78 protein-coding genes are annotated in these 90,322 nt (G+C 69.6%); 41 read left to right on the top strand and 37 right to left on the bottom strand.

The genetic code is table 11. The features are described 5' to 3' along the window. The 3 genes from FHR72_RS23835 to msrB form a co-directional block, all read right to left on the bottom strand. Window positions 1–599, bottom strand: a 599-nt coding sequence (locus FHR72_RS23835; protein WP_183473157.1) for a DUF222 domain-containing protein, incomplete at its 3' end; no start/stop codon positions are given. Between the two features lie 56 nt (window positions 600–655). Further along, a complete protein-coding gene (gene msrA, locus FHR72_RS23830) occupies window positions 656–1,165 on the bottom strand; it encodes a peptide-methionine (S)-S-oxide reductase MsrA (RefSeq protein WP_183473154.1) in 510 nt (169 codons plus the stop codon). Continuing rightward, entirely contained in the window at window positions 1,162–1,629 is a 468-nt protein-coding gene (msrB, locus tag FHR72_RS23825) for a peptide-methionine (R)-S-oxide reductase MsrB (RefSeq protein WP_183473151.1), read from the bottom strand. Before msrB ends, msrA begins: the two co-directional genes overlap by 4 nt. Window positions 1,630–1,698: 69 nt before the next feature. Between msrB and FHR72_RS23820 the strand changes: the two genes are divergently transcribed. From FHR72_RS23820 to FHR72_RS23790, 7 genes are all read left to right on the top strand, one after another. Continuing rightward, on the top strand, window positions 1,699–2,115 hold the full coding sequence (locus tag FHR72_RS23820; protein ID WP_183473148.1) for a hypothetical protein: 417 nt from the start codon (window positions 1,699–1,701) through the stop codon (window positions 2,113–2,115). Window positions 2,116–2,156: 41 nt separating this feature from the next. Continuing rightward, window positions 2,157–2,663 carry a nuclear transport factor 2 family protein gene (locus FHR72_RS23815; RefSeq protein ID WP_183473144.1) on the top strand — a complete coding sequence of 169 codons (507 nt, stop codon included), beginning with the start codon at window positions 2,157–2,159 and terminating at the stop codon, window positions 2,661–2,663. After that, window positions 2,660–3,718: an NAD-dependent epimerase/dehydratase family protein gene (locus FHR72_RS23810; protein WP_183473141.1), complete on the top strand. Its 1,059-nt coding sequence runs from the start codon at window positions 2,660–2,662 to the stop codon at window positions 3,716–3,718. The genes FHR72_RS23815 and FHR72_RS23810 overlap by 4 nt, the downstream gene beginning before the upstream one ends. A 33-nt stretch (window positions 3,719–3,751) precedes the next feature. Then, window positions 3,752–5,134, top strand: a complete 1,383-nt coding sequence (locus FHR72_RS23805; RefSeq protein ID WP_183473136.1) for an NAD(P)/FAD-dependent oxidoreductase — start codon at window positions 3,752–3,754, stop codon at window positions 5,132–5,134. Between the two features lie 39 nt (window positions 5,135–5,173). Continuing rightward, window positions 5,174–5,548, top strand: a complete 375-nt coding sequence (locus FHR72_RS23800) for a DUF427 domain-containing protein (RefSeq protein WP_183473133.1) — start codon at window positions 5,174–5,176, stop codon at window positions 5,546–5,548. A gap of 9 nt (window positions 5,549–5,557) precedes the next feature. After that, window positions 5,558–6,502, top strand: coding sequence for a DNA-3-methyladenine glycosylase family protein (locus FHR72_RS23795; RefSeq protein WP_183473130.1), 945 nt, complete (start codon window positions 5,558–5,560; stop codon window positions 6,500–6,502). A gap of 79 nt (window positions 6,503–6,581) precedes the next feature. Further along, window positions 6,582–7,130 carry a Dps family protein gene (locus FHR72_RS23790; protein WP_183473127.1) on the top strand — a complete coding sequence of 183 codons (549 nt, stop codon included), beginning with the start codon at window positions 6,582–6,584 and terminating at the stop codon, window positions 7,128–7,130. 93 nt (window positions 7,131–7,223) lie between these two features. Here FHR72_RS23790 and FHR72_RS23785 read toward each other — a convergent pair whose 3' ends face one another. Beyond that, complete coding sequence (locus tag FHR72_RS23785) at window positions 7,224–8,027, bottom strand: PaaI family thioesterase (protein ID WP_183473124.1); 804 nt, start codon at window positions 8,025–8,027, stop codon at window positions 7,224–7,226. A 631-nt stretch (window positions 8,028–8,658) separates the two neighbouring features. Between FHR72_RS23785 and gltB the strand changes: the two genes are divergently transcribed. From gltB to FHR72_RS23770, 3 genes are all read left to right on the top strand, one after another. After that, the gene (gltB, locus tag FHR72_RS23780; RefSeq protein WP_183473120.1) at window positions 8,659–13,308 is read left to right on the top strand and encodes a glutamate synthase large subunit; all 4,650 of its coding nucleotides are present in this window, start codon (window positions 8,659–8,661) and stop codon (window positions 13,306–13,308) included. Further along, window positions 13,301–14,767: a glutamate synthase subunit beta gene (locus FHR72_RS23775; protein ID WP_183473117.1), complete on the top strand. Its 1,467-nt coding sequence runs from the start codon at window positions 13,301–13,303 to the stop codon at window positions 14,765–14,767. Before gltB ends, FHR72_RS23775 begins: the two co-directional genes overlap by 8 nt. Window positions 14,768–15,054: 287 nt before the next feature. Continuing rightward, window positions 15,055–15,195 carry a hypothetical protein gene (locus FHR72_RS23770; protein WP_183473114.1) on the top strand — a complete coding sequence of 47 codons (141 nt, stop codon included), beginning with the start codon at window positions 15,055–15,057 and terminating at the stop codon, window positions 15,193–15,195. 78 nt (window positions 15,196–15,273) lie between these two features. Here FHR72_RS23770 and FHR72_RS23765 read toward each other — a convergent pair whose 3' ends face one another. After that, on the bottom strand, window positions 15,274–16,134 hold the full coding sequence (locus FHR72_RS23765) for an LLM class F420-dependent oxidoreductase (RefSeq protein WP_183473111.1): 861 nt from the start codon (window positions 16,132–16,134) through the stop codon (window positions 15,274–15,276). A gap of 62 nt (window positions 16,135–16,196) precedes the next feature. Here FHR72_RS23765 and FHR72_RS23760 point away from each other — a divergent pair, with 62 nt between their 5' ends. After that, the gene (locus FHR72_RS23760) at window positions 16,197–16,766 is read left to right on the top strand and encodes a TIGR03086 family metal-binding protein (protein ID WP_183473108.1); all 570 of its coding nucleotides are present in this window, start codon (window positions 16,197–16,199) and stop codon (window positions 16,764–16,766) included. Between the two features lie 16 nt (window positions 16,767–16,782). Beyond that, entirely contained in the window at window positions 16,783–17,787 is a 1,005-nt protein-coding gene (locus tag FHR72_RS23755; RefSeq protein ID WP_183473105.1) for a PHP domain-containing protein, read from the top strand. 1 nt (window position 17,788) lies between these two features. Here the strand turns inward: FHR72_RS23755 and dinB are convergent, their stop codons facing one another. Continuing rightward, window positions 17,789–19,024 (bottom strand): DNA polymerase IV, encoded by a 1,236-nt coding sequence (gene dinB / locus FHR72_RS23750; protein WP_183473102.1) that lies wholly within the window; start codon window positions 19,022–19,024, stop codon window positions 17,789–17,791. A gap of 24 nt (window positions 19,025–19,048) precedes the next feature. Next, window positions 19,049–19,702 (bottom strand): TetR/AcrR family transcriptional regulator, encoded by a 654-nt coding sequence (locus tag FHR72_RS23745; protein ID WP_396888509.1) that lies wholly within the window; start codon window positions 19,700–19,702, stop codon window positions 19,049–19,051. 76 nt (window positions 19,703–19,778) lie between these two features. Between FHR72_RS23745 and FHR72_RS23740 the strand changes: the two genes are divergently transcribed. After that, window positions 19,779–21,254, top strand: a complete 1,476-nt coding sequence (locus FHR72_RS23740; RefSeq protein WP_183473092.1) for a flavin-containing monooxygenase — start codon at window positions 19,779–19,781, stop codon at window positions 21,252–21,254. Window positions 21,255–21,283: 29 nt separating this feature from the next. Here FHR72_RS23740 and rraA read toward each other — a convergent pair whose 3' ends face one another. Genes rraA through FHR72_RS23705 form a run of 7 tightly spaced genes read right to left on the bottom strand, consistent with a single transcriptional unit; the run spans window position 21,284 to window position 25,917 of the window. Then, window positions 21,284–21,766, bottom strand: coding sequence for a ribonuclease E activity regulator RraA (gene rraA / locus FHR72_RS23735; protein WP_183473089.1), 483 nt, complete (start codon window positions 21,764–21,766; stop codon window positions 21,284–21,286). 12 nt (window positions 21,767–21,778) lie between these two features. Further along, window positions 21,779–22,540: a MerR family transcriptional regulator gene (locus FHR72_RS23730; RefSeq protein WP_183473086.1), complete on the bottom strand. Its 762-nt coding sequence runs from the start codon at window positions 22,538–22,540 to the stop codon at window positions 21,779–21,781. 47 nt (window positions 22,541–22,587) lie between these two features. Further along, complete coding sequence (locus FHR72_RS23725; protein ID WP_183473083.1) at window positions 22,588–23,157, bottom strand: hypothetical protein; 570 nt, start codon at window positions 23,155–23,157, stop codon at window positions 22,588–22,590. Window positions 23,158–23,200: 43 nt separating this feature from the next. After that, a complete protein-coding gene (locus tag FHR72_RS23720) occupies window positions 23,201–24,124 on the bottom strand; it encodes a CopD family protein (RefSeq protein WP_183473081.1) in 924 nt (307 codons plus the stop codon). After that, complete coding sequence (locus tag FHR72_RS23715) at window positions 24,121–24,699, bottom strand: copper resistance CopC family protein (RefSeq protein ID WP_183473078.1); 579 nt, start codon at window positions 24,697–24,699, stop codon at window positions 24,121–24,123. The genes FHR72_RS23720 and FHR72_RS23715 overlap by 4 nt, the downstream gene beginning before the upstream one ends. 35 nt (window positions 24,700–24,734) lie before the next feature. Further along, window positions 24,735–25,253 carry a hypothetical protein gene (locus tag FHR72_RS23710; RefSeq protein WP_311736238.1) on the bottom strand — a complete coding sequence of 173 codons (519 nt, stop codon included), beginning with the start codon at window positions 25,251–25,253 and terminating at the stop codon, window positions 24,735–24,737. Between the two features lie 7 nt (window positions 25,254–25,260). Further along, complete coding sequence (locus FHR72_RS23705; protein ID WP_183473075.1) at window positions 25,261–25,917, bottom strand: DUF6474 family protein; 657 nt, start codon at window positions 25,915–25,917, stop codon at window positions 25,261–25,263. Between the two features lie 208 nt (window positions 25,918–26,125). On the opposite strand from FHR72_RS23705, the gene FHR72_RS23700 reads away from it, so the two are divergent. From FHR72_RS23700 to FHR72_RS23690, 3 genes are read left to right on the top strand one after another with little or no spacing between them, the layout of a single operon-like run. After that, complete coding sequence (locus tag FHR72_RS23700; RefSeq protein ID WP_183473072.1) at window positions 26,126–27,115, top strand: hypothetical protein; 990 nt, start codon at window positions 26,126–26,128, stop codon at window positions 27,113–27,115. Window positions 27,116–27,175: 60 nt separating this feature from the next. Beyond that, a complete protein-coding gene (locus tag FHR72_RS23695; protein ID WP_183473069.1) occupies window positions 27,176–27,667 on the top strand; it encodes an ImmA/IrrE family metallo-endopeptidase in 492 nt (163 codons plus the stop codon). After that, entirely contained in the window at window positions 27,664–28,830 is a 1,167-nt protein-coding gene (locus tag FHR72_RS23690; protein ID WP_183473066.1) for a hypothetical protein, read from the top strand. The genes FHR72_RS23695 and FHR72_RS23690 overlap by 4 nt, the downstream gene beginning before the upstream one ends. Window positions 28,831–28,868: 38 nt before the next feature. Here the strand turns inward: FHR72_RS23690 and FHR72_RS23685 are convergent, their stop codons facing one another. From FHR72_RS23685 to sodN, 3 genes are all read right to left on the bottom strand, one after another. Further along, on the bottom strand, window positions 28,869–29,267 hold the full coding sequence (locus tag FHR72_RS23685) for a helix-turn-helix domain-containing protein (protein ID WP_011782790.1): 399 nt from the start codon (window positions 29,265–29,267) through the stop codon (window positions 28,869–28,871). Window positions 29,268–29,725: 458 nt separating this feature from the next. After that, complete coding sequence (locus FHR72_RS23680; RefSeq protein WP_183473063.1) at window positions 29,726–30,259, bottom strand: peptidase; 534 nt, start codon at window positions 30,257–30,259, stop codon at window positions 29,726–29,728. 176 nt (window positions 30,260–30,435) lie between these two features. After that, a complete protein-coding gene (sodN, locus tag FHR72_RS23675) occupies window positions 30,436–30,858 on the bottom strand; it encodes a superoxide dismutase, Ni (RefSeq protein WP_043413591.1) in 423 nt (140 codons plus the stop codon). A gap of 22 nt (window positions 30,859–30,880) precedes the next feature. Between sodN and FHR72_RS23670 the strand changes: the two genes are divergently transcribed. After that, a complete protein-coding gene (locus FHR72_RS23670) occupies window positions 30,881–31,231 on the top strand; it encodes a S24/S26 family peptidase (RefSeq protein WP_221194316.1) in 351 nt (116 codons plus the stop codon). On the opposite strand, the gene FHR72_RS23665 is transcribed toward FHR72_RS23670, so the two are convergent. Then, window positions 31,215–31,373 carry a hypothetical protein gene (locus FHR72_RS23665; protein WP_183473060.1) on the bottom strand — a complete coding sequence of 53 codons (159 nt, stop codon included), beginning with the start codon at window positions 31,371–31,373 and terminating at the stop codon, window positions 31,215–31,217. The two genes, FHR72_RS23670 and FHR72_RS23665, sit on opposite strands and share 17 nt — an antisense overlap. 384 nt (window positions 31,374–31,757) lie before the next feature. On the opposite strand from FHR72_RS23665, the gene FHR72_RS23660 reads away from it, so the two are divergent. From FHR72_RS23660 to FHR72_RS23650, 3 genes are read left to right on the top strand one after another with little or no spacing between them, the layout of a single operon-like run. Further along, window positions 31,758–32,099, top strand: coding sequence for a rhodanese-like domain-containing protein (locus FHR72_RS23660; protein ID WP_183473057.1), 342 nt, complete (start codon window positions 31,758–31,760; stop codon window positions 32,097–32,099). 28 nt (window positions 32,100–32,127) lie between these two features. Continuing rightward, window positions 32,128–33,198, top strand: coding sequence for a DUF4328 domain-containing protein (locus FHR72_RS23655; RefSeq protein WP_183473054.1), 1,071 nt, complete (start codon window positions 32,128–32,130; stop codon window positions 33,196–33,198). Between the two features lie 4 nt (window positions 33,199–33,202). Then, window positions 33,203–34,024, top strand: coding sequence for a glycerophosphodiester phosphodiesterase (locus tag FHR72_RS23650; protein ID WP_183473051.1), 822 nt, complete (start codon window positions 33,203–33,205; stop codon window positions 34,022–34,024). Here FHR72_RS23650 and FHR72_RS23645 read toward each other — a convergent pair. The 4 genes from FHR72_RS23645 to FHR72_RS23630 all read right to left on the bottom strand — a co-directional run bounded on the left by FHR72_RS23645 (window position 34,021) and on the right by FHR72_RS23630 (window position 37,576). Continuing rightward, entirely contained in the window at window positions 34,021–34,575 is a 555-nt protein-coding gene (locus tag FHR72_RS23645; protein WP_183473049.1) for a ferritin, read from the bottom strand. The genes FHR72_RS23650 and FHR72_RS23645 overlap by 4 nt on opposite strands. A 115-nt stretch (window positions 34,576–34,690) precedes the next feature. After that, entirely contained in the window at window positions 34,691–35,962 is a 1,272-nt protein-coding gene (locus FHR72_RS23640; RefSeq protein ID WP_396888508.1) for an LCP family protein, read from the bottom strand. 16 nt (window positions 35,963–35,978) lie between these two features. Continuing rightward, window positions 35,979–36,746, bottom strand: coding sequence for a CPBP family intramembrane glutamic endopeptidase (locus FHR72_RS23635; protein ID WP_183473047.1), 768 nt, complete (start codon window positions 36,744–36,746; stop codon window positions 35,979–35,981). Window positions 36,747–36,775: 29 nt separating this feature from the next. Next, window positions 36,776–37,576, bottom strand: a complete 801-nt coding sequence (locus FHR72_RS23630; protein WP_183473045.1) for a DUF2470 domain-containing protein — start codon at window positions 37,574–37,576, stop codon at window positions 36,776–36,778. Window positions 37,577–37,689: 113 nt separating this feature from the next. On the opposite strand from FHR72_RS23630, the gene pheA reads away from it, so the two are divergent. Both pheA and FHR72_RS23620 read left to right on the top strand, forming a co-directional pair. Continuing rightward, on the top strand, window positions 37,690–38,622 hold the full coding sequence (pheA, locus tag FHR72_RS23625; protein ID WP_183473043.1) for a prephenate dehydratase: 933 nt from the start codon (window positions 37,690–37,692) through the stop codon (window positions 38,620–38,622). Beyond that, window positions 38,619–39,293: a histidine phosphatase family protein gene (locus tag FHR72_RS23620; protein ID WP_183473041.1), complete on the top strand. Its 675-nt coding sequence runs from the start codon at window positions 38,619–38,621 to the stop codon at window positions 39,291–39,293. The genes pheA and FHR72_RS23620 overlap by 4 nt, the downstream gene beginning before the upstream one ends. Here the strand turns inward: FHR72_RS23620 and FHR72_RS23615 are convergent. The 3 genes from FHR72_RS23615 to FHR72_RS23605 all read right to left on the bottom strand — a co-directional run bounded on the left by FHR72_RS23615 (window position 39,273) and on the right by FHR72_RS23605 (window position 41,338). Then, window positions 39,273–39,485, bottom strand: coding sequence for a hypothetical protein (locus FHR72_RS23615; RefSeq protein WP_183473039.1), 213 nt, complete (start codon window positions 39,483–39,485; stop codon window positions 39,273–39,275). The genes FHR72_RS23620 and FHR72_RS23615 overlap by 21 nt on opposite strands. Before the next feature lie 64 nt (window positions 39,486–39,549). Continuing rightward, the gene (locus FHR72_RS23610) at window positions 39,550–39,900 is read right to left on the bottom strand and encodes a metallopeptidase family protein (RefSeq protein ID WP_183473036.1); all 351 of its coding nucleotides are present in this window, start codon (window positions 39,898–39,900) and stop codon (window positions 39,550–39,552) included. A gap of 4 nt (window positions 39,901–39,904) precedes the next feature. Further along, window positions 39,905–41,338 carry a septum formation family protein gene (locus FHR72_RS23605; protein ID WP_260156197.1) on the bottom strand — a complete coding sequence of 478 codons (1,434 nt, stop codon included), beginning with the start codon at window positions 41,336–41,338 and terminating at the stop codon, window positions 39,905–39,907. 101 nt (window positions 41,339–41,439) lie between these two features. Between FHR72_RS23605 and serS the strand changes: the two genes are divergently transcribed. Then, complete coding sequence (gene serS, locus FHR72_RS23600) at window positions 41,440–42,699, top strand: serine--tRNA ligase (protein ID WP_183473030.1); 1,260 nt, start codon at window positions 41,440–41,442, stop codon at window positions 42,697–42,699. On the opposite strand, the gene FHR72_RS23595 is transcribed toward serS, so the two are convergent. Both FHR72_RS23595 and FHR72_RS23590 read right to left on the bottom strand, forming a co-directional pair. After that, window positions 42,700–43,038, bottom strand: a complete 339-nt coding sequence (locus FHR72_RS23595; RefSeq protein ID WP_183473027.1) for a hypothetical protein — start codon at window positions 43,036–43,038, stop codon at window positions 42,700–42,702. Window positions 43,039–43,042: 4 nt separating this feature from the next. Continuing rightward, window positions 43,043–44,608, bottom strand: coding sequence for a Rieske 2Fe-2S domain-containing protein (locus FHR72_RS23590; RefSeq protein ID WP_183473024.1), 1,566 nt, complete (start codon window positions 44,606–44,608; stop codon window positions 43,043–43,045). 161 nt (window positions 44,609–44,769) lie between these two features. Between FHR72_RS23590 and FHR72_RS23585 the strand changes: the two genes are divergently transcribed. The 4 genes from FHR72_RS23585 (at window position 44,770) to FHR72_RS23570 (ending at window position 49,921) form a co-directional block, all read left to right on the top strand. Beyond that, window positions 44,770–45,558, top strand: coding sequence for a lysophospholipid acyltransferase family protein (locus tag FHR72_RS23585; RefSeq protein WP_183473021.1), 789 nt, complete (start codon window positions 44,770–44,772; stop codon window positions 45,556–45,558). Between the two features lie 5 nt (window positions 45,559–45,563). Beyond that, window positions 45,564–46,310, top strand: coding sequence for a lysophospholipid acyltransferase family protein (locus FHR72_RS23580; protein WP_183473018.1), 747 nt, complete (start codon window positions 45,564–45,566; stop codon window positions 46,308–46,310). Then, window positions 46,307–47,119 carry an HAD family hydrolase gene (locus FHR72_RS23575; protein ID WP_183473015.1) on the top strand — a complete coding sequence of 271 codons (813 nt, stop codon included), beginning with the start codon at window positions 46,307–46,309 and terminating at the stop codon, window positions 47,117–47,119. The genes FHR72_RS23580 and FHR72_RS23575 overlap by 4 nt, the downstream gene beginning before the upstream one ends. A gap of 78 nt (window positions 47,120–47,197) precedes the next feature. After that, window positions 47,198–49,921, top strand: a complete 2,724-nt coding sequence (locus FHR72_RS23570; protein ID WP_183473012.1) for a helix-turn-helix transcriptional regulator — start codon at window positions 47,198–47,200, stop codon at window positions 49,919–49,921. On the opposite strand, the gene FHR72_RS23565 is transcribed toward FHR72_RS23570, so the two are convergent. Both FHR72_RS23565 and FHR72_RS23560 read right to left on the bottom strand, forming a co-directional pair. Further along, the gene (locus FHR72_RS23565; RefSeq protein WP_183473009.1) at window positions 49,918–51,528 is read right to left on the bottom strand and encodes an N-acetylmuramoyl-L-alanine amidase; all 1,611 of its coding nucleotides are present in this window, start codon (window positions 51,526–51,528) and stop codon (window positions 49,918–49,920) included. The two genes, FHR72_RS23570 and FHR72_RS23565, sit on opposite strands and share 4 nt — an antisense overlap. 148 nt (window positions 51,529–51,676) lie before the next feature. Beyond that, window positions 51,677–52,669: a hypothetical protein gene (locus tag FHR72_RS23560; protein ID WP_183473004.1), complete on the bottom strand. Its 993-nt coding sequence runs from the start codon at window positions 52,667–52,669 to the stop codon at window positions 51,677–51,679. A gap of 170 nt (window positions 52,670–52,839) precedes the next feature. On the opposite strand from FHR72_RS23560, the gene glf reads away from it, so the two are divergent. From glf to FHR72_RS23490, 14 genes are all read left to right on the top strand, one after another. Continuing rightward, a complete protein-coding gene (gene glf / locus FHR72_RS23555) occupies window positions 52,840–54,048 on the top strand; it encodes a UDP-galactopyranose mutase (protein ID WP_183473001.1) in 1,209 nt (402 codons plus the stop codon). Then, window positions 54,045–56,030, top strand: a complete 1,986-nt coding sequence (locus FHR72_RS23550; protein WP_183472998.1) for a glycosyltransferase — start codon at window positions 54,045–54,047, stop codon at window positions 56,028–56,030. Before glf ends, FHR72_RS23550 begins: the two co-directional genes overlap by 4 nt. Then, on the top strand, window positions 56,023–56,532 hold the full coding sequence (locus tag FHR72_RS23545; RefSeq protein ID WP_183472995.1) for a phosphatase PAP2 family protein: 510 nt from the start codon (window positions 56,023–56,025) through the stop codon (window positions 56,530–56,532). The genes FHR72_RS23550 and FHR72_RS23545 overlap by 8 nt, the downstream gene beginning before the upstream one ends. Continuing rightward, complete coding sequence (locus FHR72_RS23540; RefSeq protein ID WP_183472992.1) at window positions 56,529–57,458, top strand: decaprenyl-phosphate phosphoribosyltransferase; 930 nt, start codon at window positions 56,529–56,531, stop codon at window positions 57,456–57,458. The genes FHR72_RS23545 and FHR72_RS23540 overlap by 4 nt, the downstream gene beginning before the upstream one ends. Further along, the gene (gene aftB, locus FHR72_RS23535; RefSeq protein WP_311736237.1) at window positions 57,436–59,397 is read left to right on the top strand and encodes a terminal beta-(1->2)-arabinofuranosyltransferase; all 1,962 of its coding nucleotides are present in this window, start codon (window positions 57,436–57,438) and stop codon (window positions 59,395–59,397) included. The genes FHR72_RS23540 and aftB overlap by 23 nt, the downstream gene beginning before the upstream one ends. A 281-nt stretch (window positions 59,398–59,678) precedes the next feature. Continuing rightward, a complete protein-coding gene (locus tag FHR72_RS23530) occupies window positions 59,679–60,722 on the top strand; it encodes an esterase family protein (RefSeq protein WP_183472989.1) in 1,044 nt (347 codons plus the stop codon). 148 nt (window positions 60,723–60,870) lie between these two features. Beyond that, window positions 60,871–61,773 (top strand): alpha/beta hydrolase-fold protein, encoded by a 903-nt coding sequence (locus FHR72_RS23525; RefSeq protein WP_183472986.1) that lies wholly within the window; start codon window positions 60,871–60,873, stop codon window positions 61,771–61,773. Window positions 61,774–61,833: 60 nt separating this feature from the next. Further along, the gene (locus FHR72_RS23520; RefSeq protein ID WP_260156196.1) at window positions 61,834–62,292 is read left to right on the top strand and encodes a DUF732 domain-containing protein; all 459 of its coding nucleotides are present in this window, start codon (window positions 61,834–61,836) and stop codon (window positions 62,290–62,292) included. Window positions 62,293–62,309: 17 nt separating this feature from the next. Beyond that, window positions 62,310–63,323 carry a carboxylesterase Culp6 gene (gene culp6, locus FHR72_RS23515; RefSeq protein ID WP_183472983.1) on the top strand — a complete coding sequence of 338 codons (1,014 nt, stop codon included), beginning with the start codon at window positions 62,310–62,312 and terminating at the stop codon, window positions 63,321–63,323. A gap of 166 nt (window positions 63,324–63,489) precedes the next feature. Continuing rightward, window positions 63,490–65,379 (top strand): long-chain-fatty-acid--AMP ligase FadD32, encoded by a 1,890-nt coding sequence (gene fadD32 / locus FHR72_RS23510; protein ID WP_183472980.1) that lies wholly within the window; start codon window positions 63,490–63,492, stop codon window positions 65,377–65,379. 64 nt (window positions 65,380–65,443) lie between these two features. Further along, complete coding sequence (gene pks13, locus FHR72_RS23505) at window positions 65,444–70,909, top strand: polyketide synthase Pks13 (protein ID WP_183472976.1); 5,466 nt, start codon at window positions 65,444–65,446, stop codon at window positions 70,907–70,909. After that, complete coding sequence (locus FHR72_RS23500; protein ID WP_183472973.1) at window positions 70,906–72,480, top strand: acyl-CoA carboxylase subunit beta; 1,575 nt, start codon at window positions 70,906–70,908, stop codon at window positions 72,478–72,480. The genes pks13 and FHR72_RS23500 overlap by 4 nt, the downstream gene beginning before the upstream one ends. A 74-nt stretch (window positions 72,481–72,554) precedes the next feature. Beyond that, the gene (locus tag FHR72_RS23495) at window positions 72,555–73,457 is read left to right on the top strand and encodes a DUF4331 family protein (RefSeq protein ID WP_183472972.1); all 903 of its coding nucleotides are present in this window, start codon (window positions 72,555–72,557) and stop codon (window positions 73,455–73,457) included. Window position 73,458: 1 nt separating this feature from the next. After that, on the top strand, window positions 73,459–74,832 hold the full coding sequence (locus FHR72_RS23490; protein WP_183472970.1) for a serine/threonine-protein kinase: 1,374 nt from the start codon (window positions 73,459–73,461) through the stop codon (window positions 74,830–74,832). Between the two features lie 16 nt (window positions 74,833–74,848). Here the strand turns inward: FHR72_RS23490 and FHR72_RS23485 are convergent, their stop codons facing one another. The 8 genes from FHR72_RS23485 to FHR72_RS26680 all read right to left on the bottom strand — a co-directional run bounded on the left by FHR72_RS23485 (window position 74,849) and on the right by FHR72_RS26680 (window position 90,162). Continuing rightward, window positions 74,849–78,040, bottom strand: a complete 3,192-nt coding sequence (locus FHR72_RS23485; protein ID WP_183472968.1) for an arabinosyltransferase domain-containing protein — start codon at window positions 78,038–78,040, stop codon at window positions 74,849–74,851. Between the two features lie 20 nt (window positions 78,041–78,060). After that, window positions 78,061–81,312, bottom strand: a complete 3,252-nt coding sequence (locus FHR72_RS23480) for an arabinosyltransferase domain-containing protein (RefSeq protein WP_183472966.1) — start codon at window positions 81,310–81,312, stop codon at window positions 78,061–78,063. A 65-nt stretch (window positions 81,313–81,377) separates the two neighbouring features. After that, window positions 81,378–84,611 carry an arabinosyltransferase domain-containing protein gene (locus FHR72_RS23475; RefSeq protein WP_183472964.1) on the bottom strand — a complete coding sequence of 1,078 codons (3,234 nt, stop codon included), beginning with the start codon at window positions 84,609–84,611 and terminating at the stop codon, window positions 81,378–81,380. Window positions 84,612–84,615: 4 nt separating this feature from the next. After that, complete coding sequence (locus FHR72_RS23470) at window positions 84,616–86,481, bottom strand: galactan 5-O-arabinofuranosyltransferase (protein ID WP_183473164.1); 1,866 nt, start codon at window positions 86,479–86,481, stop codon at window positions 84,616–84,618. A gap of 35 nt (window positions 86,482–86,516) precedes the next feature. After that, window positions 86,517–87,299, bottom strand: coding sequence for a decaprenylphospho-beta-D-erythro-pentofuranosid-2-ulose 2-reductase (locus tag FHR72_RS23465; RefSeq protein ID WP_183472962.1), 783 nt, complete (start codon window positions 87,297–87,299; stop codon window positions 86,517–86,519). After that, window positions 87,300–88,700 carry a decaprenylphosphoryl-beta-D-ribose oxidase gene (locus tag FHR72_RS23460; protein ID WP_183472960.1) on the bottom strand — a complete coding sequence of 467 codons (1,401 nt, stop codon included), beginning with the start codon at window positions 88,698–88,700 and terminating at the stop codon, window positions 87,300–87,302. Between the two features lie 32 nt (window positions 88,701–88,732). Continuing rightward, window positions 88,733–89,128 carry a GtrA family protein gene (locus FHR72_RS23455; protein WP_183473161.1) on the bottom strand — a complete coding sequence of 132 codons (396 nt, stop codon included), beginning with the start codon at window positions 89,126–89,128 and terminating at the stop codon, window positions 88,733–88,735. 53 nt (window positions 89,129–89,181) lie between these two features. Then, window positions 89,182–90,162 (bottom strand): HNH endonuclease signature motif containing protein, encoded by a 981-nt coding sequence (locus FHR72_RS26680; RefSeq protein ID WP_396888506.1) that lies wholly within the window; start codon window positions 90,160–90,162, stop codon window positions 89,182–89,184. Window positions 90,163–90,322: the final 160 nt, after the last annotated feature.

Below are 90,322 nucleotides of genomic sequence, written 5' to 3'. Positions count from 1 at the left end.
GCCTGACCGGGGGTGGTGTGGTGGCGTTTCCAGTCAGCGACCAACGCATCCAGATGCGACTGCAACGCGGCGTCGAACACCGCCGCCTCGGCATGAGGCAGGGTGATCCGCCACGTCGTGGATTCCTCGTCACCGGTTTTCGACAAACCCCGGTCGCGCGCAGGTTTCGGAGCCGGGTCGGGGCGGGGTTCGAGCTTGACCGCGGTCCGCAACTGCGCCACCGTCGCCGACTGCGCGAGCTCGGCATAGTGGGCGTCCGAGCCCTCGCCGGCGCGCTCGGCGATCACCCCGACCTGATCCAACGACAACCGGCCCTCCCGCAACCCGGCCACACACCGCGGAAACTCCTGCGCCCGCGCCGCGACCGCCACGACCGTCTCGGCGTTACGCAACGAGGACCCGGTCTTCCACGCCATCAACGCCGCCACCGACCGCGCCCCGGTCATCCCACACAACTCATCACGTTCGATCTGCGCCGCGATCTCCACGATCCGGCCATCGATCGCATTACGCTGACCCGTCAACTCGGCCAGTTCGCCGAACAACGCCTCCAACCGCTCACCCGGGTGAGCAGCCAAAGACGTTGCCGCCGAACACATGACCCCATCATGACAGCGGGGTCCGACAAGTCAGCCCGGCAGACGAGCTCGCCGGATCAGACCTCGGCGCGCCGAGGCAGTTTCCAGCCCGGCCGCGGGAAGTGGCACGTGTACCCGTTGGGGTAGCGCTCCAGGTAGTCCTGGTGCTCGGGCTCGGCCTCCCAGAAGTCCGGCGCGGGGCTGACTTCGGTGACGACCTTGCCCGGCCACAGCCCCGAAGCGTCGACGTCGGCGATGGTGTCCAGCGCGACCTGGCGCTGATCCTCGTCGACGTAGAAGATCTCCGAGCGGTAGCTGGAACCGACGTCGTTGCCCTGCCGGTTCTTCGTCGTCGGATCGTGGATCTGGAAGAAGAACTCCAGCAGCGCCCGGTAATCGGTCTGCGCCGGGTCGTAGACGATCTCGATCGCCTCGGCGTGACCCGGGTGGTTGCGGTAGGTGGGGTTGTCGTTCTGGCCGCCGGTGTAGCCCACGCGCGTGGACACCACGCCGGGCTGCCGACGGATCAGATCCTGCATGCCCCAGAAACAGCCGCCGGCCAGGACGGCCCGCTGGTAATCGCTCACGCTTGCTCCTTCTGAGCCGATTCGGTGAATAACCCACGGTACTGCCCGTACCCCTGGGCCTCGAGGTCGTCGCGATGGACGAAGCGCAGAGCTGCGGAGTTGATGCAGTAGCGCAGGCCGCCCTGATCGCGCGGGCCGTCCTTGAAGACATGGCCCAGATGGCTGTCCCCGGCCGACGACCGCACCTCGGTGCGGATCATCAGATGCGAGAAGTCGCGCTTCTCCAGCACGTTGTCGCTGTCGATGGGTCGGGTGAAGCTCGGCCACCCCGACCCGCTCTCGAACTTGTCGACGGAGGCGAAGAGGGGTTCTCCCGACACGACGTCGACGTAGATGCCCGGTTCGTGGTTGTCCCAGTACTCACCGGTGAAGGGCCGCTCGGTGCCGTTCTCCTGAGTCACGTGGTACTGCTCGGGAGACAACGCGTTCACAGCGGCGGGATTCTTGAGATATTGCTGTGTCATGGCGTTCGTATAACCGTTGGGGCCGGGCATTTAATCCGTTCCGGGCCATGCCGTGGCTAGGCTTTCGGCATGCGTGCCTTCGCCCTCCTCGCCGCGTTCTGCGTCGTGCTCTCGGGTGCGGCCGGGCCGGCGTCCGCGCAGCCGCCGGAGGCCCCCGTCGCGGTGCCCGAGACGCCGCCCGGGACCCCCGCGCTGATGTTCGCCGACGACCCCGCGATCGTGAACGCCTACCCCACCCGCCCGCAGTTCTGGAGCCGCGTCGCCGACGAGCGCATGGTCCGGCTGCACTTCAGCACCGGGACGCCCGAGTGCTACGGGGTGTCGGCGACGGTGCAGGAGAGCGCCACCGACGTCGTGGTCGACCTGCGTACCGGGACGCTGCCCGGGGCGGTCGACCGCGCGTGCATCGCGATCGCGGTGTTCGGCGCCGTCGACGTGCCGCTGGCGCAGCCCCTCGGGAACCGCCGGGTGCTCAGTCTGACCTGACGCCTCGACAACGGCGGGTAGAACGTGTTCTATTCTGCGGTGTGACGGGCAACACTTTCACTCGCGACGAGCTCGCCGCGGCGTTCGCCGAATTCGAGCAGACGGTCGACCGCGCGGCGCAGACGCGGGACTGGGATCCGTGGGTTGACCAGTACAGCGACGACATCCTCTACATCGAGCACGCCGCGGGCACCATGCGCGGGCGCGACGAGGTCCGGCCGTGGATCTGGAAGACCATGGAGACCTTCCCGGGCAGCTACATGACGTCGTTCCCGTCGCGGTGGAGCGTCATCGACGAGCCGACCGGCCGCATCATCTGCGAGCTCGACAACCCGATGCGCGACCCCGGCGACGGCACGATCATCAGCGCCACCAACATCTCCATCGTCACCTACGCCGGCGACGGGAAGTGGAAGCGCCAGGAGGACATCTACAACCCGCTGCGGTTCGTGGCGGCGACGGTGAAGTGGTGCCGCAAGGCCGAGGAGCTCGGCACCCTGCCCGACGTCGCCGCCGAGTGGATGGCCACCTACGGGGGCAAGCGATGACGGACCATCCCCCCGCCGGTTCCCCCGCCCCGGTCCTCGTCATCGGCGCCAACGGATATCTGGGCAGCCATGTCACCCGCCGGCTCGTCGCCGCGGGCCGGGACGTCCGGGTGATGGTCCGCGACGGCGCCAAGACCATCGGCATCGACGACCTCGAGGTGACCCGCTTCGTCGGCGACATCTGGGACGACGGCGTGCTGCGCGAGGCGATGAACGGATGCGACGTCGTCTACTACTGCGTCGTCGACACCCGCGGGTGGCTGCGTGACCCGGCGCCGCTGTTCCGGACGAACGTCGAGGGCACCCGCAACGTCCTCGACGTCGCCGTCGAACCCGCCATCGCCGAGACCCTGCAGAAGTTCGTGTTCACCAGCAGCTATGTGACGGTGGGGCGCCGGCGCGGGCACGTCGCCACCGAGGACGACTGCCTCACCGCTGCCGAATTGGAAAAGCTCACCCCGTATGTCCGCTCCCGGGTGCAGGCGGAGAACCTCGTCCTGGAGTACGCCCGGAATCGCGGGCTGCCCGCGGTGGCGATGTGTGTGTCGACGACGTACGGCGCCGGCGATTGGGGACGCACCCCGCACGGAGCGATCATCGCGGGCGCGGCGTTCGGCAAGCTGCCGTTCGTGATGTCCGGGATCGAGCTGGAAGCCGTCGGCATCGACGATGCGGCGCAGGCGATGCTGCTCGCTGCGGAGAAGGGTCGCGTCGGGGAGCGGTACCTGATCTCGGAGAAGATGATCTCCAATGCCGAGGTCGTACGGATCGCCGCCGACGCTGCCGGCGTCCCCGCGCCGACCACGACGATCCCGCTGCCGCTCTCCTATGCGATGGCCGCGCTCGGCAGTCTGAAGGCGCGGGTGCAACGTACCGACGAGCGTCTGTCCCTGGACTCGCTGCGGCTGATGCGGGCCGAGGCCCCGGTGGACTGCAGCAAGGCCAGGCGCGAGCTGGGTTGGGAACCGCGGCCCGTCGAGGATTCGATCCGCGAGGCCGCGAGGTTCTGGGTCGGTCTGCGCGACGCCAAGCGCGCCGCGAAAACCGCCGGTTGACGGACGCGTCACGGCGGCTGCGACAATCTCGGGGTGCCTACTCGAACGCCGGTGAACGGTCACGTGTCCCACTGGTTCGACGGGCTGCCGATCAGCCGGGGACCGCTGCCCGGCAGCCGTGACGCCGACGTCTGCATCGTCGGCGCCGGCTACACCGGGCTGTGGACCGCCTACTACCTCAAGCGTGCGGATCCGTCGCTGCGCATCGTCGTCCTCGAAGCGCGCTTCGCCGGCTACGGGGCTTCGGGTCGCAACGGCGGCTGGCTGTCCGGTCTGGTCCCCGGCGACCGCGAGCGCATGGCCCGTCAGTACGGCCGCGACGGGGTGGTGGCCTGGCAGCGGGCCCTCAACGAGGCCGTCGACGAGGTGATCGACGTCGCCCGTGAGGAAGGTGTCGACGCGGGCATCGTCAAGGGCGGCACGATGGAGATCGCCCGTAACCGCGCGCAGGCCCGCCGGCTGGCCGCCGCGGTCGAGGCGGAGCGCCGCTGGCAGGTCGACGGCATCGAGGAACTCACCGGAGACGAAGCCGCGCAACGCATTACGCTCGACGGCGTGGTGTCGGCCTACCACAATCCCCATTGCGCGCGGATCCAGCCGGCGATGCTCGCGCGAGGCCTGGCCGACGTCGTCGAACGGCTCGGCGTGGTCATCTACGAACGTTCCCCGGTGACCGACATCGTCGCCGGCCGCGCGATCACCCCGTGGGGCACCGTGAGTGCGCCGGTCGTGCTGCGGGCCACCGAAGGGTTCACCGCGGCCCTGCCCGGCCTGAAACGCCGCTGGCTGCCGATGAACAGCTCCATGATCGCGACCGACCCTGTGCCCGAGGAGGTGTGGAGTTCGATCGGATGGGCCGGGCGGGAGACCCTCGGCGACACCGCGCACGGCTTCTTCTATGCACAGCGCACCGTCGACAACCGCATCGCGATCGGCGGGCGCAGCGTGCCGTACCGGTTCGGTTCCCGCACCGATCGCGACGGGCGGGTGCCCGAACGCACCATCAAACGCCTGACCGCGACACTGCACGCGATCCTGCCGCAGGTCTCCCACGTCCCGATCGCGCACGGTTGGTGCGGCGTGCTGGCGGTGCCGCGGGACTGGGAGGCCAGCGTGCACTTCGACGCGGCCACCGGCCTCGGCTGGGCCGGCGGCTATGTCGGGCACGGCGTCACCGCCACCAACCTGGCCGCCCGGACGCTGACCGACATGGTGCTCAAGCGCGAGACCGACCTGACCCGGCTGCCCTGGGTCGGTCACGCGTCGAAGAGCTGGGAGCCCGAACCGCTGCGATGGATCGGGGTGCGGGGCATGTACCTGGCCTACAAGGCGGCCGACTGGCACGAGGCGCGGGGCACGTCCAGGACGTCGCCGATCGCCGTCGTGGCCGACAAGATCGCCGGCCGTCCGCACTGACCGGGACTGCCGGCGGCGCACGCGGCGTTGAATGGGCATATGACCGACCGCCCCGTTCTCCAGCCCTCCGCCTCGCATCCGATCACCGTCACGCCGACCGGCCGGCACGTCGTGGTCCGCGTGAACGGCGACATCGTCGCCGAGACCGACGCCGCGCTGACCTTGCAGGAAGCCAGTTACCCTGCAGTGCAGTACATTCCGATCGCCGATGTGGCGGCCGACCACCTGCGCCCCAGTGGCACCGCCACCTACTGCCCGTTCAAGGGCGACGCCGGCTACTTCGACGTCCAGGCGGGCGGGGAAACCGTCGCCGACGCCGTCTGGACCTACCGCGAGCCCTATCCGGCGGTGGCGCAGATCGCCGGTCACGTCGCGTTCTATCCGGACAAGGCCGACGTCACCGTCGACGCCTAGGCTGGCCCCATGGGCAGTACGGCCAGCGTCGTGTTCGCCGGGCCGGTCAGGCTGGCGTGGACACTGGCACCGCTGCGTCGCGGGAGCGCCGATCCGTGCCATCACGACGCCGCCGACGGATCGATCTGGCGCACCAGCCTGATGCGCAGCGGGCCGGTGACGGCCCGGATCAGCCGCAGCGTGTCCGAGGCGACGTCCGCCGAGGGGACCCGCAGGCAGAGCACGGTGGAGTGCGAAGCGTGGGGCCCGGGCGCCGCGGAGTTCCTGGAGACGTTGCCGGCGCTGGTCGGCGCCGACGACTCGTGCGAGGGCTTCGACCCCCGGGAGCCGACCGTCGCGGCCGCCCACCGGAAATCACCGCATCTGCGGCTGGGCCGGACCGGACGCGTGATGGAAGCGTTGATCCCGGCGATCCTGGAGCAGCGGGTCGTCGGCAAGGACGCCCGCCGCGCCTGGCGGCTTCTGGTCACCAAGTACGGCGCGCCCGCCCCGGGCCCGGCGCCGGCCCGGCTGCGCGTGCCGCCGACGGCGGAGGCGTGGCGGCGCGTCCCGTCCTGGGAGTTCCACCTCGCGAACGTCGACCCGGGGCGGGCGCGCACCATCGTCGGGTGTGCCCAGCGGGCCGACGCGCTGGAACGTCTGGTCAGCCGTTCCGCCGAGGACGCCCGGGCGGCGATGATGTCGCTGCCGGGGATCGGGATCTGGACCGCGGCGGAGACGGCGCAGCGCGCGTTCGGCGACGCCGACGCGCTGTCGGTGGGCGACTACCACCTCGCCAAGATCATCGGCTGGACGTTGCTCGGGCATCCCATCGACGATGCGGGAATGGTCGAGCTGCTCGCGCCGTTGCAGCCGCACCGGCACCGCGCGGTGCGCCACCTCGAAGTCAGTGGGATGACGGTCAACCCGCGGTTCGGGCCGAGGCTCTCGATCCCCAATCTCGCCGATCTGTGACCTGGGTGTCACCGGTGATTGCCTGCGCACCCACCCGGGTACACGTCGCGGGACAGTCGATCGTGCGAAGGAGCTAGCAATGACTGCGTTTACCATTCCCGGCCTGTCCGACAAGCAGGGAGCCGAAGTCGCCGAGCTGCTGCAGAAGGCGCTCAGCCGGTACAACGACCTGCACTTGACCCTCAAGCATGTCCACTGGAATGTCGTGGGGCCCAACTTCATCGGCGTCCACGAGATGATCGACCCCCAGGTGGAGCTCGTCCGTGGCTACGCCGACGAGGCCGCCGAGCGCATCGCCGCGCTGGGACAGTCACCCCTGGGCACGCCCGGTGCGATCGAAGCCGACCGCACCTGGGACGACTACTCGGTCAACCGTGACACCGTGCAGGCGCACCTCGCGGCACTCGACCTGGTCTACGTCGGGGTCATCGAGGACACCCGCAAGAGCATCGAGCGTCTCGGCGAACTCGACCCGGTGTCGGAGGACATGCTCATCGGGCACGCCGCCGAGCTGGAGAAGTTCCAGTGGTTCGTCCGCGCCCACCTGGAGAATTCCGGTGGCCAGCTCGCCAACGAGGGGGCCACGAGTGAGAAGGCCGCTGCCTCGCAGGCCAAAGAGAAGTCCTAGGTCTGACGTCGCCTCTTAGGCGTCCGTAGGACCGCCGCCGGGGAGCACACCGTCCCTTACCGGGTGGACGGCACGCTCTCCGGCGGTTCTGTGTCAGCGGTAGGCGGTGAGCCGGGCGATCAACGCCACCCGGCCGTCGCTGCCCACGGCCTCGGCCTCGGCGACGCCGCTGCTGCGGCCCACGTGGAACGGCGTGGCCCGGTAGTGCGCCTCGCCGCCGCCGTGGAAAGGCCGCAGGAAGTTCACCCGCAGCGACGCCGTCCGGTACGGCGCGGCGTCGGGGTCGCTGTTCACCGCGGCCGAGCCGACTAGTTCGAGTCCCATCGAGGACACTCCTCCGTGCACCGCGGCGACGCTGTTGTTCAGCACGGCGTCGTCCCGCTGCAGCAGCACCGCCGTGGCGCCTCCGCTCTCGGCGACCTCGACTGCCATCAGCTCGCCCAGGCTGGACCCGGGCAGAGTCCCGCCGGGCTCGGTGGGCCAGGACGCCAGCGACGCCGGGACGGTGATGTAAAACGAACGCACCGTCGCGGTGGCGATCACATCGCCGTCGACGGCGAGCTCACACAGCCCCAGTGCGGCGTTCCCCTTGCGGCCCAGAGGACGGGCGATGCCGCGCACAGCGACCTCGGGCGCGGCTGCAATAGTCTCCGCGGCGTCCGGCGCGACCTCCACGGACAGTTCGCTGGACACGGTCCACTCGTTTTCGCCGCGGCGGGCGTGATTGATCAGGCCCCCGATGTGGTCGACGAGCATCGCCAGCGGCGCGATCGTCGGCGCACCGGTGAGCGGGTTGACCAGACCGGCGGTCGGAATCGTCGCCACGCAGCGGTCGCGGCCCTCCTCGTCGGTCTCGACGCCGAAGCGTCCGAGGGGGGTGTTCAGCGGATACGGCACCCTTGCACTCTGACGCCCGCCGCCCGGCGGGATACCCCTCTGGGGTACTTGCGCGCACGCTGCGCGGGTCCGTCCCCGCGGCGCCTACGTGAAAGCCGTTGCAGCCGAGGGTGTTTCGACGGAAGCGCCCGCTCCGGTCGCCTCGGGCCGGGCGGCGGTGAAGTTTGCCAGGCCCACCGGCGGCGGATCCGGTCGTCATGTGGGCATGTCTAAGAATCCGGAAAGGCTTTGTGCAAAGTGTGGCGGCGCCATCGCTGCAGCACAGGGCCGGTGAGAACCCGGCTGCAGCAAACTGCCCGGCACCCACGCCGGGGGGTGTGACGTAGCCCTCACTGTGCCCGGTCGGCGGCCGTGTAGCCGAAATAGGCGCAGTGGCAACGTTATTCACTCGTGATGTGCGCATCGCGCCGTTGCCGCGGCGTGGCGGCCGGCGAACATAGTTAGGTCGTACTAAGTTGGCATGTCAGGGCCCTTTTGTCATATCGTTTTCAGCACTTGTGGCGCGTGGAAAAAGGGCCGTCGTTCAGTGCTGCACGAAGGTGCCTCTTCCGCCACACCGGCTAACACTCTCGGCAACGGTTGCCGTCCGTAACTGACATGTCGAGTTGTGTGCACTCAAAGGTAGGTGGGAATGGCGCCCAGTCGTCAAGGGCTGTACAACCCCGCGTTCGAGCACGACGCGTGCGGCGTGGCGATGGTGGCCGATATGCACGGCCGACGGAGCCGAGACATCGTCGAGAAGGCGATCACGGCGCTGCTGAACCTCGAACACCGCGGCGCGCAGGGCGCCGAGCCCAACACCGGTGACGGTGCGGGCATCCTGCTGCAGGTCCCGGACGAGTTCCTTCGGGCCGTCGTCGACTTCGATCTCCCCGAGCCCGGCAGCTATGCCACGGGTATCGCGTTCCTCCCGCAGTCGTCCAAGGACGCCGCCACCGCGTGCGAAGCGGTCGGCAAGATCGCCGAGGCCGAGGGTCTGCAGGTGCTCGGCTGGCGTGCGGTCCCCACCGACGACTCGTCGCTCGGCGCCCTGGCCCGCGATGCGATGCCGACCTTCCGCCAGGTGTTCCTCGGTGGCGCCTCCGGAATGGACCTGGAGCGCCGCGCCTACGTCGTGCGCAAGCGCGCCGAGCACGAACTGGGCACCAAAGGCCCCGGCCAGGACGGTCCCGGCCGCGAAACCGTCTACTTCCCAAGTCTTTCGGGACAGACGTTCGTTTACAAGGGCATGCTCACCACGCCGCAGCTCAAGGCGTTCTACCTCGATCTGCAGGACGAGCGGCTGACCAGCGCGCTGGGCATCGTGCACTCGCGCTTCTCGACGAACACCTTCCCATCCTGGCCGCTGGCGCACCCGTTCCGCCGTGTCGCCCACAACGGCGAGATCAACACCGTGACCGGCAACGAGAACTGGATGCGGGCCCGCGAGGCGCTGATCAAGACCGACGTCTTCGGAAAGACGCCCGCGGGGAGCCGTGAATCGGGCACCGCGGCGAGCCGCGATTCGGGCAAGAGCCTCGACAAGATCGTCCCGGTCTGCACGCCGGGGGCCTCCGACACCGCGCGGTTCGACGAGGTGCTCGAACTGCTGCACCTGGGCGGCCGCAGCCTGCCGCACGCAGTGCTGATGATGATCCCGGAAGCCTGGGAGCGTGCGGAGACGATGGACCCCGCCCGACGGGCGTTCTACCAGTACCACGCGTCGCTGATGGAGCCCTGGGACGGCCCGGCCGCCGTGTGCTTCACCGACGGCACCGTCATCGGCGCCGTGCTCGACCGCAACGGGCTGCGCCCGTCGCGGATCTGGGTGACCGAGGACGGCCTCGTCGTGATGGCCTCCGAGGCCGGTGTCCTCGACCTGGACCCCGGCACCGTCGTGAAGAAGATGCGCCTGCAGCCGGGCCGCATGTTCCTCGTCGACACCGACCAGGGCCGGATCGTCTCCGACGAGGAGATCAAGGCCCAGCTGGCCGCCGAGCAGCCCTACCAGGAGTGGCTCGACGCCGGACTGTTCAACCTCGACGAGCTGCCGCCCGGCGACTACAAGCGCATGCCGCATCACCGCGTGGTGCTGCGCCAGCAGATCTTCGGCTTCACCTACGAGGAGCTGAACCTGCTGGTCGCCCCGATGGCCCGCACCGGCGCCGAGGCGCTGGGCTCCATGGGCACCGACACACCGATCGCCGTGCTGTCGGCCCGCCCGCGGATGCTCTACGACTACTTCCAGCAGTTGTTCGCCCAGGTCACCAACCCGCCGCTGGACGCCATCCGCGAAGAGGTCGTCACCAGCCTCAACGGCACCGTCGGCCCGGAAGGCGACCTGCTGAACCCGAACGCGGATTCGTGCCGGCAGATCGTGCTGTCCAACCCGATCCTGCGCAACGCCGAGCTGTCCAAGCTGATCTGCGTCGACCCCGACCACGAGATCCGCGGCCACAAGCACGGGCTGCGCGCCGCGGTCATCCGCTGCCTGTATCCCGTCAACCGCGGCGGGCAGGGCCTCAAGGAGGCGCTGGACAACGTCCGCGCCAAGGTGTCCTCGGCCATCCGCGACGGCGCCCGCATCATCGTGCTGTCCGACCGCGAGTCCGACGAGTCGATGGCGCCGATCCCGTCGCTGCTCAGCGTCTCGGCCGTGCACCACCACCTGGTGCGGGACCGCACGCGCACCCAGGTCGGCCTCGTGGTCGAGGCCGGCGATGCGCGCGAGGTGCACCACATGGCCGCGCTCGTCGGCTTCGGCGCCGCCGCGATCAACCCGTACATGGCGTTCGAGTCCATCGAGGACATGGTCGACCGGGGTGTCATCACCGACATCAGCAGCGACCAGGCCAAGGCCAACTACGTCAAGGCCGCGGGCAAAGGCGTGCTGAAGGTGATGTCCAAGATGGGCATCTCGACGCTGGCGTCCTACACCGGCGCGCAGCTGTTCCAGGCCATCGGCATCAGCCAGCAGGTGCTCGACGAGTACTTCACCGGGCTGTCCTGCCCGGTCGGCGGCATCGACCTCGACGACATCGCCGACGACGTCGCGACCCGCCACGCGCTGGCCTACCTGGACCGTCCCGACGAATGGGCGCACCGCGAGCTCGAGGTCGGCGGCGAGTACCAGTGGCGCCGCGAGGGCGAATACCACCTGTTCAACCCGGACACGGTGTTCAAGCTTCAGCACTCCACACGCACCGGGCAGTACTCGATCTTCAAGGAGTACACGCAGCTCATCGACAACCAGAGCGAGCGCATGGCGTCGCTGCGCGGGCTGCTGAAGTTCCGCGACGGCGCACGTCCCCCGGTGCCGATCGAGGAGGTCGAGCCCGCCAGCGAGATCGTCAAGCGCTTCTCGACGGGCGCGATGAGCTACGGCTCCATCTCGGCCGAAGCGCACGAGACGCTCGCGATCGCGATGAACCGCCTCGGCGGCCGGTCGAACTCGGGTGAGGGCGGCGAGAACGTCAACCGCTTCGAGTACGACGAGAACGGCGACTGGCGCCGCAGTGCGATCAAGCAGGTGGCCTCGGGCCGGTTCGGCGTGACCAGCCACTACCTGACCAACTGCACCGACATCCAGATCAAGATGGCCCAAGGTGCGAAACCCGGTGAGGGCGGACAGCTTCCGGGTCACAAGGTGTACCCGTGGGTGGCCGAGGTGCGGCATTCGACACCCGGCGTCGGCCTCATCTCGCCGCCGCCGCACCACGACATCTACTCGATCGAGGATCTCGCGCAGCTGATCCACGACCTCAAGAACGCCAACCCGCAGGCCCGCGTGCACGTGAAGCTGGTGTCCGAGAACGGCGTCGGCACGGTCGCGGCGGGTGTGTCCAAGGCCCACGCCGACGTCGTGCTGATCTCCGGCCACGACGGCGGCACCGGCGCGACCCCGCTGACGTCGATGAAGCACGCCGGCGCACCGTGGGAGCTCGGCCTGGCCGAGACCCAGCAGACGCTGCTGCTCAACGGATTGCGCGACCGTATCGTCGTGCAGGTCGACGGCCAGCTCAAGACGGGCCGCGACGTGGTGATCGCCGCGCTGCTGGGCGCCGAGGAGTTCGGCTTCGCCACCGCGCCGCTGGTGGTGACCGGGTGCATCATGATGCGCGTCTGCCATCTCGACACCTGCCCCGTCGGCGTCGCGACCCAGAACCCGGTGCTGCGCAAGCGGTTCAACGGCAAGCCCGAGTTCGTGGAGAACTTCTTCCTCTTCATCGCCGAAGAGGTCCGGGAGCTCATGGCGCGGTTGGGATTCCGCACCATCAACGAGATGGTCGGACAGGTCGCGGCGCTGGACACCACCAAGGCCGCCGAGCACTGGAAGGCTCACAAGCTGGACCTGGCGCCCGTGCTGCACGAGCCCGAGTCGGCGTTCATGAACCAGGACCTGTACTGCAGCTCGCGGCAGGACCACGGGCTCGACAAGGCGCTGGATCAGCAGCTCATCGCGCAGAGCCGCGAGGCCATCGACTCCGGTTCGCCGGTCCGGTTCTCCACCACGATCGCCAACGTCAACCGCACCGTCGGCACCATGCTGGGCCACGAGGTCACGAAAGCCTATGGCGGGCAGGGTCTTCCGGACGGCACCATCGACATCACGTTCGAGGGCTCGGCCGGTAACAGCTTCGGCGCGTTCGTCCCCAAGGGCATCACGCTGCGGGTGTACGGCGACGCCAACGACTACGTCGGCAAGGGACTCTCGGGCGGGCGGGTCGTCGTGCGGCCGTCCGACGATGCGCCCCGCGACTATGTCGCCGAGGACAACATCATCGCCGGCAACGTCGTGCTCTTCGGCGCCACCAGCGGACAGATGTTCCTGCGCGGCCAGGTGGGCGAGCGGTTCGCGGTGCGCAACTCCGGTGCCCACGCCGTCGTCGAGGGCGTCGGCGACCACGGCTGCGAGTACATGACCGGCGGACGCGTGGTGATCCTCGGGCCGACGGGGCGCAACTTCGCGGCCGGCATGTCGGGCGGCATCGGTTATGTCTACGACCCCGACGGCGCGCTGGCCGGCAATCTCAACGGCGAGATGGTCGAGATCGAGGACATGGGCGGGGCGGAGTCCGAGGACTCCGTGTTCGTCCGCGACATGCTCCAGGCGCATGTCGATGCCACCGATTCCGCGGTGGGACAACGCATTCTGGCCGATTGGAACGGTGAGTTGGCGAACTTCAGAAAAGTGATGCCGCGCGACTACAAGCGCGTGCTGCAGGCGATCGCGGACGCCGAGGGCCGCGGCGCGAACCAGGACGAGATTGCCGAGGCGATCATGGCGGCCGCAAATGGCTGACCCGAAGGGCTTCCTGAAGAACACCCACCGCGAGACCCCGCAGCGGCGGCCGGTCGACCTGCGCCTGAAGGACTGGAAAGAGGTCTACGAGGACTTCTCCCACGACACCCTCAAGGTGCAGGCCAGCCGCTGCATGGACTGCGGTATCCCGTTCTGCCACAACGGTTGTCCGCTGGGCAACCTGATCCCCGAGTGGAACGACCTGGTCCGCACCGACCGTTGGCGCGAAGCCATCGAGCGACTGCACGCCACCAACAACTTCCCGGAGTTCACCGGGCGGTTGTGCCCGGCGCCCTGCGAGGGCTCCTGCGTGCTGGGCATCAACCAGGATCCGGTCACGATCAAGCAGGTCGAGGTCGAGATCATCGACAATGCCTTCAACGAGGGTTGGGTCGTGCCGCTGCCGCCGACCAAGCTGACCGGCAAGTCCGTCGCCGTCATCGGCTCGGGTCCGGCGGGACTCGCCGCGGCACAGCAGCTCACCCGCGCCGGCCACAAGGTCACCGTGTTCGAGCGCGACGACCGCATCGGCGGGCTGCTGCGCTACGGCATCCCGGAATTCAAGATGGAGAAGCGCCACATCGACCGCCGGCTGGCGCAGATGGAGGCCGAGGGCACCGAGTTCCGCGCCGGTGTGAACGTCGGGGTCGACATCACGGCCGCCCAGCTCCGGTCGGAGTTCAACGCCGTCGTGCTGGCCGGTGGTGCGACCGCGCGCCGGGACCTGCCGATTCCGGGACGCGACCTCGACGGGATCCACCAGGCCATGGAGTTCCTGCCGTGGGCCAACCGGGTGCAGCTCGGCGACCCCGTTCTGGGTGAGGACGGCGAGCCGCCGATCACCGCCAAGGGCAAGAAGGTCATCATCATCGGCGGTGGCGACACCGGCGCCGACTGCCTGGGCACCTCGCACCGCCAGGGCGCGGTCAGCGTGCACCAATTCGAGATCATGCCGCGTCCGCCGGAGACCAGGGCCGACTCGACGCCGTGGCCGACCTACCCGATGATGTACCGCGTCACCTCGGCGCACGAAGAGGGCGGCGAGCGCGTCTACTCGGTGAACACCGAGCAGTTCGTCGGGGAGAACGGCCGGGTGACGGGTCTGCGCGGCCACGAGGTCGTGATGAACGCCGGCAAGTTCGAGAAGGTCGAGGGCTCGGACTTTGAGATGGAGGCCGACCTGGTTCTGCTGGCGATGGGCTTCACCGGTCCGGAGCGCGAGGGCCTGCTCACCGATCTGGGTGTCGAGTTCAACGAGCGGGGCAACGTGACGCGGGACGCCGCGTTCGCCACGTCGGTGCCCGGGGTCTACGTCGCCGGCGACATGGGCCGCGGCCAGTCGCTGATCGTGTGGGCCATCGCCGAGGGCCGCGCCGCGGCCGCGGCGGTCGACACCTACCTGATGGGACAGTCGGCTCTGCCGGTCCCGATCAGCCCCACCGCCGCGCCGCAGCGCTGAGTCCACGGACCGTCGCGCACACCGAGACCGCGACAGATCGCTTTTTTGAATCAATCGGCGATCTGTGCGCGGTCTCGGTGCGTTGTGCGTCGCAATTCGGTGATCTTGATGTCTCGGGCCGGTCTCGCTGTGTCACTCCAGTAACACCAGTCACTCCAAAAACATCCGATCTTTGTTCGGCGTGCCTGCAGGAGTTTGCCGACGCCCAGGTATCTAATGACTTGGTGAGAGAGCTGGGGTAAGGTTTCTCCCCGGTTCAGCTATTGCACACCGCAGGAGTAATCGCCATGTACCTCAACCCGATTGCCCGGTCACGGGTGGGTCGAATCGCCTGGACGTTGTTCCGTCACCCGGTCAAGAGCCGTGAATTCCCCGCGAAGGCCGAGCGGCTCATCACCGCCGACGAGCTCCTCCGCTACGGGATCTAGCGAACTCCTCCTCGGTCGGCTGCGCCGCCCCGGGGGCCGTGACGGTTTGTTTGCCTGACCGTTATCGTTTCGTGATCGTCATTCGGCTTTGCTGTCGAGCAGCCCGGATGCGCGGATCCTGTCCGCCAGCGGCTCCAATACGGCCGGGTCGTAGGGCGGCGGCAGGTACACGATCGCCAGATCGAGGCCCTCGGCTCCCAGCGCAGCGGCCTCGTCGATCACCGCGCCGTAATCGCGGTCCTCACCGAGCCGGACATGGGCCGACAACATGATCTCCTTCGGATCGCGCCCGACGTCCACGCAGTGGCGCGCGAGCACGTCGCGCTTACGCGCGAACTCCTGCGGGGTGCCACCGACGAAGTTCCAGTGGTCGGCGTACTGGGCGGTGATGCGCAGGGTGCGTTTCTCGCCGTTGCCGCCGATGCAGATCGGCGGATGCGGCTGCTGGGGCCCCTTCGGTTCGTTGCGGGCGTCCTTGAGTTGGTAGTAGGTGCCGTCGAAGGTGGTGGTCTCCTGGCTCAGCAGGCCACGCAGCACCTGGCAGGCCTCCTCGAACCGGTCGAACCGCTCCCTGATCGTGCCGAGCTCGATGCCGTAGGCGCCGGACTCCTCCTCGTTCCACCCGGCGCCGATCCCGAGTTCGAGCCGGCCGTCGGAGACGATGTCGAGTGCGGAGGCCATGTTGGCCAGCACGGCGGGGTGCCGGTAGTGGATCCCGGTGACCAGCACGCCCACCCGAAGACGCGTCGTGGCCTGCGCCAGCGCGGTCAGGGTGATCCAGCCTTCCAGGCACGGGCCGGTCGAGTCGGAGAAGATCGGATAGAAGTGATCGAAGGTCCAGCCGGACTCGAAGACGTCGATGTCGTCGGCGGTCTTCCAGATGGCCAGCATGTCGGACCAGGTCGTGTTCTGCGGGGAGGTCTTGAATGCGAATCTCACCCGATCGACTCTAGGCCGATCTGCGGTGATGACTTCGTCGTGCTCATAGGGTCAGTACACCCATGATCGATATGACCGAGGCGTGCGCACGCACCGCCGAATTGATCGCTTTGGTGCGCGATGACCAGCTGGCCGCCGCCACGCCGTGTGGCGACATGACTCTCGATGCCGTCCTGGCGCACATCGGTGGACTGTCCCTGGCGTTCGAGGCCGCCGCGAAAAAGGAGTTCGGCGAATTGACCGACGCGCCGCCCGAGATGGGCGGCGGCGTGCACGACGGCTGGCGCGTGTCGTATCCGCAGTATCTCGCCCGCTTGGCCGACGCATGGCGAGACCCCGCCGCGTGGGAGGGAATGTCGCGGGCCGGCGGCGTCGACTTCCCGGCCGACGTCGGCGGCATGATCGCGCTGACCGAGGTCGTCGTGCACGGGTGGGACGTCGCGGTGGCGGCGGGACTCCCGTACGAGGTGGACGGCACGACGCTCGCCGCGGTAGGCGACCACGTCGCCGCGTTCTCCGCAGGCGAGCCCATCGAGGGCTTGTTCGGCGCGCCGGTCCCGGTCTCCGACGACGCACCGCTGCTCAGTCGCACCATCGCCCTGACCGGACGCGACCCGCGCTGGAGCAGCTAAGCGGCACACTGGACGCATGGACCCGGTCATCGCGTTGCGTCAGATCGCGTACTTCAAGGACCGTGCCCGCGAGGACCCGCGGCGGGTGATGGCCTACCGCACCGCCGCCGATGTCGTCGAAGGGCTCACCGACGCCCAGCGGGAGAAGCACGGCACGGCCAACAGCTGGCAGTCGCTGCCCAAGATCGGGCCGAAGACGGCCAGGGTCATCGCGCAGGCCTGGGCCGGCCAGGAACCCGACGTCCTGGTCGAGTTGCGGGAGAACGCCCAGGATCTCGGCGGGGGAGACATCCGGGCCGCGCTGCGCGGCGATCTGCACGTTCACTCGAACTGGTCGGACGGATCGGCGCCCATCGAAGAGATGATGATGGCCGCCCGCGACCTGGGCCACGAGTACTGCGCGCTGACCGACCATTCGCCGCGGCTGCGGATTGCCAACGGGCTCTCGCCGGAACGTCTGCGCCGGCAGCTCGACGTCATCGACGAGATCCGCGAGATGGTCGCCCCGATGCGGATCCTCACCGGCATCGAGGTCGACATTCTCGAAGACGGTTCGCTGGACCAGGAACCCGAGCTCCTCGAACGCCTCGACATCGTGGTCGCGAGCGTCCACTCCAAGCTCGCGATGGATGCGCCGTCGATGACCCGGCGGATGCTCAAGGCCGTCGCCAACCCGCACACCGACGTGCTCGGTCACTGCACCGGGCGGCTGGTCACCGGCGGCCGCGGGCAACGCCCGGAGTCGCAGTTCGACGCGGAAAAGGTGTTCGGTCTGTGCCGCGACGCCGGCACCGCCGTAGAGATCAACTCCCGCCCCGAACGCCGGGACCCTCCCACGCGCCTGCTCACGCTCGCGATGGACATCGGCTGCGTGTTCTCCATCGACACCGACTCCCACGCCCCGGGCCAGCTGGAGTTCCTCGGCTACGGCGCCCAGCGTGCCGTGGACGCCGGGCTGGACGCCGAACGCATCGTCAACACCTGGAGCGCCGACAAGCTGCTCGCTTGGACGAGCTCCTGATCTAGTCGGGCAGCATCGGCATCTCCCAGCCCGGGTCGCGGCCGACCAGCACGCCCCGCGTGAGCGCCGTGTTGCCGTAGCGTCCACGCACCTTGTCGATGGCGAGGTCGATGGTCAGGGAATCGTGGGGATCGGGGCCGTGCGTGAGGGGCAGTTCGAGCTGCTGGGCGCCGTCGCGGTCGATGTTGCACACCGCGAAACCGATCAACGTCAACCCGCGCTGGGCGATCAGCGGCGCCGCGCCGTCGACGAGTCGCCGGGCTGCCCCGAGGATCTGGTCCGTCGACGCCGTGGCCCTGGGCATGGTGTGCGAGCGGGTGGCGCGGCCGAAATCGTCGAACCGCAGCCGCAGCACCACGGTGCGCCCCGACCGCCCCGCCGTGCGCATCCGCCGGGTGATCCGGTCGACGAGGTTCACGACCACCGCGTCGACCTCGTCGGCGGACATCGAGTTCCCCGCCCGGCCCAGTGCGCGTTGCGCGCCCACCGATCGGCGGCGCTGCCCGGTCACCACCCGGCGCCGGTCGACGTTGCGCGACAACGCGAACAGCTGGCGGCCCATCGCCCCGCCGACCATCGACCCGAGGGTCGCCTCGCTCAGTTCGGCCACGTCGGCGACGGTCTCGATACCGTGCACGCGCAGCTTGTCGGCGGTCTTGGCGCCCACTCCCCACAACCGCCGCACCGGCAGCGGATGCAGGAATGCGAGCTCGCGGTCGGGCGGGACCAGGAGCAACCCGTCGGGTTTGCCCTCCTGGCTGGCCACCTTCGCCAGGAACTTGGTGCGGGCGATGCCGACCGTGATCGGCAGGCCGACCTCGTCGCGCACCCGCTCGCGCAGCCGGGCCCCGATCTGCACGGGGGTGCCCGACACCCGGCGCAGCCCCGACACGTCGAGGAAGGCCTCGTCCACCGACAGCGGCTCCACGACGGGTGTGGTGTCACGGAAGACCTCGAAGACTGCGTCGCTGGCCGCCGAGTACGCCGACATCCTGGGCGGCACGACGATCGCCTGCGGACACAGTGCGCGGGCCTGCCGGCCGCCCATCGCGGTCCGCACCCCGTAGGCCTTCGCCTCGTAGCTGGCGGCGAGCACGACCCCGCCGCCGACGATCACCGGCCGACCGCGCAGGGAAGGGTCGTCGCGCTGCTCGACCGAGGCGTAGAACGAGTCGAGATCAGCGTGCAGGATCGTCGCCGACCGGGCTGCCGGCCGGACTGGAGCGGACACGAACATATGTTCGCATCCCGGTCCGACAGATCAGACCATCTCGCCGTAGATGCTGGTCACCCAGATGTGGACGAGGTTGTCCAGCACGCGGTGATCGGGGATGGAGGGCTGGTGGCCGGCGAAGGCCGCCGTCATGACCGACTCGTTCATCAGGTTCAGCGCCGTGGACAACTCGACCGCGGGCAGCGTCACGGGCGCCGCCCCGTCGGCCCGTTCGGCCTCGATCACCGCCGCGATGTGGTCGATCCAGCGCTGCATCGAGCGCGACCAGAGTTCGCGCGCTTCGGAGTGGCTGTTCTTGACGCCGACGGTGGCCGCGCAGACCGCGCGGTGCGCACCGAACGTCGAGACGAAGACGTCGATGCCGCGTCGCCAGATCGCGCGCCGTTCGGCCGGACGGTTGGCGATCAGGTCCTCCAGCGCGGCATCCGCCTCGGCGATGACCCGCTCCAGCAGCGTCAGCAGCACCGCGTCCTTGGAGCCGAAGTAGAAGTAGAAGGTGGGCCGCGAGATACCCGCCCCCTTGGCCAGGTCGTCGACGGAGATCTCGGCCAGCGACCGGTCCTGCAGCAGACGTTCGGCGGTCTCCAGGATCGCCAGCTCCCGGTCGTCGCCCGACGGGCGGGCGGCACGGCGGCCTCGCGCGGACCGGGGCTGATTCGTGGGGGTCACAGCTGTCGACACCCGTCAGACTTTACACGGTGTCGAAAGATTCAACAGGGTGTTGACTCGCTCGACACAGCGTTGATAGCTTTACGCCATGACCGAATTTGTCGACGTAGTCATCGTCGGGGCCGGCATCTCCGGCATCAGCGCCGCCTGGCACCTCCAGCAGAACTGTCCCGGCAAGAGCTACGCCGTCCTGGAACGGCGCGAGCGTCTCGGCGGTACCTGGGACCTCTTCAAGTACCCCGGTATCCGCTCGGATTCCGACATGTACACCCTCGGCTTCCACTTCAAGCCGTGGGCCACCGATCAGATGATCGCCGACGGACCCTCGATCTGGAACTACATCGACGAGGCGGCCCGGGAGAACGGCATCGACAAGCACGTCCGCTACAGCCACAAGGTGGTGTCGGCCAACTGGTCCGACGAGGAGCGGCACTGGGAGCTCACGATCGACCGCGACGGCGAGCGCATCCAGCTCAACACCGGCTTCCTGTGGGCCTGCAGCGGCTACTACAACTACGACGAGGGCTTCTCGCCCGAGTTCCCCGGCGCCGAGGACTTCACCGGCACCGTCGTGCACCCGCAGCACTGGCCCGAAGACCTGGACTACCAGGGCAAGAAGGTGGTCGTGATCGGCAGCGGTGCCACCGCCATCACGCTGATCCCTGCGCTGATCGACAGTGGCGCCGGCCACGTGACGATGCTGCAGCGCACCCCCACCTACATCGGCTCGCTGCCGGACAAGGACCCGTTCGCCGCGCGCGCGTACCGCATGCTGCCGGAGAAGACGGCCTACACGGCGGTGCGCTGGAAGGCGATCCTGCAGGCGACCGCGCAGTACCAGCTCGCTCGTGCGCTGCCGAACGTTTTCCGAAAGGCCCTGCGCACCATGGCCGAACGGCGTCTGCCCGAGGGATTCGACTACGACCGCCACTTCGCGCCCGACTACAAGCCGTGGGACCAGCGGGTGTGTCTGGCGCCCAACGGTGACATCTTCAAGGCCATCCGCAAGGGCAAGGCCGACGTCGTCACCGACACCATCGAGCGTTTCACGGCCACCGGCATCCAGCTGAGCTCCGGTGAGCATCTCGACGCCGACATCATCGTCACCGCAACGGGTTTGAACGTGCAGTTCTTCGGCGGAGCCGATGTGCTGCGCAACGGGAAGCCCCAGGACCTCGCCGACTCGGTGGCCTATAAAGGCATGATGCTGTCCGACGTGCCGAACATGGCGTTCACCTTCGGCTACACCAACGCGTCGTGGACCCTGAAGGCCGACCTGACGTCGGAGTACGTCAGCCGGTTGCTGCGCTACATGGAGGAGAACGGCTACGACAGCGTCGTGCCCCGCGAACCCGGCAGCGATGTCGAACGCCGGCCGTTCGTCGATCTGACCTCCGGCTACATCAAGCGGGCACTGGATCGCCTGCCGAAGTCCGGATCCAAGGCGCCGTGGCGGCTCAAGCAGAACTACCTGGTCGACCTGCGGGTGATCCGCAACGGCAAGATCGACGACGACACGCTGGAATTCACGTCCGAGCGCGCTCAGGTGGCGGCGTCAGCCTGACCCGGCCCGCCTGACCCACCCCGTACGACTCAGCCTGCAGCGGTGACGACGATGCCGTCGTCATCGCTGTAGGCGATGTCGCCCGGGGTGAACACCACGCCGCCGAACTCCACGCTCTCGTCGCGCACACCCGCACCGGTCTTCGTGCTTTTGCGCGGATTGGTGCCCAGCGCCTTGATGCCGATGTCGAGTGTGCGCAGGGTCGAGGCGTCCCGGACCGCGCCGTTGACGATCAGGCCGGACCAGCCGTTCGAGCGCCCGAGCTCGGCGATCAGGTCGCCGACCAGGGCGGTGTGCAGCGACCCGTCCCCGTCGATGACGAGCACGCCGCCGTTACCCGGTTCGGACAGTACGGATTTGAGCAGTGCGTTGTCCTCGAAGCACCGCACGGTCGTGATCGGTCCGGCGAATTCGGACCGGGCACCGAACTGGCGGAACTGCAGATCGCAGCTGCGGACGTCGGGGCCGATCTCGTCGACCAGGTCTGCGGTGGGGCGCGGCGTCACAGTCACCCCGTCAGTATCTCAGCCGCCCGATCGCCCGGCCATGATGACGTCGTGCAGATACCGGGCCAGGCCGGGCTCGACGTCGTCGTAGTAGCGGGTGAACCGTTCGTCGGCGATGTACATCTCGGCCAGACACTGCTGCATGTGCTCGTCGCAGTCGTAGAACCGGTGGATCGACCGGCGATGGCGCTCGCGGAGTTCCTCGGCCCGCGCCGAGCCCGGCGTCACGCCGTCGCGCTTGGCGTGCGCCAGATCCGTGAGCAACGCGTCGCCCTCGGCCTTGACGTCGATCCAGTCCTGCTTGGTGAAGGATGACGTGCGTTGTCGTGACTGCTGCCACGCGTCGGTGTCACCCCAGCGCTGCTCGGCCTCCTCGGCGTACTCGTCGTGAAAGGCGTTGGTGCCGAAGATCTCCGCCTGTTCGGCGGCCGTCAGTTGAATTCCCTTGCCGTGCGCGCTCATCAGTTCCTCCACTGCCCGGATCGTCGCTGTCAGCTGCTCCTGCCGGGCCAGCAGGAGAGCGTGTTGATGTGTGAGTACGGTCTGCACGTCGGCGCCGGGATCGTCGAGCACGCGCCGGATCTCGTCGAGGGGCAGCCCGGCGGACCGGTACACCAGGGCCAGGTGGAGGCGCTCGATGTCGGCATCGGTGTACCCGCGATAACCGGCGCCGGTCCGGACACTGGGCACCACGAGGCCGATGTGGTCGTAGTGGTGCAGGGTGCGCACGGACACACCCGTGAGTTCGGCGACGGCGCCGACGGAGTGCGTGGTGGTCATGCCCCCACTATCGACCCTGACGTGGCGTGAGGGTCAAGTGAATTGGGTCATCTGCTGTTGCCGCGACGGGCAGCGATCAGCACGACGAGGATCGCGAGGACTCCCGTGACGACCGCCGCCGCGATCGGCAGTCTGGTGCCGTTCGGCGCGGAACGCGGCGCGGGTACGGGCGCGGTGACGGCGGTGCTGGCCGTGGCCACCGTCGACTTCGCCTGCGCAGCAGCCTCTTCGGCGGCCGAGACGACGGCCGCGCGTGAATCCGGCGCGGTGGCCGGTGGCGCTGTGGGTGGCGCGGTGGGCGGGGTGGCCGGTGGCGCTGTGGCCGGTGGGACTGCTTTCGCGGGGGCCTTCTTGGCCGGTGCCTTGTTGGCCGGTGCCTTGTCGGCGGGCGCTTTGTCGGCGGGCGCCTTCTTGGCGGGAGCCGCCTTCTTCGCCGGTGTGGCCGCCGCCTTCTTCGCGGGGGCCTTCTTCACCGGCGCCTTCTCGGCGGGCGTGTTCTTGGCGGGGGCCTTCTTCGCCGCAGCCTTCTTCGCCGGGGGCGCGGGCGGCACCGGGGGCTGAGCCGGTGGGGTTGCGCTATCCGGACTTTCGTCGGTCCGATCCGGCTGGTCTGCCATGCGGACCATCATGCCAGGTCGCGGGTCGAGCGGATCCCGCGCTTCACCCGGTGACCGACAGCGTGGCCGCGGCGGCCAGCGCTGCCGCCATCAAGGCCAGCTCGACGTGGGCGCGGGTGCGCGAGACCGCGGCGGTGCTGCGGTGCGCCCGCGCCGACGGCAGCCAGATCTCCCGGTTGCGCCACGCCAGCGCGATGAGCACGGCCGTCAGTCCGATCTTGACCGAGAGCACGCGCCCGTATCCCGTCGCGAAGAGCTCGGTCGCCGATCCGAGCACGGCCGCACCGCCGGCGAGCCCGCCGACGAGCAGGACGACGACGCAGCCCAGCGACAGCTGGGAGAACCGGGGCAGCACGCGCGCCCACTGGCCGCGGTGATCGACCGTCAGCACCAGAGCTGCCAGAACACCGCACCAGAGCGCGGCGGCGAGCGCGTGCACGGCGACGGCGATGCCACCCACCGCACTGTCCGACAGGTGCCCGGTCATCGGATATCCGAGCACCCCGATACCGGCGCATCCGGCCGCGACGGCCATCGCGGCCCCGTGCCGGGGCGCCACCGCGGCGAGCGCGCACACCACGGCGGCGGCCACCACGGTCAGGACCCCTGCCCGCCCTGCAGAGGTCTGCAGCGCGAACTCCGCGGCGGTCCGCAGGCCCAGGCCGGTGACGGCGGTGCCGGCGGCTTCGGCGCCGGCCAGCACCCACCGCACCAGCTCGGCGATCAGCCAGGCCGCCGAGGACAGGACCAGCGGTGCGCGTCGGCGGCGGACCAAATCGTCGCGATACCGGGGTCCGTCGAGTGCCGGAACCACGGTCAGGCCGAGCGTCACGACTGCCGCTGCGTCTGCCACGGCCCGCACGAGAGCCGGGCCCAGAGCGCTCGCCGGATAGGCCAGCCCCCACGCCAGGACGCACGCCGCGACGGTGACGAGCACGCCGCCGGCCACCGCGCGACGGTGCGTCACGACCTGCGCCGGACCGCCCACAGCGCGCCCGCGGCCACGATCGCGGTCGCGGCGGCCACGAATGGCCACACCGGCGGGCCGTCCGGGGCACTGTCGGGCGACCCCGTCGACGTGCCGGACGCCGTGTCGGGCGCCGCGGACGAGGAGGGGGGCGTGGGCGCAGCGGCCGGCCCGTTCGCCGGCGCGGGCGCAGCGACCTCGTAGGACCACGATCCGGTCACGACGTGTCCGTCCGCGGACGTGGCGCGGTAGTTCGCCGTGTAGGTGCCGGCGGGTCCCCCCGGTTTCAGGGCGACGCGGATGACCGGGCCGTCGACGCCGGGGTCACCGTCGGACCACTGCTCGCCGTCGGGTCCGATGACCGTCATCGCCGCGAACCGGGCCTGCATGGCCTCGTTGAACGTCGCGCTGACGCTCGCCGGTGGACGTGGCAGCGTCGCATCCTCGGCCGGGTCGCTGGCGATGCGGGCGGCGTGCGCCCAGGCGGATCCTGCGGCGCCGAGCCCGCCGGCCAGCAGGCCCGCGGTCATCGCCGCCACGAGCAAAGCGTGCAGCGCACGCTGAAGTGACGTCATTGCTTGATGCTTTCTTCAGAGAGGGTCGGGGTGTGTCAGCGGGCGGCGAGCGCCGGCGGACCCCGGTGAGGCATCGAGGACGCGACCATCAGCGTCGCGTGCCGAGGGTGATGCGAGGCGGGCAATGCCGCGGCGGGTGGCTTGGTCGCGGGCCGGCACGTGAGCCGGGTGACGGCCCGCACGGCGCGCGAGAGCGCGTGGCCGAGCCGGTCGCCGACGCTGATCAGCGCGGCGCCGACGGCGATCGCCGCGACATGGGCGACCACCATGGCCGATACGGCGAGGGCGTCGCCGTGTCCGTGGTCGTGGGGCTGGGCGGCCAGCAGCGCGTGGCCGGCGAGCTGCCCGACCGTCAGCACAGCGGCGAGGACCCGCACGTCGTGCGCACGGGAGAGGGTGGCGGCCGCGAAGCCCGCCACCGCCGCCGTCACCAGCAGCTGGAGCAGGACCGGTCCGGCCGGGCCGCCGCCTCCGCCGAGGCCGTGCGCCGCCGGGGTGAGGGCTGCGGTCAGCAGCCCCACCGCCGAACCGCGCAGCCGCGCAGGGGCTTTCACCGACGGGTCAGACGACGCCCAGGCGCGCCATCAGGTCGGCGTCGATGCCGTCGAGCTGCTCGGCGATCGACGCGTGCGCGCCACGGCGGCGGGCCGACGGCATGTTCTCGGCGGCGGCCACGGCGGCACCGAGATCGCTGAGACGCTCGGTGATCGCGGTGACGAACTGCTTGGTCTCGGCGTCCTTGGGGCGCTTCTCCGACAGCATGCGCAGGGACTGCTCGGCGCCGGCGATGCGGGCCGACAGCTGCGCGCCGTGCCCGGAGAACTGCCCGAGCTGGCTCAGCGGCACGCCGAGCTGATCGGCCCGGCGCTCGTCGATCAGGCCGCGGGCGGCGATCGAGGCGCGGTACACCAGCGGCACCGCCACCGGCGCCAGCAAACGGGTGATGGTCAGCACCCTGCGCACCTTGCCGGGGGAGAACAGCTTGCCCTCCCGGACCGCCTTCAGCTGCGTCTCGGCGATTCTGAGTGCGGCGCGGTCGCTCTCGCGCTGCGCCCGCACATGGGCTTTGAGTGCGCGGGTCTGCGCCTTCTGCTCGGACTTGAACCGGCGGACGTCGTTCTTCGCCGACAGCTTTGCTTCGAGTTTGGCCTTGGCCTTGATCGCGCGGGCCTCGGCCTTGCGGGTCGCGCGGGATTTGCGTCGCTTGAACAGGGCCATCCCTGCGGCCTCCCAGCTCTCTCATCGGCACGTACCACCCGGAACGGGGCGGTGACGCCCAACCCTATCGTTCGCCGCGCACCGCAGGTGTCGCGCTCCCCGGTGCACGGGTGGTTTCCCCTTCCCAGCAAACGGAAAAGGGGGTTTGTGCAACAATCGACGCACATCGGGGTCAGACGGGCCAGGTCCGTCGGAGGGTGGTAACGACGTGGGTTCGCGGGCGCGTGTCGCGGCGGCGACCTGCTTGCTGGCCTCGGGACTACTGGCCGGCGGCGGCGGTGCTGCGACCGCTTCGGCCGACCCGGGGCCGGCGGATCCCGACAGTTCGGTTGAACGCGGCGAACGGGGTAACCCCACCGAGGTGCCCGCCGACCGCGCATCTGACGCCCCCGGCAAGGACGACGCCCCCGGCAAGGACGAGGCCGCCGGCAAGGACGAGGCCGCAGGCAGGGGCGAGGCCGCAGCCGAGGAGCCGGTCCCGACCGCTGTCGACACGGACGCCGACGGCGGCGCAGGCCGCGAGCCGGGGGAGGAGCCGCAGGAGAAGCCCGTGCTCCCGCCCCCCTGCTGCGAGGACGGCGGCGACGACTGCGACCCGGGCTGGCCGTGGCCCTGGCCTCGGCCCGAGCGCCCGGAGCGTCCCGACAACGACAACGATTACGGGCCCGACGACGACCGCCCGGTGGGCGGGCCCCAGACCGGGCTGCCCGCCGGTGGGCGCCCGGGCGGATCGGATGTGATCGACATCGTGCCGATCGACATCCTGGGCAGCGACATCGCCGGCAGTGAGGTGGCCGAAGCCCCGATCAGCGTGCCGCTGGTCCTGCCGGCCCCGCTCGCGCTCAGCCCCGCCGTCACCCCCGGGGCGGCACCCGGCGGAACACCCGGTGCTGCCTCGGGCGGCGGGCGCGTCGAACCCGGGCCCCCGGCCCCGCGACAGGCAGCGCCCTCGCCGGCAGGCCCGGAGCCCGTGCCTGCGGCGGCCGCCGGGGGCAGCCTCGGGATGCCGGTGTCGGTCGGCCGGCCGGGTTACGGCGAGTACCTGCGCACGGCGGGAATCCCGCAGATCGCCGTCTTGGCGCTGCCGGGTCTGGCAGGGATCCTGGTTCTGACCGGTGCCGGCGGGCTGCTCGGCTATCGGCAGGCGAAGGCGGCGCACGGCGTGCGCACAAGCGGGAGAACGCGCTTCATGAACTAGAGAACCGCCCATGGGCAAGGGTGGGCGGCGCATAGTGGAAACCATCGAGAGGGGGAAATCATGCCTGCGAGCCGAAGCGTCACGCGCGCAGTCAGTGACGTGCTCGATCTGGCTCCACGACGGGGTGAGGTGTCGCTGCCCCGTCTGGTCGAGGCCGTCAGCGAGAGCCGGGGCCGTCCCATCGAACTCACGACCGCGGAACTGCCGCCCGGAGTGTCCGGCCAGTGGCGCCAATATGCCGACCGCGACGTCTTCCTGATCCAGCAGGGCCTGCCGGCGTGGGACCGCACACTCGCCCACGAACTCGGCCACCTCGTCCTCGGGCACGAGGGCATTCCGGTCGTGCAGGCGGCCAGGGAGAGCACGGAGCTCGCCAGCTCCGACCTGATCGGCTACATGCTCAATCAGCGCACCGGATGCATGGGCCCCAGCGGCGAGGACGCCGAGCAGGAGGCCGAGGATTTCGCGGCGCTGCTGATCTACCGGCTGGGGCGGCTACCGTCGGACCGTTCGTCGATCGTGCAGGTCCGACTCGGAGAGGCGTTTGGTTGATCGTCTGGGTGATCGCCGGTCTCCTCGGATTGGCGACCGGCCTGCGGATCGGCTGGGCGCTGGTGAACAAGCAGTCGCTGGTGAGCACCGCGATGATCCTCGCGCTGGGCAGCCTCGGCGTGGTCGCGGCTCTCAACTGGCAACCGCTGACCCTGCTCATCGACACCATGCTGCGCTGGCCGAACATCTCCATGGGGCTCAGCCAGGTCGCGCTGATCGGGTGTGCGGCGGGCAGCTGCGTGATGATCACCACGGTCTCGTCGAACCGCAGACCGGCGGCCGCCAAGAAGATCGCCCTCGCGCAGTACGCCGTCGCCGCGGTGATCGCCGTCGTCAGCCTGGCCCTGTTCCTGCTCGCGGGCCAGCAGCCGGAGATGGCGCCCGAGGAGTACCTGCGGCGCAATCTCGGCGCCGGCGGCAACGCCGCACCGTGGCTGCTCCCGCTGCTCTACGTGCTGCTGGCGCTGAGCCTGGTGGCCTGGGCGGGCCTACGGCACTCGAATCGGACCCGGCGCGGAAGGGCGTTGTTCGTCTTCACGATCGGCATCGTCCTGATCGTGCTGGCGCTGGCCTTTTTCCTGCTGCGCGTGGCGGGCACGACCGGCCTGGTCGGTGTCGGCGCGGCCGCCACCCTGCTCGGCTGCGCGATGCTGATCGTCGCGGCCGGTTCCCTGCTGCCGAGCCTGGAGGACTGGTTCGGTGCGCGCCGGGAGCTGAGGGTGATCCAGCCGCTGCTCGACGAGCTCGGACGCCGCCATCCCGACGTCGGTATCGGGGTGCGGCCGAGGGGACCGCTGGTCTTCCGTGTCGCCGAGCGGATGTCCCTGATCTCCGACGCGCTGTTCCTGGAGGCCACGGCCGCCGACGGCGCGCTGCGCCCGGTCGACCCCGCCGGGGTCGAGATCACCGACCTCGACGAACTCGTGGAACGCGCGGAGCTGGAAGCTCCCGATGCGTCACCGACCGAGCAGGCGCGCGCCGTCGCCGAATGGATCTTCGACGGTAGGGACGACGCCGCCGGAGGCGGCCGGGAGAAGTTCCCCGGGCTGGCATGGCTGCGCCAGCCTGCAAGCTATTCCGACCGGGAGTGGATTCTCGAGATCGCCCGCCAATACCGACTGCTCAGCAGTGGTTTTCCGGCCGCAGTCGACGAGGCCGAGTAGGTGCCGTTGCCGACCGCCCAGCACGCACCGACAGCGGGCTAATCGTCGAGGTTCTCGCGACGACGCAGTTCGTCGACCTTCTGGACGATGTCCTGCTTGGCTTCCGCCGAGAGACCGACCGTGCGGGCCGCAATCCGGCGAACGCCTTCGTCCCGCATGCCGGCGAGCAGGGTGAGCTCCTTGTCGAGCTTCTCGTAGTACTCGTCGTCGGTGAAGTACGCGGGCTTGATGCGGAAGAAGTTGGCAAGCGCCGCCATGGTTGCCACGGAGGGGTTGGTTCGGTTGCCGGAACGCAGCTGCGACAGGTACGGGGCCGACATGGTGACACCCTCGGCCTTGAGCGCGGCGATCACCTCGGCCGAGGTGTGCGGGCCACGTCCTGGCGGGTAGACGGTGTCGAACAGGCGATTGAGGCGAGCGGCAAACGTGTTGCTCATCGTATTGACCTCCACAGACAAGCGAGCGGTTTCATAGGGCGGCGTATTTGCTGATCATCGTAGCGACAGTTGTGGCCACAACCAAGTGCAAACCGGGTAAAAGTGAACTCGGTTCGCGGAAGCGGTGCGCCGCTGCTGGCGTGAACGGCGCAAACACTCGCACTTTGTACAGCGATCGTACGGTGCGGTTAAGCAAATACTAACGCGACCGTTGTAACGATACTCGCGCCACTTTCGATGGCGCGAGTCACAGCAGCCCCATTTGTTACCGCTGGCAACGATGCCCTCTGGTCTACCTCATGCCCCTGAGCGTTTGCTGAGGAAACCCGGTTCTGCCGAGCTCACCACGCCGGCGGACCCGCTGCACGCCATGTGAAAGTGCAAACTCGAGCAAGCGCCCAGGAAAGGACAGCCTGTGAAACTGTCAGTAGCCAGTGGCAGGCCCCGAGGTGACGCGCTCAGGCGGCCAGAAGCATGGCCAGAATCGCGGTGTCCGGGTGGCTGATCGGATCGACCCCGACCCGGCTCACCATCGACGTGACCGTGCCGTCGGATTCGGCCTCCACCCACGCGGCCCGATGCTCCAGGCCGAGATGCGGCAGGCCGGGCAGCAGGACGCACCCCGACGCCGCTCCGGTGCACTCGGGCAGCGAGGGCGTCGTCTCCGAGGGGGGATGCAGCATCATCAGCGCCGGCGGCTGCCGATCGGCGAAGTGGCCCGGCGGCACCGCCGCGTCTCCGACGACAGTTCCCTCGGCCAGGACCAGGCCGACGGTGCCCGGCTCGGGTTCGTCCGGCAGTTCTTCACGGACGCCGAAGATCGTGGTCGTCGACAGCAGGCCCGGCATGGAGGCGACCCGGACGGCGACCATGAGCAGCTGGGCCCACTCCTTCGTGGAGTCCGGCCACCGGCCTGACACGACGAAGCCCTTCAGTGACCCACGAGAATGGAACGGCGCGATCTCGATCGCCCGGCCGGAACCGAAGTCCATGTCGCCTCCCGGTGTCCTCGACGCAGTGCCCGACACGCCCGTGGGTCGATCCGCTCAGAATGCGGGAGAGAGCCGTTGGCACGCAATAGGACACGATTGCCAGCAGGTAACGAAACAGACCCGGCCCGGTCCGAGGACCGAGCCGGGTTGTGACTGCCAGGAGTGGTTGAGCCGTATCAGGCGGGCGGGTACACGCCCATCTGCTTGCCCTTGTCCGTCTGCCAGAAGATGTCGGAGATCTCGTCGATCGTCTTCAGCAGCTTCTCGGCCACGGCGGCGTCGAGGGACTTCTTCACGTCGCCGGCTCCGTGCACGCCGTCCCAGAAGAGCTGGTGCAGGTTCGGGAACTGCTCGAAGTGGTCCTTGGTGAAGAAGTCGGCCCACAGAACCATCAGGTGGTGCTTGACCTCTTCGGCCTGACGCTCCTTGATGATGATGGCGCGAGTCTTGAAGTGCTCGTCGTCGGAGTCGTGGTACTTCTGGATCGTCTTGAGGCAGGACAGCGCCTCGATCTTGGCCTGCGCGGGATCGTAGACGCCGCAGTACAGGTCGCAGTGGGCGTGGGCGGGGGTTGCGTTGGCGAACAGTCGATGCAGCATGGGCCTAACTTACCCTTAGGCGATGCGGCGTAACCAGAGGCCGTCTCGGTGGGCAGACCGCCTGCCGGCGCGGGTGTTCACGGTCGTCGAAGACTCCATGCGTCCGACGCTCTCGCCGGGCGACGTCGTGTTCACGGTGCGCGACAACGGGGCTCGCGTGGGCCAGTTGCGTGTCTTCCGCCATCCGCACAAGTCGACGCGGTGGCTGGTGAAGAGGGTGGGCGAGGTGTACGACGGCGGTGTGCACGGCACCGTGTTCGAGGCCAGGTCCGACAATGCGCGGGCGCCGGGCGCGACGGATTCCCACGAATTCGGGTGGGTGCCTGTCGCAGGGTCCTACCGGGTGGTGTGGACGCTCAGTAGAGAACGATGAGCGCCAGGACGCCGAGCAGGACGAGTGCGATGACGCCGGCGCGCAGGCACGCCATCAGCTGACTGCGGGTGTAGACGCGCGCCGAGGACTGCCACTCGGAAGGCGGGAATGCGGACCCCGAACCCATCGACGATGACGCCATCAGCTGCTCCTCACCTGCACGCTCTGATACCTCCCCCGACACAAGGCCTCAGTGAGATCGGTCACAAAACCACTCCTGTGACGGCGATCATAACGCGTGATGTTCGCTGCGGAGAAATCGACGGCGGATCGCCGCCGTGGGACCCGAGATGCTTAGCCGTGCGAGACATTTCGCTCAGCGCGGAGTGCGGGTTGTTGATCGCCGGCGCGGGGCGCAGACCACTTATCCACAGCGCGCGGGCAGCTCCGCCCGATAACTTGGCCGAAAACCGTTCGACAGTGGGCGTCGGCCTGTGGATGAACCTGTGGAATCTGTGGATAGCCCCCACAGGTCGCCGATATTGCTGTCTGGTGTGCGGTCGCCCGGACGTGTCAGCATGTGGTCATGGATGACACCGACGTGCCGCAGGTCGCGATCGGCGACGTTCCCACGGACTTCGACGATGCGGTGATCCTGCTCGACGTGCGCGAGGACGACGAATGGCAGCGCGGGCACGCACCGGGCGCCCAGCACATCCCGATGGGCGACATCCCGGCCCGGCTCGCCGAGATCGACACCGAGGCCCAGCTGTACGTGGTCTGTCACGCCGGCGGGCGCTCACAGCGCGTCGCGCAGTACCTGGCGCGCAACGGCTACGACCCGGTCAACGTGACCGGCGGCATGCTGGCCTGGGCGGGGGCGGGACGCCCCGTCGTCACCGACGGCGGTGGCGCCGGAACGGTCTGACCTACCCTGTTCTCGTGAGGCCGGCCCGATGATCCAAGTGTGTTCCCAGTGCGGGACGCGGTGGAACGTGCGCGATCGCCAGCGGGTGTGGTGCCCGCGCTGCCGCGGCACGCTGCTTGCCCCGTCGGGCCACGCTCCGGCGCAGGCCTGGAACCAGCGCCAGGCGCCGCCGCCGCAGGGTCAGGGCAGGCCCGCCCAGCCCCTCCCGTCGGGCTACCGCTGGGTCGCGGTGCGCCCCGGCGCTCCGCCGCGGCCGCGTCGCGGGCGTCGCGAGCTGGGTCCGACCCCGCGCTACACCAGCGTTCCGCGCTGGGGCCTGGTCGAACATTTCGACGCGCCCGCAGAACAGGCCGCGGTACGCAAGGGGCCGTCACCGACCGCGGTCCGCACCACGATCGTCCTGACCATCGCGGCCCTGGGGGCCGCGGCGTTCATCCATCTGCTGCGCTACATCCTGCTCATCGTCAACCGCACGACCCTTCTCAACCCGTGGGTCGCCGCCGGGGCGACGTGGGGTGGTGTGGCCCTCAGCGTCATCGCGGTGTTCCTGGTCGTCGCCAGTGCAGTGATGTTGACGAACTGGCTCATCGCACGCCGCGCGGCGGCCTTCGCACACCGGGGACGAGAAGATCCGCGCTCGGCCTGGGTCCTGCGGGCGGGGTGCCTCATCCCGTTCGCGAACCTGCTGTGGGCACCGGTGTACGTCATCGAGCTCGCCGACACCGAACACCGGCTGCGCTGGCTGCACCGCTCGATCGTCGTGTGGTGGGTCGTGTGGGTCGTCAGCACCGCGCTGTCGGTCTTCTCGATGGCGACCAGCTTCACGACCGATCCGCAGGGCATCGCGAACAACACCGTGACCACGATCGTGGCGTACCTGTTCGCGGCCGCGGCGCTGATGCTGGTCCTTCAGGTGTTTCTCGGCTTCGAGCGCCAGCCGGTCGAACGGCCGACCCGGCGCTGGGTGATGGTCCAGGCCGGTCAGGAAACCGGCGAGAAAACCCGCGACGGGGCCCGACGCGAGGCCGAGGACGGCGACGCGAATATGACGGAACCCGCGCGTGCGGTTGAGCCGGACGGGCAGAACCCGGCAGCATAGCCCTATGAGCTCCGGCGAGACGTTCGGCGGCCATCCCTTCGTGGTCGCCCACCGAGGTGCCTCGGCGGATCTGCCCGAGCACACCAGGGCGGCGTATGAGCTGGCCCTCGAGGAGGGCGCCGACGCCGTCGAATGCGACGTCAGGCTCACCAAGGACGGCCACCTGGTGTGCGTGCACGACCGAAGGCTGGACCGCACCTCGACCGGCAGCGGGCTGGTCAGCGAGCGGACGCTGGCGGAACTGCGCGAACTCGATTACGGCGCGTGGCATCCCAGCCGCCGCGACGGGGCGGCCCAGGGGGACACCGGTCTGCTGACTCTCGACGACCTGGTCACGCTGGTGCTGGACTGCAACCGGCCGGTGAAGATGTTCATCGAGACCAAGCATCCCGTGCGCTACGGCGCGCTGGTGGAGAGCAAGGTGCTGGCGCTGCTGCACCGCTACGGGATCGCCTCGCCGGCGTCGGCGGACATGTCACGGGCCGTCGTGATGTCCTTCTCGGCGGCCGCCGTGTGGCGGATCAGGCGCGCGGCGCCGATGCTGCCGACCGTGTTGCTCGGAGAGACGTCGCGCTATCTCGGCGGCAGCGCCGCCACCACCGTCGGCGCGACCGCGGTGGGGCCGTCCATCGCGACGTTGCGGGAGCATCCCGAACTCGTCGACCGCGCCGCCGCACAGGGCCGCGCGCTGTACTGCTGGACCGTCGACCACTACGAGGACGTCCAGTTCTGCCGGGACCTGGGCGTGGCCTGGATCGCGACGAACCACCCCGGCCGCACCAAGGCGTGGCTGCAGAACGGTTTGACCGGCGCGGGCCGGGACTAGAGCGCGCCGCCGGCGGCCTTCGGAGCCGCGGGGTCGCCGGCGGGTGTGGAGATCTCGCGGGCGACGAAGTCCTCCAGGTGGAACAGGTCGGCACCTGCGCGTTCGGCGATGCGGACCAGCGTGGTCATCTGGGCGACCTCTTCGACCTGCTCCTTGAGGAACCACTGCATGAACTGCTCGCCGAGGTAGTCGCCCTCGTCACGCGCGGTACCGGCGAGCCGGCTGATCTGCTCGGTGACGGAACGCTCCAGATCGAGCGCCAGGGCGATCGCGTCCCGCGGGGTCTCGAACGAGTTGCGGACCGGGTCGACGGCCGGGATCTCGGCGGGCACGTCGCGGTCGATCAGGTATTGCACGAGCATCAGCGCGTGGTTGCGCTCCTCGACCGACTGGCGATAGAAGAACTTCGCCAGCTGCGGGAGATCGGCGCCGTCGAAGTACACGGCGATCGCGAGGTACTGCTGCGACGCGCCGAGTTCGCTGCGGACCTGGTCGCCCAGCAGGCTGTGGAACTTGGTCTCGGTGTTGTCGGTCGGCAGTGTCGTCGTCATGGCACGAGGATATGCCAGGTCAAAGGCGGTTGTCATCGAAGGTCAACCTTACGCAGGCGAGCGTACCCTAAGTAAGGCTCACCAGTGTGACCCACTGAACAATATTTGCTGCGTGTCACTGATTGGCGGCGTCGAGCACGCTCTGGGGGATCGCTGAATCCGTGGTGAGCGCCGAGAACAACTCGGTCGCGGCCTCGCTGTCCCAGACCACGATCGACCCGGACCCGTTCTCGGTGAACTCGCCGATCGGCACGGTCACGGTCGTGATGTCACCCCGCAGCGCCCACGCCAGCCGGGCCAGATCCCAGACGTGGTCGCCGTCGTCGACCGTCAGCGTGTCGGAGGCGGCAGCGGCCATCGGGTACCAGCGCAGCGGATTGAGCAGGACGGCCGGGCTGGAGGCGCGATCGACCAGCGCCGACATGAACTGCCGCTGGTTGACCATGCGGTCGAGGTCGGCGCGAGGGGTGGCGCGCGACCGGACGAACCCGAGCGCGGAGGGGCCGTCGAGGCGCTGGCATCCCGCGGGCAGGTCGATGCCCGCCAGCGGATCGGAGATCGGTTCGGCCGGGCACATCGTCACCCCGCCGACGGCGTCGACCAGACCGGCGAAGCCGCCGAAACCGATCTCGGCGTAGTGGTCGATACGCATTCCGGTCGCCTGCTCCACCGTCTGCGCGAGCAGCTGGGGGCCGCCGACGGAGAAAGCGGCGTTGATCTTGTCGCTTCCGTAGTCGGGTATCGGCACGTAGGAGTCGCGCGGGATGGACACCATCGTGGCGGGCGTCGAGGATCCGAGGCCCGGCAGGTGCACCAGCAGGATCGTGTCGGTGCGGCTCGCGCCGAGGTCGCCGCCGGTGGTCAGTTCGGCCTGCTGCTCGGGGGTGAGCCCCTCGCGGCCGTCGGAGCCGACGAGGAGCCAGGTGGTGCCGGCTCCCTGCGCCGGCCGGTCGGCATAGGAGGCCAGCGCCGGGATGCGGGTCAGCGACGAGTCGACCCATGCGCCGAGGCCCACGGCGCCGACGAACATCAGCAGCACGACGACGAGCGCGATGCGCAGCCAGCGCCGCGCGCGCCGGGGCTTCGGGCGTACCGGCGGTGCGGATGCAACGGGTGGGACGGGACGGCGCTGCCGCGGCGGTGGCGGGGGTGGGGGAGGTGCCGGTGGCCGGGCCCGTGGCGGCGATGGCGGCGGGGCGGGCCTGCGCTGCGGCGGGGGAGGAGGCGGCGGGGCGGGCCTGCGCTGCGGCGTCGGTGGATTGGGGGGCCACGCCGGCCGGTGGTTCGGGTCCCGGCGGATCACCTGGGACGGTTCGCGGCGGCCCGGGGTGCCCCGCGGCGGAGGCGGCGGCACCGGCCCGGGGAACGGCGGCCGCTTGTCGGTCACGTCAAGAATGTACGCGTTAGAGAAGCCAACCGAGCCGACCCGCGAGCAGCGAGTATCCGACGAAGGCCACCACGTCGATCAGCGTATGGGCGATGATCAGCGGCCACAGCCGTCCGGTCCGCTGCCAGAAGTAACCGAACACCAGCCCCATCGCGATGTTCCCCAGGCCTGCTCCGAAACCCTGGTACAGGTGGTAGGCGCCGCGCAGCAGGCTGGAGATCAGCAGCGCCAGCCACGGATTGACCCGAAGCTGCCGCAGCCGGGTGAGCAGGAAGCCCACGACGACGATCTCCTCGGCCCAGCCGTTGCCGAACGCGAGCAGCAACAGCACCGGAATGCGCCACCAGGTGTCGTTGAGCTCTGCGGGTTCGACGGAGGCGTTCAGGCCGATGATGCGGGCGATCTGGTACAGCGCCAGCCCGGGCACGCCGATGAGCAGTGCGAGCCCGACGCCGCCGAGCATCTCGCGTCGCCAGCGGATCCGGGGCAACCCGATCCGCGCGGGACCGTCGCCGCCACGCCAGAGCAGGTAGAGCGCGAGCGCACCCCAGGAGATCAACTGGAACAGGCCGGCCAGGTTGAGGCCGAGGTCGATGAGGTCGAACGGCGAGCGCTTCGGGTTCAGCGCGACGGTCTGGCCCGAGAGGCCGAGCAGGACGGCCTCGATGAGGCTGAGCAGAGCCGTGTAGGCGCTGAGGCCGAAGGTGACCGCCAGGCCGACCGCGATCTCCAGGCGCAGGGTGCGGCGCTGCGCGGCGGTCAGGTCGTCATCGGGCGCGCTCACCGCAGCCACGGTAGTGGGCCGCCAGGGCGTCAGACGCCGCGTGCGCGCAGCCCGTTGAGGAACGGGCAGCCCATCAGCACCCGGATCGCCTGGCTCAGGCCGGTGACGTCGTCGACGGGCTTGGCGAACGGCAGTCGCACGTCGTGGTCACCGTCCTCGCCCTCGACGCGCAGCTGCACGCCGTAGCGGTCCAGGCCCAGCGGCCGGACGCGGCCGCGCCGCAGCGCGCTGGGCAGCCGGTTGGCCAGGCGGTCGACGACGTCGCGGTGGGCTGACTCCATGTGCTGCAGCCAGCAGGACTCCATGGCGCAGAACGGGTCCGGGCGGGCCCCGAGCAACGCCCCCAGCGGCACCGACTCGGCGCCGGTCGAATCGGCGACCACCACGGATTCGATCTCGACGCGCATGAGCGCATAGCGGGTGTCGCCGCCGGGTTCCGAGGACGTCGAATTCACCTGCAGCAGAGCGGGATTGGGGTCCGCGGCGGCGATCAGGTCCAGCAGCGCGGGGACCTCGGCGATCGGGACGTCGCGCACCCTGCCCTGGATCCAGACCAGTGACCGCACCGGCTCGCGCAGCGGCAGGGGCGCGTAGTCGGTCATCTCCAGCACGGCCTGGACGCCGGCGTTGCCCGCAGAGACGACGGTCGCGGCCACCGCGCCGTCGACGGGCACGGTGATCGCGAACGACCCGTCGTCGAGCAGGTGGTGTACCGGGGTGGCCGTCGGGTCGAGGCCCTCGACGGCCAGCATCGCGCCGCCGGCCCGGGCGCACGCGCTGCGGATCCGCTCCGCGGTCGTCGGAGCTGCAGTCAGTGCCGGAGATGCCATCGCGCCAACCCTTTCGCTGGTAAGGTGAGGCTAACTTAACTAGGCCGACGGACGAAGCGCAAGGCTTTCCCGCAGCGGAATGGGATTACCGGGGCAACCGATAGGGTGGTGCGGTGCCCGGAATCGCCTACCTCGGACCCGAGGGAACGTTCACCGAGGCAGCCCTGCGCGCACTCGCCGAGGGAGGCCTGATCCCGTCTCCCGGCAGCCCCGACGCCGGGCCGGTGACGCCGATCCCGACCGACAGCACCGTCGCGGCACTGGCCGCCGTCCGCGCGGGTGACGCCGATTTCGCGTGCGTTCCGATCGAGAACTCCATCGACGGGTCGGTGATCCCGACGCTGGACAGCCTCGCGGCCGGGACACCGCTGCAGATCTACGCCGAGCTGACCCTGGACGTGTCGTTCACGATCGCGGTGCGCCCCGGCACCGCCGAGGCCGACGTGCAGACCGTCGCGGCGTTCCCGGTGGCCGCGGCCCAGGTGAAGCGGTGGCTGGCCGACAACATGCCGAAAACCGTTATCGTGCCTGCTAATTCGAACGCAGCCGCGGCTCAGGACGTCGCGGCCGGACGCGCCGACGCCGCCGTGAGCACCGCGCTGGCCACCGAACGCTACGGCCTGGCCACCCTGGCTGCCGGCATTGTCGACGAGCCCAACGCCCGCACCCGGTTCGTCCTCGTCGGCTGCCCCGGGGCGCCGCCGAAGAGCACCGGCGCCGACCGCACCTCGGTCGTCCTGCAGCTCGACAACGTGCCCGGGGCGCTCGTGGCCGCGATGACCGAATTGGCGGTCCGCGACATCGACCTGACCCGGATCGAATCGAGGCCGACACGCACGGGCCTCGGCACGTACAAGTTCTTCCTCGACTTCGTCGGGCACATCGACGACGACTCCGTGGCCGAGGCGCTGCGCGCACTGCACCGACGCTGCGCCGACGTGCGCTACCTCGGCTCGTGGCCGACCGGCGACGTCGTCGGCGCCGCCCCGCCACCCCTGGACGAGGCGGCCGAATGGCTGGACCGGGTCCGTGAGGGCAGGTCGTGAGCGGACGTCTGGTGCTGGTCCGGCACGGGCAGTCCCTCGCCAACGTCGACCGCAGGCTGGACACCCGGCCTCCCGGCGCGGAACTGACCGACCTGGGGTGTGAGCAGGCCCGGAACTTCGCGCGCGGGCTGGAACGTCCGCCGGCGATGATCGCGCACTCCCTGGCCACCCGTGCCATCCAGACCGCGGGCCAGATCGCCGCGGAGTTCGGTGGGGGCGACACCCACGAATTCGAGGGCATCCACGAGGTTCAGGTCGGCGCGCTGGAGGACCGGGCCGACGACGCGGCCCACGAGGAGTTCAACGCCGTCTACCGGCGCTGGCACGGCGGCGAACTCGACGCCGCGCTCCCCGGTGGCGAGAGTGCCCGGCAGGTGCTGGACCGCTACGTCCCGGTGCTCGACCAGCTGCGGATGCGCTACCTCGACGACGCCGCCTGGCAGGGCGACATCGTCGTCGTCAGCCACGGTGCGGCGATCCGCCTCGTCTCGGCGATCCTGGCCGGTGTGGACAGCGGATTCGCCATCGACCACCACCTGGCCAACACCGAGGCGGTGGTCTTGGCCCCGATCACCGACGGGCGCTGGAGCTGCCTGCAGTGGGGCAAGCTGACGCCGCCGTTCGGCCCCGAAGCGCCGGTGACGGTCGGTTCAGCCGACCCGATGGGCTGAGCCGGACGCGGTCTCGTCGCAGGTGCAGCCGACCGCGGTGCAGTCGAGGTGCAGTTCGTGCTCGCTCGCGGCGACCAAGCAGTCGTCCTCGGTGCATTCGGCAGCAGCGAACGCATAGGTGAAGGAATGGTGGATCAGCGCGCCGTGGCAGTGCTCCAAGCCCAGACGGCAGGCGCGGCACTGGGTGGTCATGCCCTGTTCTTAGCACTCACCGGTGACGACATCCGGTTGCCGCGCGGTGCTGTTCGCTGACGGCTCAACCCCAGCCGAGTTCGTGCAGCCGGTCGTCGTCGATGCCGAAGTGGTGCGCGATCTCGTGGATCACGGTGATGGCCACCTCGTCGACCACCTCCTGCTCACTGCCGCAGACATCGAGCAGCGCCTCGCGGTAGATCGTGATCGTGTCCGGCAGGGACCCGGCGTACCAGGAATCCCGCTCGGTCAGCGCGACGCCCTCGTAGAGCCCGAGCAGATCGGGCTCCTCGTCGTTGCGGTCGGCGACCAGGATCACCACGTTGTCGATCGCCGACGCCAGCCTCGGTGGGAGCAGGTCCAGCGCATCGCCGACCAGCTCTTCGAACCGTTGCGGGCTCATCCGCACGGTCACGCGGCTACGGAACCGGGGGCGGCGGCAGCTGCTCGACCGGGGGACCCGGCACCGGAGCGGGCGGCGGAGGCGGAACCGCCGCCGGAGGTGGTGCCGGCGCGGGCGGGGGCGCCGCGCCGGGCGGCGGCGGCAACTGGTCGGCCGGCGGAGCGCCCGGTGGCGGTGGCGGCCCGTTGAGGAACGTGTTGCCCTGCCCCGGCGCGCCCGCGGGCGGCGCCTGGTCGGCGGGCGTCTGGTCGGTCTGGGTCGGCGCGGTCGTCTGCTGCGGTCCGTGGACCGTCGACTGGCTCGAGTCGTCGGAGGTCGAACTGCTCGACGAGTCCGACGAGTCCGATGAACTGCTCGACGAGCTCGACGACTCCTCGCCCGCCGCGGGGGCCGGGATCGGCGGCAGGGTGAGGCGCTCCTCCGGGATGTCCGGCGGCGGCACCGGCGGCTGCCCGTTGATCATCAGCGGGCCCTTGGCGCTGTTGAGCAGCGTGGACCAGCCACCGTTGCCGAGGGTGGCGCCGATGCTGCACGACACCTGGCGGCTGCCCGCAGCCCAGCTCGGCAGCGACACGGTGCTGTAGACCAGCGTCAGCGTGGTGTCGCGAAGCTTGATCGGCGCCAGATAGGCGTCGGTCATCCTCGTGCACTCGTCCTTGATGAAGGTGTCCTGATCGGCCTCCAGCGGGAGGGCGGCAGGCCACTTCAGGCCCAGGTTGACCGCGCCGGTGACCTCCATCGCGTGCGGTGCCGCGCAGTCGACCGGGATGTCGGTCGGCTGGTTGGTCGCGGGGTCGATGCCCAGGCACGTTCCGACCGGCCACACCTTGGACTGGTCGATCTCGGCGACCTTGCCCTGGAAGGTGAGCTGCTGGTTGTTCGGACCGGGCAGTTGCAGGCCGCACAGCATCCGGCGCTCGCCGGACTGGCGCCACGCCTTGTCGCCGGACCACAGCATGCTGACGGTGAACCGGCTGTTCGGGTCGAATCGGGCGCCGAGGTAGCGCTTGACCGCCGCGGAGCACTGCTCCTGGCTGATCTGCTGGATGCGCGCGGCCGACGGCGGCGCGGCATCGGGGCCGTACTCGCTGCCCGGGAAGGTGCGCATGTCGACCGACTCGGCGATCTCGAACCGGTGCTCGCCGGAGCAGTCCACGATCTCGGCGGCATCGGGGGTGCGGTCGGGCCAGGTGAGGCAGTCCCCGCTCTTGGCGTGGTCGAACGTGTCGTTGCCGCGGGGGCCCAGCGAGATCGCGTTGGCGGTCAGCCCGCCCGCGGGATCGGTCTGCGGCAGGGCGGTGATCACGCCGGCGATCAGCAGCCCGCCCAGCGCGGTCAGCAACAGGGCGCGACGGGTTCCCGACGACTGGAGGCTGCGCCACCAGGGGGACGCGCGGCGCGTGCCGCCGTCCAGCGTCGTACCGGACGACGGACCGGTTATCTCGGACATCCGGTCCATTGTGACAGGCGTGTCGGGTGCTGTGACAAGTGATGCAGTTGTAACGTTATGCAGCTGAGCCGCGCCGGGGGCGACCCCGTAGGGTTTGGCGCGTGATCGATCCGAAGATGCTGCGGGAGAACCCCGATGCCGTCCGGGCATCGCAGCGCGCCCGGGGTGAGGATCCCAGCCTCGTCGACGCCCTCTCCGAGGCCGACGCGGCGAGGCGGGCCGCCATCTCCGCCGCCGACAATCTCAGGGCCGAACAGAAGTCGGCGAGCAAACTGGTCGGCAAGGCCACACCGGAGGAACGCCCGAACCTGCTCGCCGCCGCGAAGGACCTCGCCGAGAAGGTCAAGGCCGCCGAGGCCGACCAGGCGCAGGCCGAGGCGGCCTACACCGCGGCGCACATGGCCATCTCCAACGTCATCATCGACGGTGTCCCGGCCGGCGGCGAGGACGACTTCGTGGTCCGCGACGTCGTCGGCGAGCCGCCCGCGCTGGAGAACCCGAAGGACCACCTCGAGCTCGGTGAGTCGCTGGGCCTGATCGACATGGAGCGCGGCGCGAAGGTGTCGGGCTCGCGCTTCTACTTCCTCACCGGATTCGGCGCGCTGCTGCAACTGGGCCTGTTCCAGCTCGCGGTGCGCACCGCCACCGAGAACGGCTTCACCCTCGTGGTCCCGCCGGTGCTGGTGCGACCCGAGATCATGCAGGGCACCGGCTTCCTCGGCGCACACGCCGACGAGATCTACCACCTGGCCGACGACGACCTCTACCTGGTCGGAACGTCCGAGGTGCCGCTGGCCGGCTACCACTCCGGCGAGATCCTGGACCTGGCCGGCGGGCCGCTGCGCTACGCCGGCTGGTCGTCCTGCTTCCGGCGGGAGGCCGGCAGCTACGGCAAGGACACCCGCGGCATCATCCGCGTGCACCAGTTCGACAAGGTCGAGGGCTTCGTCTACTGCCGTCCCGAGGAAGCCGAGGCCGAGCACGAGCGCCTGCTCGGCTGGCAGCGGCAGATGCTCGCCCACATCGAGGTGCCCTACCGCGTCATCGACATCGCCGCGGGAGATCTGGGGTCCTCGGCGGCGCGCAAGTACGACTGCGAGGCGTGGGTGCCCACTCAGCAGACCTACCGGGAGCTGACCTCGACGTCGAACTGCACGACGTTCCAGGCGCGCCGGCTGGCGGTGCGCTACCGCGACGAGAACGGCAAGCCGCAGACAGCGGCCACCCTCAACGGCACGCTGGCCACGACACGGTGGCTGGTCGCGATTCTGGAGAACCATCAGCAGGCCGACGGCAGCGTCCGGATCCCCGAGGCGCTGGTGCCGTTCGTCGGCGCCGAGGTGCTGACCCCGAAGGGGTAGTCAGCGAGGGGTCTGCAGGAACTCCTCGAGCAGGGCGAGGAACTGCTCGGGCCGCTCGGGGGTGCACGCCGGCTCCGGTGTGGCGCCGATGTCGAGGGTGACCAGGGTCGACTTCAGCGGCCGGCGGATGTCCAGCGGCAACCACCGGCGCAGGTCCGAGCTGCCCCACAGCCGGAAGCGCTGCAGGACCATGCCCAGCGGGCTCGCGTGGTAGCCGCGGATGTCGCGCAGCGGGATGATCTTCGACGTCCCCGACGGAAAGTGGTAGCGCCGCAACGTCAGTGCCTCCTGATCCAACTGAATCAGGCCGTCGTCGTAGTAGCGGGTGTCCGAGATCATCGCGTCAGTCCGCCTTGGCCGAGCGCAGCGCGTGGCCCTTGGTGGTCAGGCATCGGCCGTTGGTCAGGTTCCACTGCCAGCCGTGCAGGTTGCACGTCAGCGTATTGCCCTCGACCACACCGAATTTCGACAAGTCTGCCTTGAGGTGCGGGCAGCGGCGCTGAATCTCCCAGCCGTCCATCGTGATCGACGCGCTGTCGTCGTGCGCCTCGGCGAACCAGCCGTCGGCGTAGGCGATCCGTTCGTCGGTCAGGCACTTGAAGAACGTGTAGAGGTACTCGTTGTAGCCGCCGACGCGCCAGGCCGTGAAACGGGTGGACAGAAAGATCGTGTTGACCCAGTCGGGTTCGCGGTCGCGCAGCACGGTGCGCACCAACTCGGGGGCGATCCCGAAGCCGTAGCGGAACTTCTCGTCCGGAATCGCTTCGCGCACCGCACGTTTGGGGAAGTCGATGACCACGACTTCCGGCCGTTCCGGGGTCCCGAGCCGCAGTTCGACCGGGTATCCGATGCCGTCGCAGATCTGGTCGGACTGCAGCATGATCGGCTCGAACAGTTCGCGCAGGGGCTCCAGCAGCGGCTCCCCCTCGGCGGGGGCCCAGCCGGCCCTCTCGGCGGCCAGCACGGGTGCCATCCGCTCGGCGTACTCGGCGATGTAATCGGCCTTGCCCGTGGTGAAGATCGCCTCGACGTCAGCGTCGGGGATCGGGTGGGTCAGCGAATTCAGTTGTGAGCCGGTCAGATCGGCGGTGGACCCGGGGATCATGAGCAGGCCGCCGTCGTGGCCGTGGCTGCGCATCTGGTCGAGGAAGACCACCTGGTCGGGGAAGATGTTCGCCGGGTCGCCGTGGTCGTCGTTGAGGTGACGAAGTTCGGGGTCGAGGAAGCAGGGCGGACCCGCCGACGGCACCACCCAGGTCGCGCCGACCTGCGCGATGTACTGCCGGCAGCGGTCCATCTGGCGCTGCCGCTTCTGGGTGCCGAACGCCTCTTTGGCGCGGGCGGGCATGTCGTAGACCATCGGGTACCAGATGGCCCCCGAGTACTGGAGCATGTGCACGTCGATCTGACCGAAGTCGGCGTGCACCATGTCCAGATCGACGGGCCGGGCGTCGTTCATGTTGAAGGCGACGGTCTGCCCGTCGTCCACGACCAGACCGGAGTCACCGATGGGGCCGTCGGCCGGTGCCCGCAGCGCGATGACCATCACGTCCAGGTCGCCCCTGGGTCCGCTGACCCGGTGCTTGACCGAGTCGGTGGTCTCGAAGAAGCGGTGGAATCCCAGCTTCTCCAGCTCGCGGCGCAGGTCGGGCACCGGGAAATCCGGGAGCAGCACCACCGCGTCCTTGTTGACGTGGGCGCTCAGGTTCTGCGGATCGAAGTGGTCCTTGTGCAGGTGGGAGACGTAGAGGTAGTCGACGGCGCCCAGCGCCGCCCAGTCCAATCGGCTGTTGTCCGGGAACGGAAACCACGACGCGAAGTACGCGGGGTTGACCCACGGGTCGCACAGAATGCTCCCGGCCGCGGTGTCGATGCGAAAGCCGGCGTGCCCGACGCTCGTGACCTGCACAGATATCCCTTCCGGGCGCGATATCGAACCTTCGCGCCCGCCCAGCAGTTTAGCGGGGCGGCGGCGGCTCTTCGTCCCAGCGAGCCCGGCCGTCGGCAACCGCGCCGCGCTCATCGCGTCCGCCTCCGTCGGCAACCGCGCCGCGCACTACGCTTGCGCCTGTGGAACCGGTATACGGCACCGCCATCCAGCTCGCCCGGCTGGTGTGGCGCGTTCAGGGCCTGAAGTTCACCGTGACCGGGGTCGAGAACCTCCCCCGCACCGGCGGGGCGGTGATCGCCATCAATCACACGAGCTATTTCGACTTCACGTTCGCCGGCCTGCCCGCCTACCAGCAGTATCTCGGCCGCAAGGTCCGGTTCATGGCGAAGAAGGAAGTCTTCGACCACAAGATCATGGGCCCGCTGATGCGGGGCATGCGGCACATCCCCGTCGACCGCGCCAGCGGCGCCTCCTCGTTCGACGAGGCATGCCGCCGACTGGCGGCCGGCGAGTTCGTCGGGGTCTACCCCGAGGCCACGATCAGCCGCAGCTTCGAGATCAAGGAATTCAAGTCCGGCGCCGCACGCATGGCCATCGCGGCCAACGTGCCGATCGTGCCGCACATCGTCTGGGGCGCGCAGCGCGTCTGGACCAAGGGCCACCCCAAGAACATGAAGCGCCCCAAGGTGCCGATCTCGATCGCCGTCGGCAAGCCGATCGAGCCCACGCTGCCGGCCGCCGAGCTGACCACCGTCCTGCACTCGCGGATGCAGCATCTCCTCGAACAGGTCCAGGACGCCTACGGGCCGCACCCGCCGGGCGAGTTCTGGGTGCCGCACCGGATGGGCGGCGGCGCGCCGACACTGGCGGAGGCCAATCGGCTCGACGCCGAGGAGGCCGCCGAGAAGGCCGCCCGCAGGTCCGGGACTCCGGGGCTGGACGACGGATCCGCCGGGGCGCCGGGGTAGGCCCGATGGAACCGGTCTTCCGCGCGCTGGAGATCACCGCCAGGTGTTTGGTGAGGGCCACCGGGACGAAGATCACCTTTCGCGGGCTGGAGAACATGCCGGCGGCCGGCGGCGCCGTGATCGCCATCAACCACACCGGATACGTGGACTTCCTTCCGGCCGCGCTCGCGGCCACCGCGCGGGGCCGGCGGATGCGGTTCATGATCAAGGCCGAGATGCAGGACGTGATGATCGTCGACTGGCTCATCAAACACACCGGGACGATCCCGGTCGACCGGCGCGCGGGCGCAGGGGCCTACGCGGCGGCGGTCGACGCGCTGCGCCGCGGGGAGATCGTCGGGGTCTACCCCGAGGCCACGATCAGCCGGAGCTTCGAACTCAAGGAGTTCAAGTCCGGTGCGGTCCGCATGGCCCGGGAGGCCCGGGTGCCGATCGTGCCCGTGATCGTCTGGGGAGCCCAGCGACTCTGGACGAAGGACCACCCGAAAGCGCTCGGCCGCAAGAAGATTCCCGTCACCGTGGCCGTCGGCGCGCCGATCCCGCCCGACGGCGAGGCCTCGCAGATCGATGCGGCCGTACGCACACACATGACCCGCCTGTTGCACGAGGTGCAGGCCGATTACCCACGACCACAGGGAGCGTTCTGGTTGCCCCGCCGCCTCGGCGGTGGCGCACCGACGCCCGAGGAAGCCAGACAGATGGAGGAGGCCGAGTTGGCTGAGCGTGCACGCAGGCGGGGAGAACGCAGATGACACCTCTGCTGGTCGCGACCGATGTCGACGGCACTCTTCTCGACGACGACGAGAACGTCAGCCCCAGAACACGATCCGTGGTGCGCGCCGTCATCGATGCCGGCGCCCAGTTCATCCTCGCGACGGGCAGGCCCCCGCGGTGGGTGCAGCCGGTCGTGGACCAACTGGGGTTCGCGCCGATGGCGGTGTGCGCCAACGGGGCGGTGATCTACGACCCGTCGACCGACCAGATCGTGTCCGCGCGCACCCTGTCGGCCGACGTGCTGGGCGAGCTCGCCGAGATCGCCACCCGCGTGATCCCGGGCTCGGGGCTGGCCGTCGAGCGCGTGGGCCGCAGTGCCCATGACGCCGCCACCCCGCAGTTCGTCAGCTCGCCGGGCTACGAGCATGCCTGGCTGAACCCCGACAACACGGAGGTCTCCGTCGAGGATCTGCTGAGCGCCCCCGCGGTCAAACTGCTCATCCGCAAGTCAGGCGCCCGCAGCGCCGACATGGCCGCCGCCCTGGCACGCCACATCGGCATCGAGGGCGACATCACCTACTCGACCAACAACGGTCTTATCGAGATCGTGCCGCTCGGGGTCAGCAAGGCCACCGGCATCAACGAGGTGGCCCGCCCGCTCGGCATCGAGGCGGCCGATGTCGTCACCTTCGGCGACATGCCCAACGACGTGCCGATGCTGGGGTGGGCCGGGCTCGGCGTCGCGATGGGTAACGCCCACCCCGATGCGGTGGCGGCCGCAGACGAGGTGACCACGACCAACGCCGAGGACGGGGTGGCGCGCGTCCTCGAACGGTGGTGGCTGTAGCAGCACAATCCCGGCAACTGTGCAGTGCATCGACGGAACTGACGCGGGTGTCGATTTGCCCGCTGGCATGATGGCGGTGTGGGGGATGAGCTGGACCGGTTTCTGTCGTGGGCGCGTCACCGGCCCGCGGGCCTGTTGATCGAGGGTGAGGCAGGCATCGGCAAGACCACGCTGTGGGCAGGCGTGGTCGACCGGGGGACGACCGGGGGCTTCCACGTCCTGTCGGCACGCGCAGAACAGGCGGAGTCAGGTCTGGCGCACGGGACCGTGGCCGATCTGCTGGCCGCCGTGGATCCCGCAGTGCTCGCCGCGCTGCCCGACGTGCAACGGTTGGCGGCCGACCGGGTGCTGCTGCGCGACCCCGGCGTGGGCGGCCCGACCGACGAGCGGGTCACCGCAGCGGCGCTGCTCGGTGCCGTCCACGCGCTGAGCGAGACCGCGCCGGTTCTCCTCGCCGTCGACGACGTGCAATGGCTGGACCCTTCGAGCCTCGCCGTGCTCGCGTTCGTGGCCCGCCGGGTCAGGGGGCCGGTGGGGGTGGCCGTCACCGAACGCTCGGGCGACGACGCGTCGCCACCCGCCTCGGCGTGGCTGCAGGTGGGGACGTCGGCGCTGGTGCGGGTGCGGGTCGCTCCGATGAGTCTGGGCGCCCTGCACACCATGCTGACCGCGCGGTTGGGCCGCAGGTTCTCCCGCCCCGCGATCGTCCGCATCGCCGAGGTCTCGGGTGGAAACCCCCTGTACGCACTGGAATTGGCGCGAGTGGTGGGCAGCGGCGACACCCGTCTGCCGGAGACGCTGGCCGAGGTGGTTCGCCTGCGGGTCGACGGCCTTCACGACGAGGTGCGCGACGCGCTGCTGGTCGCGGCCTCGGCCACGGTGCCGACGGTCGATCTGCTCGCCGCGGCCGCCGGCACGACCGCGGCCGAGGTGACGGCGGTGCTCGAGGCCGCCGAGGTCGAGGGGATCGTCGTCATCGAGGGGAACCGGATCCGGTTCACCCATCCGCTTCTGGCCAGCGGCATCTACGAGAACGCCGAGCCTCAACGGCGCCGCGAGATCCACCGGCGGCTCGCCGACCTCAAGACCCAGCCCGAACTGCGCGCCCGCCACCTCGCCCTGGCATCCACCCGTGGGGACGACGCGACCGTGGCGACGCTGGACGCCGCGGCGGATTCCGCACGCTCGCGCGGCGCCCCGGCCGCGGCGGCGGAGTTCCTCGAACTGGCGCTCCGGCTGGGCGGCAACGGGGTGTCGCGGCGCATCCGGGCCGCCGAGCACCACTACGTCGCGGGCGACATGCACCGCGCGGCAGCGCTTCTGGACGGTGTGCTGACCGATCTGCGGCCGGGGGTGTTGCGCGCCGTCGCGCTGAACCTGCTCGCGGGGTTGCGGACCTTCGAGGACGACTACGCCGGGGCGGTCGACCTGCTGGAACAGGCCCGCCTCGATGCCGCCGGCAACGATGCCGTCATGGTGACCACGCTGCTGTCGCTGGCGTTCTCGCAGGGAATGGTCGGCGTCTTCGACGAGCAACTGGAGACGGCGCGCCAGGCGCTGCAGATCGCGGAGTCGACGGGGGTGCCGTCGCTCGTCAGCCGGGCCCTGGCGATGTGGGTCCACGTCAGCTGCCAGGCAGGTCACGGGCTCGACCTGCAGAGCCTGGAACGTGCGGTGGCGCTGGAGGACAGAGACGACGACACGCCGATCCCGTTCCGTGCCACGGCAACCCGCGGGCTCATGTTCGCAATGACGGGGCGGCTGGCCGAGGCCGACGAGCAGCTCGCCGAGGTGGCCGAGAGGTGCCTGCAGCGGGGCGCCGAACACGACCTGATGGCCGTCATGGGTTACCGCACGCTGGTGGCGCTCTGGCGCGGGCAGTACGACGAGGCCGACCGGCGCGCCGCCGACATGCTGGAGCGGGCCGAGCAATTGGGCGGGTCGATGGTGATCGCATTCAGCATCTGTGCCGCGGCCGCCGGCCATCGCGGGCGGGAACGCCGGGCCAGGGAGTGCGCCCGGGCGGCGCTGGCCCAGGGGGCGGGGTATCCGCCGCTGACCGTGTGGGCCAGCGCGTCGCTGGCCTTCCTGGAAGTGTCGCTGGGCAACTACCGGCAGGCGGCCGAGGCGGCCGAGCCGCTGGTGGCGCTCTACCGCCCGTATCCGGGAACGGAGTTGATGACGTCCTGTTTCCTGCCCGACGCCGTGGAGGCCTATGTCGCGCTGGGCCGTCTCGACGACGCGGAGCCGATGATCGCCGCCCTCGAGCGCAACGGCGCCGCGCTGGATCGGCCGTGGATGCTCGCCGTCGGAAACCGTTGCCGTGGTCTGCTGTCGGCGGCGCGGGGCGATCACGCGGCCGCCCTCGATGCGCTCGAATGCGCGATGGCCGAGCACGACAGGCTGCCGATGCCGTTCGAGCGTGCCCGCACGCAGCTCGTTCTGGCCGAGACACTGCGCGCTCTGCGACGCCGCGATGCAGGCGCCGAGGCCGCCCGAGAGGCGCTGCGGCAGTTCGACGCGCTGGGGGCTCCGCTGTGGTCGGCGCGGGCCCGGAAAGCACTGTCCGGCAAGGCGAGTTCGGCACCGGCATCGACTCAGCCATCGGCGCCGCGGCTGACGGAATCCGAGCGCCGCGTGGCAGAACTCGCCGCGGCGGGCATGAGCAACCGGGACATCGCCGAGACCCTGTACGTGAGCGTGAAGACCGTCGAGACCAACCTCACGCGGGCCTACCGCAAACTGGGCATCCGCTCCAGGGCGCAGCTCGGCACCCGGCTGGGCGCGGCGACCGAGTCCTAGACGGGATTGCTCGGGGGAGTGAACCGCTCCAGCTGCACCGGGTTCGGATCGGCGGGCGGCAGTTCCACCGGCACGCCGTCGGTCACCCGGGTCACGGTGCCCTTCTCCCTGTCGAAGTTCAGCGTGCCGTGCTGGAAGTTCTGCTTGATCCAGAGGGGCTCGGAGATCTCGGCGCTCGTCGGCAATCCCAGTGCGCCACGCTCGAATCCGAGCGCACCCCAGGCGCGGTACAGCTCCCCGGTGATCGGTTCGGCGCCGCTTTCGGGCGACCAGTACACCGCCCCGTGCTCGAACGTCACGTAGCGGGCGGCGCCCTGACCGGAGGCTTCCGGCGACGTGGGCCTGCCCAGGTAGCTGTTCATCCCGCCGAGCGAGTCCCACTTGGCGAAGATCGCCCCGCCGCGCAACGTCTCGGCAAGCTGTTCGGGACCCGGCGGGTCGTCGAAACGGGCGGCGATGTCGCGGATCTCGGGCATCAGCGCGTACGCCGCGGCACCGGGGCACTCGGTGTTGCCGACGTCGCGGTGGGTGAAGATCGTGGGCAGTGTCGGCGACGCGCCGAACGGGAACTTCGTGAACGAACCGCCCTCGGACGGCAGCACCACGGTGCCGAGGGGGTCGACGCCGGACTGGCCCAGCACCCAGCCGAGAAGCCTTGCCGTGGTCCGCAATTGGATCGGCGTGGGCGGAACGGTCTCGAAGTTGCCGAGCATCGCCACGCCCCACGTGTTGTGGTTGAAGCCGCCGGTGTGCGCGCCCTCCACGGGACGAGTCATGCCGCCGGCGCGGCCCTCGAAGACCTGCCCGTACTTGTCCACCATCGCGTTGTAGGCGATGTCGCACCAGCCCAGCGTGCGGGTGTGGTACTCGTAGATCGACCTGATGATGCCCGCGGAGTCGCCCGGGCTGTACTCGTTGCTCCCGGCCGTGTGGTGGACCACGCCGGCGCGGATCTTGGTGTCATAGCGAGGTTCTCCGCAGCGCATGCCCTCGTCGGCGCCCCATGCGGCGCGGTTGATGATGTGCGGGGGCTGGCCCGGCGGGGTGGCGGCGTTGGGCAGCGGCACTAGATCGGGCGGCGCCTGGGGCGGGCTGATCAGCACCGCGGTCACGTTCTGTCCGAACGACTGCTCGACGTTGGCCGGCACGTAGCCCAGCTGCGGGGCTTCGGGCTCGGCGGGTTTCGCAGGTGCGGTGACCGGGGCATCGGGCGGGCGGGTGACCGAGATCTGCACGGTGTTGGTGCGTCCCACGAACACCGGTTCGGTGCCGGCCGGACCCGGCAGATCGGCTCCCACGCCCTCGAGCGGTTCGGCCTCGTACCACGGGCCCCACGAGCCGTCGTCCTTCTTGGCCCGGACCCGGGCCGACGTCCCCGCGAGGTCGTCGGAGGTCAGCGCGACCAGCGAGAACGGGGTGTCCTGGTGCAGTTCGCGGATCGTCTCGCCGCCACCGAGATCGGTCAGCGGTTGCTGGACCAGATGAGGTGCTTCTGCCGCCGCGGAGGTGTCGTCCTCTCCCGGGACGCCGGAGATCGCCCACGGGAGCAGCACCACTGTCGCCGCGAGCGCGGTGAACAGTATCGACGGTGCGGGGCGATACAGCACGGACTGATGTTACGTATGAGCCGAATGAGACTTGTGTTGCGACACGCCCGGGCGTGCAAGTCGGCGTCAGGTCATCACGGTCACCACAACGGCACCGCAGAGCGCGGTGGCGCTTCTGCGGTGCCGTTCGGTGGCAGGACTGTGGCGATCAGGCTCCCGGTTCGATCGCGGCCTCGGCGGCGCCGAGCCCGGCCTCGACCGGTGCCGCGGCCGCGTCGGCCGCCGCCGTGGCCACCGGCGCTGCGGGCGCCGCCGGCACCGGCGGCTTGACCGCCGACATGATCGCCGGCATCAGGACGCCCTTGAGCAGGTCGATGGCCTCACCGGCGCCCAGCGAGTTGGCGGCGCTGGTCAGATCGCCGAGCAGGCCCCCGCTGCTGGAGGCCACCGGCTGGGTCGCGGCGAGAGACGGATCGCCCAGCACCGGGTAGGAGCCGAGAGCCGGATCCAGACCGATGGGGGCCGAGATCGGGATCTCGCCCGTGGCGGGCAGGCCCGACGTCGAGATCGGCACGGCGCCCAGCACGGGGTCCGTCAGTGCCGGAGGCGTGGTCAGACCAGGCGTGGTCAGACCAGGCGTGGTCAGACCCGGTGTGGTCAGACCGGGCGTGGTCAGACCGGGTGTCGTCAGGCCGGGCGCCGCCAGCGCCGGATCGGTCAGCGACGGCGTGGTCAGCCCCGGCGACGCCAGAGCCGGGTCGGTCAGGCCGGGTGTCGCGGCCGCGGGACTGGTCAACCCGGGGCTGGTCAGCCCGGGATTGGCCAGGCTGGGGTCGGTCAGCGACGGGGCGGCCGACAACCCGGGCATCAGGCCCGGTGAGGTCAGGCCGGTGCTTCCCAGCCCGGGCGTGAGCGTGGAGGGCGTCGCGGCGCCCGTACCGGTGAGCAGCCCGGTCGGCATCGGGGGCAGGTTGATGCCGAACTGGGACAGGCCCTGCGACAGGGCGGTGATGAGCTCACCCGGAAGATCGGTGATGGTGGCGGCCTGGACGAACTCGCGATGCTGCGGCCCGTCCTGGCCCTGGCCGGCAGAAGATGCGGACAACTCGGAAACGGCGATTACTGCAACCGGACTCGCGACTGCCAGAGCGGCGACTGTGCTCAGGGCTGTCGAGAGCCGGCGGCGACGTCGGTTCGGCACGGAAGTCTCCCTAACGATGGACAAGTGAAGATCTGACTAGTCGTACGTGACTGATGGTACTGATGTGACGCGTGTGTCTAGAGTGACGATATTGAATCGTGAGCGAATCGCGACCTGCCCCGCTCGGCCAACTCGGGTGTGGGGGGCCGGGTCGGATACCCTTGCTGCCGATGAACTCTGGATTCGATCTCTTCGTCGTGGGCTCCGGGTTCTTCGGCCTCACGATCGCCGAGCGGGCGGCGACGCAGCTCAACAAGCGCGTCCTCGTGATCGAGCGACGCCCGCACCTCGGCGGCAACGCCTATTCCGAGGCCGAACCGCAAACCGGCATCGAGGTGCACAAGTACGGGGCCCACCTGTTCCACACCAGCAACCAGCGGGTGTGGGACTACGTCCGCCAGTTCACCGAGTTCACCGGCTATCAGCACCGCGTCTTCGCGCTGCACAAGGGCCAGGCCTACCAGTTCCCGATGGGGCTGGGCCTGGTCAGCCAGTTCTTCGGCCGGTACTTCACCCCCGACGAGGCCCGTGCGCTGATCAGGGAGCAGGCCAGCGAGATCGAGACGGCCGACGCCCAGAACCTGGAAGAGAAGGCCATCTCGCTGATCGGGCGCCCGCTCTACGAGGCGTTCGTCAAGCACTACACCGCCAAGCAGTGGCAGACCGACCCCACGACGTTGCCGGCGAGCAACATCACCCGGCTGCCGGTGCGCTACACGTTCGACAACCGCTATTTCAACGACACCTACGAGGGTCTGCCCGTCGACGGGTACACCCGGTGGCTGGAGAACATGGCCGCCGACGACCGCATCGAGGTGCGGCTGGACACCGACTGGTTCGACGTGCGGGACCAGCTGCGCGCCGAGTCGCCGTCGGCGCCGGTGGTCTACACCGGTCCGCTCGACCGTTACTTCGACTACTCGGAGGGCCGGCTGGGCTGGCGCACGCTGGACTTCGAGCTCGAGGTTCTGAGCGACTGCGGGGATTTCCAGGGCACGCCCGTCATGAACTACAACGACGCCGACGTGCCGTACACCCGCATCCACGAGTTCCGGCACTTCCACCCCGAGCGGGCCTACCCGACGGACAAGACGGTGATCATGCGGGAGTACTCGCGGTTCGCCGAGAACGACGACGAGCCCTACTATCCGATCAACACCGATGCCGACCGTGCGGTGCTCGCGACCTACCGGGCGCGGGCCAAAGCCGAGACGGCGTCATCGAAGGTCCTGTTCGGCGGCCGCCTCGGCACCTACCAGTACCTGGACATGCACATGGCGATCGCCAGCGCGCTGAATATGTACGACAACACCCTCGCGCCCCATCTGCGCGACGGTGCGCCGCTGGCCGAGCCCGATACAGAAAGCAGTGGAGCATGAGTGACATTCCGTCCGGTGCGCTGGAGACCGGGCAGTCACGCGCGGTCAGCCCCCTCGCACGCATCATCCTGCCGCGGCCCGGCGAACCGCTGGACGTGCGCAAGCTCTATATAGAGGAATCCGACACCAACGCCCGGCGGGCCCACGCCCCGACGCGCACCACGCTGGAGATCGGTGCGGAGTCCGAGGTGTCCTTCGCCACGTACTTCAACGCGTTCCCGGCCAGCTACTGGCGGCGCTGGTCGATCCTGGAATCGGTGGTGCTGCGCGTCGAGCTCACCGGAAGTGCCCGTGTCGACGTCTACCGGTCCAAGGCCACCGGCGCCCGCATCACCGTCGGCGGCGCCCCGGTCGTCAGCGCGAGCGAGGGCGAACCCGCGGTCCTGGAGTTCGAGATCGAACTCACCCCGTTCGAGGACGGCGGGTGGATCTGGTTCGACATCACCACCGACGCGACGTCCACGCTGCACCACGCCGCCTGGTACGCACCGGTCCCCGCGCCGGGCCGCGCGAACGTCGCCGTCGGCATCCCGACGTTCAACCGCCCCTCGGACTGCGTGAACGCGCTGGCCGCCCTGACCTCTGATCCGTTGGTCGACGAGGTGATCAGCGCCGTCATCGTCTCCGATCAGGGCACCAAGAAGGCCAAAGATCATCCGGGCTTCGAGGACGCGGCGGCAGCCCTGGGCAATCGGCTGTCCATTCACAACCAGCCGAACCTCGGGGGCTCCGGTGGCTACAGCCGCGTCATGTACGAGGCGCTGAAGAACACCGACTGCGAGCAGATCCTGTTCATGGACGACGACATCCGCGTCGAGCCGGACTCGATCCTGCGCGCACTGGCCTTCAACCGCTTCGCCAAGGTGCCCACGCTGGTCGGCGGACAGATGCTCAACCTGCAGGAGCCCTCACACCTGCACGTGATGGGCGAGATGGTCGACGCCGAGAACTTCATGTGGACCGGCGCGGTCAACACCGAGTACGACCACAACTTCGCCAAGTACCCCCTCAACGACGAAGAGGAATACCGCAGCAGGCTGCTGCACCGCCGCATCGACGTCGACTACAACGGCTGGTGGATGTGCATGATCCCGCGGCAGGTCGCCGAGGAGCTCGGTCAGCCGCTGCCGCTGTTCATCAAGTGGGACGACGCCGACTACGGGCTGCGTGCCGGCGAGCACGGGTATCCGACGGTCACGCTACCCGGTGCGGCGATCTGGCACATGGCCTGGAGCGACAAGGACGACGCCATCGACTGGCAGGCTTATTTCCACCTGCGCAACCGGCTCGTCGTCGCCGCGCTGCACTGGGACGGCAAGATCAGCGGGCTGCTGGCCAGCCACATGAAGGCCACGCTCAAACACCTTCTCTGCCTTGAGTATTCGACCGTCGCGATCCAGAACAAGGCGATGGACGACTTCCTGGCCGGCCCCGAGCACATCTTCTCGATCCTGGAATCGGCACTGCCTGAGGTCCGCAAGATGCGCCAGGAGTTCCCCGACGCGGTCGTGCTGGAGAGCGCAACGGTGCTTCCGGCGCCGTCGGACAAGCGGTGGCGCAAGAAGGTCAACATCCCGACCAATCCGCTGGCGATCTCGCTGCGCCTCGGCCGCGGCGTGGTGCACCAGTTGAAGCCCCACGATCCCGCCCACCACGAGCGCCCGCAGATCAACGTCGCGACCCAGGATGCGCGCTGGTTCTCGCTGTGCAACGTCGACGGGGTCACGGTGACGACGGCCGACGGGCGCGGTGTGGTCTACCGGCAGCGCGACCGCGACAGGATGTTCGAGTTGCTGCGCGAGTCGGCCAAACGCCAGGCGCAGCTGGCCCGCAAGTTCAACCGCATGCGCAAGGTGTACCGCGCGGCGCTCCCGACGCTCACCAGCAAGGAGAAGTGGGAGAGCGTGCTGGTTCCGGCGGGGCAGGAGCGCAGCGACCGGGGGACCGGTGTGGGAGACCCCGCGGAATCGCGCCATGGCTGAGAGCCCACGCGGCGAGGACGCGCTCCTGGTGACGGTGCAGTCGGCATTGGCCGGCCGCCCCGGTGTGCTTCCGATCGCCCGGGGGATGTCGCATTTCGGCGAGCACAGCCTGGGTTGGCTCGCCCTGGCCGCGCTGGGGGCGCTGCTGTCGCCGCGTCGCCGGCGCGACTACCTCGCCGCGGGTGCGGGGGCGTTCGCCGCCCACGCCGCCGCGGTGGTGATCAAGCGCGTGGTGCAGCGGACCCGGCCGGATCACCCGGCGATCGCGGTCAACGTGGGAACGCCCAGCCGGCTGAGTTTCCCGTCCGCGCACGCGACGTCCACCACCGCAGCCGCGGTCCTGCTCGCCAGGCCGACGGGGCTGCCCCTGCCCGCAGTGCTGGTCCCGCCGATGGCGTTGTCCCGCCTGGTGCTCGGCGTGCATTACCCGACCGACGTGCTGACCGGCGTGGCCGTCGGGGCGGTGGTGGCAAAGGCAGTCGAAAGAGTGGGAAACACATGAGCACGTCCGAAGTAGCCCGCGACACCGGTTCGGCCGCAGGTCCGCCGAAGAACCTCGCCACCGGCATCATCAAGGCGCTGCGCCCTCGCCAGTGGGTGAAGAACCTGCTGGTGCTGGCGGCCCCGATCGCCGCGTTCGGCGGCGAGGTGCGCTACGACTACGACGAGATGGCGATCAACATCCTGATCGCCTTCGTCGCGTTCTCGCTGGCGGCGTCCTGCATCTACCTGGTCAACGACTCGCGTGACGTCGAGGCCGACCGTCAGCATCCGACCAAGCGGTTCCGGCCCATCGCGGCCGGCGTGGTCCCGCAGTGGCTGGCCTACACCCTCGCGGTGGTGCTCGGGGTGGTCGCCCTGGCGCTGTCGCTGCTGGCGTCGCCGAACCTCGCGGTGGTGATCGCCGTGTACATCGCGATGCAGCTGGCGTACTGCTTCGGCCTCAAACACCAAGCGGTGCTCGACATCTGCATCGTCTCCTCGGCCTACCTGATCCGGGCGATCGCCGGCGGCGCGGCCGCGGGCATCCCGCTGTCACAGTGGTTCCTGCTGGTGATGACGTTCGGGTCGCTGTTCATGGTCGCCGGAAAGCGTTATGCCGAACTGCAACTCGCCGAACGCACCGGTGCCAAGATCCGTAAGTCGCTGGAGAGCTACACCGCGTCCTATCTACGTTTCGTGTGGACCGTGGCGGCCACCGCCATGGTGGTCTGCTACAGCCTGTGGGCCTTCGAGCGCGACGGCGCCAACGCCTCCTGGTATGCGGTCACGATCATCCCGATCACCATCGCGATCCTGCGCTACGCCGTCGACGTCGACGGCGGGCTGGCCGGGGAGCCCGAGGAGATCGCGCTGAAGGACCGGGTGCTGCAGCTGCTGCTGCTGGCGTGGATCGGGACCATTGGTGCCGCAGTATTCCTCGGCTGACAGCGTCGCGGGCCGGCTGACCCGCTGGCCCGCCTTCCCGTACGGCGTGTGGGTGCGGGTCAGCCTGTGGGCGAGCGTCACCGTGGTGGCCGTGCTGTTCGGCTGGGGCGCCTGGCAGCGCCGCTGGATCGCCGACGACGGCCTGATCGTGCTGCGCACCACCCGGAACATGTTGGCGGGCAACGGTCCCGTCTTCAACGCCGGCGAGCGGGTGGAGGCCAACACCTCGACGGCGTGGTCGTACTTGATGTACCTCGGCGGGCTGGTCTCCGGGTCGGCCCGTCTGGAGTACGTCGCGCTGACGTTCGCCCTGCTGCTCAGCGTCCTGGGCATCGTCCTGGTGATGCTGGGCACCGCGCGGCTCTACGCGCCGACGCTGCGGGGCAGGCAGGCGCTGCTACTGCCCGCGGGCGCGCTCGTCTACATCGCTGTGCCGCCTGCCCGCGACTTCGCGACCTCGGGGCTCGAAAACGGTTTGGTGCTCGCCTATCTCGGGCTGCTGTGGTGGATGATGGTGTGCTGGTCGCAGGCGCCACGCGGGCAGCGCACCTCGCGTGCGTTCGACCTCACGCTCGCCGGGGTCGCCGGCTTCAGCGTGCTGGTGCGACCGGAACTCGCGCTCGTGGGCGGCCTCGCGCTGGTGATGGTGCTGGTCGCGACCCAGGGCTGGCGCCGCCGCGCACTCATCGTCGTCGCGGGCGGTCTGCTACCGGTCGCGTACCAGATCTTCCGGATGGGCTACTACGGCCTGCTGTTCCCGGGAACGGCGTTGGCCAAGGACGCCACGGGCGCGAAGTGGCAGCAGGGGTTCACCTACCTCGCGAACTTCAACCAGCCCTATCTGCTGTGGGCTCCGGCGGTGTTGCTGATCGGCCTGGCCGTGATGGTGCTCCTGCTCTGCGGGCGGCCGTCGCGCGGCGTGCGCCCGGTGCGCCGGGACACCGGTTGGCCGGCCCGCGCGGTGCAAAGCCCCACGGCCGTGGTCGTATTCATCCTCGTCAGCGGAATCCTGCAGGCGGCGTACTGGATTCGGCAGGGCGGTGACTTCATGCACGGCCGCGTGTTGCTCACCCCACTGTTCTGTCTGCTCGCGCCGGTGGCGGTGATCCCGCTGATGCTGCCCGACGGCCGCCGGATGGCGCGCGGTGCCGGCTATCTCTACGCCGGCGCGACCAGCGTGCTGTGGCTCGCGGTCGCCGGATGGTCGCTGTGGACGGCGAATTCGCCCGGCATGGGATCGGACGCCACCCGCGTCACCTACACCGGCATCGTCGACGAGCGGCGCTTCTACGCCCAGGCGACGGGCCATGCCCATCCCCTCACGGCCGCAGACTATCTCGACTATCCCCGGATGAGGGCGGTCGTGACCGCGATCGAGAACACCCCCGACGGCGCACTGCTGCTTCCGTCGGGCAACTACGACATGTGGGACGTGGTGCCCGCCTATCCGCCGCCGCCGGACGCGCCGCCCGATTACGTGGGCCCGCACACCGTGTTCTTCACCAACCTCGGGATGCTGGGCATGAACGTCGGTCTCGACGTGCGGGTGATCGACCAGATCGGTCTGGCGAATCCGCTTGCCGCACACACCGCTCGGATCGAGGACGGCCGTATCGGGCACGACAAGAACCTGTTTCCGGACTGGGCCGTGGCCGAGGGGCCCTTCTTCAAGGAGAAGCCGTACATTCCGAGCTATCTCGACGAGGACTGGATCCGGCAGGCCGAGGCCGCGCTGAAATGCCCCGAAACCGAGTCCGTGCTGACAGCGATCCGCGCGCCGATGGGCGCGCGGCGCTTCCTGTCGAACCTGCTGCACGCCGCCGAGTTCACCCGCTACCGCATCGACCGCGTGCCGCTCTATGAGCTGCGACGCTGCGGCCTGCCGATACCCGAGCCGGTCAATGCGCCGTATACGGGACTTCCACCGACGGGGCCCTGAGCCGCAGGCGATTTTGCCGGCCCTGAGCCGCAGGCGATTTGCTGGCCCTGAGCCGCAGGCGATTTGCTGGCAGGCAAGGTTTTCTGCTTACGTAACGCTGCAGCCATGTCGGTCAGATAAGGCATGTGACGGACCACGCGAGCGGTGCTCGTGCGGAGTCACGGATGGAGAGATCACCACAAAGGTGTGGTTGACTACAGAGCGTTCGGGCCGCACTCGGGGATCGCTCTGATAGAGCGGCGGCCTGCTGCCGTTTAACGACAGATGGGAAAAACACAAGCATGAAGCTCGTTGGGAAGCTGCGCGCGGCAACCCGCCGGCTCACGGTGGTCGCGCTCGCGGCGATCGTGCTGCCCGGCCTGATCAGCGCCGTGGGCGGCTCCGCCACCGCAGGCGCGTTCTCGCGCCCCGGTCTGCCGGTGGAGTACCTGATGGTGCCCTCGGCCGGCATGGGCCGCGACATCAAGGTCCAGTTCCAGAGCGGTGGGCCCAATGCCCCCGGCGTGTACCTGCTCGACGGTCTGCGCGCCCAGGAGGACTTCAACGGCTGGGACATCAACACCGCGGCGTTCGAGTGGTACGTCGACTCCGGTCTGGCAGTCATCATGCCGGTCGGCGGCCAGTCCAGCTTCTACAGCGACTGGTACAGCCCGGCCTGCGGCAAGGCCGGCTGCAGCACCTACAAGTGGGAGACCTTCCTCACCCAGGAGCTCCCGGCCTACCTCGCCGCGAACAAGGGTGTGAACCCCAACCGCAACGCGGCCGTCGGTCTGTCGATGGCCGGTTCGGCCGCGCTGACGCTGGCGATCTATTACCCCCAGCAGTTCCAGTACGCGGGCTCGATGTCGGGCTTCCTGAACCTGTCCGAGGGTTGGTGGCCCGCGCTGGTCAACATCTCGATGGGTGACGCCGGCGGCTACGACGCCAACGACATGTGGGGCCGTACCGAGGATCCGAACAGCGCGTGGAAGCGCAACGACCCGATGGTCAACATGGCCAAGCTGGTCGCCAACAACACCCGCATCTGGGTGTTCTGCGGCAACGGCAAGCCCGCCGAGGTCAACGGCAACGTCGCGGGTGACAACCTGCCCGCGAAGTTCTTGGAAGGCCTCACGCTGCGGACCAACAAGACCTTCCAGGAGGAGTACATCGCGGCCGGTGGGTCGAACGGTGTGTTCAACTTCCCCTCGGGCGGCACGCACGACTGGCCCTACTGGGGTCAGCAGCTTCAGCAGATGAAGCCTGACATCCAGCGTGTGCTCGGCGCGGTCCCGCAGCCGTCCGCTCCGGCGCAGCCTGCTGCGGCACCGGCTTCCGGCGGCTAAACAGCACCACGTCATTGACGGCGGTGATCCCTGATCGGGGTCACCGCCGTCAATCGTTTTAGCCTCCGGCCCGTCGCAGTGATGTGATTCACTACTGCTGGGTAGGGGACGACAGACGCGAAGAACAGACGGCGAAAAGAGGGTGGCAGTGCGGGCGATCTTTCGAGCGGTGACCGTCGTGGCGATGGCCGCGATGTTGTGGTCGACGGGCGTCACGCCGCATCCGGTCGGTATGCCGACGGCCCGTGCGCAGGGCGTCGAGATGCTGATGGTGCCCTCGGCGGCCATGGGCCGCGCCATCCCGGTGGCGTTCCAGGGCGGTGGTCCGCATGCCGTCGTGCTCCTCGACGCCTTCAACGCCGCCCCGGACGTCAGCAACTGGGTGACGGCGGGCAATGCGATGGGCACGCTGTCCGGCCGCGGCATCTCGGTGGCGGCACCGGCCGGTGGTGCCTGGAGCATGTACACCAACTGGGAGGCCGACGGCAGCAAGCAGTGGGAGACCTTCCTGGCCGACGAGCTGCCCAACTGGCTGGCCGCCAACAAGGGCCTCGCCCCGAACGGGCACGGCATCGTCGGCGCGGCCCAGGGCGGCACCGGCGCGTTGACGATGGCAACCTTTCACCCCGACCGCTACCGGTTCGCCGGGTCCCTCTCGGGTTTCCTGACGCCGTCGGCCACCACGATGAACGGCGCGATCACCGACGGGCTGGCCCGCTTCGGCGGCGCTGACATCCGTAACATGTGGGGATTGCCACAGCTCGGCCGCTGGAAATGGCACGACCCGGACGTGCACGCGCAGCTGCTGGTGAACAACAACACCCGGCTGTGGATCTACAGCCCGGCGACGACGACGTGCACCGACGTGCCGGCGATGATCGGCTACTGCGACCAGGCCCAGGGCAGCAACCGCGGCTTCTACCAGCACTATCGCTCGCTCGGCGGCGGTAACGCCCACTTCGACTTCCCGAGCTCGGGGAACCACGACTGGGGTTCGTGGAGCGGGCAGCTCGCCGCGATGAGTGGCGAACTCGTCACCACGATCCGATAGAACGGGCGCCGAGCGCACGCCCGGTACCTTGGAGGCGTGCACCACGGCTCACATTCGGCGATGGCAGGGATGGCAGGTCTGTCCGCGCTGGTCGCCCTGCCCGCCGCGTGGCTGACCGGATGCTCGTTGAGCGGCGACATGATCGCGGGCATGGGCTCGGAGGTCGAGACGGCGCCCCCGCACGGGGAGTCCACGGCGCAGCTGCCCGGCCCCGGTGATCCGTCCGCCACGTCGAACGAGCTCGTCGTCACCCCGCACCAGCAGTCCTATCTGGACGCGCTGCACGCCTCCGGGGTGCATCCGTCCAGCGAGCTGTCCGCGTTGAGCATCGGCTCCTATGTGTGCCAGGCCCGTGCGGCCCGCCAGACCGACCAGGCGGTGTGGGACTACGTGGAGCCCCTGGTGCGCAACGACCTGGAAGAAGAGCCCGACGGCGCGCTCGCCGAGACACCGTCGGCGGGAGACATCACGACCGCGACGGCCGACTACATTCGGATCGCAACCGAACGACTCTGTTAGCAGGAGCCTCACACACCATGGCGAAAACCAACCGGCGGAAACGCCATCGCATCCTCGCGCTGTTCGCAGCCGGGGCGGTCGGCCTCGTGGTGGTGCTCATCGTCGCGATCGTGGTCGTGGTGCTGCGCAGGCCCGACACGCCCCCGACCGCGGTGCCCCCCTCGGCGGTGCCGCCGGCCGGGCCCTCCGGGACCGCGCCGTCCAAGCCCCGCCCCGAGTTCCAGGACGCCAGCTGCCCCGACGTGCAGCTGGTCTCGATCCCGGGCACCTGGGAGTCGTCGGTGGCGCTGGATCCGTTCAACCCGGTCCAGTTCCCGGCGGCGCTGCTGCTGCGGGTGACGAACCCGATCCGCGGCCAGTTCGACAACCAGCGCCTCGAGGTCTTCACCGTCCCGTACACCGCGCAGTTCCACAATCCGCTGTCGGCCGACCGGCAGATGTCGTACAACGACAGCCGCGCCGAGGGAACCCGCGCCGCGGTGCAGGCGATGACGGACATGAACAACCGGTGCCCGCTGACGAGCTACGTGCTGGTCGGGTTCTCGCAGGGCGCCGTGATCGCCGGCGACATCGCCTCCGACATCGGCAACGGCCGCGGCCCCGTCGACCAGGACCTGGTGCTGGGGGTGACGCTGATCGCCGACGGGCGCCGGCAGGCGGGCGTCGGGTTGGACGTGGGTCCGAACCCACCCGGCCAGGGCGCGGAGATCACGCTGCACGAGGTCCCCACACTCTCGGCGCTGGGATTGTCGATGACGGGTCCGCGTCCCGGCGGCTTCGGCGCGCTCAACGACCGCACCAACGAGATCTGCGCGCGCGGCGATCTGATCTGCGCGGCGCCGGAATCGGCGTTCAACATCACCCAGCTCCCGCAGACCCTGCAGGTGCTCTCGGGCGGTGCGGGACAGCCGGTCCATGCGATGTACGCCACGCCGCAGTTCTGGAATCTCGATGGTCTGCCCGCGACAGGGTGGACACTGAACTGGGCGCAGGGGCTGATCGCGAATGCGCCGCAGCCCAAACATGGCTGACTCGTGACCGGAATGATTTGGCCCCGACCGCGCAGGTCGCCTAGCATTGCGTCAGATTAAGGAAAATCTAAGAGCGGTCGCCGGCGGCTGAGGGGTGGGGGGCCTTCTTCCCGGTACGATCTGCGGGGTCCCCGGGACGGAGATCCCGCTCGATTGGAGTTGACAGATGGCCTTCCACAACCCGTTCATCAAGGACGGATTGATCAAGTTCCCGGACAACGGAAGCTTGGTCAAACACGTCGAACGATGGGCGAGGGTTCGTGGCGACAAACTGGCCTACCGCTTCATCGACTTCTCCACCGAGCGCGACGGCGTCGAACGCGATCTGAACTGGGCCGACTTCGGGGTCCGCAACCGTGCAGTCGGTGCGCGCCTGCAGCAGGTCACCCAGCCCGGTGACCGCGTCGCGATCCTGTGCCCGCAGAACCTCGACTACCTCGTCGCGTTCTTCGGCGCGCTGTACTCCGGGCGCATCGCGGTGCCGCTGTTCGATCCCAACGAGCCCGGCCACGTCGGGCGCCTGCACACGGTGCTCGACGACTGCCAGCCCACGGCGATCCTGACCACCACCGCGTCCGCCGAGGGCGTGCGCAAGTTCTTCCGCACCCGCCCGGCCAACCAGCGTCCGCGCGTGATCGCCGTCGACGCCGTGCCCAACGAGGTCGGCGCCACCTGGGAGCAGATCGACGTCCAGCACGACACGATCGCCTACCTGCAGTACACCTCGGGCTCGACCCGCGTCCCCACCGGTGTGCAGATCACCCACCTGAACCTCGCGACCAACGTCGTCCAGGTCATCGAGGCGCTCGACGGCCAGGAAGGCGACCGCGGCGTCTCGTGGCTGCCGTTCTTCCACGACATGGGTCTGATCACGGTGCTGCTGTCGCCGATGCTCGGCCACTACATCACGTTCATGACGCCCGCGGCGTTCGTGCGTCGCCCCGGCCGCTGGATCCGGGAGATGGCCCGCAAGGAGGGCGACACCGGTGGCGCCATCTCGGTGGCCCCGAACTTCGCCTTCGACCACGCCGCGGCGCGCGGGACACCCAAAGAGGGCGAAGAGCCGCTGGACCTGTCCAACATCAAGTGCATCCTCAACGGCAGTGAGCCCATCTCGGCGGCCACGGTGGCGCGGTTCAACGAGGCGTTCAGCCCCTACGGGTTCAAGCCGCAGGCGATCAAGCCGTCCTACGGTCTCGCCGAGGCGACGCTGTTCGTGTCGACCACCCCGATGAACGCCGAGCCGCGGATCATCCACGTCGACCGCGACGAGCTGAACAACCACCGCTTCGTCGAGGTGCCTGCGGACTCGCCCAAGGCGGTCGCACAGGCCGGTGCCGGTCAGATCGGCGTCGCCGAGTGGGCCGTCATCGTCGACAACGACAGCGCCACCGAACTGCCCGACGGCCAAATCGGCGAGGTGTGGATCAGCGGCCAGAACATGGGCACCGGCTACTGGGGCAAGCCCGAGCAGACGGTCGCGACGTTCCACAACATCCTCAAGTCCCGCACGGAGCCCTCCCACGCCGAGGGCGCGACCGACGACGCCACCTGGGTGCGCACCGGCGACCTCGGCGCCTATCACGACGGCGAATTGTTCATCACCGGCCGCACCAAGGACCTGGTGATCATCGACGGCCGCAACCACTACCCGCAGGACCTCGAGTACTCCGCGCAGGAGTCCTCGAAGGCACTGCGGACCGGCTACGTCGCGGCGTTCTCCGTACCGGCCAACCAGCTGCCCGACGAGGTGTTCGCCGACAGCCACGCCGGGCTCAAGCGCGATCCCTCTGACACGTCCGAGCAGCTCGTCATCGTGGGCGAGCGCGCACCCGGTGCGCACAAGCTCGACATGGGCCCGATCGCCGACGACATCCGCGCCGCGATCGCCGTGCGCCACGGGGTGACCGTGCGCGACGTGCTGCTGACGCCCGCCGGTGCGATCCCCCGAACCTCCAGCGGCAAGATCGGGCGTCGCGCCTGCCGCTCGGCATACCTGGACGGCAGTTTGCGCACCGGCAAGGTGGCCAACGCCTTCCCCGACGAATCGGACTGAACGTCCGGCGAGAACAACGCAACAGTGACCGCAGGGTCACTGTCGATCGTGAGGTTGTGTGACCATGACTGACCCACAAGAAGATTCGGTGTCACCGGCGGCGCCAAAGGGCGGCCCCGACCTGACCGTCGCGGAGATGCGCGAGTGGCTGCGCAACTGGGTCGGCAATGCGACCGGCCAGTCGCCGGACTCGGTCAACGAGACCGCGCCGCTGGTCGAGCTCGGCCTGTCCTCGCGGGACGCGGTGGCGATGGCCAGCGACATCGAGGACCTGACCGGGGTCACGCTGACCGCCACGGTTGCGTTCCGGCACCCGACGATCGAGTCGCTGGCGACCGTGATCATCGAGGGCGAACCGGAAGAGGACACCGCCGCGCTCGACGCCGAGGACTGGTCGCGCGACGTCGACGAGGGCCTCACCAACATCGCGATCGTCGGTGTGGGAACCCGCTTCCCGGGCGACATGAACACCCCGAGCGAGATGTGGGAGGCGCTGCTGGAAGGCCGGGACGCGATCACCGACCTGCCCGAGGGCCGCTGGTCTGAGTTCCTCAGCGAGCCCAGGGTGGCCGAGCGGGTCGCCAAGGCGCGCACCCGCGGCGGGTACCTCAGCGACATCAAGGGCTTCGACGCGGAGTTCTTCGCGCTGTCGAAGATGGAAGCCGACAACATCGACCCGCAGCAGCGTATGGCCCTGGAACTCACGTGGGAAGCGTTGGAGCACGCCAGGATTCCGGCGTCGAGCCTGCGCGGCGAAAGTGTGGGCGTCTTCATCGGCAGCTCCACCAACGACTACATGTTCATGTCGGTGGCCGACCCGTCGGTCGCGCACCCGTACGCGATCACCGGCAACTCCAGTGCGGTCATCGCCAACCGCGTCTCGTACTTCTACGACTTCCGCGGACCCTCGATGGCCATCGACACCGCGTGCTCGTCATCACTGGTCGCGGTGCACGAGGGCGTCAAGACGCTGCGCGCCGGCGACGCCGACGTGGTGATCGCCGGCGGTGTCAACGCGATCGTCACCCCGCTGGTGACCGTCGGCTTCGACGAGGTCGGCGGCGTGCTCGCACCGGACGGCCGGATCAAGTCCTTCTCCAAGGATGCCGACGGCTACGCCCGCTCCGAGGGCGGCGGCATGATCGTGCTCAAGCGTCTCGCCGACGCCCGCCGCGACGGCGACCAGATCCTCGCGGTGATCGCCGGCGGTGCGGTCAACCACGACGGCCGCTCCAACGGCATGCTCGCCCCGAACCCCGATGCGCAGGAAGCGGTGCTGCGCAAGGCCTATAAGGACGCCGGCATCAACCCGCGCAGCGTCGACTACGTGGAGGCGCACGGCACGGGCACCATCCTCGGCGATCCGATCGAGGCCGACGCGTTGGGCCGGGTCATCGGCCGCGGCCGCGCGGCCGACAAGCCCGCATTGCTCGGTGCGGTGAAATCCAATGTGGGACACCTGGAGTCGGCCGCCGGTGCGGCCAGCCTCGCCAAGATGGCGCTGTCGCTGCACCACGGCAAGATCCCGCCGTCGATCAACTACACGGGGCCCAACCCCTACATCGACTTCGACAAGGAACACCTGAAGGTCGCCGACACGCTCTCGGAGTGGCCGCGCTACAGCGGGCACGCCATCGCCGGGGTGTCCGGCTTCGGCTTCGGCGGCGCGAACGCCCACCTGGTGCTGCGCGAGGTGCTGCCCACCGATCTCGTCGAGCCCGAGCCGGAACCCGATGTGGCCGTGGTGACCCCGGCCAACGACGACGCGAAGGCCGTCTATGTGGGCGGCGTGCGGATGGACGAGTACGGCGAGTTCCTCGACGGTGACGATGACGATGACGAGGACGACGCGCTGGATGCGCCGCCGGTGGCGCTCGACGACGAGCCGGAACTGCCCGGCCTGACCGACGAGGCGCTGCGCCTGCTCGAGGTCGCCCGCGAAGAGATGGCGGCGGCCGAGGCCGAGAACCCCTCGGTTCCGGTTGTGCCGCTGGCGGTCTCGGGATTCCTGACCTCCCGCAAGCGGGCCACCGCCGCCGAGTTGGCCGACTGGGTCGACAGCCCCGAGGGCCGCGCGACGTCGCTGGAGGCCATCGGCCGTTCGCTGTCTCGCCGCAACCACGGCCGGTCGCGCGCGGTGGTGCTGGCCCACGACCACGACGAGGCTGTGAAGGGTCTGCGCTCGCTCGCCGAGGGCAAACCGAACCCGATCGTGCTCAGCTCCGACGGGCCGGTGACCAACGGGCCGGTCTGGGTGCTGGCCGGATTCGGCGCCCAGCACCGCAAGATGGCCAAGAGCCTGTACCTGCGCGACGAGATCTTCGCCGACTGGATCAACAGGGTCGACAGCCTCGTCCAGGACGAGCGCGGTCACTCGATCCTCGAGCTGATCCTCGACGACGCGATCGACTATACCGACGAGACCACCGAGCTCCCGATCGAGAAGGTGCAGCTCGTCATCTTCGCGATCCAGGTCGCGCTCGGCGAGCTCCTCAAGGCCCACGGTGCGAAACCCGGTGCGCTGGTGGGGCAGTCGCTCGGCGAGGCGGCCGCCGCCTACTTCGCCGGCGGCCTGTCGCTGGAGGACGCCACCCGCACCATCTGCTCGCGTTCGCACCTGATGGGCGAGGGCGAGGCGATGCTGTTCGGCGAGTACATCCGTCTGATGGCGCTGGTCGAGTACTCGGCCGAGGAGATCGAGACGGTCTTTTCGGACTTCAAGAACCTTGAGGTGTGCGTCTACGCCGCGCCGACCCAGACGGTCATCGGCGGCCCCCCGGACCAGGTGGATGCGATCATCGCCCGTGCCGAGGCGGAGGGGAAGTTCGCCCGCAAGTTCCAGACCAAGGGTGCGAGCCACACCTCGCAGATGGATCCGCTGCTCGGCGAGCTCGCGGCCGAACTGCAGGGCATCGAGGCGCAGCCGGTCCAGGTTCCGTACTACTCGACGGTGCACGAGGGCAGCCTGATCCGTGCGGGTTCGGACCCCATCCACGACGTGGACTACTGGAAGAAGGGCCTGCGCCACAGCGTGTACTTCACGCACGGCATCCGCAACGCCGTCGAGAACGGCCACACCACGTTCCTGGAGCTGGCCCCGAATCCCGTGGCGCTGATGCAGGTCGGCCTGACCACCGCGGATGCGGGTCTGCATGACGCGCAACTGATTCCGACGCTGGCGCGCAAGCAGGACGAGGTCGACTCGATGACCTCGGCGATGGCGCACCTCTACGTCCACGGCCACGATCTGGATTTCCGCACCCTGTTCCCCAAGGCGGAGAACCCGGACACCGACTACGCCGACATCCCGCCCACCCGGTTCAAGCGCAAGCCGCACTGGCTGGAGGCCAACTTCACCGGCGACAGCTCGGCCGTGATGCCGGGTAACCACGTCGCGATGCCCGACGGCAGGCACGTCTGGGAGTACAGCGGTAAGGGCCAGGCGGACCTGGCCGGGCTGGTGAAAGCCGCTGCGGCCGCGATCCTTCCGGACGCCACGCTGACCGCCTCCGAGCAGCGCGCGGTGCCGGCGGACGGTTCGCGCCTGGTCACGACCCTGACCCGCCATCCCGGCGGGGCGAGCGTGCAGGTGCACGCCCGCATCGAGGAGTCGTTCACTCTCGTCTACGACGCGATCGTCACGCGCGGCGGTCAGCAGACCGCACTGCCCACGGCCGTCGGCACCGGCACCGTCACCGAGACGGTGGCCGCAACCGCCGTGGAGGAGCAGACGCAGGCGCCGGAGTTCGAAGCCGACAACCTCACCGCAGGAGCCAATCTCGGCGCGAACTTCGCCAAGTGGTCGCCGGAGTCGGGCGAGACGATCGGGCAGCGGCTCGGCACCATCGTCGGCGCGGCGATGGGCTACGAGCCCGAGGATCTGCCGTGGGAGGTGCCGCTGATCGAGCTCGGCCTGGATTCGCTGATGGCGGTGCGCATCAAGAACCGCGTCGAGTACGACTTCGACCTGCCGCCGATCCAGCTCACCGCGGTGCGCGACGCGAACCTCTACGCCGTCGAGAAGCTCATCGCCTACGCGGTCGAGCACCGCGACGAGGTGGGCCAGCTCGCCGAGACCCAGAAGGGCAAGACGGCCGAGCAGATCGCCGCCGAGCAGGCCGAGCTGATGGGCGGGGCCAGCACGGTCGCCGAGCTGGAGGCCAAGCTTGCCGAGGCGGGGCATCCGATCGCCGCTGATCCGACGCAGGTCGCCACCGACGCCGTCGAGGCGCAGACCGATCTGACGCAGCTCCCGCCGCCGCCGAGCGACCCGTCGGGCCCGTCCCCGGCCACCCCGCCGCCGCCGCCGCCGCCGACCGATCCTTCGGGTCCGTCCGGTCCGTCCCAGGCCGGTCCTTCCCAATCGACCGTCGCCGCCGCAGCCAAAGTGCTCAGCCAGGAGGCCGTCACTGAGGCGCTCGGTGCCGACGTCCCGCCGCGCGACGCCGCCGAGCGGGTCACGTTCGCGACGTGGGCCATCGTGACGGGCAAGTCGCCCGGCGGCATCTTCAACGAGCTGCCGAAGGTGGACGAGGCGACCGCGGCCAAGATGGCCGAGCGACTCACCGAACGCGTCGACGAGGGCACGATCACCGCCGACGACGTCCGCACCGCCACGACCATCGAGGAGCTCGCGACGACTGTCCGCGAGTACCTCGAGGGCGGCAAGATCGACGGCTTCGTGCGGATCATCCGGGCCCCGCAGGAAGGCTCCACCCGAATCCCGGTGTTTGTGTTCCACGCCGCCGGCGGGTCCACGGTCGTCTACGAACCGCTGCTCAAGCGCCTTCCTGCCGACACCCCGATGTACGGCATCGAGCGGGTCGAGGGCTCCATCGAGGAGCGGGCCGCCGAATACGTGCCGAAGCTGCTGGAGCTCAACGGCTGGGAGAACGGTGGGCAGAAGCGGGGCAAACCGTTCATCCTGGCCGGCTGGTCGCTGGGCGGGGTGCTGGCCTATGCGTGCGCCATCGGGCTCAAGCAGGCGGGTGCCGACGTGCGCTTCGTCGGCCTCATCGACGCGGTGCGGCCGGGGGAGGAGATCCCGCAGACGCAGGAGGAGACCCGCGCCCGCTGGGACCGCTACGCCCGCTTCGCCGAGCGCACGTTCAACGTCGAGGTGCCCGAGATCCCCTACGAGGAGCTGGAGAAGCTCGACGACGAGGGCCAGGTGCGGTTCGTCCTGGACGTCGTCAGTCAGAGCGGCGTGCAGATCCCGGGCGGGATCATCGAGCACCAGCGCACGTCGTATCTGGATCAGCGGGCCATCGACACCGCCGAGATCAAGAACTACGACGGACGCGTGACCCTGTACATGGCCGACCGCTACCACGACGACGCCATCTACTTCGAGCCGCGCTACGGCGTCCGCCGGCCTGACGGCGGGTGGGGCGAATTCGTCTCCGAGCTGGAGGTCGTGCCCATCGGGGGCGAACACATCCAGGCCATCGACGAGCCGTACATTGCAAAGGTCGGTGCCCACATGAGCGAGGCGATCACCGCCATCGAGGCTGAGAGCGAGAGCAAGTGACCGAGACATCTCCCGCCCCCCACCCGCCACGCACGACTGCGCAACTCCTTGCCGAGCTCCGCGAGAAGCTGGAGCTGGCCAAGGAGCCCGGCGGCGAGAAAGCGGTCGCCAAGCGCGAGAAGAAGGGCATCCCGAGCGCCCGCGCCCGTATCCACGCGCTGCTCGACCCGGGCAGCTTCCTGGAGATCGGCGCGCTGGCCAAGACGCCCGGTGACCCCGACGCGCTCTACGGCGACGGCGTGGTGACCGGGCACGGCACGATCAACGGCCGCCCAGTCGGCGTGTTCAGCCACGACCAGACGGTGTTCCAGGGTTCGGTCGGCGAGATGTTCGGCCGCAAGGTCGCCCGGCTGATGGAGTGGGTCGCGATGGTCGGCTGCCCGATCATCGGCATCAACGACTCGGCGGGCGCCCGCATCCAGGACACCGCGACGTCGCTGGCCTGGTACGCCGAGCTGGGCCGCCGCCACGAACTGCTGCGCGGCCTGGTGCCCGAGATCTCGCTGATCTTCGGCAAGTGCGCCGGCGGCGCCGTGTACTCGCCCATCCAGACCGACCTCGTGGTCGCGGTCCGCGACCAGGGCTACATGTTCGTCACCGGACCCGACGTCATCAAGGACGTCACCGGCGAGGACGTGTCGCTCGACGAACTTGGCGGGGCCGACGCCCAGGCCCGGTACGGCAACATCCACCAGGTCGTGGACTCCGAGGCCGCCGCGTTCCAGTACGTCCGCGACTATCTGAGCTTCCTGCCCGGCAACACCTTCGACGACCCGCCGATCGTCAACCCGGGTCTGGAGCCGGAGGTCACCCCCCACGACCTGGAGCTCGACGCCATCGTGCCCGACGCCGACAACCAGGCCTACGACATGATGGAGATCCTGCTGCGGATCTTCGACGACGGCGACGTGTTCCAGGTCGGCGAGCAGTCCGGCCCCGCGATCATCACCGCGTTCGCCCGCGTCGACGGCCGCCCCGTCGGCATCATCGCCAACCAGCCGATGTACATGTCGGGCGCGATCGACAACGAGGCCTCCGACAAGGCGGCCCGCTTCGTACGGTTCTGCGACTCGTTCAACACCCCGATCGTGTTTGTCGTCGACACCCCCGGCTTCATGCCCGGTGTGCAGCAGGAGAAGGGCGGCATCATCAAGCGCGGCGGCCGCTTCCTCAACGCGGTCGTGGAGGCCGACGTGCCGAAGGTGACGATCACCATCCGCAAGTCCTACGGCGGCGCGTACGCGGTGATGGGCTCCAAGCAGCTGACCGCCGACTTCAACTTCGCCTGGCCGACAGCGCGCATCGCGGTGATCGGCGCCGAGGGCGCAGCGCAGCTGCTGGTGAAGCGGTTCCCCGATCCGACCGCGCCCGAGGTGCAGAAGATCCGGGCGGACTTCATCGAGGGCTACAACACCAGCCTGGCCACGCCGTGGATCGCCGCCGAGCGCGGCTTCATCGACGGCGTGATCGAGCCGCACGAGACCCGGTTGCTGCTGCGCCGGTGCATGCACATCCTGCGGGACAAGCAGATCAACCGCGTTCAGCGCAAGCACGGCCTGACGCCGATCTAGGCCGGGTGCACTCGGTCGCCCGCTCTACGGTTGGATGGAGCCACCGACGAGTGCCTGCGCGAGGAGTATTTGCCGTGTCGATTGATTTCACCGGGCTGAGGCGGGGAGCTCCGCTGGGTGATCCCCGTCTGGATCTGTGCGATCTGTACGTGTTCCCGTCACCGGTCGACCCCGCCCGGACGGCGTTGATCCTGACGGCCAACCCGAACGCGGACGCCATGCATCCGGACGCGGTGTACCGGATCAGCATCGACAACGACGGCGACCTGCGCAACGACATCGCGTTCAACTTCGTCTTCACCGAGCCGGTGAACGGCAGGCAGAAGGTCGACGTCCGCCTGGCGCTGCAGTCCGAGGCCCGGGTCAACGCCGCGGCCGGGTCGGAGATCTTCGGCGGGATGGACGTGTCGTTCGACGACGAGCCGCACCTGTGGCGGTCGCGATCGGGATCGTTCTCCTTCTTCGCCGGCGCCCGCAGCGACGCCGCGTTCCCGGGGTCGAAGATCATCGCGATGGCGGTGGAGCTGCCCACGAGCTACCTCGGCGCGGCACCCGATGTGCGGATCTGGGCGCGCTGCAGCCTGGTCAAGGACGGCGAGTGGGTGCACGCCGACCGTGTCGCCCACCCGTGGGTGAGCGGCTTCTTCAGCGATGACGACGTGCTCGCCGAGTTCAACTCCGGGGAGCCCAACCGGGACCGGGCGCACTGGATGGGCCATCTCATCGAGTTGATGTCCGAGACAGGCGGTTACACCCGGGACGAGGCGGTCGCCGCGATCGAGACCGAGGGCACGCTCCCGGATGTGTTGACCTACAACCCGTCCAAGCCGGCGAAGTACCCCAACGGCCGCACCCTCACCGACGATGTCGCCGACTACCGTTCGCGGTTCCTCACCAACGGCCAGAAGGGGCTCGCGGGCCTGAACACGGCCACCGATCTGCTCCCCGAATTCCCGTACCTCGGCGCACCCTCCTGACATGCCGCTGCGCGAGGGCGAGGTCATCGCGGGCTACACCGTCGCGCGGCTGCTGGGGTCGGGAGGTATGGGCGAGGTCTATCTCGCCCGGCACCCGAGGTTGCCCCGCTACGACGCGCTGAAGGTGCTGTCGGCGTCGGTCTCGACCGACAGCGAATACCGGGAGCGGTTCAACCGCGAGGCCGACATGGCGGCCACTCTGTGGCATCCGCACATCGTCGAGGTTCACGACCGCGGCGAACACGAAGGCCGCCTGTGGATCTCGATGGATCACGTGGAGGGCACCGACGCCGCGCGTCTGCTCGCCGAACGCTATCCCGACGGTATGCCGCCGGCGCTGGTGATCCGGCTCGTCACCGCTGTCGGGGAGGCACTGGACTACGCCCACCAGCGCGGCCTGCTGCACCGCGACGTCAAGCCCGCCAACATCCTGATCGCCGACCCCGAGACCGAGAACGAGCGGATCATGCTCGCGGACTTCGGGATTGCGCGCAGGGTCGGTGAGGTGAGCGCGCTGACCGGTACGGACATGACGGTCGGCACCGTGGCCTACTCGGCGCCCGAACAGCTAATGGCCGACCAGGGGATCGACGGTCGGGCCGACCAGTATGCGCTGGCGGCCACGGCATTCCAGCTGCTGACGGGCACGCCCCCGTTCCAGCACTCCAATCCCGCGATCGTGATCAGCCAGCACCTGACGGCCCAGCCGCCGTCGATCGCGGTGCACCGCCCCGAGTTGTCCGGCCTCGGTGACGTCTTCGAGAAGGCGCTGGCGAAATCGCCGGCGGAGCGTTTCGACCGGTGTGTGGACTTCGCGCGCGCTTTGGCCAACCGCAGCGCGGCGACCCACGATCCGGACGCGACCCAGTATGCCGGCGCCGCCGCGGGACCGCGGCACGCGAAGCCGGCGGCCACGCCCGGGCGCCCGGCGCGGTCACGAGGCCGGATCCTGGTGGCCGCCGCGCTGGTGCTCTCGGTGGTCGCGGTCGCCGCGGTCGTCCTGCTGGCGCTGTTCGAACGTGACGAATTACGTTCCGAGACAACGCGCACGGCCGCGCCGCCCACCACCGCGGGAATCACGCTGCCGGTGGTCGTCGTCGGCGCCGACTGCGCCACGCTGGGCGCGGCCGGTGTCACGGAGAAGGGCGAACCCGCCTATTGCGCCCGGCTCACGTCGTCCGGCCAGCCGCTGTGGTCGCTGTATCCGGGCGAGATCCCGCGCCCCAGCACGACACCGGACCCGGCGAGCACGGCGGGCGCCGACGCCCCGGTGCTGGTCTGCATGGAGCAGACGGGGCAGAGCCAGGTCGACTGCCACGACGACATCCTGCAGGAGAACACCGATCCCGGCGCGAACGACAACCCCGCCGGGTAGACGGGGCGTCGGTTCGTCAGGGCTGGTAGCGCATCGGCCCCGGTGACCACAGCCCGGAGTGCGTCGCGGACCCCAGCTCGATGTCGGCGGGCCGGGCGTCGACGAGGGTGTCGAAGCGGCGCAGCGATCCCCAGTCCTGACCCCAGTCGTCGGACAGGTAGGTCGACATCACCGAGGCCCGCAGCAGCAGATCGGTGATGCCGAGCAGCCCGCCGTTGATGCCGTCCTGCCAGGTGTCGGTGCTCTGCAACTTCGCGAAGTAGTCGGGGGAGATGCGGAACTTGGGGACATCGGTGACGCCGTTGGCGTGCAGCATCGGCTGCTGACACGGGAAGGCCAGGCCCACCGCCCAGTCCATCAGCACCGGCTCCTGCGAGCCGATGTACTCCTGCACGGAGCGGACCTCGGGGACCCGCGGCGGCGTCACGGCGACCCAGTCCCCCTGCCCCAGTGAGAGATCTTCGGCGACCACCCGCACCGCGACCGCGTCGGCCGGCATCTGCGCACGCGGGTAGCGCAGGTTCCGCCACGACGGGGTCGGGCCGATGTCGTAGGGGCTGACCCGGCCCGCGGGCACCGGGGCGCCGTCGGGTCCGCGGGTGGCGTATTCGAGGTCGACCGTCTGCCCCGTGGTGAGGTTGTTCGCCACACTCGTGCCGGTGATGGTGCCGGCGGCGGTGATCACCACGAGCGGGTGTGCGTCGTCTGCCGGCGGCAGCGCGTACCAGGCCGAGGCGAGCGTGCTCTCCTGTTGCGGCCCGGTCGAATACGTGCCGGCGACCGGGACGCGGGCCGGGTCGAGGCCGTAGGGCAGCGTCACCGTCGAGCCGTTGATCCCCGGACGGGACAGCTTGATCGGCCGGTTCCAGTCGTAGTCGGTACCGGGCTGCGGGTTGTTGAGCCGGATGGCCTCGGCGATGATGCGGTCGGGAACCCCGTTGGGCGAGAAGCCGGTCGGGTCGGTGCCGCCGAGCGGGCCCAGCGGTCCCCAGGCGGGCGCACCGGGGCCGCCGGGCATCGGCTGCAGGAACCCGGCGTTCGAATCCGGCTCCACCAGAACGTCGTCGGCCATGCCGCAGCCCCCGGTGAAGGCGCGGATGTTGGCCCAGCCGTTGGAGTAGGTCGGGTACTGGCGCACCACGCCGATCGCCATCGAGGCGACCATGAACACGACCATGAAACCGGCGGCCACCGGGATCGGCGCCGCGGTGAGCACGTCGACCACGCGGGACTGCTGCCTGGCGCGCAGGTGCAGCCAGAACGCCCACAGCGCGGCCACGCCGAACAGCGCGAAGAACACCGCGCTCGCGGTGACCCCGCCGAGCTGGGGCACCGAATTGTTGTACGGCGCACCGAAGTTCGAGACGTACCACCAGCCGTTGGTGGAGGCGAAGCACAGCGCGAGGATGAACAGCACCCCGGCAAGGAAGGCCATCCGGTTGCGCGCCGACCGCAGCACCACCGGCGACACCAGCACGGTCGCCAGCGCGGCCATCGCGCCGCCCACCGCGGCGAACAGGCCGAAGTGGTGGATCCACTTGGTGGGGGTGAACATCAGGAAGAAGATGGTCGCGAAGATGACGCCCATCAGCCGCCACGCGGGCCCGCGGGCGACCCCGGGAACGCGCTTGCGCCGCAACATGATGAACAGCGACGAGAACAGGCACAGCGCGGTGAACAGGAACGCCACCCGGCGTGCGATGGCCCCGTCGGTCGTCGGCAGGATCAGGTAGTAGTAGCGCAGGTTCTCCGTCCACCACTCCTGGCTGGGGCCGATCGCCGTGCGGATCTTGGTGGCTTCCAGCACCGTGGCCAAGGTCTGGTCGGCGAACACCACCGCCAGGATCACGGTGCCTGCGGCGAGCAGTGGCGCGAGGAGCGGCCACAGACCCACGGCCTGGCGGCGCCGCATCACGATGCGCAGGATCGGCCGGCCGCCGGCCAGCAGGGCGGCCACGGCGATCAGGCCGGTCGGCTGGATGCCGAGGGTGAACGCCGCGGAGGTGATCGCCAGCGCGGCCGGCGTGAGCCGGCCGGAGGTGATCGCGCGCTCGATCAGCACGTAGGTGATCAGTGCGCCGGTGGCGATCTGGCCCTCGGGGCGCAGGCCGTTGTTGAACGGCATCCAGGCGCCCAGCAGCACCAGACCGGCGGCCCACAGGGCGGCGCGACTGCCCGACACCGCCGGGCCGAGGCGCGGCACCACCTCGCGCGAGAGCAACATCCAGCAGACCACCGCGCAGATGAGGTCGGGCAGCCGCATCCAGATGCTGGCCGTACTGACGTGGGTCATCAGCGCGAGCAGGTTGTAGTACCAGCCGAACGGATCCTCGGGGCTGCCGAACCAGCGGAAGTAGTTCGACATGTAGCCGGCCTGGTCGGCGACGCGCGCCATCTGCAGGATGTAGCCGTCGTCGGAGGAGTTCGCGCCGATCACGTACCAGATCGCGAACCCGCCGAGCACGGCCGCGTCGACGACGGTCAGCCGGCGCCACCGGGTCGGGATCAGTCGGTGCATCCGCCGGCCGTCGAGCCGGTCCAGGCGCCACAGGGCGAGCAACGCCAGCACGGTGCAGACGATCGAGAGCACGATCGCCGCCAGTTTCAGCGCCGTCGGGTGCGTGGTGAAGCGGGTGTCGATGTCGGCCGAGAACTCTAGGCCCGGCGGCGCGGGACCGGTCAGGTCGGTGAAGACGCCGACGACGGCGGGCCGCAGATTCGGGTCGGGGTAGCCGGTGCGCTGCGGCGAACCCGCGTCGTCGCCGGACTCCTGGGTCAGGCCCACGAACTCGGCGTAGGTGCCGTCCAGCGATGAGGTGATGTCGATGCGCGAACAGCCCGCCATCCGGTCCCGCTCGACGCTGGCCACCACGACATTGCGCACGATCACGTCGACCCGGTCGTCGGTGACGTTGACCAGCATCGCGTTCAGCGCGGCATCGCGGCCCTCGGCCGGGGCGGTCCCGAGCACCAGGCCGCCGTCGGCGGGCATGTCGCGGACCACCTCGCACGGCACCGAGGCGGTCAGGCTCACCGGGGCCTGTGAGATCAGCGGTGCGGTGACATTGCCGAACTGACCGTTCTGCGGCCAGTTCAACGTGGCGGTGGTCTGGGTGACCGGCAGCAGCGGGATCGCGACCGCCATCACGAACCCGAGCAGGCCCGCGACCGTCGCGACGAGCCGCGCGATCCTCACATCCCGGTTCATGGCATCTGCCGTTGTGCCGTTCACGGCAGTGCCCTGATCGGTCCGCCGCGACTCCAGCCGAACACTCGCCTCGACCCTTCCTCGATCACCGCGTCGGGCGCCTCGTCCGCCGGCACCACGCGCAGGTAGCGCTCCAGCGAACCCCAGTCGCGGTACCAGTCGTCGCGCAGGTAGGTCGGAATCGACTCGGTGCGCAGCAGCGACTGGATGAACAGGAACGGACCGCCGTCCTCGGCCGCCTGCCACTGGTTCGACGACACCACGATCTGCTTGAAGTTCGGCATGATCCGGTACTGCGGCAGCTCGGCGATCCCGAGGTGTTCGGAGAACGGGCGCTGGCACGGGAAGTTCGCCGCGGTCGCGATGTCCATCAGCACCGGGGTCTGCGAGCCGAGGAACTCGCCGGCGGTCTGCAGTGTCGGCACGCGCGGCGGCGTGAACGCGAACCACTGGTCCTCCGACAGGTTCGGGTCGTCGGCGACGATGCGCGCGACGTTGGCCTCCGGCGGCGCGGTGCTCAGCGGGAACCGCAGGTTGCGCCACGCCTGCTGCTGGAAGATGTCGATCGGGTCGACCTCGTTGAGCGGCTGGTACGAGCCGTCGGGCCGGTGCACACCCCACTGCAGCTTGAGCGACTGGCCGTAGTTGAACGAGCCGTCCTCGTTGTAGTACCAGATCGCCCCGGCCGCGGCGACGCTGACGAGCGGCCGCTCGGGGGTGCGCGGGGGCAGCTGGTACCAGGACGAGGTCGCCTTGGCCGCGAGCGTGTTCTCGTCCCAGCTGCCCATCACCGGCGTGGTGTCCGGGTCGAGGCCGAAGGGCAGGAAGACCCGCGACCCGTTCACACCCTCGGGCCCGTAGCCGCCGCCCGTGCCCGCGGCGTAGCCCACGCCGATGTTCGGCTTGTCGACGGGGCCGTCGGAGTTCACGGTGCCCGGGTTGGCGGCCACCGGTTCGGCGGGCTCCAGGGTGTCGTTGACGCCGTTGGGCGTGAAGCCCACGGGGTCCTCACCGCCGAGCGGGCCGTACTCGCCGAAGCGCTGTCCCGGAACGGGCTGCAGCATGCCCGCGTTGGTGTCGGCCTCGACCAGCACGTCGTCGGCCATGGCGCAGCTCGACCCGGACAGGCCCGAGCGCAGCGCCGAGATGTTGGCCGCGCCGATCGTGTAGACGGGGTAGCGGCCGGCGGTGGCCTTGAGCATCGAGCCGAGCTCCAGCACCACCATGATGACGGCGACGACCAGCAGCGGTGTGGACGCGAGCGCCCGGTTGCGGCCGGTGTCGGCCACCTGGGTGTGCCCGGCGTAGTCCATGCGGAAGTGCAGCCAGCCCGCGAGCAGCCCGCCCGCGATCGCCAGCACGAGGAAGATCGTGGTGACCGGGTACCCGACGATCACCGGCTGCTTGTCGAACCACGGCACCCCGTAGTTGGCGTTGTAGAACCAGCCGTTGATGCCGGACGTCGCCCACGCGAGGACGAACAGCAGCGCCGTCACGTACAGGGCGAGGTTGCGTCGGCTGTGCAACCCGACCCGTGCGAAGGCGAATGCGGTGACCGCGCCCAGCGCTCCGGCCAGTCCCGCGAACGCGCCGAACTGCACGGCCCACTTCGTCGGGGTCAGGGTGAGCAGCAGCAGCCCGATGCCGGTGGTGCCGACGAGCCGCCAGACCGGTCCGTTCACCGCGCCCGGCACGCTGCCGCGGCGCAGCAGCACCGCGATGACGCCGAACAGGCAGAGCAGCAGCACCAGCACGGAGAAGCGGCGGGTCAGCGAGCCGTCGACGCTCTCCTCGACGGTCAGGTAGTAGTAGCGCAGGAACTCCTGGTACCAGGGAACCGTCGGCCCGACGACGTACTTGATGCGCACCGACTCGGCGACCGTCGCCAGCGTCTGGTCACGGAACACCACCACGAACAGCAGCGACGCGGCCGCCGCGAACGGGGCCAGCGCCGAGAGCAGCCCGTCGGCCGCACGGCGCACCGAGACGATGTGGGTGATGCCGCGGGCGCCGACCAGCAGCGGCGCGACGGCGACCAGACCCTGCGGGGCGAGCGTCACGCAGAACACCGCGACGACGATCGCGATCGCATACGGCGACAGACGCCGCGTCGCCAGCGACTTCTCCGTCAGCATCCACACTGCGACGACGCCGAAGGCGATGAGCGGTTCCGGCCGCAGCCCGTTGTTGAAGGGCAGCCATGCGGCCAGGAACACCGCGCCCGCGGTCAGGACGGTGACCCGGTTGTGCGCCAGGCGCCTGCCGAGCCGGGGCAGCACGCAGCGGCTGAGGATCAGCCAGGTGGCGATCGCGGCGGCGGTGGCGGGCAGCCGCAGCCACACGCTGGCCGTGCTGATCGACGCGAGGTGGGCGAGCACGTCCTGGTACCAGTCGAACGGCGCCTCGGACGCGCCGAAGTAGCGGTAGTAGTTCGTGAGGTAACCGGCCTCGTCGGACACCCGCGCGATGGTGGTGTTGTACCCGTCGTCGGACGACTGCGCGCCCACGATGTGCCAGATCAGCAGAGCGCCGATCACGGCGGCGTCGGTCAGCCACGTCCACAGCCCGCCGCGGCGACGCCTGCGCAGCTCACGGGGGATGCGCCGGCCCGCCGTGCGGTCGAGCACCGCCAGCGCCACGATCGAGGCGAGCACGCAGACGACGCCGAGCACCATCACGGCCAGCTTCAGCGCCGACGGCGTGGTGATGAACCGGGTGTCGACGTCGATGCGGGCGCTCAGGCCGGCATCGGGTCCGACCTGCAGGTCGGTGAACACCCCGGATACCTGCGGACGCTTGTCGGGGGGGAGTGTGCCGGTGGCGCCGGGGATACCGACGAAATCGGCGCCGACCGCGCCCACATTGGCCCAGATACGCAGCTCGGTGCAGGCACCGGAGTCGACGGCCTCCCGGGGCGCGACCGCGGCGACGGTGTCGCGGAACGCGACGTAGACGACGTCGGCGTTGGCGCGCACGAACAGCCCGTTGCGCCCCGCGTCGATGCCGCCGGCGGGGTTGGTGGACAGCACCACCCCGTCGTCACCGCGCAGGGCGCCGATCGCGCGGCACGGGATCGTGACGTCGAGGGCGCGCGGCGCACCGGAGACCAGCGGGGCGGTGATGTCGCTGACGAATCCGTCGGCACCGGCGGACTGGGGCCACACGATGGTGGCGGTCGTCTGCTTGACCGGGAGCAGCGGAGCCAGCCCGCACAGTACGAGCCCGGCCAGCCCCGCGATCACGGCGACGAGGCGGGCGGACGGTGCAGACACGAGGCTCGATGGTAGGCGACGTTCCTATGGCCGGAACTCCGGCGTGCCGCGCCGCGACCAAGCCGTTAACTCAACCGAAGTGGCGCCGGACTCCACAGGCCGCTGCGTTCGGCCTCGCCCAGATCGAGGCGCGCCGGTTCGGCGTTCGGATAGAACGGCGTCAGCTGCTGCAGCGCACCCCAGTCGCGGAACCAGTCGTACTTCAGGTACGTCGGCACCGTCGTCGCGCGCAGTAGCAGCTCGGTGATGCCGAGCGGGCCGCCGCCGAGGTAGTCCATGACGGGCGAGTTGGCCTCGGCACCGAACCGATCGGGCAGGATCCGCCACCGCGGGACCTCGGTGACGCCGTTCTGGTGGCCGTAGGGGCGCTGGCACGGGAACGCCAGGCCGACCAGCCAGTCCAGTAGCACCGGATCGGTGGAGCCGACGACGTCCTGCAGGGTGCGCAGCGCCGGGATCCGGGGCGGGGTGATCGCGATCCAGTGCTCAGGGCTCAGATCGTCGTCGGTGGCGACCAGTCGGATGCGGGTGGCGTCGGCCGGGATCGCCGACAGCGGCGCCCGCAGGTTGCGCCACGCGGGGGCGGCGCCGACGTCACCGAAGCCGAGGCTGCCGGCGGGCTGGCCGTCGGATCCGGCCCACTGGACGACGACCTCGCCGGGATCGAAGCGGCCCGCGGCGGCGACCACGAGCAGCGAGTCGGAGCGGTCTTGTTCGCTCCAGCCTTCGGGCAGCTGGTACCAGGCCGACCGGAGGAACGCCGGGCTCTGGGTGCCGGAGCGCCAGCTGCCCAGCACGGGGGTGCGGGCCGGGTCGAGGCCGTAGGGCAACCGGGCCCGCGAGCCGTTCACGCCGGCCGCGGTGGTGGTGCCGCCCTCGGTGCCCGCCTCGCTGCCGGTGACGACACCGCTCTCGTTGTCGGCGAAGTTGTCCGACCCGGGCTGCTCCATCACCGGGTCTGCGGACACGTCGGACGGAATACCGTTGGGGCTGAACCCTTCTGCGGCGGCGTCGCCGAGTGCCTCGCCGACCGGGATGCCTCCCGCGGGCAGCAGCAGGCCGTCGTTGACGTCCTGCTCGACGAGGACGTCCTCGGCCATGCCGCAGGTCTTGCCCGTGAGTGCCTGCAGGTTCGACCGGCCGACCGTCCACGCCGGGTACTGGCCCGCCACCGCCGCGGTGAGTGACACCACCTCGAACATGACGAGCGCCCAGGTGGCGATCGCCAGCGGCGACTGCGCGATTCGCTTCCACACCGGCGACGGTCCCGCCGGTGTCGGCTTGTCGCGTCCGGAGAAGTGGAACCACGCGGCGGCCAGCAGGGCGAGCAGCGACAGCCCGAGCAAAACCGTGGTGAAGCCGAACTTCCACTCGGGGAACGAATTCGCCCACGGGACACCGAAGTTGGAGACGTACCACCAGCCGTTGACCGTCGCGAAGGACAGCGCCGTCACGAACAGCACCGCGGCGGTGAACACCGATCGGTTGCGTGGCGAACGCATCGCGGCCGCGCCGATCGCGACAGCGGCCAGTGCGCCGAGCGACCCGGCCAGGCCGGCGAACACACCGAAATGGTGGGTCCACTTGGTGGGCGTGAACATCATCGCCAGGAACGAGATGACGGTGATGCCGATGATGCGCAGGCTGGGGCCCGTCGCGGTGCCGGGAATCCGGCCCTTGCGCAGTGTCATCGCCACGGCCACGGCCAGTGCGAGCAGCACCGTCAGCACGGCGAACCGGCGGGCCACCGAACCGTCGGGGCTGGTCGTGAAGAGGCGGGAGTACCGGATGTGTTCGTCGAACCAGGCCAGGCTCGGGCCGACAGCCGACTTGAAGCTGCTGGCCTGCAACTCGGAGGCCAGCGTCTGGTCGCGGAAGATCAGGAAGATCGTGACGGTGCCGGCCGCGGCGATCGGTGCCAGCAGCGCGAGGTAGCCGAACCGCGACGTATGGGCGGCCACAATCGTTCTCAGCGGGCCGACGGCGACGAGCAGCGCGCCGACGGCGGCGATGCCGGTGGGGCCGGAGAACAGGGTGAGCGCGCCGATGATCAGCGCGATGGCGACCGGCAGCAGCCGGCTGGTCGCGACGCCGCGCTCCACGGAGCACCAGGTGAGCAGGATGCCGAGCGCGATGATCGGTTCGGGGCGCAGGCCGTTGTTCAGCGGCAGCCAGAACGCCAGGAACAGGCCTGCGGCCGTCCAGGCGGCGGCGCGGCTGTGCTTGACCGACGTCCCGAGGCGGGGGATGACCTCGCGGCTGATGACCCACCAGCAGGCCAGCGCCATGAGCAGGGTCGGCAGCCGCATCCACGCGCTGGCGGTGCTGACGTGCGCCCACAGTGCGAGCAGGTCGTAGTACCACCCGAACGGCGCCTCGGGGGTGCCGAACCAGCGGTAGTAGTTCGCCATGTAGCCGGCCCGCTCGGACACCCGTGCCATGGTCAGGATGTAGCCGTCGTCGGCGGTGTTCGCCCCGACGAAGTGCCACCAGATCAGCACGACGGCGACGAGGCCGTCCAGAGGCGACAGGGACCACCAGCGCGGCGGCAGGAAGCGCTTGTGGCGTCGCCCGTCGGCGCGGTCGAGAACGTGCAGCGCGCCCAGGGACACGATCGTCATCGCGACACCCAGGATCATCGCGAGCAGCTTGAGAAGCGTGGGCGACGTGCTGTAGCGGGTGTCGATGGTCGCGGAGAACTCCAGGCCCGGCGGCGCGGGTCCCGACAGGTCGGTGAAGACGCCGACGATCTGCGGGCGGAAGTCGTATCCGCCGCGCTCGCCGCGCAGCGGTTCGGCCGCGGCGTCGGGGTCGGTCTGGTCACGGCGGGAGGATTCGTCGGTGAGCCCCACGAATTCGCCGGTCACCTTGTCGGCGTGCGCGGTGAAGCGCAGCTGCTCGCACTGCGGGCTGAGGACCTGATCCAGGGGCGCGCTGACCACCGGGGTGTTGCGGACGATGACGAGCAGGTCGTTGTTGACCCGCTCGATCAGCAGGCCGCGGTCGATGGCCTTGGGCGCCTGCTTGGGGACCGTCGACAGCAGCACGGTGCGGCCGGGCCGGTCGAGCCCCGCGGCGGCACTGCAGGGCACGGTGATCTCGAGGTCGGTGGCCACGTAGCCGATCAGCGGTGCGTTGACGCTCTGCAGCACGCCGTTCTGCGGCCAGTTGAGCTCTGCGGTGGTCTGGTTGACCGGCAGCAGCGGCGTGGCGACCGCCAGCAGGGTGCCGAGAAGCCCGGCAACGATCGCGATCAGGCGCGCGGTGCGGTGATTAGCACCTCTCCCCGGCTGGACCACGGGGCTAGATGGTAGATGGCTTGCGGATGGCCAGGACAAACGGCCCGACAGTGGACACGTCGAACCGCGGATCGTCGAACAGCGCGTCGTCGAGGGCCACGTGGTAGCGGCGCACGTTCGGCTGGTTCGGGTAGACGTCCTCGGCCAGGCGCAGGGTGTAGGTGTCGCCGGCGCCGCGACGCATCAGGAACACCGACGGCGGCTCCCACGGCATCGCGTCGAGCGCCTCGACGAACTCGTCTGCGCTGGTCAGCATCGTCCACCCTTCGATCGCGCCGGCGCGCTGGTCGAACTGGGCGAGCGGGTTCGCGTAGTGCGAGGTCAGACCCTGGAACCCGTAGTACGGGTAGTAGGACAGGAAGCTGTAGTCGGCGGTCAGGACGACGGTCTCGTTGCGGGGCCGGCCCGTCACCTCCTGGATGCGGGCGTCGACCTCCCGGTAGTACTGCTCGGCGCCGGGCGGGCGGCGGTCGGCGCGTTCGCCGTAGCCGTCGGTGTCGGTGTAGGCCACGACGATGTCGGGACGCAGTACGTCGGGGATGTCCTGGGCGAAGGTGACGGCCCCCAGCGCGCCGACGGCCGTGGCGACCGCGACGACACGGCGGGTGTTGGGCGCCTGGACGCGCGCGGCGACGGCGCGCGTGGCTTCGAGGAAGCCGAACGCGCCCGCGGCGGCGAGCAGGATCGTCAGGGTGGGTTGCAGCCGGAAGGACAGCAGCGTCGTCCCGAGGAGGGTCGTCAGCATGGACAGCAGCGACCAGGCGTAGACGGTCAGCACGCCGATGGCCAGTGCCGGCGCCGGACTCTCTTCGCGCAGGCGCTCATCGCCCGCCCTCCTGGAACTGCGCGCGCGGACCACGAGCCACACCGTGCCGAGAAGGCAGAGCGCACCGAGCAGTGTGAACTGCAGCATCGGGAAGGCCAGCTCGGCGCCGTCCTTCGGGAGATAGTGCTGAGCCGTGCCGGATTCGGCGGGGGTGCCGCGCACGGCAGCCAGCAGGTACGGCGCCCAGCCGATGAGCATGAGCGCACCGGAGATCAGGCCGATGACGACGAGGCGCAGTAGCGGATCCCAGTGTCGGCGGGCGATTGCGACCAGCACGCCCATGACGGTCAGCGTGAAGGCCGCGTAGGCCAGCAGCAGTGTGTAGAAGAGGCCGGTGATGCCGAGAAAGATGCCGACGCCGATGACGGCGGCCCAGCCCCCGCCGCGGGTGCGGCCGCGCAGACCCGACCAGGCGAGGACGAACACCGGCGGCAGCAGCACCGCCACGATGGCCGCGTACGGCTCGGCGGGGGAGTAGGCCAGCGCGGCCGCAGCGGTGGCCGTCGACACCACCAGGGCGTACTCGAAGCGAATCATGGCCGCCCACAACACGAGTGCGAGCACGATCGCGATCGTGATGGAGATGACCGACCAGGGTTTGAACATCTCCCAGGCGGGGGTCCCGGTCAGCGCGGCCAGGCGGCCGCCGATCCAGAACCAGCCCGGCGGGTAGAACGGCGGCAGCCCGATGTAGGTCATGTCGTGCAGGCCGGGCTGGTCGGCGAACCGCGTCATGTACTCGGTGCGGAACTGCTGGTCGACGGAGATGCCGAAGAGGTAGAGCTTGGTGGCGCCCAACGGCATCGCGAGGGTGACGACGGAGAACGCGGCCAGGAAGACCGTGGACGTCAGCCAGGCCAGATGGGCGCGGCCACGACGGTAGATCCATCCCCCGGCGAGCAGGCCGAGCAGGCAGACCACCTGTCCGACGGTGGTTAGGGCGTGCAGCTGGTTCGACGAGTTGTAGGCCGGCCATTCGACCCGGGCGATGGCGGCCAGGGACACGACGGCGATCGCAGCCGCGATCACCGCGGCGACCACCATCTGGCTCGCCGTGGCCAGGACGCGTGTACCCACCGTCAGATGGGCAGCTTGCGGAAGACGGGCCGCGGGATATGGCGCAGCACCATCATCACGAACCGGAAGGGGCCCGGCGCCCAGATCAGGTCCTTGCCCTTGTTCGAGGCGGTGACGGCGAGTTCGGCGACGTCTTCCTTGTCGACGGTGAACGGTGCCTCTTTGGCTCCGGTGGCCTTCCAGTGCTCGATCGTCGTGGTGGTGCGCACCTGGCCGGGCCTGATGACCAGTACGCGAACACCGAACTCGCGCAACGCTTCTCCGAGGCCGAGGTAGAAACCGTCGAGCCCGGCCTTGGTGGAGCCGTAGACGAAGTTCGACCGGCGTACGCGTTCACCGGCGGCCGAGCTCATCGCGATGATGCGCCCGGAGCCCTGTGTGCGCATCTTCTCACCGAGCAGGACGCCGACGGAAACGGCTGCGGTGTAGTTGATTCCGGCGATCTGCACGGCCTTGCGCTGGTTCTGCCAGAGTTCTTCGGCGTCACCGAGGAGGCCGAAGGCGACGATGGCCACGTCGACGTCCCCGCCGGCGAACGCGGCGTCGATGACGGCCGGATGGTTGTCGGTGTCGAGGGCGTCGAAGTCGACCCAGTCGACGGACTTCGCGCCTGCGGCCCGCATCTGCTCGATGGCTGTTTCCTTGCGGGGGTGCCCGGGCAGATCGGCGAGGATGACGCGGGCTTGCGCATTGCGCAGGTAGCGCTGGCAGATCGCGAGCCCGATCTCGGACGTACCGCCGAGGAGCAGGATCGTCTGGGGGTTGCCGGTGGCATCGAAAACCATCTAGAGAAGCTCCAAGCGTCGGGCCATGTCCGAGACGAACACGCCGTCGGGGTCGACTTTGCGGCGCGCGGCGATCCATTCGTCGATCCGCGGATACATGGCGTGGAAGGTTTCGGCGGTGGTGCGGGAGTCCTTGGCGGTGTAGAGACGTCCGCCGAACTCCAGGACTCGTTTGTCGAGCCCGTTGAGGAATTCGTTGAGGCCCGGGGTGATCGGGAAGTCGACGCAGACGTTCCAGCCGGGAATCGGAAAGCTCAGCGGCGCTTCGTTTCCCGGGCCGAACAGCTTGAAGACGTTCAGGAAGGAGTAGTAGCCGGAGCGCTGGATGTCGACGATGATGGCTTTGAATTCGTCGACGGCGGTGGTCGGCACGACGAACTGGTATTGGCCGAATCCCGCTGAGCCGTAGGCCCGGTTCCACTCACCGAACATGTCGAGTGGGTGGTAGAACTGCGTCAGGTTCTGGACCTTGCCGCGGTAGGTGCCCGACTTGCGGTACCAGAGTTCGCCGATCGGGCCGAAGGTGTACTTGTTGGCCAGCCCGTTGGGGAACACATCCGGGAACGTCAGCAGCTGCGGCGCATCGAATTTCAGCGGGTTCTTCTGCAGTTTCTTGGGCAGCTGGTCCAGCGTGGCCAGTGAGCCGCGGGAGATGGCGGCGCGGCCCAGCTTCGGAGGTGCGCTGATCGCGTCGAACCAGGCGCTGGAGTACGTGTAGTTGTCCTCGGTGCCGTCGCTGTGGAAGGCGATGGTCTCGTCGAGGGTCTGGGTGACGTCGCCGTCGGCGATGAAGTACGCGGTCTCGGTGGGCGTCATCCGGATGGTCGCGCGCAGGATGATGCCGGTCAGCCCGTTGCCGCCCACGGTGGCCCAGAACAGGGCCGTGTCCTCCGCGGAGCCGCCGGACGGGGTGAGCGTGCGGACCTCACCGCTGGCCAGCAGGAGGTCCATCGAGTGCACGTGGTTGCCGAAGCTGCCGGCGCTGTGGTGGTTCTTGCCGTGGATGTCGCAGGCGATGGCGCCGCCGATGGTGACCTGGCGGGTGCCGGGCAGGACCGGAACCCAGAGGCCCAGGGGGAGCGCGGCGCGCATCAACTGGTCGAGGTTCACGCCGCCGTCGACGTCGACGAGTGCGGTGTCCGCCTGGATCGAATGAATGCGGTTGAGCGCGTTCATGTCGATGACGAGACCGCCGCCGTTTTGGGCGTTGTCACCGTAGGAGCGGCCCTGACCTCGTGCGATGACGCCTCTACCGGACCCGCCGGGGGCGTCGGCGACGCGGGCGACGGCCTTGGCGATCACCTCGGGATCCGGCGTCGACAGCACCTGCGCGACGGATGGGGCGGTGCGGCCCCAGCCTGTCAGCCGCTTGGCGGTGGTCGAAAACTCGGTGCTCAACATCGTCACAGAGGGTACCGCGCGCGGGTCGCCGGTCACCGCAGCCGGAAGATGACCGCGCGCTGCACGATGAAGTTGATGACGGTCGCGGTGCCCTGCGCGATCACGAACGCAACGGGTACGCGCCAGGGCTGGTTCTCGAACTGCATGTAGAAGAGGTAGTTGATGCCGACCTGGACGGCGTACGTGACCGCGTAGAGCGCGCAGACCGCGATGAACCTGGCCCTGCTGGGCGGGGCCTGGAAGGTCCAGCGCCGGTTGATCAGGTACGCGGTCGTGGTGCCGGCGATGAAGCTGAGCGTCTTGCTGATGTTGACGTGTAGGCCCGCTGCCAGCAGAGCGACATACAGACCGAAGTCGACGATCGCGGACAGCCCGCCCGTGACGACGAAACGCAAAACCTGCGTCGTCAGGCTCAGCTGCGGTGACATCGGAGGCTCGGCCACCCGGGCAGCTTACGGGGTCGGCCCGCCGGCCCACGCTGTCAGAACGGCGGTAGGTCATTGCCGTAGCCGGATGGGGATTGCTCGCCGGGCGACATGCTCTCTGCGCGTTGGTTGGCGGTGTGTCGGCGTTGGGTGGTGATGTAGCGGGTGCGGTTGTGGGCGCGGGTGTGTCGGCGTCGGGGCATCATGGCGCCGCGCTGTGGGGTGGTGGGCGCCGTTGGTGGGTCGCTGGTCCAGAGGGTGGCGGTGGGTAGGCAGAGGGTGGGGAAGAGCAGTCGGCTGCCGGGGTGGGTGGTGTAGGTGTGGCCGGTGGGGGAGGTCCATTCGATGGTGCCGTCGGGGTGTTGGCGGTCGCGCCAGCCGGTGGGTCCGGTCCAGAAGGTTTTGAGTAGGTGGTGGAACCGGCAGAGGATTTTGAGGTTGGAGGCGTGGGTGGGGCCGATCGGGTAGGGGATGGTGTGGTCGATGTCGGCGTGGGTGGCGGGGGTGTCGCAGCCGGGGAAGCGGCAGGTCAGGTCGCGGCAGCGGATGAAGTCGGCCAGTGCGCGCGAGGGGGTGTAGCGGGGTTCGGGTCCGGCGTGGCCGGGGTGGAGGAGTTCACGCACGGTGGTGCGGGCGCCGTGGAGCATGTCGGTCAGTAGTGGGCCGGGCATGAACCCGGCGCCGAAGATGTAGCCCGGCCGACTCTGCGGCGTCGCCCCCTGGTCCGATGCCGACCGGTCGGGGTTGGCATCGGCGGGCGGTAATGCGGCTGCGGCGGAGCTGCCGGGCTCAGCAGCGGCGGCGGTCTCCCCCGCGGTCGAGCCGGCAGGGGTGGCCGTGTCGCCGATTGGGTTGGGGGCTGCGGGCTCTCCTACGGCAGTCTCAACAAGCTCGGCACCGGCTCCCACACCAGCGTCTCCCACAGCCGCGGCAATGCCTGTGGTGGTGTGGTCGGTGAGGGTGTAGATCGTGATGTCGCGCAGGGGGCGGGGGTTGGTGGTGGCGTGGCAGTCGGGGGTGTCGCAGTGACAGGCCAAGGTGGTGATCCCGGCCAGCAGGGCTGCCAGGGCATCGTTGCGGCGCTCGGCGACACTGCGAAGCCGAGCTTGTCAAGATTTCTGTGTATGAGCAGCGGTTGATTAGTAGATGTAGGGCTCTAGTCGGTCTGGATAGTTGAGTACGAGGGCTGCCAGTGCG

Source organism: Mycolicibacterium iranicum (assembly GCF_014190915.1).
GTDB classification, from domain to species: domain Bacteria; phylum Actinomycetota; class Actinomycetes; order Mycobacteriales; family Mycobacteriaceae; genus Mycobacterium; species Mycobacterium iranicum_B.
This window is presented reverse-complemented; position numbering and strand designations above follow the sequence as displayed.

Excerpts from the sequence above, each read along its gene's own strand:
- pks13 (WP_183472976.1), top strand. The coding sequence starts at position 65,444 with ATGACTGACCCACAAGAAGATTCGGTGTCACCGGCGGCGCCAAAGGGC.
- FHR72_RS23740 (WP_183473092.1), top strand. The coding sequence starts at position 19,779 with ATGACCGAATTTGTCGACGTAGTCATCGTCGGGGCCGGCATCTCCGGC.
- FHR72_RS23730 (WP_183473086.1), bottom strand. The coding sequence starts at position 22,540 with ATGACCACCACGCACTCCGTCGGCGCCGTCGCCGAACTCACGGGTGTG.
- FHR72_RS23670 (WP_221194316.1), top strand. The coding sequence starts at position 30,881 with ATGCGGCGTAACCAGAGGCCGTCTCGGTGGGCAGACCGCCTGCCGGCG.
- FHR72_RS23685 (WP_011782790.1), bottom strand. The coding sequence starts at position 29,267 with ATGAGCAACACGTTTGCCGCTCGCCTCAATCGCCTGTTCGACACCGTC.
- FHR72_RS23470 (WP_183473164.1), bottom strand. The coding sequence starts at position 86,481 with ATGGTGGTCGCCGCGGTGATCGCGGCTGCGATCGCCGTCGTGTCCCTG.
- dinB (WP_183473102.1), bottom strand. The coding sequence starts at position 19,024 with ATGTTCGTGTCCGCTCCAGTCCGGCCGGCAGCCCGGTCGGCGACGATC.
- FHR72_RS23800 (WP_183473133.1), top strand. The coding sequence starts at position 5,174 with ATGACCGACCGCCCCGTTCTCCAGCCCTCCGCCTCGCATCCGATCACC.
- FHR72_RS23595 (WP_183473027.1), bottom strand. The coding sequence starts at position 43,038 with ATGATCTCGGACACCCGCTACTACGACGACGGCCTGATTCAGTTGGAT.
- FHR72_RS23715 (WP_183473078.1), bottom strand. The coding sequence starts at position 24,699 with ATGACGTCACTTCAGCGTGCGCTGCACGCTTTGCTCGTGGCGGCGATG.
- FHR72_RS23490 (WP_183472970.1), top strand. The coding sequence starts at position 73,459 with ATGCCGCTGCGCGAGGGCGAGGTCATCGCGGGCTACACCGTCGCGCGG.
- FHR72_RS23540 (WP_183472992.1), top strand. The coding sequence starts at position 56,529 with ATGAGCACGTCCGAAGTAGCCCGCGACACCGGTTCGGCCGCAGGTCCG.
- FHR72_RS23580 (WP_183473018.1), top strand. The coding sequence starts at position 45,564 with ATGGAACCGGTCTTCCGCGCGCTGGAGATCACCGCCAGGTGTTTGGTG.
- FHR72_RS23660 (WP_183473057.1), top strand. The coding sequence starts at position 31,758 with ATGGATGACACCGACGTGCCGCAGGTCGCGATCGGCGACGTTCCCACG.
- FHR72_RS23775 (WP_183473117.1), top strand. The coding sequence starts at position 13,301 with ATGGCTGACCCGAAGGGCTTCCTGAAGAACACCCACCGCGAGACCCCG.
- FHR72_RS23615 (WP_183473039.1), bottom strand. The coding sequence starts at position 39,485 with ATGACCACCCAGTGCCGCGCCTGCCGTCTGGGCTTGGAGCACTGCCAC.
- FHR72_RS23655 (WP_183473054.1), top strand. The coding sequence starts at position 32,128 with ATGATCCAAGTGTGTTCCCAGTGCGGGACGCGGTGGAACGTGCGCGAT.
- FHR72_RS23650 (WP_183473051.1), top strand. The coding sequence starts at position 33,203 with ATGAGCTCCGGCGAGACGTTCGGCGGCCATCCCTTCGTGGTCGCCCAC.
- FHR72_RS23705 (WP_183473075.1), bottom strand. The coding sequence starts at position 25,917 with ATGGCCCTGTTCAAGCGACGCAAATCCCGCGCGACCCGCAAGGCCGAG.
- glf (WP_183473001.1), top strand. The coding sequence starts at position 52,840 with ATGAACTCTGGATTCGATCTCTTCGTCGTGGGCTCCGGGTTCTTCGGC.
- gltB (WP_183473120.1), top strand. The coding sequence starts at position 8,659 with ATGGCGCCCAGTCGTCAAGGGCTGTACAACCCCGCGTTCGAGCACGAC.
- FHR72_RS23465 (WP_183472962.1), bottom strand. The coding sequence starts at position 87,299 with ATGGTTTTCGATGCCACCGGCAACCCCCAGACGATCCTGCTCCTCGGC.
- FHR72_RS23770 (WP_183473114.1), top strand. The coding sequence starts at position 15,055 with ATGTACCTCAACCCGATTGCCCGGTCACGGGTGGGTCGAATCGCCTGG.
- FHR72_RS23795 (WP_183473130.1), top strand. The coding sequence starts at position 5,558 with ATGGGCAGTACGGCCAGCGTCGTGTTCGCCGGGCCGGTCAGGCTGGCG.
- FHR72_RS23725 (WP_183473083.1), bottom strand. The coding sequence starts at position 23,157 with ATGGCAGACCAGCCGGATCGGACCGACGAAAGTCCGGATAGCGCAACC.
- FHR72_RS23545 (WP_183472995.1), top strand. The coding sequence starts at position 56,023 with ATGGCTGAGAGCCCACGCGGCGAGGACGCGCTCCTGGTGACGGTGCAG.
- FHR72_RS23790 (WP_183473127.1), top strand. The coding sequence starts at position 6,582 with ATGACTGCGTTTACCATTCCCGGCCTGTCCGACAAGCAGGGAGCCGAA.
- FHR72_RS23520 (WP_260156196.1), top strand. The coding sequence starts at position 61,834 with ATGGCAGGGATGGCAGGTCTGTCCGCGCTGGTCGCCCTGCCCGCCGCG.
- FHR72_RS23460 (WP_183472960.1), bottom strand. The coding sequence starts at position 88,700 with ATGTTGAGCACCGAGTTTTCGACCACCGCCAAGCGGCTGACAGGCTGG.
- msrB (WP_183473151.1), bottom strand. The coding sequence starts at position 1,629 with ATGACACAGCAATATCTCAAGAATCCCGCCGCTGTGAACGCGTTGTCT.
- FHR72_RS23695 (WP_183473069.1), top strand. The coding sequence starts at position 27,176 with ATGCCTGCGAGCCGAAGCGTCACGCGCGCAGTCAGTGACGTGCTCGAT.
- FHR72_RS23810 (WP_183473141.1), top strand. The coding sequence starts at position 2,660 with ATGACGGACCATCCCCCCGCCGGTTCCCCCGCCCCGGTCCTCGTCATC.
- FHR72_RS23680 (WP_183473063.1), bottom strand. The coding sequence starts at position 30,259 with ATGGACTTCGGTTCCGGCCGGGCGATCGAGATCGCGCCGTTCCATTCT.
- FHR72_RS23630 (WP_183473045.1), bottom strand. The coding sequence starts at position 37,576 with ATGGCATCTCCGGCACTGACTGCAGCTCCGACGACCGCGGAGCGGATC.
- sodN (WP_043413591.1), bottom strand. The coding sequence starts at position 30,858 with ATGCTGCATCGACTGTTCGCCAACGCAACCCCCGCCCACGCCCACTGC.
- FHR72_RS23455 (WP_183473161.1), bottom strand. The coding sequence starts at position 89,128 with ATGTCACCGCAGCTGAGCCTGACGACGCAGGTTTTGCGTTTCGTCGTC.
- fadD32 (WP_183472980.1), top strand. The coding sequence starts at position 63,490 with ATGGCCTTCCACAACCCGTTCATCAAGGACGGATTGATCAAGTTCCCG.
- FHR72_RS23755 (WP_183473105.1), top strand. The coding sequence starts at position 16,783 with ATGGACCCGGTCATCGCGTTGCGTCAGATCGCGTACTTCAAGGACCGT.
- FHR72_RS23645 (WP_183473049.1), bottom strand. The coding sequence starts at position 34,575 with ATGACGACGACACTGCCGACCGACAACACCGAGACCAAGTTCCACAGC.
- FHR72_RS23820 (WP_183473148.1), top strand. The coding sequence starts at position 1,699 with ATGCGTGCCTTCGCCCTCCTCGCCGCGTTCTGCGTCGTGCTCTCGGGT.
- FHR72_RS23530 (WP_183472989.1), top strand. The coding sequence starts at position 59,679 with ATGAAGCTCGTTGGGAAGCTGCGCGCGGCAACCCGCCGGCTCACGGTG.
- FHR72_RS23485 (WP_183472968.1), bottom strand. The coding sequence starts at position 78,040 with ATGAACCGGGATGTGAGGATCGCGCGGCTCGTCGCGACGGTCGCGGGC.
- FHR72_RS23575 (WP_183473015.1), top strand. The coding sequence starts at position 46,307 with ATGACACCTCTGCTGGTCGCGACCGATGTCGACGGCACTCTTCTCGAC.
- FHR72_RS23550 (WP_183472998.1), top strand. The coding sequence starts at position 54,045 with ATGAGTGACATTCCGTCCGGTGCGCTGGAGACCGGGCAGTCACGCGCG.
- FHR72_RS23760 (WP_183473108.1), top strand. The coding sequence starts at position 16,197 with ATGATCGATATGACCGAGGCGTGCGCACGCACCGCCGAATTGATCGCT.
- FHR72_RS23605 (WP_260156197.1), bottom strand. The coding sequence starts at position 41,338 with ATGTCCGAGATAACCGGTCCGTCGTCCGGTACGACGCTGGACGGCGGC.
- culp6 (WP_183472983.1), top strand. The coding sequence starts at position 62,310 with ATGGCGAAAACCAACCGGCGGAAACGCCATCGCATCCTCGCGCTGTTC.
- FHR72_RS23665 (WP_183473060.1), bottom strand. The coding sequence starts at position 31,373 with ATGGCGTCATCGTCGATGGGTTCGGGGTCCGCATTCCCGCCTTCCGAG.